The 115,343-nt window shown below is 70.3% G+C and carries 96 protein-coding genes, 3 tRNA genes and 2 pseudogenes (1 of these 101 only partly in view); 43 read left to right on the forward strand and 58 right to left on the reverse strand.

The window, feature by feature from the left end; all coding sequences use genetic code 11:
• The first annotated feature begins 16 nt into the window (after positions 1–16).
• The 4 genes from ACWCRJ_RS00970 to ACWCRJ_RS00985 all read left to right on the forward strand — a co-directional run bounded on the left by ACWCRJ_RS00970 (position 17) and on the right by ACWCRJ_RS00985 (position 2,641).
• Positions 17–613, forward strand: coding sequence for a hypothetical protein (locus tag ACWCRJ_RS00970; protein WP_450937259.1), 597 nt, complete (start codon positions 17–19; stop codon positions 611–613).
• Between the two features lie 509 nt (positions 614–1,122).
• Entirely contained in the window at positions 1,123–2,055 is a 933-nt protein-coding gene (locus ACWCRJ_RS00975; RefSeq protein ID WP_450937260.1) for a helix-turn-helix domain-containing protein, read from the forward strand.
• Positions 2,056–2,117: 62 nt separating this feature from the next.
• Positions 2,118–2,465 carry a hypothetical protein gene (locus ACWCRJ_RS00980; protein WP_450937584.1) on the forward strand — a complete coding sequence of 116 codons (348 nt, stop codon included), beginning with the start codon at positions 2,118–2,120 and terminating at the stop codon, positions 2,463–2,465.
• Positions 2,462–2,641, forward strand: a complete 180-nt coding sequence (locus tag ACWCRJ_RS00985; RefSeq protein ID WP_450937261.1) for a hypothetical protein — start codon at positions 2,462–2,464, stop codon at positions 2,639–2,641. The genes ACWCRJ_RS00980 and ACWCRJ_RS00985 overlap by 4 nt, the downstream gene beginning before the upstream one ends.
• Positions 2,642–3,270: 629 nt before the next feature.
• Here the strand turns inward: ACWCRJ_RS00985 and ACWCRJ_RS00990 are convergent.
• The 3 genes from ACWCRJ_RS00990 to ACWCRJ_RS01000 all read right to left on the reverse strand — a co-directional run bounded on the left by ACWCRJ_RS00990 (position 3,271) and on the right by ACWCRJ_RS01000 (position 6,388).
• Positions 3,271–4,638: a pectate lyase family protein gene (locus ACWCRJ_RS00990; protein WP_450937262.1), complete on the reverse strand. Its 1,368-nt coding sequence runs from the start codon at positions 4,636–4,638 to the stop codon at positions 3,271–3,273.
• A 200-nt stretch (positions 4,639–4,838) separates the two neighbouring features.
• Positions 4,839–5,132: a hypothetical protein gene (locus tag ACWCRJ_RS00995; protein WP_450937263.1), complete on the reverse strand. Its 294-nt coding sequence runs from the start codon at positions 5,130–5,132 to the stop codon at positions 4,839–4,841.
• A gap of 902 nt (positions 5,133–6,034) precedes the next feature.
• A complete protein-coding gene (locus ACWCRJ_RS01000) occupies positions 6,035–6,388 on the reverse strand; it encodes a hypothetical protein (protein ID WP_450937264.1) in 354 nt (117 codons plus the stop codon).
• A gap of 521 nt (positions 6,389–6,909) precedes the next feature.
• Between ACWCRJ_RS01000 and ACWCRJ_RS01005 the strand changes: the two genes are divergently transcribed.
• Both ACWCRJ_RS01005 and ACWCRJ_RS01010 read left to right on the forward strand, forming a co-directional pair.
• Positions 6,910–7,767: a CAP domain-containing protein gene (locus ACWCRJ_RS01005; protein ID WP_450937265.1), complete on the forward strand. Its 858-nt coding sequence runs from the start codon at positions 6,910–6,912 to the stop codon at positions 7,765–7,767.
• Between the two features lie 188 nt (positions 7,768–7,955).
• Positions 7,956–8,384, forward strand: a complete 429-nt coding sequence (locus ACWCRJ_RS01010) for a hypothetical protein (RefSeq protein WP_450937266.1) — start codon at positions 7,956–7,958, stop codon at positions 8,382–8,384.
• Positions 8,385–8,415: 31 nt separating this feature from the next.
• On the opposite strand, the gene ACWCRJ_RS01015 is transcribed toward ACWCRJ_RS01010, so the two are convergent.
• From ACWCRJ_RS01015 to ACWCRJ_RS01025, 3 genes are read right to left on the reverse strand one after another with little or no spacing between them, the layout of a single operon-like run.
• Complete coding sequence (locus ACWCRJ_RS01015; RefSeq protein WP_450937267.1) at positions 8,416–10,335, reverse strand: carbohydrate-binding domain-containing protein; 1,920 nt, start codon at positions 10,333–10,335, stop codon at positions 8,416–8,418.
• A complete protein-coding gene (locus ACWCRJ_RS01020) occupies positions 10,332–11,162 on the reverse strand; it encodes a VTC domain-containing protein (protein ID WP_450937268.1) in 831 nt (276 codons plus the stop codon). The genes ACWCRJ_RS01015 and ACWCRJ_RS01020 overlap by 4 nt, the downstream gene beginning before the upstream one ends.
• Positions 11,159–11,791: a DUF4956 domain-containing protein gene (locus ACWCRJ_RS01025; RefSeq protein ID WP_450937269.1), complete on the reverse strand. Its 633-nt coding sequence runs from the start codon at positions 11,789–11,791 to the stop codon at positions 11,159–11,161. Before ACWCRJ_RS01025 ends, ACWCRJ_RS01020 begins: the two co-directional genes overlap by 4 nt.
• 233 nt (positions 11,792–12,024) lie before the next feature.
• On the opposite strand from ACWCRJ_RS01025, the gene ACWCRJ_RS01030 reads away from it, so the two are divergent.
• The 4 genes from ACWCRJ_RS01030 (at position 12,025) to ACWCRJ_RS01045 (ending at position 15,014) form a co-directional block, all read left to right on the forward strand.
• Entirely contained in the window at positions 12,025–12,798 is a 774-nt protein-coding gene (locus tag ACWCRJ_RS01030; protein ID WP_450937270.1) for a protease inhibitor I9 family protein, read from the forward strand.
• A gap of 654 nt (positions 12,799–13,452) precedes the next feature.
• Positions 13,453–14,034, forward strand: a complete 582-nt coding sequence (locus ACWCRJ_RS01035) for a pathogenesis-related family 1 protein (protein ID WP_450937271.1) — start codon at positions 13,453–13,455, stop codon at positions 14,032–14,034.
• Positions 14,035–14,121: 87 nt separating this feature from the next.
• Positions 14,122–14,829 (forward strand): hypothetical protein, encoded by a 708-nt coding sequence (locus ACWCRJ_RS01040; protein ID WP_450937272.1) that lies wholly within the window; start codon positions 14,122–14,124, stop codon positions 14,827–14,829.
• Positions 14,826–15,014 (forward strand): hypothetical protein, encoded by a 189-nt coding sequence (locus ACWCRJ_RS01045; protein WP_450937273.1) that lies wholly within the window; start codon positions 14,826–14,828, stop codon positions 15,012–15,014. Before ACWCRJ_RS01040 ends, ACWCRJ_RS01045 begins: the two co-directional genes overlap by 4 nt.
• 17 nt (positions 15,015–15,031) lie before the next feature.
• Here the strand turns inward: ACWCRJ_RS01045 and ACWCRJ_RS01050 are convergent, their stop codons facing one another.
• The 4 genes from ACWCRJ_RS01050 to aspS all read right to left on the reverse strand — a co-directional run bounded on the left by ACWCRJ_RS01050 (position 15,032) and on the right by aspS (position 19,611).
• A complete protein-coding gene (locus ACWCRJ_RS01050; RefSeq protein ID WP_450937274.1) occupies positions 15,032–15,664 on the reverse strand; it encodes a GOLPH3/VPS74 family protein in 633 nt (210 codons plus the stop codon).
• A gap of 2 nt (positions 15,665–15,666) precedes the next feature.
• On the reverse strand, positions 15,667–16,206 hold the full coding sequence (locus ACWCRJ_RS01055; protein ID WP_450937275.1) for a hypothetical protein: 540 nt from the start codon (positions 16,204–16,206) through the stop codon (positions 15,667–15,669).
• 256 nt (positions 16,207–16,462) lie between these two features.
• The gene (locus ACWCRJ_RS01060) at positions 16,463–17,470 is read right to left on the reverse strand and encodes an intradiol ring-cleavage dioxygenase (RefSeq protein ID WP_450937585.1); all 1,008 of its coding nucleotides are present in this window, start codon (positions 17,468–17,470) and stop codon (positions 16,463–16,465) included.
• Between the two features lie 377 nt (positions 17,471–17,847).
• Positions 17,848–19,611 (reverse strand): aspartate--tRNA ligase, encoded by a 1,764-nt coding sequence (gene aspS, locus ACWCRJ_RS01065; protein WP_450937276.1) that lies wholly within the window; start codon positions 19,609–19,611, stop codon positions 17,848–17,850.
• A 360-nt stretch (positions 19,612–19,971) separates the two neighbouring features.
• Here aspS and ACWCRJ_RS01070 point away from each other — a divergent pair, with 360 nt between their 5' ends.
• The gene (locus ACWCRJ_RS01070) at positions 19,972–22,809 is read left to right on the forward strand and encodes a SpoIIE family protein phosphatase (protein WP_450937277.1); all 2,838 of its coding nucleotides are present in this window, start codon (positions 19,972–19,974) and stop codon (positions 22,807–22,809) included.
• A 147-nt stretch (positions 22,810–22,956) separates the two neighbouring features.
• A complete protein-coding gene (locus tag ACWCRJ_RS01075; protein WP_450937278.1) occupies positions 22,957–23,892 on the forward strand; it encodes a BRO-N domain-containing protein in 936 nt (311 codons plus the stop codon).
• Positions 23,893–24,079: 187 nt separating this feature from the next.
• On the opposite strand, the pseudogene ACWCRJ_RS01080 reads toward ACWCRJ_RS01075, so the two are convergent.
• A pseudogene (locus ACWCRJ_RS01080) lies at positions 24,080–24,814 on the reverse strand (pirin family protein); the annotation flags it as partial.
• Between the two features lie 275 nt (positions 24,815–25,089).
• Between ACWCRJ_RS01080 and ACWCRJ_RS01085 the strand changes: the two are divergent.
• The 4 genes and pseudogenes from ACWCRJ_RS01085 to ACWCRJ_RS01100 form a co-directional block, all read left to right on the forward strand.
• Positions 25,090–27,354 carry an ATP-binding protein gene (locus tag ACWCRJ_RS01085; RefSeq protein WP_450937279.1) on the forward strand — a complete coding sequence of 755 codons (2,265 nt, stop codon included), beginning with the start codon at positions 25,090–25,092 and terminating at the stop codon, positions 27,352–27,354.
• 418 nt (positions 27,355–27,772) lie between these two features.
• Positions 27,773–29,584: a LamG domain-containing protein gene (locus ACWCRJ_RS01090; protein WP_450937280.1), complete on the forward strand. Its 1,812-nt coding sequence runs from the start codon at positions 27,773–27,775 to the stop codon at positions 29,582–29,584.
• A 130-nt stretch (positions 29,585–29,714) separates the two neighbouring features.
• Positions 29,715–30,959: a hypothetical protein gene (locus tag ACWCRJ_RS01095; protein ID WP_450937281.1), complete on the forward strand. Its 1,245-nt coding sequence runs from the start codon at positions 29,715–29,717 to the stop codon at positions 30,957–30,959.
• 267 nt (positions 30,960–31,226) lie between these two features.
• Positions 31,227–31,786, forward strand: a pseudogene (locus ACWCRJ_RS01100) (TatD family hydrolase); the annotation flags it as partial.
• Positions 31,787–31,859: 73 nt separating this feature from the next.
• Here ACWCRJ_RS01100 and ACWCRJ_RS01105 read toward each other — a convergent pair.
• Positions 31,860–32,831, reverse strand: a complete 972-nt coding sequence (locus ACWCRJ_RS01105; protein ID WP_450937282.1) for a pirin family protein — start codon at positions 32,829–32,831, stop codon at positions 31,860–31,862.
• Between the two features lie 338 nt (positions 32,832–33,169).
• Positions 33,170–33,664 (reverse strand): SseB family protein, encoded by a 495-nt coding sequence (locus tag ACWCRJ_RS01110; protein ID WP_013002174.1) that lies wholly within the window; start codon positions 33,662–33,664, stop codon positions 33,170–33,172.
• A gap of 149 nt (positions 33,665–33,813) precedes the next feature.
• Here ACWCRJ_RS01110 and ACWCRJ_RS01115 point away from each other — a divergent pair, with 149 nt between their 5' ends.
• The 4 genes from ACWCRJ_RS01115 (at position 33,814) to ACWCRJ_RS01130 (ending at position 38,260) form a co-directional block, all read left to right on the forward strand.
• Complete coding sequence (locus ACWCRJ_RS01115) at positions 33,814–35,640, forward strand: acyl-CoA dehydrogenase (RefSeq protein ID WP_450937283.1); 1,827 nt, start codon at positions 33,814–33,816, stop codon at positions 35,638–35,640.
• 222 nt (positions 35,641–35,862) lie between these two features.
• Positions 35,863–37,161 carry a M18 family aminopeptidase gene (locus ACWCRJ_RS01120; protein WP_450937284.1) on the forward strand — a complete coding sequence of 433 codons (1,299 nt, stop codon included), beginning with the start codon at positions 35,863–35,865 and terminating at the stop codon, positions 37,159–37,161.
• A 120-nt stretch (positions 37,162–37,281) separates the two neighbouring features.
• Complete coding sequence (locus ACWCRJ_RS01125) at positions 37,282–37,515, forward strand: DUF6458 family protein (protein ID WP_450937285.1); 234 nt, start codon at positions 37,282–37,284, stop codon at positions 37,513–37,515.
• Positions 37,516–37,765: 250 nt separating this feature from the next.
• On the forward strand, positions 37,766–38,260 hold the full coding sequence (locus tag ACWCRJ_RS01130; RefSeq protein WP_450937286.1) for an LURP-one-related/scramblase family protein: 495 nt from the start codon (positions 37,766–37,768) through the stop codon (positions 38,258–38,260).
• 59 nt (positions 38,261–38,319) lie between these two features.
• On the opposite strand, the gene ACWCRJ_RS01135 is transcribed toward ACWCRJ_RS01130, so the two are convergent.
• Positions 38,320–39,138 (reverse strand): carbon-nitrogen family hydrolase, encoded by an 819-nt coding sequence (locus ACWCRJ_RS01135; RefSeq protein WP_450937287.1) that lies wholly within the window; start codon positions 39,136–39,138, stop codon positions 38,320–38,322.
• Between the two features lie 231 nt (positions 39,139–39,369).
• On the opposite strand from ACWCRJ_RS01135, the gene ACWCRJ_RS01140 reads away from it, so the two are divergent.
• The gene (locus tag ACWCRJ_RS01140) at positions 39,370–40,194 is read left to right on the forward strand and encodes a maleylpyruvate isomerase family mycothiol-dependent enzyme (protein WP_450937288.1); all 825 of its coding nucleotides are present in this window, start codon (positions 39,370–39,372) and stop codon (positions 40,192–40,194) included.
• Between the two features lie 34 nt (positions 40,195–40,228).
• Here ACWCRJ_RS01140 and ACWCRJ_RS01145 read toward each other — a convergent pair whose 3' ends face one another.
• Together ACWCRJ_RS01145 and ACWCRJ_RS01150 are read right to left on the reverse strand one after the other, a co-directional pair.
• A complete protein-coding gene (locus ACWCRJ_RS01145; RefSeq protein ID WP_450937289.1) occupies positions 40,229–41,545 on the reverse strand; it encodes an MFS transporter in 1,317 nt (438 codons plus the stop codon).
• Positions 41,542–42,216, reverse strand: coding sequence for a GntR family transcriptional regulator (locus ACWCRJ_RS01150; protein WP_450937290.1), 675 nt, complete (start codon positions 42,214–42,216; stop codon positions 41,542–41,544). Before ACWCRJ_RS01150 ends, ACWCRJ_RS01145 begins: the two co-directional genes overlap by 4 nt.
• 286 nt (positions 42,217–42,502) lie before the next feature.
• On the opposite strand from ACWCRJ_RS01150, the gene ACWCRJ_RS01155 reads away from it, so the two are divergent.
• Positions 42,503–43,351 (forward strand): D-alanyl-D-alanine carboxypeptidase family protein, encoded by an 849-nt coding sequence (locus ACWCRJ_RS01155; protein WP_450937586.1) that lies wholly within the window; start codon positions 42,503–42,505, stop codon positions 43,349–43,351.
• Between the two features lie 167 nt (positions 43,352–43,518).
• Positions 43,519–44,484 (forward strand): BRO family protein, encoded by a 966-nt coding sequence (locus ACWCRJ_RS01160; protein ID WP_450937291.1) that lies wholly within the window; start codon positions 43,519–43,521, stop codon positions 44,482–44,484.
• 87 nt (positions 44,485–44,571) lie between these two features.
• Here the strand turns inward: ACWCRJ_RS01160 and ACWCRJ_RS01165 are convergent, their stop codons facing one another.
• Genes ACWCRJ_RS01165 through pdhA (ACWCRJ_RS01175) form a run of 3 tightly spaced genes read right to left on the reverse strand, consistent with a single transcriptional unit; the run spans position 44,572 to position 48,283 of the window.
• Positions 44,572–46,020, reverse strand: coding sequence for a dihydrolipoamide acetyltransferase family protein (locus tag ACWCRJ_RS01165; RefSeq protein WP_450937292.1), 1,449 nt, complete (start codon positions 46,018–46,020; stop codon positions 44,572–44,574).
• A gap of 11 nt (positions 46,021–46,031) precedes the next feature.
• Entirely contained in the window at positions 46,032–47,060 is a 1,029-nt protein-coding gene (locus ACWCRJ_RS01170; RefSeq protein WP_450937293.1) for an alpha-ketoacid dehydrogenase subunit beta, read from the reverse strand.
• A gap of 2 nt (positions 47,061–47,062) precedes the next feature.
• Positions 47,063–48,283, reverse strand: a complete 1,221-nt coding sequence (pdhA, locus tag ACWCRJ_RS01175) for a pyruvate dehydrogenase (acetyl-transferring) E1 component subunit alpha (protein WP_450937294.1) — start codon at positions 48,281–48,283, stop codon at positions 47,063–47,065.
• 1,066 nt (positions 48,284–49,349) lie between these two features.
• Between pdhA (ACWCRJ_RS01175) and ACWCRJ_RS01180 the strand changes: the two genes are divergently transcribed.
• Complete coding sequence (locus ACWCRJ_RS01180) at positions 49,350–49,502, forward strand: hypothetical protein (protein WP_450937295.1); 153 nt, start codon at positions 49,350–49,352, stop codon at positions 49,500–49,502.
• Positions 49,503–49,535: 33 nt separating this feature from the next.
• Here ACWCRJ_RS01180 and ACWCRJ_RS01185 read toward each other — a convergent pair whose 3' ends face one another.
• The gene (locus tag ACWCRJ_RS01185; RefSeq protein ID WP_450937296.1) at positions 49,536–51,113 is read right to left on the reverse strand and encodes a protein kinase domain-containing protein; all 1,578 of its coding nucleotides are present in this window, start codon (positions 51,111–51,113) and stop codon (positions 49,536–49,538) included.
• Between the two features lie 390 nt (positions 51,114–51,503).
• On the opposite strand from ACWCRJ_RS01185, the gene ACWCRJ_RS01190 reads away from it, so the two are divergent.
• Positions 51,504–53,147: a protein kinase domain-containing protein gene (locus tag ACWCRJ_RS01190; RefSeq protein WP_450937297.1), complete on the forward strand. Its 1,644-nt coding sequence runs from the start codon at positions 51,504–51,506 to the stop codon at positions 53,145–53,147.
• 106 nt (positions 53,148–53,253) lie between these two features.
• Here the strand turns inward: ACWCRJ_RS01190 and ACWCRJ_RS01195 are convergent, their stop codons facing one another.
• Positions 53,254–53,796, reverse strand: coding sequence for a bacterial proteasome activator family protein (locus ACWCRJ_RS01195; RefSeq protein ID WP_450937298.1), 543 nt, complete (start codon positions 53,794–53,796; stop codon positions 53,254–53,256).
• Between the two features lie 145 nt (positions 53,797–53,941).
• Between ACWCRJ_RS01195 and ACWCRJ_RS01200 the strand changes: the two genes are divergently transcribed.
• Positions 53,942–54,343: a hypothetical protein gene (locus tag ACWCRJ_RS01200; RefSeq protein WP_450937299.1), complete on the forward strand. Its 402-nt coding sequence runs from the start codon at positions 53,942–53,944 to the stop codon at positions 54,341–54,343.
• 37 nt (positions 54,344–54,380) lie between these two features.
• Here ACWCRJ_RS01200 and ACWCRJ_RS01205 read toward each other — a convergent pair whose 3' ends face one another.
• Positions 54,381–55,361, reverse strand: coding sequence for an NAD(P)H-quinone oxidoreductase (locus ACWCRJ_RS01205; RefSeq protein WP_450937300.1), 981 nt, complete (start codon positions 55,359–55,361; stop codon positions 54,381–54,383).
• A 356-nt stretch (positions 55,362–55,717) separates the two neighbouring features.
• Here ACWCRJ_RS01205 and ACWCRJ_RS01210 point away from each other — a divergent pair, with 356 nt between their 5' ends.
• Together ACWCRJ_RS01210 and ACWCRJ_RS01215 are read left to right on the forward strand one after the other, a co-directional pair.
• Positions 55,718–56,749: an ATP-binding cassette domain-containing protein gene (locus ACWCRJ_RS01210; protein ID WP_450937301.1), complete on the forward strand. Its 1,032-nt coding sequence runs from the start codon at positions 55,718–55,720 to the stop codon at positions 56,747–56,749.
• Positions 56,746–57,594, forward strand: coding sequence for an ABC transporter permease (locus ACWCRJ_RS01215; RefSeq protein ID WP_005483065.1), 849 nt, complete (start codon positions 56,746–56,748; stop codon positions 57,592–57,594). The genes ACWCRJ_RS01210 and ACWCRJ_RS01215 overlap by 4 nt, the downstream gene beginning before the upstream one ends.
• 62 nt (positions 57,595–57,656) lie before the next feature.
• Here ACWCRJ_RS01215 and ACWCRJ_RS01220 read toward each other — a convergent pair whose 3' ends face one another.
• The 6 genes from ACWCRJ_RS01220 to pdhA (ACWCRJ_RS01245) form a co-directional block, all read right to left on the reverse strand.
• Entirely contained in the window at positions 57,657–58,748 is a 1,092-nt protein-coding gene (locus ACWCRJ_RS01220) for a potassium channel family protein (protein ID WP_046915239.1), read from the reverse strand.
• A 112-nt stretch (positions 58,749–58,860) separates the two neighbouring features.
• Positions 58,861–60,237 (reverse strand): molybdopterin molybdotransferase MoeA, encoded by a 1,377-nt coding sequence (locus tag ACWCRJ_RS01225; protein WP_450937302.1) that lies wholly within the window; start codon positions 60,235–60,237, stop codon positions 58,861–58,863.
• Entirely contained in the window at positions 60,234–61,154 is a 921-nt protein-coding gene (locus ACWCRJ_RS01230) for an NTP transferase domain-containing protein (RefSeq protein WP_450937303.1), read from the reverse strand. The genes ACWCRJ_RS01225 and ACWCRJ_RS01230 overlap by 4 nt, the downstream gene beginning before the upstream one ends.
• A gap of 115 nt (positions 61,155–61,269) precedes the next feature.
• The gene (locus ACWCRJ_RS01235) at positions 61,270–62,631 is read right to left on the reverse strand and encodes a dihydrolipoamide acetyltransferase family protein (RefSeq protein WP_450937304.1); all 1,362 of its coding nucleotides are present in this window, start codon (positions 62,629–62,631) and stop codon (positions 61,270–61,272) included.
• The gene (locus ACWCRJ_RS01240) at positions 62,631–63,635 is read right to left on the reverse strand and encodes an alpha-ketoacid dehydrogenase subunit beta (protein WP_450937305.1); all 1,005 of its coding nucleotides are present in this window, start codon (positions 63,633–63,635) and stop codon (positions 62,631–62,633) included. The genes ACWCRJ_RS01235 and ACWCRJ_RS01240 overlap by 1 nt, the downstream gene beginning before the upstream one ends.
• Entirely contained in the window at positions 63,632–64,768 is a 1,137-nt protein-coding gene (pdhA, locus tag ACWCRJ_RS01245) for a pyruvate dehydrogenase (acetyl-transferring) E1 component subunit alpha (protein WP_450937306.1), read from the reverse strand. Before pdhA (ACWCRJ_RS01245) ends, ACWCRJ_RS01240 begins: the two co-directional genes overlap by 4 nt.
• A 190-nt stretch (positions 64,769–64,958) precedes the next feature.
• Here pdhA (ACWCRJ_RS01245) and ACWCRJ_RS01250 point away from each other — a divergent pair, with 190 nt between their 5' ends.
• The gene (locus ACWCRJ_RS01250) at positions 64,959–65,444 is read left to right on the forward strand and encodes an Lrp/AsnC family transcriptional regulator (protein ID WP_005483056.1); all 486 of its coding nucleotides are present in this window, start codon (positions 64,959–64,961) and stop codon (positions 65,442–65,444) included.
• Between the two features lie 343 nt (positions 65,445–65,787).
• Here the strand turns inward: ACWCRJ_RS01250 and ACWCRJ_RS01255 are convergent, their stop codons facing one another.
• Together ACWCRJ_RS01255 and ACWCRJ_RS01260 are read right to left on the reverse strand one after the other, a co-directional pair.
• A complete protein-coding gene (locus tag ACWCRJ_RS01255) occupies positions 65,788–66,378 on the reverse strand; it encodes a TetR/AcrR family transcriptional regulator (protein WP_450937307.1) in 591 nt (196 codons plus the stop codon).
• Complete coding sequence (locus ACWCRJ_RS01260) at positions 66,375–67,892, reverse strand: 3-hydroxyacyl-CoA dehydrogenase (protein ID WP_450937308.1); 1,518 nt, start codon at positions 67,890–67,892, stop codon at positions 66,375–66,377. Before ACWCRJ_RS01260 ends, ACWCRJ_RS01255 begins: the two co-directional genes overlap by 4 nt.
• A 147-nt stretch (positions 67,893–68,039) precedes the next feature.
• On the opposite strand from ACWCRJ_RS01260, the gene paaN reads away from it, so the two are divergent.
• Positions 68,040–69,752: a phenylacetic acid degradation protein PaaN gene (gene paaN / locus ACWCRJ_RS01265; RefSeq protein WP_450937309.1), complete on the forward strand. Its 1,713-nt coding sequence runs from the start codon at positions 68,040–68,042 to the stop codon at positions 69,750–69,752.
• Between the two features lie 50 nt (positions 69,753–69,802).
• On the opposite strand, the gene ACWCRJ_RS01270 is transcribed toward paaN, so the two are convergent.
• From ACWCRJ_RS01270 to ACWCRJ_RS01280, 3 genes are read right to left on the reverse strand one after another with little or no spacing between them, the layout of a single operon-like run.
• A complete protein-coding gene (locus ACWCRJ_RS01270) occupies positions 69,803–70,651 on the reverse strand; it encodes a TrmH family RNA methyltransferase (protein ID WP_450937310.1) in 849 nt (282 codons plus the stop codon).
• Positions 70,648–71,943, reverse strand: coding sequence for an HTTM domain-containing protein (locus ACWCRJ_RS01275; RefSeq protein ID WP_450937311.1), 1,296 nt, complete (start codon positions 71,941–71,943; stop codon positions 70,648–70,650). The genes ACWCRJ_RS01270 and ACWCRJ_RS01275 overlap by 4 nt, the downstream gene beginning before the upstream one ends.
• On the reverse strand, positions 71,940–73,121 hold the full coding sequence (locus ACWCRJ_RS01280; protein ID WP_450937312.1) for a DUF5819 family protein: 1,182 nt from the start codon (positions 73,119–73,121) through the stop codon (positions 71,940–71,942). Before ACWCRJ_RS01280 ends, ACWCRJ_RS01275 begins: the two co-directional genes overlap by 4 nt.
• Positions 73,122–73,458: 337 nt before the next feature.
• On the opposite strand from ACWCRJ_RS01280, the gene ACWCRJ_RS01285 reads away from it, so the two are divergent.
• Positions 73,459–74,655: an acyl-CoA dehydrogenase family protein gene (locus ACWCRJ_RS01285; protein ID WP_450937313.1), complete on the forward strand. Its 1,197-nt coding sequence runs from the start codon at positions 73,459–73,461 to the stop codon at positions 74,653–74,655.
• A gap of 93 nt (positions 74,656–74,748) precedes the next feature.
• On the opposite strand, the gene ACWCRJ_RS01290 is transcribed toward ACWCRJ_RS01285, so the two are convergent.
• The 4 genes from ACWCRJ_RS01290 to ACWCRJ_RS01305 form a co-directional block, all read right to left on the reverse strand.
• Complete coding sequence (locus ACWCRJ_RS01290; RefSeq protein WP_450937587.1) at positions 74,749–75,078, reverse strand: rhodanese-like domain-containing protein; 330 nt, start codon at positions 75,076–75,078, stop codon at positions 74,749–74,751.
• Between the two features lie 47 nt (positions 75,079–75,125).
• Entirely contained in the window at positions 75,126–76,064 is a 939-nt protein-coding gene (locus tag ACWCRJ_RS01295) for a hypothetical protein (protein ID WP_450937314.1), read from the reverse strand.
• A 145-nt stretch (positions 76,065–76,209) separates the two neighbouring features.
• Positions 76,210–77,691, reverse strand: a complete 1,482-nt coding sequence (locus tag ACWCRJ_RS01300) for a DUF2252 domain-containing protein (RefSeq protein ID WP_450937315.1) — start codon at positions 77,689–77,691, stop codon at positions 76,210–76,212.
• A gap of 189 nt (positions 77,692–77,880) precedes the next feature.
• Complete coding sequence (locus tag ACWCRJ_RS01305) at positions 77,881–78,261, reverse strand: winged helix-turn-helix transcriptional regulator (protein ID WP_450937316.1); 381 nt, start codon at positions 78,259–78,261, stop codon at positions 77,881–77,883.
• Positions 78,262–78,364: 103 nt separating this feature from the next.
• Between ACWCRJ_RS01305 and ACWCRJ_RS01310 the strand changes: the two genes are divergently transcribed.
• On the forward strand, positions 78,365–79,018 hold the full coding sequence (locus ACWCRJ_RS01310) for an FMN-dependent NADH-azoreductase (protein WP_450937317.1): 654 nt from the start codon (positions 78,365–78,367) through the stop codon (positions 79,016–79,018).
• Positions 79,019–79,080: 62 nt separating this feature from the next.
• Here ACWCRJ_RS01310 and ACWCRJ_RS01315 read toward each other — a convergent pair whose 3' ends face one another.
• Both ACWCRJ_RS01315 and ACWCRJ_RS01320 read right to left on the reverse strand, forming a co-directional pair.
• Positions 79,081–81,891: a beta-L-arabinofuranosidase domain-containing protein gene (locus ACWCRJ_RS01315; RefSeq protein ID WP_450937318.1), complete on the reverse strand. Its 2,811-nt coding sequence runs from the start codon at positions 81,889–81,891 to the stop codon at positions 79,081–79,083.
• 435 nt (positions 81,892–82,326) lie between these two features.
• Positions 82,327–82,410 (reverse strand) — tRNA-Leu (locus ACWCRJ_RS01320).
• A 487-nt stretch (positions 82,411–82,897) separates the two neighbouring features.
• Between ACWCRJ_RS01320 and ACWCRJ_RS01325 the strand changes: the two genes are divergently transcribed.
• From ACWCRJ_RS01325 to pknB, 6 genes are all read left to right on the forward strand, one after another.
• Positions 82,898–83,743, forward strand: coding sequence for an FhaA domain-containing protein (locus ACWCRJ_RS01325; protein ID WP_450937319.1), 846 nt, complete (start codon positions 82,898–82,900; stop codon positions 83,741–83,743).
• A 10-nt stretch (positions 83,744–83,753) separates the two neighbouring features.
• Complete coding sequence (locus tag ACWCRJ_RS01330; protein ID WP_046915257.1) at positions 83,754–84,284, forward strand: FHA domain-containing protein FhaB/FipA; 531 nt, start codon at positions 83,754–83,756, stop codon at positions 84,282–84,284.
• Between the two features lie 128 nt (positions 84,285–84,412).
• Positions 84,413–85,942 (forward strand): Stp1/IreP family PP2C-type Ser/Thr phosphatase, encoded by a 1,530-nt coding sequence (locus ACWCRJ_RS01335; protein WP_450937320.1) that lies wholly within the window; start codon positions 84,413–84,415, stop codon positions 85,940–85,942.
• A 27-nt stretch (positions 85,943–85,969) separates the two neighbouring features.
• Entirely contained in the window at positions 85,970–87,421 is a 1,452-nt protein-coding gene (locus tag ACWCRJ_RS01340; protein ID WP_450937321.1) for an FtsW/RodA/SpoVE family cell cycle protein, read from the forward strand.
• Positions 87,418–88,884 (forward strand): penicillin-binding transpeptidase domain-containing protein, encoded by a 1,467-nt coding sequence (locus ACWCRJ_RS01345; RefSeq protein ID WP_450937322.1) that lies wholly within the window; start codon positions 87,418–87,420, stop codon positions 88,882–88,884. The genes ACWCRJ_RS01340 and ACWCRJ_RS01345 overlap by 4 nt, the downstream gene beginning before the upstream one ends.
• Positions 88,885–89,054: 170 nt before the next feature.
• On the forward strand, positions 89,055–91,046 hold the full coding sequence (gene pknB / locus ACWCRJ_RS01350) for a Stk1 family PASTA domain-containing Ser/Thr kinase (protein ID WP_450937323.1): 1,992 nt from the start codon (positions 89,055–89,057) through the stop codon (positions 91,044–91,046).
• Positions 91,047–91,177: 131 nt separating this feature from the next.
• Here the strand turns inward: pknB and ACWCRJ_RS01355 are convergent, their stop codons facing one another.
• Genes ACWCRJ_RS01355 through ACWCRJ_RS01380 form a run of 6 tightly spaced genes read right to left on the reverse strand, consistent with a single transcriptional unit; the run spans position 91,178 to position 95,629 of the window.
• Positions 91,178–91,915 carry a class E sortase gene (locus ACWCRJ_RS01355; protein ID WP_450937324.1) on the reverse strand — a complete coding sequence of 246 codons (738 nt, stop codon included), beginning with the start codon at positions 91,913–91,915 and terminating at the stop codon, positions 91,178–91,180.
• A gap of 28 nt (positions 91,916–91,943) precedes the next feature.
• Positions 91,944–93,212: a class E sortase gene (locus ACWCRJ_RS01360; RefSeq protein WP_450937325.1), complete on the reverse strand. Its 1,269-nt coding sequence runs from the start codon at positions 93,210–93,212 to the stop codon at positions 91,944–91,946.
• On the reverse strand, positions 93,209–93,859 hold the full coding sequence (locus tag ACWCRJ_RS01365) for an aminodeoxychorismate/anthranilate synthase component II (protein ID WP_450937326.1): 651 nt from the start codon (positions 93,857–93,859) through the stop codon (positions 93,209–93,211). Before ACWCRJ_RS01365 ends, ACWCRJ_RS01360 begins: the two co-directional genes overlap by 4 nt.
• Positions 93,856–94,017: a hypothetical protein gene (locus ACWCRJ_RS01370; protein WP_020113582.1), complete on the reverse strand. Its 162-nt coding sequence runs from the start codon at positions 94,015–94,017 to the stop codon at positions 93,856–93,858. Before ACWCRJ_RS01370 ends, ACWCRJ_RS01365 begins: the two co-directional genes overlap by 4 nt.
• 53 nt (positions 94,018–94,070) lie before the next feature.
• Positions 94,071–94,757, reverse strand: a complete 687-nt coding sequence (locus tag ACWCRJ_RS01375) for a class E sortase (RefSeq protein ID WP_450937327.1) — start codon at positions 94,755–94,757, stop codon at positions 94,071–94,073.
• 23 nt (positions 94,758–94,780) lie between these two features.
• Positions 94,781–95,629 carry a DUF881 domain-containing protein gene (locus tag ACWCRJ_RS01380; RefSeq protein WP_450937328.1) on the reverse strand — a complete coding sequence of 283 codons (849 nt, stop codon included), beginning with the start codon at positions 95,627–95,629 and terminating at the stop codon, positions 94,781–94,783.
• A gap of 142 nt (positions 95,630–95,771) precedes the next feature.
• Between ACWCRJ_RS01380 and crgA the strand changes: the two genes are divergently transcribed.
• Positions 95,772–96,026: a cell division protein CrgA gene (gene crgA / locus ACWCRJ_RS01385; RefSeq protein ID WP_013002230.1), complete on the forward strand. Its 255-nt coding sequence runs from the start codon at positions 95,772–95,774 to the stop codon at positions 96,024–96,026.
• Positions 96,027–96,329: 303 nt separating this feature from the next.
• Here crgA and ACWCRJ_RS01390 read toward each other — a convergent pair whose 3' ends face one another.
• Positions 96,330–97,223 (reverse strand): rhomboid family intramembrane serine protease, encoded by an 894-nt coding sequence (locus ACWCRJ_RS01390; RefSeq protein ID WP_450937329.1) that lies wholly within the window; start codon positions 97,221–97,223, stop codon positions 96,330–96,332.
• Positions 97,224–97,378: 155 nt separating this feature from the next.
• The gene (locus tag ACWCRJ_RS01395; RefSeq protein ID WP_005482992.1) at positions 97,379–97,912 is read right to left on the reverse strand and encodes a peptidylprolyl isomerase; all 534 of its coding nucleotides are present in this window, start codon (positions 97,910–97,912) and stop codon (positions 97,379–97,381) included.
• Between the two features lie 374 nt (positions 97,913–98,286).
• On the opposite strand from ACWCRJ_RS01395, the gene ACWCRJ_RS01400 reads away from it, so the two are divergent.
• Positions 98,287–98,988: a DUF5324 family protein gene (locus tag ACWCRJ_RS01400; RefSeq protein WP_450937330.1), complete on the forward strand. Its 702-nt coding sequence runs from the start codon at positions 98,287–98,289 to the stop codon at positions 98,986–98,988.
• Positions 98,989–99,461: 473 nt separating this feature from the next.
• On the opposite strand, the gene ACWCRJ_RS01405 is transcribed toward ACWCRJ_RS01400, so the two are convergent.
• Positions 99,462–99,534: transfer RNA gene (locus ACWCRJ_RS01405), tRNA-Ala, on the reverse strand.
• 182 nt (positions 99,535–99,716) lie between these two features.
• On the opposite strand from ACWCRJ_RS01405, the gene ACWCRJ_RS01410 reads away from it, so the two are divergent.
• Both ACWCRJ_RS01410 and ACWCRJ_RS01415 read left to right on the forward strand, forming a co-directional pair.
• Positions 99,717–100,265: a helix-turn-helix domain-containing protein gene (locus tag ACWCRJ_RS01410; protein WP_005482990.1), complete on the forward strand. Its 549-nt coding sequence runs from the start codon at positions 99,717–99,719 to the stop codon at positions 100,263–100,265.
• A 277-nt stretch (positions 100,266–100,542) separates the two neighbouring features.
• Positions 100,543–102,534 carry a protein kinase domain-containing protein gene (locus ACWCRJ_RS01415; RefSeq protein WP_450937331.1) on the forward strand — a complete coding sequence of 664 codons (1,992 nt, stop codon included), beginning with the start codon at positions 100,543–100,545 and terminating at the stop codon, positions 102,532–102,534.
• 88 nt (positions 102,535–102,622) lie between these two features.
• On the opposite strand, the gene ACWCRJ_RS01420 is transcribed toward ACWCRJ_RS01415, so the two are convergent.
• Positions 102,623–104,173 carry a hypothetical protein gene (locus ACWCRJ_RS01420; RefSeq protein WP_450937332.1) on the reverse strand — a complete coding sequence of 517 codons (1,551 nt, stop codon included), beginning with the start codon at positions 104,171–104,173 and terminating at the stop codon, positions 102,623–102,625.
• 334 nt (positions 104,174–104,507) lie between these two features.
• Positions 104,508–104,636: a DLW-39 family protein gene (locus tag ACWCRJ_RS01425; protein ID WP_003999697.1), complete on the reverse strand. Its 129-nt coding sequence runs from the start codon at positions 104,634–104,636 to the stop codon at positions 104,508–104,510.
• A 430-nt stretch (positions 104,637–105,066) separates the two neighbouring features.
• Between ACWCRJ_RS01425 and ACWCRJ_RS01430 the strand changes: the two genes are divergently transcribed.
• Positions 105,067–105,417, forward strand: a complete 351-nt coding sequence (locus tag ACWCRJ_RS01430) for a DUF6344 domain-containing protein (protein WP_450937333.1) — start codon at positions 105,067–105,069, stop codon at positions 105,415–105,417.
• Between the two features lie 254 nt (positions 105,418–105,671).
• Here ACWCRJ_RS01430 and ACWCRJ_RS01435 read toward each other — a convergent pair.
• The 8 genes from ACWCRJ_RS01435 to dnaN all read right to left on the reverse strand — a co-directional run.
• A tRNA-Ile gene (locus tag ACWCRJ_RS01435) sits at positions 105,672–105,748 on the reverse strand.
• 180 nt (positions 105,749–105,928) lie between these two features.
• Positions 105,929–106,750 carry a DUF3566 domain-containing protein gene (locus ACWCRJ_RS01440; RefSeq protein ID WP_450937334.1) on the reverse strand — a complete coding sequence of 274 codons (822 nt, stop codon included), beginning with the start codon at positions 106,748–106,750 and terminating at the stop codon, positions 105,929–105,931.
• Between the two features lie 18 nt (positions 106,751–106,768).
• Positions 106,769–109,363 (reverse strand): DNA gyrase subunit A, encoded by a 2,595-nt coding sequence (gene gyrA, locus ACWCRJ_RS01445; RefSeq protein ID WP_450937335.1) that lies wholly within the window; start codon positions 109,361–109,363, stop codon positions 106,769–106,771.
• A 42-nt stretch (positions 109,364–109,405) separates the two neighbouring features.
• Positions 109,406–111,451, reverse strand: a complete 2,046-nt coding sequence (gyrB, locus tag ACWCRJ_RS01450; protein ID WP_450937336.1) for a DNA topoisomerase (ATP-hydrolyzing) subunit B — start codon at positions 111,449–111,451, stop codon at positions 109,406–109,408.
• Positions 111,452–111,868: 417 nt separating this feature from the next.
• A complete protein-coding gene (locus ACWCRJ_RS01455; RefSeq protein WP_179860073.1) occupies positions 111,869–112,402 on the reverse strand; it encodes a DUF721 domain-containing protein in 534 nt (177 codons plus the stop codon).
• The gene (recF, locus tag ACWCRJ_RS01460) at positions 112,399–113,523 is read right to left on the reverse strand and encodes a DNA replication/repair protein RecF (RefSeq protein WP_005482979.1); all 1,125 of its coding nucleotides are present in this window, start codon (positions 113,521–113,523) and stop codon (positions 112,399–112,401) included. Before recF ends, ACWCRJ_RS01455 begins: the two co-directional genes overlap by 4 nt.
• Before the next feature lie 101 nt (positions 113,524–113,624).
• On the reverse strand, positions 113,625–114,500 hold the full coding sequence (gnd, locus tag ACWCRJ_RS01465) for a phosphogluconate dehydrogenase (NAD(+)-dependent, decarboxylating) (protein WP_450937337.1): 876 nt from the start codon (positions 114,498–114,500) through the stop codon (positions 113,625–113,627).
• Positions 114,501–114,705: 205 nt separating this feature from the next.
• Positions 114,706–115,343: the 3' portion of a DNA polymerase III subunit beta gene (gene dnaN / locus ACWCRJ_RS01470; RefSeq protein WP_046913194.1), read on the reverse strand. 493 nt of this gene lie beyond the right edge of the window; the window shows 638 of its 1,131 coding nt (coding positions 494–1,131); its start codon lies beyond the right edge, outside the window — the gene reads right to left on this strand; the stop codon is at positions 114,706–114,708.

Here is a 115,343-nt window from a genome sequence, read left to right on the forward strand (position 1 = left end):
ACCGGAAGACAACACCGTGAATGAGTCAGTCCACACCCGAACCGCTCTGGTGCACGCCGAGTATCACCTCTTCCAGATCTCGGATCCGGAGGGGACCGTGGCCGATGACCTCGACGCGTCTCACAACGGGCTCGTGTCGGCCATCGACGGGGCGATCGAGGTGTCGACCGGAATCCACACCGGCAACGTCCAGGTGACCGTAGAGCTTCATGCCGTGAAGCCCGAGCCCGCTGCGGACTGGGAGGAGATCGCCGAGATCTCATGGCGATCCCCGTCCGGAGAAGCGCTCGTGGCTCCACTCATGGACGACCCCGTGGACCTGCCCTCGCTGGCCTCGCGAGGACCGGGCCACTACCGGTTGCGGGTCCATGCCCGGGGCAGGGACACGGCTGTCGACCAGACAGTGGTGGATGAGGTCGTGGAGTCCTATCTGCTCCAGAGCTGGCCCGCGGCACACCAGGACGCTCTTCTGGTGAGGGCGACCGACGCCTACGGGGCCCACCTCCGGGCCCAGGAGGCCGACGACACCATCGTCATCGACCACGAGGACTCTCTCGACACCCAGACCGGCCGGGAACGCGACATCCTGCGCCGGGCCGATCGCGGCGATTAGCCCTGATCAACAGCCCGCGTCTTCGGTCGAGGCAGCTCACGACATAAGCTGCCTCGACCGAAGTGCGGCAAGGTCCTTTCAGGTGCGCCGATCCCTGTATCACCGCGTCGGACACCTCAGCGCCCTGCTGTCGCTATGCCGCTCGGCGCCCGGTCGCCGCTCGACCTCGCTGCACCAACCGGCATGCAGCCCGCGACCCGGCCTCCCACCGAAGCCCAGAAACCTGAACTCCGGTGCCACAGGCGCTCTTCCCAAAGAAACACGATGGGGAAAGAAACCCCACCAAACCCCACCCCTCCCGCCCACGGCGTCCGCTCACTCGGTCGAGTGAACAACACCAACTCGACTGGCTTCGGGACAGGTTGCCTGCTCTACGCTCAGCGCGGCACCACACAACCGCCGCATCCACACCACAGCGGCAGCCACACAACCGCAGACATGCGACGGCCCCCGCCGGGACGGCAATCCCAGTGCGAGGGCCTGACCACAGAGGAAGCAGTACCTTCCCGATGGATACGCAGAACCCTAGCGTGCACCCGCACGCCCAGACCCGTCCTACGGGCAAAAACCACCCGCGCCGGAGCACCCACACAGGCGGCGTGATCCACGACAACTCCCGTCACTCCACTCGCTTCACGGTGATCGGCAACCACCTCGCCCAGCACCCGGAGCTGTCCGCGCTGGCCATCGGACTCGCCGTCCACATCCAGTCGCTGCCCACCGGCACCCCCGTCGACATCAAGACCCTCGCCGGCCGCTTCCCGGAGAGCCCCGCCCGTATCGCCACCGGCCTGCGCGAACTGGAGACCCACGGCTACCTGCGCCGCACCCGCGAACGCACCGAGGGCGGCCGGATCGTCACCCGCACGGTCTCCTGCAACCAGCCGGGCCGGCACGGGGACGCGCCCGCCGACGCACCCAAGCCCTCGGCCGGGGCCCCGGCCCGCCGGGCGGCCGAGCAGCGGAAGAAGCCCCCACGCCGCGCCCTCCTCGCCGTACCCCAGCCCGGGTACACCTCCCCCGCCCTCCTCCAGACGGCGACCGACGTCCTCGCCGGCCTCCGCCGCGAAGACCCCCGCCTGCTGCTCTCCGCCACCGACGCCGAACACCTCGCCCCCGGCGTCGCCGCCTGGCTGGAGCGCGACCTCACCCCCACCGCCGTACGCGACGCCCTCACCAGCGACCTGCCCGCCGAGCCCCTGTACCGCCCGGCCGCCCTCCTGGCCCACCGCCTCACGGACCGGCTCCCACCCCTGCCACCGTGGCGCGCCCCTGCCGCTGCCGAGCCCGCGTCCGCGCCCGTCCAGTACAAGGTCCGGAACTGCGACGGCTGTGACCGCGGCTTCCATTCGCCCGCCCCCGGCGCACGGTGCCGCGACTGCCGCGAACGCCCCGGCGGGAATTCCGGCCCGGTACACGGTCCCCTGGAAGGGGTGCGATGAGCGGCGAGAGCCTGCTCGCCCCTCGCCGGACACTCTGGCCGGGGCACCCTCTGGAGGACACGATGAGCACCCAGGCCGATCACGGACATGAGCTGATCCCCCGTCCCGAGCAGACTCCTGACGCCCTGCGCGCCGCCCTCGCCGTCGTCGAGCCGGGCCGTCTGGAAGAGATGCAGAGGACGAAGGACGAGGCCTTCGCCAAGGCCGTCGAGTGGCAGTCCCTGAGTCCGGTACATAGCTGGGTCCTCGCCTGGGCCAGAGACATCGAGATCGCCCGCCGCCCCGAGCTGTCCGCCCGCCGTGCTCACGCGAAGAGCGACCTGGAGCACGAGGATCCCGTGGTCGCGCAGGAAGCCCTACGAGAGCTGGGCGCCGTACTGGACGAGGCCATGAAGGCAGTACGCGGGTGAGCTGGAAGTGGGAGTACGCCTTCGGCGCGGAGGAAGCCGCCCGCACCGCTCCTTCCGGCTTTCTCCTCGCTGTGGAACGCAAAGCGGACGAGCTCGTCAGGGCCGCGGAGGCCCTCCACGTACACGACCGGGCCCATGACGGGATCGACGGATCGACCCTCAGGGCGGGGACATGATCGTCCCGGGCGGGATGTTCACGTACCAGGTCGTCGTACGCAGCGAGCGGGTCTACGTCGTCCAGATCACCTATCTGGGATTCTGAGACACGGCGGCTTTCGCCCGCGGCCCCCCGGCCGGCTTCGGGCGCTCTACCGACGCGGGCATCTCGACGAACCTCTGCGAGGCGCTGGCGAAGATCGCCGGGGAGGAGCGGCGGCCCTTCTCGCCGGCCTTCGACTGGTCACCCGAGATGCCGATGGAACGGGACTCGCCCCCGGTGTCGCCGTCCTTCGCGGGGTGGTCACACGGCTGAGCGGGCAGGGCGACCGCCAGGCCACGATCTACGGTTCGCTGCTCCACGAGGACGCGTCGCGGGTGCGCAGCGTGCGTGTGGAACTGCGTCCTGCGTGACCCCTCCACGGTCGAGCCACTCGTAGAGGGTTTCCGCTCGACGTGATGCGCCGCCCGTGATGTCGGGCGGGGCGGACGACCTGATCGGCGGGGCGGCCGCGCAACCCACGGGGCCCGGGGGGCGTGCTCGCTCCCCGGGCCCCTCTGCGCGTGTCCCGGGCCCCTTCCTGATCGGGCCCGGGACACCTTCCTGGCCTCGGGTGGCGCCCCCAGCCAGGAGTCTTTCGGTCCGGGACTAGGACAGAACGCCGGCGCCCGTGGCCGACGTGCCCGCACCCGTCAGGTCGGTCAGCAGGTTCGTCACGGAGGTCTGGAGGCCGGCGGTCAGGGCCGGGGTCCAGTTGACCGTGGTCTTGAGCTTCTTCGACGAGTTCGCGGTGTTGTACGCGGCGACGAGGTCGGTGGCCTTGCCGTTGACGATGTTGCCGGTGCCGGCGAGCGAACCCGTGCCGTCGCCGCTCAGCAGCTTGGCGACCTTCGCGTCGGCCGGGATCTTCCAGACGTTGCGCTCGGCGACGACCTGGGCCTTGGCGCGGGAGTCGATGCTGTACTTGGGGGCGTAGCCGTTGACCGTGGCGGTGTCGTACACGTTGTTGTAGAGGTGGATCTGGCCGATGCGGGCCAGGGGCGCCCGCTGCACGATCCCCTTCCACAGGTTGTGGTGGATCGTGACGCGCAGCTTGCCGGTGGAGTCGGTGTCACTGCTGCCGATCAGCATCGTCTTGTCGTGGTTGAGGAACTGGTTGCGCTCGACGGTCACCAGGTCCGAGCCGTTGGTGATGTCCAACGCCCCGTCGTGGACCTGGTACTTGCGGCCGTAGTACGTCGCCTCCGTCTTGTCGAAGGTCGGCGCGTCGGTGAACGTGTTGTGGTCCGCCCAGACGTTGGTCGCGCCGCGCAGCGTGACCGCGTCGTAGTTGGAGTTCCACTCGCCGGACGAGCCGTCGGTCGGGTCCCACTGCGGGAAGCAGTCCTGGGTGTCCGCGAAGGTGAGGTTGCGGATGATGACGTTCTTGACGTTCTGGACCGTCAGGCTGCCGCCGAGGATGCCCGCCTTGGTGCCGGGGACGCCCACGAGGGTGGTGTTGGCGGGCACCTTGAAGACGATGTTCTTCTTCTGCTTGGTCTCGGCCGCCTCACGCGCGGTCTCCTGCGTGCCCTTCGGCGCCTTCTTGCCGTACGTCGACGGGTCGAAGGCCTTGAGGTAGGCGGAGAGCGAGTAACCGGTGCCGGAGGCGTAGTCCGCGCAGGTCAGCTTCTTGCCGGAGTCGCTGGTGTTGGCGTCGATCGTGCCCTTGATCTTGATGATCCGGGGCGTGGTGTCGGTGGCGGAGCCCAGCGCCTTCACAAGCTGCGCCCGCGTCGACACCGTGAAGGTGTGCGCCGCGTCGGCCTTCGCACCACCGGTCGTACCGGAACCGGAAGCCGCCCAGCCGTCCTTGGCGGGCAGCACCTGGTGGTAGAGGTCCACGGGGTTGGCGCTGGCGTTCATCACGAGGACGCCGGCGCCGACCGCGGCGGCCACGGCGGCGGCGGAGACCACGAGGGTCCGGCGCGTGCGGAGGGACCGGCGGTGGGACGGGCGCGGGGAGGCAGAGGCCACGGATGAGTCCTTACGTAACGTACGTGGTTCGGGGGAACACGTGGTTCGTGTGGAGCCCCCGTGAAGGGAGTTCCGACTCATGTGTGGTCGCCGGGTTTTGAAAGGTTGCCGCCTGATTCTGAAAAAGAGAGAGGGAGTTGGCGGCCGCCCGGGGGTGGACGGCCGCCGGTAGGGGACCAAGTCCCCGCGCTCCTACCGGACTACGCCGTCGGCGGTTGCGGCAGTGGTGCCAGCGGGACCCAGGGCTCGTCCCAGAGGAAGCCGCCGTTCGTGTCGCCGTGCGTCTCCCATACGGCGCCGCCCGTGGTCACCACCTTGACCCAGGCGTCGTTGCCCTGGGCCGAGATGGAGATGGAGCAGGCGTTCGCGGGGAAGTCGGGGGGCTGGTTCAGGGGCAGGTCGTCGTCCGTGAGGTCCTCCCACACGTAGACACCCTGCGGCGGCTGCGGGTTGATGTTCCGCACTCCCACGTACGCCCGCCCACCGCTGAGCACGGCACTGAACTCCCTCGAGTTCGAGGCGGCGTAGCTGTCGATGTCGGAGCACGGCCCCGGTTCACCCTGCGGACCCGCATCACCTTGCGGACCCGCTGGTCCCGCCGGACCCTCTGGACCCTGCGGACCCTCCGGACCCGCCAGACCCTCTGGACCTTGCGGACCCTCCGGACCCGCCGGACCTTCTGGACCCTGCGGACCCTCCAGACCCGCCGGACCCTCTGGACCCTGCGGACCCTCCAGACCCTGCGGACCGACCTCGCCCTGAGCCCCGGTGTCACCCTTCGGTCCGGGCGGGCCCGTGGGTCCGGTCGGGCCGACCTTGCACCGGTCGGGCCTGCTGTCGCCGCCCGCTTCAACCTTGGGCTGCGGCTTCGGCTTCGGCTGTCGACAGGGGTCGCCGAACGAGGACGTGTCCGCGAGCGACAGGGCGGCCGTCTCCGTGCCGGCGGTACGCGGCGCGGCGGACGCGGAGTTCGCGGCGCCGGTGACGAGTAGGCCGAGGGTGGCGAGGGCGAAGGTGGTGCCGACCAGCCGGGCACCACGTGCCGGGAGCGGGCCCAGCACGGGCCGCTTCCTGGGTTCAGAACTCATGCGCTGCACTCCTTGCTCCGGATCACTTCGGACGATGCGCTGGGAAGCGGGTCGAAGCTTCCCTGGACGGCATCGGATCGCGGAGGCAACGCCTTGAGATCCCAGCGGCACTATTAACAGATCAGCCCAACACGGATACGCGTATGGGTGCGTCCGCAAGGGGGGACTCCGGGCGGGGCTGCGGCGGGCCGTCGCCCCGGCGAACGGGTGAGGCGCCAAGGGCCCCATGACCCGGACATCCACACGACTCGGGGGCCGAGCCCACGGCGGCCCTGTTGCCGTGCGGCTGTTCGTCTGCTGTGCACGCGCTACTTGATGTGGTCCAGCACCTCCTGGAACTCCTTCGTCGGGGAGAACTCCACGAGTTCGACGTCCTCCAGGGCCTCCGGGGAGTGGCCGGGGCTCCAGTAGTAGGCCTGTCCCGCCTCGTAGTAGTCCTCGCCCTCCTTGGTGCGCATCCGCAGCCGGCCGCTGACGACGAAGCCCCAGTGGGGGCACTGGCACAGGTCGTCGGGGAGACCCTTGAGGGCCGGGGTCATGTCGATGCCCTGGGGGAGCTTGAGGAAGGCGACGCTCATTCCGCCGCCCATCTCCTGGATACGCACCTCCAGGCCGTCGCCCTCGATCTCGACGGGGGCTTCCGTCCGCGTGACTGCCGTCATGATTCCTCCACGGCCGATCCATCGCGGGGCCTCGGGAACCTCCGTACGAGGATCCGCTCTCTCGGGAGCCCCGCCACTTCCAGTCTGCGGCCGCCCTTCACCCACCTCCAATCGGAGGTGACATGCGTCACGGCCGAATTGCGCCCCGATGCTGTCGATCGCCCGCTTTTCCGGGGCGACAACCGCGCCCTTCCTCGTACCTAACGGCTATTTCGGCCACGGGGTGGCTAATCGAACCGATCACGAGGATGCGTGGCGACAGTTCCGGCCGTCGAGGCCGACCGGCCTTGTGCCTGGTCCCGGGCGGGTGTTGCCGTCCGGACGGGTGCGCCGAGAGCCGGGGTCGCACACCCTCACGCGCCTGCGGAGCGTCACCGGAACGCCACCTGCGGTAGCACACACGTTCGTTGCCTGGTGCGTTCGACGGTCCCCATAATGACCGGGCTCGCCAGGGCCACGGCCACGGCCGCCGAGGTCGCGACGCCGTCGGACCGAAGTCGGACCAGTCAGTGAGGCCATGCATGAGCAGTCACCGCCGGAAGAGGAAAGCCTCGAAGGCCCCGAACGCCTCCAAGGCGGGGCGCCCGGGAGCGAGACGCCGCAGGGCGGTCATCGCCGCGGCCGTCGTGGTGGCCGTGGGAGCCGTGGGCACCACCGCCGCCCTCCAGGCGGGCGGTGACGGACCGGGCGGCTGGCGCGATGTGGCCTCCTCCTGGTGGGGCGGGCAGGAGTCCGGCCCCGCACCCGACGCCACACCGTCGAGTACGCCCTCCGAACGTGAGCGCACCTCCGTCGCGGACGCCCCGGCGACCGCCACCCCGTCCCGCACGCCGAGCAAACGCCGTTCCAGCCCCACCCCGAGCGCGTCCCCCTCGAAGAAGAAGACCAGCCCGCCCGCCGAGAAGCCCGCGGACACCGTCGACAAGCGGGCCGAGCCCGTGAAGACCCCGAACCCCGCGAAGGCCGAGAGCACTCCCGCCCCCGCCGCGACCAGCGCGGACTCCGGTCCCACGGACCGCGTCCTGGAACTGGTCAACGCCGAGCGGGCGAAGGCGGGTTGCTCACCGGTGACGGTGGACGCCAAGCTCACCAAGGCCGCGCAGAACCACAGCCAGGACATGGCCGACCACACGAACATGTCCCACACCGGCTCCGACGGCTCCTCCATGACCGACCGCCTCGCCCGTGTCGGGTACGCGTACAGATCGGCGGGCGAGAACGTCGCCGCCGGGTACGGCACCGCCGACAGCGTCATGGACGGCTGGATGAACAGCCCCGGCCACAAGGCCAACATCCTCAACTGCGGCTTCAAGGAGATAGGCATCGGCCTGGCGGGCCCGGGCAACTACTGGACCCAGAACTTCGGCACACCCGCGTAACCAGAACCCGCCCGCACAACCGAACGTCGGCCCGCCGGCCCTCGTCTCCGTAGCGCGGGACCCCGTTCGCCTCGAAAGTGAACGTTTCACCGACACTCGAAAGAGTGATCCCCCGTCAAGGGCCGTAGTGGGCGTCAGGCCCCTTCGACTGCGGCACACGCGGCTGGATCACTCAGCGCACTCATCCCATGGTCGTCGGACCGGAAAACCTTCCGGTGATCACCGACGCGATGATCCGTGCCCTGCAGGAGACGGACGAGAGGGCAGCCGACTACTTCGTCGAGTTCCTGGAGATCAACCTGCGGGGCACGCCCGCCGGAGACAAGTGGAGGGAAATCATGAGCTTCGTCACCTACTTCCCCGGCCGGGGGACCGTTCGCGAGACGGCCTACCTCGAAGGCAAGGCGGAGGGCAAAGCCGAGGGCGAAGCCAGGGGCGAGGCCAAGGGCGTGCTGCGCGTCCTGGAGGTGCGGGGCATCCCTGTCTCCGACGACGTCCGTGCACGCATCACCACCTGCACCGACCTCACCCTCGTCAGCGCCTGGCTCGACCGCGCGGGCACGGTCGAGCGCGCGGAGGACCTGTTCACCGACCGTACGGCGGAGACCTCGGGCTGACGCCGAGCCCCGGCACCCTCCTGGCCCCGGCCTAGCCCCGGCCCCCGCCACCCCCACCAGGCGGCCCCCCGAAACCACCCTCCGGCGCCTCGCCCGCCGTGATCGTCGTGAGCTTCTTCGCCGAGCCGAGCTTGCCGGAGGCGGCGAGGCCGCCGGTGTCGGAGCCGGAGGTCGTGCCGCCGGAGTAGACGGTGTACTCCTCGCCGCTCTTGATCGCCGCCCCCGAATACACGACGTTCTGGATGGTCTTGGAGGTGACGTACGACGCCACGACCGTCCCGTCCGCGTCGACGATGTGCAGTGTCGTGCCCGCCCCGACCGACGCGTCCAGGGTCGCCGACAGCCAGCCCTGTTCCGATTCCTCGCCCGGGGCGACGACCATGCCCGCGCTGCCCGAGGCGAGCAGCGTGCCGCCGCTGACGGTGAAGCTGCCGTTGACGTCGAGCGCTCCGTTGCCGCCCCGCTGGGGGCCGTTCACGACGATCGTGCCGCCGGTGATCTCGGCAGTGCCGTTGGAGTCGAAGCCGTCACCTTCGGAGTCCAGGACGAGCGTGCCGCCGGTGACCTTGGCCGAGTAGTCGCCGACTCCCATGCCACCGCCCCCGCCGGGGCCCCCGCCCTGCGTGTCGCCCTCCGAAGTCGCCTCGCTCCCCGACGCGTTGACCCCGTCGTCCTGGGAGACGACGTGCGTGGCGCCGCCCCGGACAAGGATGTCCTTGCCCTCCAGACCCTCGTTGGAGCCGGTGATGTCCAGCGTGCCCTCGCTGATGACGAGGTCGCCCTCGGCGTGGACGCCGTCGTCGCCGGCCGCGAGGGTGACGTCGGCGCCGGCGAGGTGAACGGCCGCGTCACCGTGCAGCGCGTCGGCGGAGGCGTTCACGTCGACCGTGCCGCCCTCCAGCACGGTGATCACCCCGGACTTCAGTCCGTGCGCGGAGGTGTCGTCGGAGGCCTCGGCTCGCACGGTCAGCTTGCCGCCGGTGACGACCAGGTCGGTGGCGGCGTCCACGGCGTCACCGTTCGCGGTGACCGAAACGGTCCCGCCCGACACGGCGATGTATCCGGTGTCCTCCTCGTCCGCGTTGTCGGACCTGAGCCCGTCGCCCTTGGCCGTCACGGTCACCGTGCCGCCGTCGACCACCAGGTAGTCCTTGCCCCGGATACCGTCGTCGGCGGCCTCGACGGTGATGTTCCCACCCTCGACGACCAGGCCGTCCTTGCCGGCGATCGCGTCGTTGCCGTTCCCCTTCACGGTCAGCGAGCCGCCGCCGCCGATCGTCAGATCGCCGGCGCTGTACAGGGCCGCGTTCGCCTCGGCGTCGTCGGCGTAGGAGTCCGTGTCGCTCAGCCTGTTCTCGCTGCCGTCCGCGAGGACGACCACGAGCCGCTCCACCTCGGTCGCGGCGATCGCCGACCCGGAGGAGCTGGAGATGTCGACACCGTCGAGGACCAGCCTGACGGTCGCCTCGGGGGCGGTGACCACGACCTGCCCGTCGTCGAGGGACCCGCTCAGCAGATAGGTCCCGCCGGCGGTGATGGTGACGGTGGACCCGTCGACGTCCACACCCTTGCCGTCGGCGGAGGCCGCGTCACCCTTCAGGTCGATGGCCACGGCATCCGACTCGTCGTACTCCGTGTCACCGTCCTCGGCGTGCGTCCTCTCGTTGTCGGCGAGGACCGCCGCCGCGTCCTGTGTCCCGTCCACGGCCGCCGCCGCGCTCGCACTCGACGCGGAGCCGGACGACGCCGAGCCGGAATCGGTGCCGGAGGAGCACCCGGCCAGCGCGGCGGTCGCGAGGACGGCGGAGGCGAGAGCGGCCGCCGCCTTCGTACGGAAACCCCGCACCCTTCTCGCCCACGCGTTCCCACGGATCTTCGTACGACTGCCCGTACGGCGGCTCGTACGACTGCTCGTGCGGCTGTTCAAGCGGGCGTTCGTGCGGAGGTTCATGCGGGGCTCCCGTTCGGGGCAGGTGCGGTGGGGAAGTGGCGCCGCAGGACGGGCAGCCAGCGGTTGTCGGGCAGGTCGGGCCGGAGCGCGGCGAGCCCGGTGCCGTACTTGGAGACCGGGCAGGGCCGGTGTCCGAGCGACCACAGCAGCCGGTCGGCGCCCGAGCCCGCGCGCCCGGACTTGGTCTCGACGATGGTCCGCTCGGGCGTGCGCAGTGCGGTGCCGTCGGGCAGCGCCCAGGTCAGGTCGGTGTCGACGGTGACCCGGCTGCCGCTGTCCGGCAGGAAGAGGGTCGTGCGGAGGTAGCGCGTGGTGAGCGCGGGCACCAGGCGGAGGCCGTGGGCGTCGATGCCGGCCTCGCCCAGGACGTCGTCGGCGTACGCGCGGGCCTCGGGGGTCAGCCGCCCCGGCTCCCCGTCGTACGGGACGCGCTGCTTGACGGTGGTGCCGCGCGGGCCACGCGTCTTGACCTCCAGGAAGTGCCGGCCGGAGGCCAGGTAGGTCCGGACGCGCAGCTTGAAGCGGCGCCGACGGCCGCGGGCCGCACCCAGATAGCCGTCCATCTCCGGGGTGTCGAAGTACACGGACCGGTACGCGAACCGCCGTTCGCCGTCGACCTCCAGGACCTGGGCTCCCCCGGCCCCGGCCGCGCCCGGCCGTGAGAGACCCCCGCCGTCCAGCCCGCCGACCACGAGGGGCAGGTCGGTGAGGGGCAGCATGTACTTGCGGTCCAGGCGGGTCAGCAGTTCGGCGCGGTCCACGAGTTCGTCGAGGCCGATGGGGCGCAGCGCCCCGACCACGTGGGAGAGGGAGTCCAGGGCCGTCATGCGCGCACGCCCTGTTCCTGCCCGACGCCCTGCCCGACTCCTTCCCCGACGCCCCGCCCGGCCTCCCGCGGCGCACGCGTACCCGTGCCGGTGACGACGTACCGGACGTCGACCAGGGTCATGTCGTTGACCAGGTCGACGCTCTGCACGGACAGGTTCACCACCCGTCCGCCCAGCAGCACTTCGAGGTGCGCGCGCAGGGCGTCCTCGTCGGTGTACGCGGCGTCGAGGCGCAGGCTGCGCTGGCGGTGGCGGCCGAAGAGTTTCGGGTGGTCGCCGACGTACAACGTGGCGACGATCAGCGTCATGAGGAGGGCCGGCAGGGCGTCGACCTCCTCCGGCAGACCGGCCAGCAGTCCGAGGGCGAGCGCGGCGAAGTAGTAGGCGATCTCGTGGTGCGCGATCTCGTCGGACCGCAGCCGGATGATCGACAGGACGCCGAACAGGCCCATCCCGAGGCCGATGCCGACCGACGATGAGCTGAGCGTCATCGCGACCGCGAGAACACCGACGTTGACGCCGAGGAAGGCGGCGACGAGGTCCCGGCGGTGGTGGCGCGGGAAGTAGACCGCGAAGGTCAGTACGGAGATGGCGGCCAGATCGGCGACCACGAGAAGGGTCTGGTCCATGTCGAAAGACGATCCGGGGTGAACCTTTGAGCTTGCTTTGCCTTCGCTTAACTGAACTTGAGAAGTCGGGAAAGCCAACGCCCGGCGCACCTGGTCCACTTCGGTCGCTTCTTGTGAAACGACTGTGGAGACCCGCGAGTACGTGAGCTTTCAAGATTGTTACCGCTGAGTCGTCTGTGACATTGGGGTCCTCGGGGGATCGAGATTCTCAAATCGATCGACTTGGATCACAGTTGACGAACCATCGCATACGCCCGAGAGCCGCGGTCACCCTGCCGGCACCGCTGCTCGCCGGTGCCCTGATCGTCTCGGCGGTCATGGCTCCCACCTTCGCCGCCGAGTCCGGTTCCCCTACGGAGACCGGAAGCCACGGCGACGACACCTACATCGTGAAGCTCGCCGACGCGCCCGTCGCCGCCTACGAGGGCGGGCTGCCCCGGCTGAAGCGGACGGCGCCCACCGCGGGCGAACCGCTCGACGCGGACTCCGCCACGGTGCGCACGTACGTGGCCCATCTGGACGACCGCCGGGAGCGGATCCTCGCCGCCGTGCCCGGGGTGAAGTCGCTCTACGACTACTCCTACACGTTCAACGGATTCGCCGCCGAGCTGACCGGCCGCCAGGCAGCGAAGCTGAGCGCGACACCGGGGGTCGTCTCGGTGACACGCAACACGTTCGCCCGGCTGACGGACGCGCGGCCTGACCACGGGCCGGGGGCGGACACCGGCGACCGGGCGGAGACGTACGTACGGGTCGAGGCCGGGGACCATGCCGAGACCGATGGCGGGACCGAAGCCGACGCCAAGACCGATGGCGGGACCGAAGCCGACGGCGGGGCCAAGGTCCCGGCACCGGCTCCCGGCCCCGCGCCCGGCCTCGCTCCCGGTGCCGGTCCGGCGGCCCAGCGGGCAGCGATCACCGGGCCCGCGAGAAGACCACCGGCAACCTCACCGGAACGGACCAGTCCGCCTTCTGGTGAAGCCGGCACACCCGCGACGCGGCGGTGAAGCACCGCGTCCACGTCCCCGACGGCGCGGCCTTCACCCGGTCCGGCCGGCAATACGCCCTGTGGAGCTGGAAGGTCGGGCAGGGCACCCCGGCGGTCACCCCCACCGTCACCCCGGCCCGGCAGGCCGTCTCCGCGGGCGACCACCCGAAGGTCACCGTGGCGTGGCCGGGCGCGGCCCGCGGTGAACGGCACGTCGGCGTCGTCGAGTTCGGCGACGGGTCGGCGACCGTGGGGCCCACACCGCTGACGGTCACGCCTTGGCCGACATCCCGCCGACCGCCCCGCCCCGCCCCGCGCCGCCCCGCGCCGCCCCGGCGACCGGACCGCCCGCGCACCCCTCGGGGTCGCGGGCGGTTCGCGTGCGTGAGCGCGATCCGGCTCCCGGCCTCCGCCCCTGCGCACTCCGGCGCGAGCGCGCGGCGCCGAGCGACCGTACCGTCGGATGCGGGGCACGCCGGACGCGCGCCCCAAACCCCTGCCGCCGCGGTTTCCCCCGATGGGGTGGCAGAGCACTCCTTGAGCCGTCGCGCGCTCCGGCGCCTGCCGTACAAGTGTCGGCGACAGCAAGGAAGTTGACGGGAAGAGGGGTACGGGTCCAGTGGTGGGACGAGGTCCGATGGCGGGACAGGGTCCAGTGGCGGGACGGGACAGGATGCGGGCGACGGCGGCCGTGGCGGCAGCCCTGCTGGCACTCGCGCCGGGCGCGGCACAAGCGGTGGGCCCCCGGCCCCCGGCCGTGGAGACGATCACAGCGACGGGGACGGCGGGGACGACGACCGGGGCGACCACCGCCGGGTCGGTGGCCCCGGCGGCCCGTCCACCGGAGATCGCCGGCTTTCTGACGATCGTCAACGAAGCGCGAGCCGACGTCGGCGTTCCCCCGCTCGTCTGGGACGAGTCCCTCGCCACGCACGCCCGGCGCTGGGCGCGGGTGCGGGTCGCCGACTGCGAGCTGATCCACTCGAACAGCCGGTACGGCGAGAACCTGGCCAAGGGGTCGAGCCCGCGCTACTCCCTGGCAGACGCGGCCCGCCTCTGGCTCGACGAGAAGGACGACTACGACCGCCCCTCCAACGCCTGCGTGAACGACCGGGAATGCCTGCACTACACCCAGGTGGTCTGGCGCACCTCGACACGGGTCGGCGCGGCCAGGGCAGGGTGCCGGAACGGCTGGACGTACGTGGTGGCGAACTTCGATCCGCCCGGCAACTGGCTGGGCCGACGGCCGTACTGACCGGGGAAAGTCCGGCGGGGGCCGTGATAATCCCTCCATGGCCCCACGCCCGCCGCTCCCGCACCCCACCGCCTTCGAGGCGCACCCGTGACCGACCTCCCCGACCAGCTCCGCCGCCTCCTCGACGACGTGCTGGAAACCGGTGTCCCGTACGCCCTCGCCCTCACCGGCGATCACGCGGCGCAGGCACACGGACTGGTCGAGGCGCGGCCGCCCGGCCGGGACCTGGAGGTGGCGACGGAGCACGCGGCCCCGATGGAGCAGATCGCCGCCGCGGTCCGGGTGGGCCTGGCCGAGCGCGGCTGGCTGGTGCACGCGGTGGAGACCACCCCGCTCTCCGCCCGCCTCCTCGTCACCGATCCCGTCACGGCCGAGGAACGCACCCTCGACCTGCTCAAGGAGACCCTCTGGCATCCGCCGGTCCGGACACCGTGGGGCCCGACGCTCTCCCTGGAGGACGTGGTCGGCACCAAGGTCCGGGCCGTGGCCGACCGGGGCACCGCCCGCGACCTGATCGCCGTGCACGCGGCCACCGCCCACTGGACCGTCGCCGAACTGGAGGAGCTTGCCCGCCGCCAGACCTCCGCCACGTCCACCACCTTCGACCTCACCGACCTCCAGTCACGCCTGGAGGGCACCGAGTGGCTCGACGACCGGGAATTCACTCGCCACGGCCTGGACGCCGAGGCCATCCTGGGTCTGCGCCGCTGGGCCCAGACCTGGGCCGACGACATCGCCGAACGCCTCCTGGAAGAGGAGGCCCTGGCATCCCCGCCGGAGGAGGACCCCGAGTGAGCAGACGCCGTTACGTCGCCCGGGGCGTCCCCGGCGGCTACCGCGTCTACGACAACCGCCGCCGGGGCTGGTGGGGCGACCTCTACGAACTCTGCCCCGACGACCTCCTGACCGAGCTGAACGGCGGGAAGGACCCGCGGCGGCTGGGCGCGCTGATGAAGCGGTACCGGGCCGAGCGGCGGTAGCCGCCCCCGCCCCGGTGTCACGTCACCGTCAGGATCACCACCGTCGTCACCATCGCCGCCGCCGCGAGCGCCGCCGCGGCGGCCGCCGCGGTCTCGGCCATGCGGCGCAGCGCGGGATCGGCCCAGTGCCGTCCGGCGACCTCGGCCATCCGCCGCCTCGCGGGGGACTTCTCGGTGCCGGCGTCCGGGAAGGCGAGGGGGTGCAGGTCGCCGTGGTGGAGGAGGCTGATCAGGGCGGCGGTGCGGGGGTCCGGCTCGGCACCCTCCAGGACCACCCGGGCCAGACGCCCGCGCAGCGCGGCCTCCACCGTGCCGTCGGCCTCCGGGTAGCGCGTCGTCCGGAAGACGAGCAGGACACGGCGCTTCTCCTCCCGGATCAGGCCCTTGTCCAGCACGCCCCGCAGCGCGGTCTCGTACTCCTTCGCGCTGTGCTCGTGGATCCACTTCCCGATGTCCTCGGGGAACTCCGCGTCCGCCGCGTCGTCGGACAGGGCCCGCTCCAGCAGGGCGGCCGTCGCGATCGCGTAGGGCGTCCGCAGGGGGAGCCGGGCCTCACCGGAGGAGTCGTCGAGGGAGAGAAGGAGGATCTCCTCCCCGAGAGTCGTGGTGGCGGGGACGGAGGCGGACGTGGACGCGGTCGACGTGGTCATGATCAGTACGACGTCGGAGGGAGGCCTCCAGTTGCGAACAGGCGGGTGGATGCCCCCGCCGCCGGGTCCACCCTGTCCCGCGCACCCCGCTGGGGCAGCCCGCTCCGGCCGACCGGGTCGAGCGGCCTGCTGATCGCGCTCCGGACCGTCGACGGTTCCTCGGCCCGGCCATCGGCCCCCGGCACCGTGTCCATGCCCAGCGCCGCGCGGGCCGCCCCCACATGGCGCAGCCCCTCGACCGCCGTGCGCGACACCCTCGCGTACTCGTCGGGCGTGCGGGCCCGGGCCAGCTGGGCGCGGGCGGTGCGCAGGCTCTCGGTCGCCTCGGTCAGGGACTCCCCGGCGGCGCCGCCCGCCCCGGCCTGCGCGCGTACGTCGATACCGGCCAGGCTGCCGCCCAGCCGTACGACCCAGCGGTTGGCGTCCGCCTCCGCGTCCAGGTCGGACGACGCACCGGGGTCGTCCACGGACCGCCGCCGCGCGACGATCGCGACCACCGCCCCGACGATCAGCAACACCGCCACCAGCACTGCCAGCTTCATGGCCTCCTCCAGCTCCGACGTTTCGTCCCGTACGGCCACTTCGTTCCGTACGGCTGGTACGCCCCCGTACGCTTCGTACGGGTTCCCTCACCCTGTACGTCCCATCACACCCCTTCCCGCTGTGCTCATCCGTCGAGAAACCTGTGCGTCCGCTGATGAGTCCCCCTGCGGGTACCCGGCCCGGCCCGAGCGCACGCCGAAGGCCCGGAACCCTCGGGAGGGGTTCCGGGCCTGCCGTACGCCGGTTCGGCCGGGGTCAGCCCGCCGAGGCGGACTCCGACGCGGTGGCCGAGGCGCCCGGCTGGACGGAGTCGCCCGTGCCGGTGTGCGTGGCCTCCGGGTCGACACCGACCGTGATGGAGCCGACGACCCCGCGGGCGATGTCGTTCTTCTTCCTGTACTTCAGCTTGAGCAGACCGCCCTGGACGCCGCTGCCGTCGTAGATCGTGTCGTCGTCGAGGGTCGTGCGCTCGGTCGTGGAGGTCGAGTACGGCTCGACCTCGGCGGAGTCGAGCACGGCCTCCTCGTCGAAGAAGAACTGGCCGGTGTGGCAGGTGGTGCCGCCCTCGTAACCGGCGTCCGTCCACTCGCCGTCGACGTGCACCTTCGTGTGGATGTGCACACAGCGGCCCCGGTACCAGCCCGGGAAGATCGTCTCGAAGGTGACGAGGCCCTGCTTGTCGGTCTTCCAGGTGCCGCGCAGATAGCGGGTGTCGCTGGTGGGCTCCTCGTGGACGCCCCCGCCACCGCCGCCACCGGCCGGCGGCTCACCGGTCGGCACGTTGGTGGGGGTGCCCGAGGGGGCGTCGGTGGGCGGAGTGCCGCCGCCGCCCTCGGAGAAGCTCTCGTAGCCCGAGTAGAGACCGAGCGCGTCGCAGTGCCAGATGTCGACGGCCGCGTTGCGGAGCGGCTTGCAGGTCTCGGCGTCGATCACCTTGAGGCGGAGAGTGAGGGGGATGCCCTCCTTGTCCTCCGTGATGTCCTGGCGGAGCTTGTCCGCGTCGATGTAGTACGGGCCTTCGGTGGTCTCCGAGGTCAGCTTGTAGCAGTCCTCGCCGGCGCTCGCGCTCGCGGCGGCGAGGGGCTTACCGCTTCCGCTTGCCTTGCCGCCGTTCGTGCCCGCGCTCGCGGTGGCGACGACCGCCCCGCCCACACCCACGGCGGCCACGGCGCCCGCCCCCGCCACGACGACCTTGCGGCGCGTCAGATCCCGCTTGTGCTTCGGCCCGTGGGCCTTCTCGTCTCCGGTCTGGTTTCCCGTCATGGCCAGGAAATTAGGGAGGCCGCCTGTCAACGCCATGAGAAAGGACTGTGCTTTTGCCTCGCATTCCCGCGCGGATTCCCCACAAAAGGAAAGAGGCCCGAAACGGCCGTCTGTTTCCGGCTCCCTTTTCGGCGGAGGTCCCGGTGAGGCTTGTCTTCGGCCCCGAGCGGCACACTCCCGAGCGGGCACTTCTCCGGCCCCGCCCCGGGCGGCTGCCACCAGGAGCCGACGGACGACACCCGCTGTCCGCGCGACAACTGACGCACACCCACGCGCCGGGAAAGGCTCCTTCTTCCCGCGTCGCGCATGCGAAAGGGGCCTGAAATCGGCGAACGATTTCAGGCCCCTTCACGGAAAGGCCGGCGAAAAGGCTTGCCTTACTTCGGCTGGGGCTTGCGCACCGACAGGTGCAGCTCGCGCAGCCGCGCCTCCTCCAGCTCCGTCGGCGCGCCCATCATCAGGTCCTGGGCGTTGCCGTTGAGCGGGAAGGCGATGGTCTCGCGGATGTTGGGCTCGTCCGCGAGGAGCATGACGATGCGGTCGACGCCCGGCGCGATGCCACCGTGCGGCGGCGCGCCGAAGCGGAACGCGCGCAGCATGCCCGCGAACTGCTCCTCGACGGTGTCACGGTCGTAGCCCGCGATCTCGAAGGCCTTGAGCATGATCTCGGGCTCGTGGTTCCGGATCGCGCCGGAGGACAGCTCGACGCCGTTGCAGACGATGTCGTACTGCCAGCCGAGGATGTCCAGCGGGTCCTGGGTCTCCAGGGCCTCCAGGCCTCCCTGCGGCATGGAGAAGGGGTTGTGCGAGAAGTCGATCTTCCCGGTCTCCTCGTCCTTCTCGTACATCGGGAAGTCGACGATCCAGCAGAACCGGAAGACGCCCTCCTCGAAGTGCCCGGCGCGCTTGGCGGCCTCGACCCGCACCGCGCCCATGATCTTCGAGACTTCCTCGAACTCGCCCGCGCCGAAGAACACGGCGTGACCGGCGGCCAGGGAGAGCCGCTTCGTCAGCTCGGCGACGTTCTCCTCGGTGAGGAACTTGGCGATCGGGCCGGACAGCGAACCGTCCTCGGCCACGCGCACCCAGGCCAGACCCTTCGCGCCCTGCTCGATCGCGTACTCGCCGAGCTGGTCGAAGAACTTGCGCGGCTGGGCCGAGACGTCCGGCACCGCGAGCGCGCGCACGTGCTTGCCGGCGAACGCCTTGAACTCCGAGCCCTCGAAGACGTCGGTGATGTCCACCAGCTCCAGCTGGGCCCGCAGGTCCGGCTTGTCGGAGCCGTACTTCAGCATCGCCTCGCGGAACGGGATGCGCGGGAAGGGCGAGGTGACGTGCCGGCCCTTGCCGAACTCCTCGAACAGCTCGGTCATGAGCTTCTCGATGGGCTGGAACACGTCCTCCTGCTCGACGAAGGACATCTCCACGTCGAGCTGGTAGAACTCGCCCGGCGAACGGTCCGCGCGCGCGTCCTCGTCACGGAAGCAGGGCGCGATCTGGAAGTACCGGTCGAAGCCCGAGATCATCAGCAGCTGCTTGAACTGCTGCGGGGCCTGGGGGAGCGCGTAGAACTTGCCCGGGTTGAGGCGCGACGGCACGACGAAGTCGCGGGCGCCCTCGGGGGAGGTGGCGGACAGGATCGGGGTCGCCATCTCGTTGAAGCCGAGGGCCGTCATCTTGTGACGGATGGCGCTGATCACGGCCGTACGCAGCATGATGTTGCGGTGCATGCGCTCGCGGCGCAGGTCGAGGAAGCGGTACTCCAGGCGCCGCTCCTCGTTGACCCCGTCCTCGGCGTTGATCGTGAAGGGGAGCGGGGCGGCAGCGCCGAGCAGCTCGACCTCCCCGACCTCGACCTCGATCTCACCGGTGGGCAGGTCCGGGTTGACGTTCTCGGTGCCTCGCGAGACGACCTTGCCGTCGACGCGGACGGTCGACTCCTTGGAGATCTTGTCCAGCGCCTCGTACGCCGGAGTGCCCGGACGGGCCACCAGCTGCGTGATGCCGTAGTGATCGCGGAGATCGATGAAGAGGATGCCGCCCAGGTCGCGCCGATTGTGCAGCCAGCCGCTCAGCCGGACGTCGGTGCCGACGTCAGAGGCGCGGAGCTCGCCGCAGGTGTGGGACCTGTACCGATGCATCGTCGTTCATCCAGCCTTCGCTGATCGGGGATCTGGGTGGTGCCTCACGGCCGGTGTCTCACGGCCGATGTTTCACGTGAAACAAACCCAAGGGTACCGGGCACCCCGAGATCACCTCCCCACCATTTGTGAGCGGCGGGCATCGTGGAGCAGGCTTCCTGTCTCCGCGACGGCCGCCCCGCTGACCGGATACGCACGGTCATAGCCATGGGCAGGACCGTAAGCGGTTACTGTCGCTAGCGTCGATTGCCGTCACCTCCGTCACCGCCGGTCGTGGTCGCTTGCCGTGCCCCCGGTCCCGATCGGAGCCCGGCGCAGCGCCGGTGGCACGGTCCGATCAGCTGTTCTTAGAGTGGGTCAATGCGCACTGGTGAGCCCCCGCCCACTGTGGGGGACGTCCTGTCCGCCCTCGCGACGGGACTGTGGACCTGGGACAGCGCTGCCGAAACCGTCACGGTGGACGCCGAGGCCGCCCGTCTTCTGGGGCTGCCCGCGGAGCCGACGACCCTCACCCAGGCCGGGGCGCGAGCACGTCTGCACCCCGTCGACTGGAACGAGATCGTGTCGGTCGTGCAGCTCGCCGTCGCCGAGGACACCCTCGCCGAGGTGCGAATAAGGATCATGGACGAACGCGGCCGGGTGGTCCGCACGGTCCGCAGCCGTTCCAAGCCGACCTTCGACCCGGTGCGCAAGTCCTTCGAGCTGATCGGCACCCTCCAGGAGGTCACCGAGCCCTCGCCCGCGACCGCCGCCCGCGCCCCGTCCGTCACCGGCGACTGGCGGCGCTCGCGCGAGGCGTTCCTGCTGGACGCGGGCCGGGCGCTGGCCGAGGCACGGTCCACGGAGGAGGTGTTGCGGGTCGCCGCGGGCCTGGCGATGCCGGGCTTCTCCCCGGACGGGCTCGCCGTGTTCGGGGTGGAGGCCGACCGCCTCACCGTCATCGGGCACCACGGGCACAGCCAGGGCGACGAGGGCCCCTTCACCCATATGCCGCTGGAGACGGACTACCCGGCGGCCGAGGTGGTCCGCACCGGCCGCGCCGTCTACCTCTCCTCCCCCGAGGACTACAAGGCGCGCTACCCCACGGCCTGGCCGCTCGCCGAACAGTTCGCCCGGCAGTCGTGGGCGTTCCTGCCGCTGACCGTCGCCGGGCGCACGATGGGCGCGTGGATGGCGGGCTTCACCCACCCCGTCACCTTCACCCCCGATGAGCGCTCGGTGCTGACCACCGTCGCCCGCATGCTCGCCCAGGCGCTCTCCCGCGCCGGCGCCGCCGAGACCGAACGCGAGCTGACCGACGGCCTCCAGCGCACGATGCTCCCCACGCTGGGCCCGGAGATACCCGGGATGAGCGTCGCCGCGCGGTACGTCCCCACCGGCGGCGGACTCCAGGTCGGCGGCGACTGGTACGACATGATCGCCCTGCCGAACGGCCGCTTCGCCCTGGTCATCGGCGACGTCCAGGGCCACGACGTGCGCGCCGCCGGGCTCATGGGCCAGCTCCGCATCGCCCTGCGCGCCTACGCCTCCGAGGGGCACCCCCCGGACGCCGTCCTCTCCCGCGCCTCCCGCTTCCTGTACGGCGTCACCAACGACTCCGCCGCCCACTTCGCCGACCTGCGCTTCGCGACCTGCCTCTACGTCGAGGTCGACCCGGTCTCCGGCGTGCTCGACATCGCCCGCGCCGGGCACCCCGACCCGGTGGTCCGCATGGCCGACGGCACGGTCCTGGTCCGCCCGACCCCGGGCGGCCTCCCCCTGGGCATCGACCCCGACGCCGACTACCCCACGACCCGCCTCGTCCTCGAACCCGGCGAGACGATGCTCCTCTGCACCGACGGCCTCATCGAAACAGGCGGCCACGACCTCGACACGGGCTGGCGCCGCATCCGCACGATCCTGGAATCCTTCGACACGGTGTACCCCGGGGACGAGGACGAGAGTGCGGGGGCTTCGGGGGAGGGGCGGCCGGGGGCCGGGGGCTTGAGAGCCAGGGAGTTAACCGTCGGTGGTTCGGAGGGTGCCGGCTCGGAGGCCCACGCACCGACTCCCGACGAGCCGAAGACCGACGGGTTGGTCGGTTCCGGGGCGGAGGGTTCCAGGGCGGAGGGTTCCAGGGCGGAGGGTTCCGGGGCGAAGGGTTCCGGGGCGAAGGGTTCCGGGGCGAAGGGTTCCGGGGCGGAGGCCGCCGCACTCACCGTCGACGAGTCGAAGGCCGACCGGCCGACCGCCGACAGGCCGAACGCGAGTGGGCCGCAGGGCCCGACGGCCGAGGCCGGCGCGCTGACTGCCGACAGGCCGAAGGCCGACGGGCTGGCAGGCTCCGGGTCACACGCTGACGCACCGGCTGCCGACGGATCCAAGACCCACCGGCCGACCGCCGACAGGCCGAAGGCCAGCGGGCCGGAAGGCGCCGGGTCAGGGGTCGGCGCGCTGACCGCCGACGGATCGAAGGCCCACCCACCGGCAGCCGACCGGCCGACCGGCGGCGAACCGGCGCTCCCCGGCCGGTCAGGCGCCACCGGCGGCTCGCGGCCCGCGCCCACCCCCACACCCACCCGCCCCGACGCGACCGCGACCGCCCTCCCCCGTCCACAGCCGGCCGGCCTGGCGCCGGGGCGGCTGGAGGCGCTGGCCGACGCGCTCGTGCAGGGAGTGCACGGGCCCTCCTCGCATCACACGCCCGGCCCGCTCGCCGACCGGCGGGAGGACGACATAGCGATGCTGCTGCTGTGCCGGGAGAGCGAGGTACGCGACCGGGGCGCCGGCACCGCCGTACGGCGCACCGCCCTCACCGTCGCCCAGGCGGAGCCCGAACGTATCGCCGGCGCCCGCCAACAGGTGCGCGAACTGCTCCACGACTGGAACTGCCGCGACCAGGTCGACTCCGCGGTCCTCCTCGTCTCCGAGACGCTCACCAACGTCCTCGTCCACACGGACGCCGACGCGCTCCTCGTCGCCGAGATGACCGGCGACGGCGGCAAGCGCCGGATGCGTATCGAGGTCACCGACGCCAGCGACGACCTCCCCCACAAGCGCCACCCCGGCGAACTCGCCTCCTCCGGCCGCGGCCTCGTCCTCATGGACGTGCTCGCGGACGCCTGGGGCGTGGACCCTCGCGGCGACGGCAAGAGCATCTGGTTCGAGCTGAACGAAGCGGCACCACCGGACGGCTCGAACGGAGGACCGGTCAACTAGCCACGGAGGCGGCGAGAAGGCGAAGCCGTACCCCACGCCGCCTTCACAGCAGAATCGATGCCTCTGCCCCCTATCGGGTGAACATCCTTGCTACGGACACGGGTCGTACCCCCGCCTGCCTAGCTTCCGAGGCGGAGGTGATGCTCGATGGACGAGCAGAAAAACACGAACACGCCGCAGGCGGAACCGACGGCACACCAGGACGCGATCGACATCAACGACTTCGTGTTCGCGGCGACCGGAGCGCGAGTCCGCAGACTCACACTGCCGGACGGGACGTACTGGTTCCCGGCGGTGGACGTGGCGGGAAACCTCGGCTACGCCAACACCCGAGACGCCGTGCACAACATGGTCTCGCGACAGCATGTGACTACCCTCGGCGATATTGCGCGAAGCGTCGACCAGAGCGACGCAAGGCGCAACATGGCAGGTCACAGGCTGCGCAGGACCATGAAGATGGTGAACCTGCAAGGCCTCGTCCAACTTGTCAACGGGTGCACGAAGCCGGAGTCGCAACCCTTCAAGGCCTGGGTCTGCGAAGTCATCGCCACCATCCAGCGCGACGGCTCCTACGCCCTCGCCCCGGCCCCCGTACAACCCGCCCCCACCGGTGGTACCGCCTACGCCATGCCCCAGCCGGTCGTGGACGCGCTCGTCCGGCTCGAAGAGCGCAACATCCGGGCGGACGAGATGCTGACGGCGTTCCAGGAGGAGCGGAACGACCTGTTGCACCGGATCGACCGCAGCCAGAGCATCATGGCCGACGCCCTACAGGACATCGCCGCGACCCTCAGGCACCGCTACGACCACACCGCCCCGGAGCCGGAGTTGACCGCCCAGGACCTCGTCGCCACGTGGAAGGCGAAGAACCTCGTGGTCACCGAGGACGTCCACGCGGTCGCGGCCTACCTCGCCCCGGCGCTGGTGCGCGGCGAGGCCCGCTACCGCATGGAGGAGATCTCCACCCGTACGGGGCTGTCCCAGGAGCGCGTCAACGACAGCCTCAGGATGCTCGTCAAGCGGGGATGCGTCCGGCAGACGGGTTGCACTCCGACCGGCGCACCGGTCTACGTCCTGCCGTAGAAACGCGCGGCCCTGACACGGACCCGGCAGCATCCCGGCAACAGACAGGCCCGAAGCCGCAAAACGAAGTTGCGGCTTCGGGCCTTGTCGTACAGTACCGGGTTTTACCCACCCACCGCCGCCGAACACCTCGACGCACCCGGGGACGACAGGCGCACCGAACATCCGGCGAACGGACCGCGCGGGCCTACAGCCCCTCGGGGGTCATCCCGTGAACCGCCGGGATCGTGCCCAGCCGCCCCTTTTGGAAGTCCTCGACCGCCTGCTGCAGCTCGTCGCGGGTGTTCATGACGAACGGGCCGTAGTGGGCCATGGGCTCCCGGATCGGCTGTCCGCCGAGGAGGACGATCTCCAGGTCGGGAGCGCTGGAGTCCTGCTGCTCGTCCGCGCGGAAGGTGATCGAGGAGCCCGCGCCGAAGACGGCCGTCTGGCCGAGGTGGATCGGGCGCCGGTCCGCACCCACGCTGCCGCGCCCGGCGAGGACGTACGCGAGAGCGTTGAAGTCCTCACGCCACGGCAGGGTGATCTCCGCGCCCGGCGCGACCGTCGCGTGGAGCAGCGTGATCGGGGTGTGGGTGATGCCCGGCCCCTCGTGACCGTCCAGCTCACCGGCGATGACGCGCAGGAGCGCGCCGCCGTCGGGGGTGGTGAGCAGCTGGACCTGGCCGCCGCGGATGTCCTGGTACCTCGGGGCCATCATCTTGTCCCTGGCCGGCAGGTTCACCCACAGCTGGATGCCGTGGAAGAGACCGCCGGACATGACGAGGGACTCCGGCGGCGCCTCGATGTGGAGGAGGCCCGAGCCGGCCGTCAATTACTGGGTGTCACCGTTGGTGATGGTGCCGCCACCGCCCTGGCTGTCCTGGTGGTCGAAGATCCCGTCGATGATGTAGGTGACGGTCTCGAAACCGCGGTGCGGGTGCGGGGCCGTAGGGGGTGCGTCTCAGTTGCGGGGCGCGGCGGAGACCCAGATGGTGAGCACGGTGTGACCGTCATAGACCGCGCCAGGTGACACAGGGCGTCGCTACGCTGAGCACGGATGCCTGTTTCACCCACCTTTGGGCGGGTTTGGAGCGCGAAGAGCGGCTCGCCGCGATGGTGGCCACGGCAGTCGGCGGATGCCGCGTGCGGGGTCGCCGACCAGCGGGTTTCCTCAGCGTTGAGCACGATACCGGCAGGGTGAAAGGTGAGGGAGACGTGACCGACACGATCTCGGAAGCGGGGAACCTGCCCACGGCCTTCACCAGCTTCGTGGGAAGGCGGCGCGACCTCGGCGAGGTCCGCCGCGTCCTCGGTTCGGCGCGGCTGCTGACGCTCACCGGGGTGGGCGGCGTGGGCAAGACGCGGCTGGCGCTCGAAGCGGCCGCCGCGTCCAGGAGGGCCTTCCCCGACGGAGCGTGGCTGGTCGACCTGGCACCGGTGCGGGACCCGTCGATGGTGGCGAGCGCGGCCGCGACCGCGGTGGGGATCGCGGACCTGGGCGCCCAGCCCGCCCTCGACCAGATCGCCAGGCGTCTGGCCGGGCGCCGGGCACTGATCGTGCTGGACAACTGCGAGCACCTCATCGACGCCTGCGCCGAGCTCGCCGGCACGCTGCTGGCGGCCGGCCCCGAGTTGCACGTACTGGCGACGAGCCGCCAGACACTCGACATCACCGGCGAGCACGTGTTCACCGTGCCGCCCCTGTCGGTGCCGGACGAGGCGGTCGAACTCCTGCGGGACCGCGCCACCGCCGTCCGGCCGGAGTTCCGGATCACCGACGCGAACTGGGACGCGGTCACCCGGCTGTGCGACGGCCTCGACGGGCTGCCGCTGGCCATCGAGCTGGCCGCCTCCCGGCTGCGTACGCTCACCGTCGAACAGGCGGTGGACCGGCTGGAGGACCGTTTCGCGCTGCTCTCCGGCGGCAGCCGGACCGCACGACCCCGGCAGCGCACGCTGCGCGCGCTGATCGACTGGAGTTACGAGCTGTGCTCCCCGGCCGAGCGGCTGCTGTGGAACCGGCTGTCGGTCTTCGCCGGCGGCTTCGCCCTGGACGCGGCCGAGGACGTCTGCGCCGGAGAGGGCATCCCCGCGCAGGAGGTGCTGGACCTCCTCGACCGGCTGGTCGCCCAGTCCGTCGTCCTGCCCACGAAAGCCGAGGACCTGCCGCGCTACCGACTGCTGGAAACCATCCGCCAGTACGGCCGGGAGCGGTTGGCCGAGTCCGGCGAGGAGGAGCGCCTGCTGCGGCGGCACCGCGACTTCCACCTCGCCCTCTCCGAGCGGATCGACGACAACTGGTACGGCCCCGGCCAGGAGGAGGCTCTGGCCCGCCTGCGCGCCGAACACCCCAACCTGCTGACGGCACTCCGCTACGACGACGACCCGCAGGCCACCCTCGCGCTGGCCGCGGCACTGCGCTTCCACTGGTGCGCCGGCGGATTCCTCGGCGAAGGACGGCGGCAGCTCGACCGGGCGCTCGCCGCCGCGCCCGAACCCACCCCCGTCCGCGCCCGGGCGCTGTGCGCCGCGGCCTGGGTGGCACTGCTCCAGGGCGATCACACGGCGGCCGGCCAGTGGCTCGCGGAGGCCGGTGAGCTTTGCGAGCAGCAGGACGACCCGGTGGTGAGCGCGGACGTCATGAACTTCCGCGGCTCGTTGGCGATCTTCCAGGGGCGGCTGGAGGAGGCCGTGTCCCTCTTCGAGGACGCGGTCGCCGCCCACATGGCGGCCGAGGGGGAAGCCTCGGCGGTATTCCCGCTGTTCCAGCTGGCCGCCGCTCGGGTCAGCCTCCGGGACCCGCGTGCGGCGGAGGCCGGCAGCCAGGTGGTCGCTCTGGCGGAGGCCCACGGTGAGCGGTGGGGTCGCGCGCACGCGCTGTGGACGCTGGGCTATGACGCCCTGGAGCGCGGTGACCCGGGGGAGAGCCTGGCGCCGATCCGGGCCGGGCTGGAGATCGAGCGGGGCTTCAACGAACCACTCAGCGCCGCGCTGATGCTGGAGACGCTCGCCTGGGTCACCGCCTCGCTCGGCGAGTACGAGCGGGCGGGACTGCTACTGGGTACCGCGCGCGGACTGTGGCAGGACATCGGCACCAGCATCTCCGCGTTCGGCCCGCAGATGGCCGCGCACCACGCGCGGTGCGCGGAGTCGATCGGACGAGCACTGGGCCCGGCGGCGTACGAGAGGGCACTCGCGCGCGGCGGCGGCCACGACAGCCCCGGCCGGGCCATCGACCACGCTCTTGACACCGGCCCCGAACCGACTGCCCCGGCCACCGCCCCCAGCCCGCTGACCCGCCGGGAGCGCGAGGTGGCCGCGCTGGTGGCCAAGGGCATGAGCAACCGGCAGATCGCCGCCGCCCTCGTCCTCTCCCCGCGCACGGTCGACAGCCACGTCGAGAACATCCGGGCCAAGCTCGGCTTCGGCTCCCGTGCCCAGATCGCGGGCTGGTGGGCGGCGAACCAAGCACCGTCGTAAAGCCCGCATAAGAACTCCGTAAAAACACCTATGGTCCGGGGGTGGGCCCCACCCCGAGCATGAGCTGCATGACGCCACATCGAGGCGGACCGGGCCCACTGGGACGGACTGGTCCGCGTCAGTGTCCCGTGGCGCCAGGACAACAGGGCCCGGGGAGCCGGGCCCTGTCACGGAATCCGCATCCCGACAGCTGTTGAGTCCCGGACCTCGGCGGCGGTCGCTGTCCCCGAACAAACCCGTTCCTGGCCCACCTGGGCGCCCTCCACCGGGAACGCCCGGCACCGCACCGCAGAGCCCTCCCTCGGAATGCCTCGCCGGGCGCCCTCGGGCTGCCTCGCCGCGCTCCTTGGGGATGGTCGCCCGGCGCCCGCTCAGCCGTCGCGCCGGAAAGCCCTCGTACCGCTTCGAAAGGAAAAGCATGCGAAGAAAGAACGTGGCCGGGGGCGTGCCCGCCCCTGCCCGCACCGTGGCCGCGCCGAGTGACGGCCCAGCCGCTCCGACCGCCTTCGGCGGGCTCCGCGCCGGCGGCTCGCTGCGCCGGCGGATGTCCGCCGCTCTGGTCGCCGTGTCCCTCGCGCTGGTCGCCGGTGTGCTGACCACCGCCTCTCCAGCACAGGCCGAGATCACCGACGGCCTGCTGCTGCGCTACAAGCTGGACGAGACGTCCGGCACGGTCGCGCACGACTCCTCGGGCCAGGGCCGTGACGGCACGGTCAACGGCACCGTCGACTGGGACGGCGACGGGATGGCCTTCAACGGCTCCAACACCTACGTCAAGGCGCCGAACAACATCATGGCCGGGCTCAACTCGATCAGCGTCGCCTTCGACGTGTGGATCGACCCGGACATGGGCAAGCCCTACTTCTTCTACGGGCTCGGCAACACCAGCGGCTCCAACGGCAACGGCTACCTGTTCACCACCGGGAACACCTTCCGGACCTCCGTCTCGATGACCGACTACACCGCCAAGCAGGACATCCAGCCGTCGGGCGCCCCCTACCAGCTGGCACGCGGCATGTGGAAGCACGTCACGTACACCCAGACCGGCAACACCGGCATCCTGTACGAGAACGGCGTGGAGAAGGCACGCAAGACCAACGTGACGATCGCCCCGGGTGCGATCGGCGGCGGGACGACCACCGCGAACTACCTCGGCCGGTCGCTGTACTCCAACGACCTGTACTTCAAGGGCCGGATGCGGGACTTCCGCGTCTACAACCGGGCCCTGTCCACGTCCGAGGTGCGTGCCATCGCCACCGGGACGGAACAGCAGTGGGAGCAGCTCCAGGCCCTGGCCTCCTACAACGGCGCGCTCGCGGCGTTCGACGACCCCGTCATCGGACCGGTGCTCACTTTCCCCTCGGACTACACCGGCGACATCGACCACCTGACCACGCCGCCCGACTGGACCAACGAGTTCGGACATGCTCCCACCTCTTGGCCCACCCCCACCACCGCGAAGAGCCCGCTGTTCACGCTCCAGCAGATCACCGACCTCCAGGACGCGGTCACCGCACAGGTGCAGCCCGACGGTGACGCCACCCACGCCCTGAACGTCTACTACGACGGGATGAGCGACCGGGTGGTGGCGGAGACCGACGCCCCGGCATCGGTCACCGATCCACTCGCCACCCAGTACGCGGGCAAACTCGTCATCAAGGGGTACGCCCTCGACAACCCGGCACCTGCCAAATGCACTCCGGAGCAAAGCACCGCGGGCAAGGTGCTGTCGCCGGCCGCCGCGCCGGCGGCCGGTTTCCAGGATGCCGCGACGAGACTGCACTGGCAGCAGGTGCAGGCCCTCGCCGACTACAACTGCGCACTCGGGGCGTTCGACGACCCCGAAGTCGGACCGGTGATCATCTACCCCTCGGACTACACCGGCGGCCTCTACGACATAAAGAAGCCGCCGGGGTGGACCTCGGAGTACGGGGACATCCCGGCCGACTGGCCCGCCCCCAGGGCCGGGTTGAGCCAGCAGTTCACGCTCGCCAAGGTCACCGAGGTCCAGGACGCGGCCGTCCGGCAGGTGTCGGCGGACGGCGACACCACCGCCTACAGCGTGTCCGTCCGCTACGACCCGAAGTACGACCAGGTGGTAGTGACAACCGACGCCCCGGCGTCGGTCACCGATCCGCTGCTCACCGCCTATCCGTACCGGGTCAAGATCGAAACGGTCACCGAACCCACTCCCGCCGACACCGCCGGCTCCGAGGAACTTGCCGGATAGCCGACCATCACGCACCGCTCGCGCCCTCATCGGCGCGAGCCAGAAAGGACAAGCGATGAGAATTCCCCTTCCCGGGGCATTCCGCGGAAACAGACACCGCCGCGGCGGCCGGACGCGTGTGAGATTTCTTGTGCCCGCGCTCGCGGTAGCCATGCTGGCGGGCCTGATCGTCTCCCTCACGACACCACAGCGCGCCTCGGCGGCGGTGGATGACTATAAGCCCGTGACCTACAACATGCAGGGCGGCGGGGGCGCCGGTGGCAGTAAGTGGCAGACCGATGTCATGCAACTCATGAGCGCCGGCTACAACGTGATCGCGCTGCAGGAGGCCGGCCCTCGGCCACCGGCGAGCGCGGGTAATCCGGCATGGGAGTCCGGGTACCTCGGAGGCAACAATCAGTGGAGGGGTTGGCGCGTACAACGGTACAACTGGGACCCGTGGCCGCGGCGCCTCAATCTGCCCTGGTACATCTACTGGCTGAGAACCGATTTCGGGGGCAACCGGGTGAACCTCGCCATTGTGACCGCCCAACCCGCAAACAGGGTGATGGTCGCCCCGCCCGCCTTCTGGGGTAACAACGGGCTTCCGACTTCCCGGCCTGCCCTCGGCCTCCAGATGGGGCCCAACACGGTCTTCTTCAGCGTGCACGCGTTGGCGAGCGGGGGCAACGACGGCCGACAGTTGCTGCAGAACATCGCCACGCAGGCTGGAACCCGCACATGGGCCGCGATGGGCGACTGGAACCGTGAGCCCGCCAATCTCATATCGCGACCCGGTTGGCACAAATACACATCCGGCCGCGCCACCCACATCAGCCCGAGCGGAACCAACCGGGAACTGGACTACATGGTGTCCAACAGTCTGATGGCCGGCTACGGCGGTGTCGGCCGCGGCTTCGGCTCCGACCACCTCGCCGTCTTGTTCGGCCGTCTGGCCGCGAATGCGAGCGTCGAACTGCTCAACGCCCACGACCGCAACGCCAATCTGACCACCGCCAACACACTCAGCGGTACCGCAGTAATCACCGGACGACGCGGCACGAACAGCACCTGGAAATTCAGACCCAGGGGAGGCGGCCTGTACCAAATCGTCCAGAAGTCGTCGAACAAGTGCATGTCGGACGGCGGAAACAAAATGATATTGTGGGATTGCGACGACGGTATCGACCAGAAATTCGACATCGACTACTGGCGTGACACCGGCCAGCTCAAGATCAAGCCGGCGGGAGAGTCGGGTACGTGCCTCGGAGACGACACCCACGACGGATTCTTCACCGAGGTCCTCCCCACCATGAACTGCGGGAAGGGTGAGGCCCGGTTCAACTTCAGATTCGACTACGATCCCGGACCGAACGCGCCACTCGTAGTGTTCTAGAGCCGTAGCAAGCAACGTTTGCCCTGTTGTGATGTGACGCGCCGTCCCGGTGCTGTACCGGGCGGCGCGTTGCCGTCACCTTCCGGATGGTGCCCGTCACCGACCTGCTTCCCGAAAGCTACATCTGGGCGGACCACCAGTTCGACGCCGAGGAGAGCGCACCACTCAGCACGAGCTGGCGCCCCAAGCCATTACAGGGCAAACACTGCCTGCTACGGCACTGGCTCCACCGACCGGGCAGGCGTGCCCCTTTCGTAGGATCGGGGCATGCCTGCCAAGTCCGAAGCCGTCGAAGCCCCGCCGCTGCCCGAACCCCTACGGGTACCGGTCGCCGACTCCCACACCCACCTCGACATGCAGTCCGGCACCGTCGCGGAAGGCCTCGCCAAGGCCGCGTCGGTCGGGGTGACGACAGTCGTCCAGGTCGGCTGCGACCTCAAGGGCTCCCGCTGGGCGGCCGATACGGCGGCCACGTACGAGAGCGTCCACGCGACCGTCGCCCTGCACTCGAACGAAGCCCCCGCATCGTCCACGGCGACCCCGACGGCTGGTCCCGGCAGGGCGCGCGCGTACCCGGCGGAGACGCGGCCCTCGACGAGGCGCTCGCGGAGATCGACCGACTGGCCGGGCTTCCGCAGTTCAGGGGCGCCAGCGAGACGGGACTCGACTACTTCCGTACCGGGCCCGAGGGCAAGGCGGCCCAGGAGCGGTCCTTCCGGGCCCACATCGAGATGGCCAAGCGGCACGGCAAGGCGCTGGTCATCCACGACCGGGACGCGCACGCCGACGTCCTGAGGGTGCTGAAGGAGGAGGGCGCTCCGGACCAAGAAGGCGGCTTCGAGCGCGGACGAGCCTCACCCCTTTCCGGGTGGACTCGTCCACATGCGGCCGTAGTGAGCCCTACAGTCCGCCCTCGGACATGCCGTGCACTGCCGGGATCGTTCCCAGCCGCCCCTTCTGGAAGTCCTCGAACGCCTGCTGCAGCTCGTCCTTGGTGTTCATGACGAACGGGCCGTAGTGCGCCATCGGCTCACGGATCGGCTGTCCGCCCAGCAGCACGACCTCCAGGTCCGGCGTGTTCGCGTCCTGCTTCTCGTCCGCGCGGACCGTCAGCGAGGAGCCCGCGCCGAAGACCGCGGTCTGCCCCAGATGGATCGGGCGGCGCTCCGCGCCGACCGCGCCCTTGCCCGCGAGGACGTACGCCAGGCCGTTGAAGTCCTCCCGCCACGGAAGAGTGAGCTCCGCTCCGGGCGCGAGGGTCGCGTGGACCATGGTGATCGGGGTGTGAGTGATGCCGGGCCCCGCGTGCCCGTCCAGCTCGCCGGCGATGACCCGCAGCAGCGCGCCGCCGTCGGGGGTGGTGAGCAGCTGCACGTGCCCGCCGCGGATGTCCTGGTAGCGCGGCGCCATCATCTTGTCCCTGGCCGGCAGGTTCACCCACAGCTGCAGGCCGTGGAAGAGACCGCCGGACATGACGAGGGACTCCGGCGGCGCCTCGATGTGGAGGAGGCCCGAGCCGGCCGTCATCCACTGGGTGTCGCCGTTGGTGATGGTGCCGCCGCCGCCCTGGCTGTCCTGGTGGTCGAAGATCCCGTCGATGATGTAGGTGACGGTCTCGAAGCCGCGGTGCGGGTGCCAGGGGGTGCCCTTCGGCTCTCCCGGCGCGTAGTCCACCTCGCCCATCTGGTCCATCATGATGAACGGGTCGAGGTGGCGGTAGTTGATCCCTGCGAACGCACGGCGGACCGGGAAACCCTCGCCCTCGAAACCACTGGGCGCGGTCGTCACGGTGAGCACCGGGCGGGCCACCGCGTCGGCCGGTGCGGCCACACGGGGCAGGGTCAGCGGGTTCTCGACGGTCACTGCGGGCATGTCGGTACCTCCTTGTGCGCTCACTTTAGTTGATTGTTGAACTTTCTGCCAGCCCTAACAGCGCACAGCCCGCATCTCATTCCCTCACGGCCCGGACAGCAGAACGCCGCCGGCCACAGGACCAGCGGCGAGGTGACCATCAAGGCCACCGGCGAACAGTAGGGGACCCACGGGACCGGAAGAAACGATTCAACGGGCGCAGCCCCGCCAGGAGGCGCAGCCCCGCTTGGGGCGCGGGGAACTGCGCGAGCAACCACAGACCACCCGCACCCCGCAACGATCCGCAACCCACCACCCCGAACCCGAACCCGCCCCAACCAGCGGAGCCACTCGCGGAGCTACCCGTACATCCGCCGCATCGCGAACTCCACCATCTGCTCCACGGCCTTCGCGTCGAACACCATCCGGTGCTCCCCCTCCATGTCGAGGACGAAGCCGTACCCGGTCGGCAGCAGGTCGATCACCTCCGCACCGGTGATCACGAAGTACTTGGACTCCTTGCCGGCGTACCGGCGCAGCTCCTTGAGCGAGGTGAACATCGGGATCACCGGCTGCTGGGTGTTGTGCAGCGCGAGGAACCCGGGGTTGTCGCCGCGCGGGCAGTACACCTTGGAGGTCGCGAAGACCTGCTGGAAGTCCTCCGCGGCCAGCTGGCCGGTGGTGAAGGCGCGGACCGCGTCCGCGAGGGAGGGCGGGGACGGCTCCGGGTACAGCGGTGGCTGCTGCCCGTACCCGCCCCCCATCTGGCCGCCGGGCATCTGCCCGGGCATCTGCTGCTGCGGCGGCGGGGCGTACTGCTGCTGGGAACCGGCGCTCTGGTCGTAGCCGTACATGCGGCAAAGCGTAACGAGTCACAGATGGACGGCTCGGGGTTGCTTCTTATTACCGATGGGTAGCATCATCGACATAGAAGCTACTTGTTGGTATGTGAACTAGCGCGAGGAGCCAGTGCCTCGCCGATCTCTCTTACGGAGCCGTCGCCATGGGGCACTACAAGTCGAATCTCCGCGACATCGAGTTCAACCTCTTCGAGGTGCTCGGGCGCGACAAGCTGTACGGCACCGGTCCGTTCGCGGAGATGGACACGGACACCGCGAAGAGCATCCTGGAGGAGCTGGCCCGGCTCGCGGAGAACGAGCTGGCGGAGTCCTTCACGGACGCCGACCGCAACCCGCCGGTCTTCGACCCGGAGACGAACACCGCGCCGGTACCGGCCTCCTTCAAGAAGAGCTACAAGGCCTTCATGGACTCCGAGTACTGGCGGCTCGGCCTGCCCGAGGAGATCGGCGGCACCACCTCGCCCCGCTCCCTGATCTGGGCCTTCGCCGAGCTGATCCTGGGCGCCAACCCGGCCGTCTGGATGTACTCCTCGGGCCCCGCGTTCGCCGGCATCCTCTTCGAGGAGGGCAACGAGGTCCAGAAGCACATCGCCAAGGTCGCCGTGGAGAAGCAGTGGGGCTCCACGATGGTCCTCACCGAGCCCGACGCGGGCTCCGACGTCGGCGCCGGACGCACCAAGGCGGTCCAGCAGGAGGACGGCTCCTGGCACATCGAGGGCGTGAAGCGCTTCATCACCTCCGGTGAGCACGACATGGAGGAGAACATCCTCCACTACGTCCTCGCGCGCCCCGAGGGCCACGGCCCCGGCACCAAGGGCCTGTCCCTCTTCCTCGTCCCGAAGTACCTCTTCGACTTCGAGACCGGCGAGCTGGGCGAGCGCAACGGCGTCTACGCGACGAACGTCGAGCACAAGATGGGCCTCAAGGCCTCCAACACGTGCGAGATGACCTTCGGCGACCGGCACCCGGCCAAGGGCTGGCTGATCGGCGACAAGCACGACGGCATCCGCCAGATGTTCCGCATCATCGAGTTCGCGCGGATGATGGTCGGCACGAAGGCGATCTCGACCCTGTCGACGGGCTACCTCAACGCGCTGGAGTACGCCAAGGAGCGCGTCCAGGGCACCGACCTGGCGAACTTCATGGACAAGAACGCCCCCAAGGTCACCATCACGCACCACCCCGATGTCCGCCGCTCGCTGATGACGCAGAAGGCGTACGCGGAGGGCATGCGCGCCCTCGTCCTCTACACCGCCTCCATCCAGGACGAGATCCAGGTCAAGGAGGCGGCGGGCGAGGACGCCTCCGCTCTGGAGGCCTTCAACGACCTGCTCCTGCCGATCGTCAAGGGCTACGGCTCCGAGAAGGGCTACGAGCAGCTCGCCCAGTCGCTGCAGACCTTCGGCGGCTCCGGCTTCCTGCAGGAGTACCCGATCGAGCAGTACATCCGCGACGCCAAGATCGACACCCTGTACGAGGGCACCACCGCGATCCAGGGCCAGGACTTCTTCTTCCGGAAGATCGTCCGCAACCAGGGCGCCGCGCTGAACACCCTCGCCGAGGAGATCAAGAAGTTCCTGGCGCTCGGCGAGGGCGGCGAGCAGCTGTCCGGCGCCCGTGAGCACCTGGCCAAGGCCGCCGTCGAGCTGGAGGCCATCGTCGGCCTGCTCCTCACCGACCTCGCCGCCACCGAGCAGGACGTCAAGAACATCTACAAGGTGGGCCTCAACACCACCCGCCTGCTCCTCGCCTCCGGTGACGTGGTCGTCGGCTATCTGCTGCTCAAGGGCGCGGCCGTCGCCGCCGAGAAGGTGGAGACGGCCTCCGCCAGGGACAAGGCCTTCTACACCGGCAAGATCGCGGCGGCGAAGTTCTTCGCGGCCGACGTCCTCCCGGGCGTCACCCTCGCCCGCAAGATCGCCGAGGGTGTCGAGCTGGACCTGATGGAGCTGGACGAGGCGGCGTTCTAGGCGGCTCCGGCCGGCCCCACCCGCTGCCGCGTCCCGCCTCACCCCGGACGCGCTCGCGGGTGCGATCGCGGGCGTGTCCCGCCCGTGGCTCCCGGCCGTCCCCGGTCGTGGCGCCGGACGGACCCTGCCCGGCCGTCCGGCGCCCCTCCTTCGCACGCCCACCACGAGGGCCCGCTCCCATCCCCCGGGAGCGGGCCCTCGTACGTCGTTAAGGTGAACCCCATGCGCACACCCCCACGCTTCGACCGCGGCCACACCGACGACCTCATGACCTTCCTGGCGAGCAGCCCGACCCCGTACCACGCGGTCGCGAGCGCCGCGGAGCGGCTGGAGAAGGCCGGCTTCCGGCAGGTCTCGGAGACCGACGCGTGGGACGGCTCGCTGGGCGGGAAGTACGTCCTGCGCGGCGGCGCGATCATCGCCTGGTACGTGCCGGAGGGCGCCGACGCCCACACCCCGTTCCGCATCGTCGGCGCCCACACCGACTCCCCCAACCTCCGGGTCAAACCCCGCCCCGACAGCGGCGCGCACGGCTGGCGCCAGATCGCCGTGGAGGTCTACGGCGGCCCGCTGCTCAACTCGTGGCTCGACCGGGACCTCGGCCTGGCCGGCCGGCTCTCCCTGCGCGACGGCACCACCCGCCTCGTCAATGTCGACAGACCCCTTCTCCGCGTCCCTCAACTGGCCATCCACCTCGACCGCAACGTCACCTCCGACGGCCTGAAGCTCGACAAGCAGCGTCACCTCCAGCCCGTCTGGGGCCTCGGCGACGACGTCCGCGACGGCGACCTGATCGCCTTCCTGGAGGAGGAGGCGGGCATCCCCGCCGACGAGGTCACCGGCTGGGACCTGATGACCCACTCCGTCGAGCCCCCCGCGTACCTGGGCCGCGACAACGACCTGCTCGCCGGTCCCCGCATGGACAACCTCCTCTCCGTGCACGCCGGTACGGCCGCGCTCGTCTCGGTCGCCGGCGCCGCCGACGGCCTCCCGTACATCCCCGTGCTCGCCGCCTTCGACCACGAGGAGAACGGCTCCCAGTCCGACACCGGCGCGGACGGCCCGCTGCTCGGCGGGGTGCTGGAGCGCTCGGTCTTCGCCCGCGGCGGCTCCTACGAGGACCGGGCGCGGGCCTTCGCCGGCACGGTCTGTCTCTCCTCCGACACCGGGCACGCCGTCCACCCCAACTACGCGGAGCGCCACGACCCGACGCACCACCCCCGCGCGGACGCCGGCCCGATCCTGAAGGTCAACGTCAACAACCGCTACGCCACGGACGGTTCGGGGCGCGCCGTCTTCGCCGCCGCCTGCGAGAAGGCCGGTGTGCCGTTCCAGACGTTCGTCTCCAACAACTCCATGCCCTGCGGCACCACCATCGGCCCCATCACAGCCGCCCGCCACGGCATCCGCACCGTCGACATCGGCGTCGCCATCCTCTCGATGCACAGCGTCCGCGAACTGTGCGGCGCGAAGGACCCCTACCTGCTGGCGAACGCGCTGGCGGCCTTCCTGGAGGGCTGACGCCGGGTCAGTCCCCCCACCGCTGTTACTGAGCGGCCTGTCCGGGTACCCGATGTCAACCGGTAGGACCGAACGACCGGAACGACCGGCCGACCCAACCGGACACTGGAGGGAACACTCATGGGCCTGGGCGGGTGCATCATTCTGATCGCCGTGGGGGCCATCCTCACGTTCGCCACCGACTGGGACATGCAGGGGGTCAACCTCGACCTGGTCGGCGTCATCTTCATGATCGTCGGGCTGATCGGTGTCGCCACCTTCAGCAGCATCGCCAGGCGCCGGCGGGTGGTGGTACCGCCCACGACCCCGGTGATCGACGACGACCGGCAGCGGGGCGGCTACCAGGGCTACTAGAACGCCCGGCTCCGTCACGGCTCTCGTCCGTCCCGCCGGCCCCGGCGGCGGCCGGTCCGTCCCGCTCCCCGTGAGCCGGACCGGCCCGCCGGCGGCGGAAGGGCCGGGCCCGCCCGCGGTCGAGAAGTCGGGGCAGCCGAGGCTCCTCTCCCGGCGCCGGCCTCGGTGTGCGTCCGCGCCGGGAGAGGGGCCTCGGCCCTTCGGCCTACACAGGACGTTTCGGGGCGGGTCGCGGGGAACGCCTGTAGGCATGAGATTCCTCGTACGCGACCGGCTCCTCGGCATCGGTGACGACTACTGGATCGAGGACGAGGACGGCCGGAAGGCCTTCCTCGTCGACGGCAAGGCCATGCGGCTGCGGGACACCTTCGAGCTGAAGGACACCCAGGGCCGGGTGCTCATCGACATCCGCCGCAAGATGTTCGCCGTGCGCGACACCATGGTCGTCGAACGGGACGGCGAGCCCCTCGCCACCGTCCGCCGCAAACGTCTGTCCCTGCTGCGCAACCACTACCGCGTCTCCCTGGCGGACGGCACCGAACTCGACGTCAGCGGCAAGATCCTCGACCGTGAGTTCGTGGTCGAGTACGACGGCGAACTCCTCGCCCACGTCTCCCGCAGATGGCTGCGGATCCGCGATACCTACGGCCTCGACGTCGTACGCGACGACGCGGACCCGGCGCTGCTCATCGCCGTCACGGTGTGCGTGATCAACCTGGCCGAGCGGGAGAGGGACGACGACTGACGACCGCACACGTGGAGTGCGGGTGACGGCGGCTCAGGGGCGGTGCGGGCCGGCGGGGGTCAGCGGCGCGGTGGTTCCAGGCCCAGCATCCTGTCCTTCAGCGCCGGGAACTGCTCACGGGTGGCCGCCACCCTCGTCGGGTCCAACTCCACCGTGAGTACCTCCTCGTCGGCCCCCGCCTCCGCCAGGACCTCGCCCCAGGGGTCGACCACGATCGAGTGACCGGCCTGGGGAACTCCCGCGTGCGTACCGGCCGTTCCGCAGGCGAGGACGTACGCCTGGTTCTCCACGGCCCGCGCCCGCGCCAGCAGGGTCCAGTGCGCGCGCCGCCGTTCGGGCCAGCCCGCCGAGAGCAGAAGCGTCTCGGCGCCCGCGTCGACGAGCCCGCGGAACAGTTCGGGGAAGCGGAGGTCGTAGCAGGTGGCGATGCCGACGGTCGTCTCGGGGAGGCGGAGCGTCACCAGCTCCGAGCCCGCGCCCATCAGCACCGCCTCGCCCTTGTCGAAGCCGAAACGGTGGATCTTGCGGTAGGCGGCGGCGAGGTCGCCGGCCGGTGAGAAGACGAGAGAGGTGTTGTAGAGAGGCCCGTCGCCCGCGGCGGAGCCGCTGTCGGAATCAGCGCGTTCGGGGATCGAGCCGGCGTGCAGCCATACGCCCGCGTCGCTCGCCGCCTTGGCCATCGCCTCGTACGTCGGCCCCTCCAGCGGCTCGGCCTCCGTGGTGAAGGATTCGAACGCGAAGGCGCCGGTGGTCCACAGCTCCGGGAGGACGACGAGATCGGCACCGGCCTGGTCCCTCACCAGCGAGGCCACACGCCGCCTGCGCGAATCGACCGATTCGTCCTCGTCTACACCGATCTGGATGAGCGAGGCGCGCACACTACCACCGTCCTGGCATTCGAGACGTCCACACCGGCCTACGATCGTCACACCAAAGCACTGCCGGGGTGCCTCCCAGCAGCGTAACTTAACGTTCCAGAACACCCACCGACAGCCGCCGACACCCACTCACCGCCGTCAACGCCGACGCCCCCACCGAAACCGCCACCCACATACCCGTACGCACCGACCGTACTGACAGGTACCGACCGCCCGAGGGGTCCCGTTTCCGTGAGTCTGCATCCCACTCTTCAGCCCTACGCCGACGCCTGGACCCACTCCGTGGACGCGATATCCGAGCTGGTGACGCCGCTCGTGGAGGGTGAGTGGAACCGGCGGACGCCGTGCCCCGCCTGGTCGGTGCGCGATGTGGTCTCGCATGTCATCGGCCTGGACTGCGAGATGCTCGGCGACCCCAGGCCCATCCACACCCTCCCGCGCGACCTGTACCACGTCCGGACCGAGCACCAGCGGTACATGGAGATGCAGGTCGACGCCCGCCGTCACCACACCGCGCCGGAGATGACCTCCGAGCTGGAGTACACGATCATCCGGCGCAACCGCCAGCTGCGGAACGAGTCGCGGGACCCCGGGCACAAGATCCGCGGCCCCCTCGGCACGGAAGTGACCCTGGAACAGGCCATGCGCAACCGCGCGTTCGACGTATGGGTCCACGAGCAGGATCTGCGCACCGCGCTGGGGCAGCCGGGGAACCTGGACTCGCCGGGCGCGTACGTCGTCCGCGACGAGCTGCTGTCCGTCCTGCCGAAGGTCGTCGCCGAGGACGCGCAGGCGCCCCGCAGTTCGGCGGTCGTCTTCGACGTGCACGGCCCGGTGGAGTTCATCCGCACCGTCCGCGTCGACATGCAGGGCCGCGGCACCCTGGAGACCGCCCCCGCCCTCGGCCCCGCCGCCGGCTTCACCCTCGACTGGGAGACCTACGTCCGCCTCGCCTGCGGCCGCGTCACCGCCGACCTCGTCGCCGACCGCGTCAAGGCCGAGGGCGACCCCCATCTGATCGCGGCCATCCTGCGCGCGTTCGCGGTGACCGTCTAGCCGCCGCGTCCGGGGGCTCGCCGTCGGCCGGCCCTCAGACCGGTACGTGCACCGTCTCCACCCGGCTCGCCACCAGGCGTTCCCGTTCGCGGCGGGCCGCGCGGCCGCGCAGACGGAGGATCTGCGTCAGGCCGAGGGCCTGGAGGACGAAGACGGCGGAAAAGGCGATGCGGTAGTCGTCTCCGGTCGCGTCCAGGAGGACGCCGACCGCGAAGAGGGTGGTCATGGAGGCGACGAAACCACCCATGTTGGTGATCCCGGAGGCGGTGCCCTGACGCTCCGGCGGGTTCGCCGGGCGGGCGAAGTCGAAGCCGAGCATCGAAGCGGGCCCGCAGGCGCCGAGCACCCCGCACAGGACGATCAGGAGCCACATCGGCGCGTGCCCCCCGGGGTACAGGATCGTGGTCGCCCACACCGCCGCCGTCGCGAGGACCGTGCCGAGCGCCAGCGGCAGCCGTGCCGTGTGGTGCCGGGCGACGATCTGGCCGTACACCAGTCCGACGACCATGTTGGACAGGACGACGAGGGTGAGCAGTTCACCGGCGGTGCCACGGCTGAGGCCCTGCGCCTGGACCAGGAACGGCAATCCCCACAGCAGCAGGAACACCATCGCCGGGAACTGGGTGGTGAAGTGCACCCACATGCCGAGCCGGGTGCCGGGCTCCCGCCAGGACGCCGCGATCTGCCGCCGCACGTACGCGGCCCCGTGGTGCGGGAAGGGCTCCGGCTCGTGCCCGTCGGGGTGGTCCTTCAGGAACAGCAGGGTCAGGACCAGGACGACGAGACCGGCGACCGAGCTGCCCGCGAACGCCGCTGTCCAGCCCACCCCGTGCAGCAGGCGGGCCAGCAGCAGCGTGGAGACCAGGTTGCCCGCCATGCCGACCAGGCCCGCCATCTGCGCGATCACGGGTCCGCGCCGGGCCGGGAACCAGCGGCTGCCCAGCCGCAGCACGCTGATGAACGTCATCGCGTCACCGCAGCCCAGCAGCGCCCGCGACGCCAGCGCCGTGCCGTACGACGGCGACAGCGCGAAGCCGATCTGGCCGGCCGTGAACAGCAGGACCCCCAGCGTCAGCACCTTCTTCGTGCCGAGCCGGTCGACCAGCAGGCCGACGGGGATCTGCATGCCCGCGTAGACCAGCAGCTGGAGGATCGAGAAGGTCGACAGGGCGGAGGCGCCCACCTGGAAGCGGTCCGCGGCGTCCAGGCCGGCCACGCCCAGCGACGTACGGAAGATGACGGCGACGAAGTACACGGAGACGCCCACGCCCCACACGGCGAGGGCGCGGCGACCGCCGGGCGGGTCCCCGGGCTGGGACCCGGCGGACGACGATATGGCGGGGCGGCTCAACGGAGGTCCCCCCGTGCCAGGTTGGAGAACCAGTTGACGTGCCGGTGCACGAGCGCCACGGCCGCCTCCGCGTCACCCGCGCGCAGCGCCTGGAGGATCTCCTCGTGCTCGTGGAGGGCCTTGGTGATGCGGTCGGGGTGGGCGTGCATCACGGCGACGCCCATCCGCAGCTGCCGGTCGCGGAGTTGGTCGTAGAGGCGGGAGAGGATCTCGTTCCCCCCGCTGCGGACGATCTCGGCGTGGAAACAGCGGTCGGTCACGGCCGCGGCGGCCAGATCCCCGGCTGCGGCCTGGGCCTTCTGCTGGTCGAGCAACTCCTCCAGCCGGGCGATGAGCCGCGGCGAGGCCGGCACGGTCTTGCGGACCGCGTGCTCCTCGACCAGCTGCCGGGTCTCGACGACGTCGGCGATCTCCTGCGCGGAGACGGGCAGCACCAGGGCGCCCTTCTTCGGGTAGAGCCTGATCAGCCCCTCGACCTCCAGCCGCAGCAGCGCCTCCCGCACCGGCGTCCGGGACACGCCGACCGCCTCGGCCAGCTCGCCCTCGGTGAGCAGCGTGCCGCCCTCGTAGCGACGCTCCAGGACACCCTGTTTGACGTGCGTGTAGACACGGTCGGCGGCGGGGGGCTGCTTCACGGCGGGTGCGGAGGCGGGAGCGGGGGCGGAGGGCATGTAGACAGCATAGATACAACACGTACGCATCGCTGCCGCCGTCCACGATCCGGACGAAAAGCCGCCGTAAGGCTGTAGAAGGGGTGTGAGGTGGACCTGAATTGACCCCCGCACCACCCGGAGCACAACCTTTTGTGCTACTCACTTGTCACACGAGAAGCGGCCCTGCTTGCCCGAAACCCGGAGCCCAAGTGGCCGCGCTCCACAGACATTTGACGCAATCGGGGTATTTAACTTGATTACCGCCATAAAGGGCGTACGTGTCCGCAGAGCCGCTGCAGTCGTCGTGACCACCGGCGCGATGATCGCGACCGGAGTCGTCGGCTCCGCTCCCGCGCAGGCCGCCCCCGCGAAGCCCACGATCACCGCCAAGGGCGGGTTCGTGATGAACAGCGCCAACGGCAAGACCCTCTTCACCAAGGCCGCCGACACCAAGCGGCTCACCGCCTCCACCACGAAGATCATGACCGCCAAGGTCGTACTGGCACAGTCGAACCTGAACCTCGACGACAAGGTGACGATCAAGGGGGCGTACAGCGACTACATCGTCAAGAACGGTGCTTCGTCGGCCAATCTGATCGTCGGCGACAAGGTCACGGTCCGTCAGTTGCTGTACGGGATGATGCTGAAGTCGGGCTGCGAGGCCGCCATGGCGCTGGCCGACAAGTACGGCTCCGGCTCGACGGTCACGGCCCGTACCAACAACTTCATCGCCAAGATGAACACCACGGCCAAGAACCTCGGCATGACGAACACGAAGTTCGACTCGTTCGACGGCATCAGCAAGGGCGCGAACGCCTCGACTCCGCGTGACCTCACCAAGCTCGCGCGCGACGTCATGAAGAACACGACGTTCAAGAAGATCGTGGCCACGAAGTCCTACACGGCCAAGACGATCACCAAGACCGGCAGCACCCGCACCATGGCGGCGTGGAACAACACCAACCTGCTGCTGGGCTGGAAGGGCACGATCGGCATCAAGACCGGTTCGGGCACCGAGGCCAAGTACTGCCTCGTCTTCGCGGCCACCCGCAGCGGCAAGACCGTCATGGGCACCGTCCTCACCTCCACCAACGAGACCACCCGTATGGCGGACGTGAAGAAGCTCATGGACTACGGGTTCGCCACCCTGTAGGCGACGCGGGCATCGCACGGGAAGGGGCCACCGCTCACCGCGGTGGCCCCTTCCCGCGTATTTGCGCAAGCCAATCAGGCCTCTTTACCTCGCATTGGTGAATGTGGTTAATCCAACTGGCATATTCGATTTCCTCCGCCATACGTTCCGCAGCGGAGGTGGTTCACATGATCGAACCCAGCAAGCACCAGCCCGACCCCCGCATGCGTCAGCAGGACGCACTCGACGTCGGCGACTTCGTCTACGCGGCTACCGGAGCCCGGGTCCGCCGGCTGACGATGCCGGACGGGACGCACTGGTTCCCGGCGGTGGATGTCTGTAAGGAGTTGGGGCACACCAACTCTCGGAAGGCACTCTCCGACCATGTGCCAGAGAGGCACCGAGAGATTGTCGAGACTGTAACTGGAGGTTACGGTCTCAGCGTTCCCGCAGGTCGGGAGTGGCGCCGAGACATGAATCTCATCGATCTCCAGGGTCTGATCCTTCTCGTCAGCGCCTGCACCAAGCCGGAGTGCGCACCTTTCAAACGGTGGGTCGCCGAGGTGATCGAGACCGTTCAGCGCGAGGGCTCCTACACCCTTGAGGAGGCCGAGGTGCAGCCCTCCGAGCCGGGCGCGCCCGTCGCCTACGCCATGCCCGAGCAGGTCGCCGAGGCCATCGTCCGGCTGGAGGAGCGCAACCTCCAGGCGGACGAACAACTCGCGGTGCCACAGCAGAGGTCGATCGCCCTGCAGGAGCAGATGGTGGAGTTGCAGACCGCCACCCTCGCCGCCCAGCAGGCCATGGCCCAGGCCATGGAACGCATCGCGGACCGGCTCGACGCCCTGGCTCTGGCCCGGCCTGTGTCCGACACCACGACGGTCCCGAAGCAGCCCACCACGGAGACCGTGCTGGCCGACTGGCGGGAGCGGTTGTCGGTGACGGAGGACGTGTGGACGGTGGCCGTCGTGATCGCCCCGGTGCTGGTCGAGAAGGGCGAGCTGCGGCAGCCGTTGGAGGCGATCGCGGCCCGTACGGGGCTGTCCGTGCACCGCGTCAACGAATGTCTGCGGCTGCTGCGCAAGCACGCCTGCATCCACCCCATGGGCGCGGCGGAGGACGGGGCGCCGGTGTATGTGCTCAGCCGCCGTTGACGGCTCCTGAGCGGAGTTGAGGAAAAGGGCCGGTCGCAAGATGAATTTGCGACCGGCCCTACCCATCAGCTTACCCGGTCGAGGGCCTCACGCCCACGTGATCAGCCTCTTCGGCTGCTCCAGAATCGCCGCCACATCCGCCAGCACCCTGGACCCCAGCTCCCCGTCCACCAGCCGGTGGTCGAAGGAGAGCGCCAGGGTGGTGACCTGACGGGGCTTCACCTTGCCCTTGTGGACCCACGGCTGCGGCTTGATCGAACCGACCGCGAGGATCGCGGACTCGCCGGGGTTGAGGATCGGCGTGCCGGTGTCGATGCCGAAGACTCCGACGTTGGTGATGGTGACCGTGCCGCCCTGCATCGCGGCGGGGCTGGTGCGGCCCTCCTTCGCCGTCGAGACCAGCTCGCCCAGCGACTCCGCCAGCTGCGGCAGTGTCTTCGCGTGGGCGTCCTTGATGTTCGGGACGATCAGACCGCGCGGGGTGGCCGCCGCGATGCCCAGGTTCACGTAGTGCTTGACCACGATCTCCTGGGCGGCCTCGTCCCAGGAGGCGTTGATGTCCGGGTGGCGCCTGATCGCCACGAGCAGTGCCTTGGCGATCAACAGCAGCGGATTGACCCGCAGGCCCGCCAGCTCCTTGTCCTGCTTCAGCTCCTCGACCAGCTTCATCGTGCGCGTCACGTCGACCGTCACGAACTCCGTGACGTGGGGCGCGGTGAAGGCCGAGCCGACCATCGCCGCCGCCGTCGCCTTCCGGACCCCCTTGACCGGGATCCGGGTCTCGCGCGCGCCGTCGTACGACGCCACCGGGGCCGGGGCGGAGAAGGCCGGAGCGGCCTGGGCCACGGGCGCCTGGACCACCGGCTCGGGAGCCTTCGGCGGGGCGACGGCCGCGTGGACGTCCTCGCGGGTGATCACGCCGTCCGGGCCGGAAGGGGTGATCGTCGCCAGGTCCACACCGAGGTCCTTGGCCAGCTTGCGGACCGGCGGCTTCGCCAGCGGACGCTGCCCGCCGACGGCGTGACCGTGTCCGTTCAGCTCACCCTGGACGCCCTGGATCGCGGTGGCCGCGTACAGGGTGTCCTCGGCGGGCACCGCCGCGGCCGGAACTCCCTTGCGGGGGCGGCGCTTCGTGGACGACTCGGCGACCCCGTAGCCGACGAGCACCGGCTTGCGCTCGGGCTTCTTGGCCACCGGCTCGGGCTTCGCAGCGGGCCGGGCGGGCGCGGCTGCGGCCGAAGCCGCGGCGGGCGCCGACGCGGGCGCCGGGGCCCCGCCCGCCACGTCCACCGCGATGATCGACGTGCCGACGTCGACCGTGGTGCCCTCGGGGAAGTGCAGGGCGCGTACGACACCGTCGTACGGGATGGGCAGTTCGACGGCGGCCTTGGCCGTCTCGACCTCGCAGACGACCTGGCCGTCGGTGACGGTGTCACCGGGCTGGACGTACCACTTGAGGATCTCGGCCTCGGTGAGTCCCTCGCCCACGTCGGGCATCTTGAACTCGCGCGGAGACGTGTCTGTCATCGTCGTCACGGACCTCTCCCTCAGTACGCCAGCGAGCGGTCGACGGCGTCGAGCACCCGGTCCAGATTCGGCAGGTACTCCTCCTCCAGCCGGGCCGGCGGATAGGGGGCGTGGTACCCGCCGACGCGGAGGACGGGGGCCTCCAGGTGGTAGAAGCACCGCTCGGTGATGCGGGCGGCGATCTCCGCGCCCGAGCCGAAGAACACCGGAGCCTCGTGGACCACGATCAGCCGGCCGGTCCGCTCCACGGACGCCTGGATCGAGTCGAAGTCCAGCGGGGACACCGACCGCAGGTCCAGGACCTCCAGGGCGCGGCCCTCCTCGGCGGCCGCGTCGGCGACCTCCTGGCAGAGCTTCACCATCGGGCCGTACGCGGCGAGCGTGAGGGCGGTGCCCTCGCGGACGACCCGGGCCTTGTGCAGCGGACCGGGGATGGCCTCCGGGTTGACCTCGGCCTTGTCCCAGTAGCGTCGCTTGGGCTCGAAGAAGATCACCGGGTCGTCGCTCTGGATGGCCTGCTGCATCATCCAGTAGGCGTCCGAGGCGTTGGAGGGGCTGACCACCTTCAGGCCCGCCACATGCGCGAACAGCGCCTCCGGGGACTCGGAGTGGTGCTCGACCGCGCCGATGCCGCCGCCGTAGGGGATACGGACGACGACGGGAAGCTTGACCTTGCCCAGCGAGCGCGCGTGCATCTTGGCGAGCTGGGTGACGATCTGGTCGTACGCGGGGAAGACGAAACCGTCGAACTGGATCTCGACCACCGGCCGGTACCCGCGCAGGGCGAGGCCGATGGCGGTGCCGACGATGCCGGACTCGGCGAGCGGGGTGTCGATCACCCGGTCCTCGCCGAAGTCCTTCTGCAGGCCGTCCGTCACCCGGAACACACCGCCGAGCTTGCCGACGTCCTCGCCCATGACGAGGACCTTGGGGTCGGCTTCGAGGGCCCTGCGCAGCGATTCGTTGATCGCCTTGGCGATCGCCATGCTCTTCGGGGCGGAACGCCCGGCGTCCTGCCCTGCAGTCTGCGCGGCTGTCTGCGTGGTCATCGCTACTTGCCCTCCTCTACGTCCACGTCGGCGAACGACTCCTGGTACGCGGCGAACTGGGCGCGCTCCTCGTCCACGAGCGCGTGTCCGTCCGCGTACGCGTTCTCGAAGATGGCGAAGTGGTCCGGGTCGGGCATGGCACGCACCACTTCGCGCACTCGCCTTCCCAACGCCTCGCTCTCCGCTTCGAGTTCCGCGAAGAATCCCTCGTTCGTGTCGGTTTGGGACTCCAGGTAACCGCGCAGGCGCGCGATCGGATCCTTGGCCTCCCAGGCCACCCGCTCGTCGTCGTGGCGGTAGCGGGTGGGGTCGTCGGAGGTGGTGTGGGCGCCCATGCGGTACGTGTACGCCTCCACCAGGGTGGGGCCCTCGCCCCGGCGGGCGCGCTCCAGCGCCCACTTGGTGACCGCGAGACAGGCCAGCACGTCGTTGCCGTCGACGCGGACGCCCGGGAAGCCGAAGCCCTGGGCGCGCTGGTACAGCGGGACGCGGGTCTGCTTCTCGGTCGGCTCCGAGATCGCCCACTGGTTGTTCTGGCAGAAGAACACGACCGGCGCGTTGTAGACCGCGGAGAAGGTGAACGCCTCGGCGACGTCGCCCTGGCTGGAGGCGCCGTCACCGAAGTAGGCGACGACGGCCGAGTCGGCGCCGTCTTTGGCGATGCCCATGGCGTAGCCGGTGGCGTGCAGCGTCTGGGAGCCGATGACGATCGTGTAGAGGTGGAAGTTGTTGCTGTTCGGGTCCCAGCCGCCGTTGTTCACGCCGCGGAACATGCCGAGCAGGTTGGTCGGGTCGACGCCGCGGCACCAGGCGACACCGTGCTCGCGGTAGGTCGGGAAGACGTAGTCGTCCTCGCGGGTGGCCCGTCCGGAGCCGATCTGGGCGGCCTCCTGGCCGAGCAGCGAGGCCCACAGGCCCAGCTCGCCCTGGCGCTGCAGGGAGGTGGCCTCGGCGTCGAAGCGACGGGTCAGCACCATGTCGCGGTACAGGCCGCGCAGCTCGTCGGCGGTGATGTCCGCGACGAACGGGTCGTACTCGGCGTTCCTGACGCGCTTGCCCTCGGGCGTCAACAGCTGAACGAGTTCGGGCTGGGCGTCGGTCGGCTTCTTGGCAGTGGCGGCACGCCTGGTGCCGGTGGTGCCGGCCGCCTTGCTGCCGGTGGTGCCGGTCTTGCCTGCGGCGCTGCGTCGCGGCTTGCGCGCGGCAGTGCTCTCCACGGTCACGTGTGCTCCTCCGTCGGTCCGGCCCCCGGGGTTGCCGAGGACCAGTGCGGCTCGCCTGATCCCGGTGCCCGTGCACGGGGTGGGTGCCCTTGGCCGGGAACAGACGTGACAGGTGCCCCGGCGAGCGCCCTGCACGAGGCACGTTACCCAGTGCTCCACATTCCTGTGAAACCCCTACTGACCTGCGATTTTCCTTGGATTTCCAAGTAATTCGGTACTGGGGGGTCCAAGGATGTCGCGTCCGTCGGGAACAGTCGCTGGTCACAGCACTGGTTAACAGCCTGGCAGGGGGCCGGAACACGGGCACGTTATCCCGGCCACCCCGGCCACGGGAAGACTTCACCGGAGGCGGGCATCGAGATCGACTGCCGAAGTTGCTCCATCCGTGCTGCCTCGCGATGCCGCCACGGCCCTCGCGGACACGGCGGGCCGTCCGCGGGCCGTCCGGCCCGTACGTCTGCGCGTCGAGCCACAGTTCGGTTCTGCGCACTGTGTGACCGGTGACGACCGAGTGTGACAAGTGGCAGCTCAGGGGGCGGGGCGCGTGCCCTGACATCTGGCGCGTGTCGCGCTGATCTGTACCACAAGCACCACTCGACCCCGAGACCGCCGCCCCGGCCGCGCCTATGCCCCGCACCCCTGGACCGAGGGCGCCACCGGCACGGCGGCCGGCTCACCCCCGGAGAGTGCGGCCGCCTGGGGGCACTCCTGGGTGTCGTGCACGCGTCCTTGGAGCGGCTGATGCCGGCGCGGCAGCCGCAGGCTCCGGTGGTCCCGGCTTGCGTACGGCGCGGAGACCCCCGGGTCCGAGAGCGCGGATCCCGTCGAGACCTTCGCCCTCATCGACGCGCTGCTCGACCGGGTGAGACGCCCCCGAGGTGCCCGCCGCGATCCTCGACCGGGACCGGCTCGGTGTGCAGCCGCGCGGAGGAGGCGGTCCGGGCGGCGGTGATCCTCTTCGTGCGTCCCGTCGGCGCCCTGGATCCGGCGCGGGTACGGTCCTGCGCGCGCGAACCGGCGTTCCGCGCGGGCCGGCCCGGCCGAACTCGCGTCCGCCGTGCACCGCGTGCGGTGGGAGCGGCTCGACGACCTCTGGATGCTGCGCCGGCACCACGAGCGCGGCGACACACGCGCCGATCCGCGGCTCCCCGCGGCATCGGCGCCGGCGGTGTGGTGGACGAGGGAGTACGACGCGGTGGGCGAGGCGTTCGCGGAGTGACCCGGGCGGGGCCACTCCGGTCACGCCTCGGGATCACTCCTCGTCGTCGCCGCCGCCGACACCGCCCGGCAGACCGGCGGTGTCACCGCTGCTGCCGTCGTCGGGGCTCTCGCTCACCGGGGGCTCCGGCTCCTCCGAGGTCGTCGGCTCCTCGGAGGTCGTCGGCTCCTCGGAGGTCGGCTCGTCCGTCGGCTCGTCCGTCGGCGACTGGCTGAAGGACGGGGACCGCGTGTACGACGGCGTGTAGTCGGGGTTGTCGCCCGAGCCGGTGCTGTCTGCCGTCTCCTCCTCGGTCACCTCGTCGCTGGGCGTCTCGCTGGCGTCCTTGTCCTTGCTGGAGGACGTGGCCGTCGGAGACTTCGTGGTCTCGGTGCCGCCGCTGCCGCCGTCCTTGTTGGTGTTCAGCGCCAGCGCGACACCCGCCGCGATGGCGATCACCGCGAGAACGGCGAGGATCCACAGCTTGCCGCGGCCGCTGCCCCGGTTGCCGCGCCCCTCGAAGCCGCCGTCGTCCCGGCCACCGCCGCCGTATCCGGGCAGGATCGGCTGCGGGATCTGCGAGGTCCCCGGCTCCCCGGGATGGGACATGACCGCCGTACCGGACATACCGCCCGGCGGCGTCTGCCGGCCGTCGTGCACGGCGACGGGCCCGGTGTTCCAGGTACCGGTGTGGCCGCCCTGGTCGTACAGCATCTGCAGGCCGTACTGGACGAGGCCGCGCATCTCCTCGGCCGTCTGGAACCGGTCGTCCGGCTCCTTGGCGAGGGAGCGCATGACGAGGCCGTCGAGCTCCGGCGGCGCCGCCCCGTCCGAGGACTGGGAGGGGGGCACCGGAATGTCCTGAACGTGCTGGTAGACCACCGACAGCGGGGTCTCGCCGATGAACGGCGGCCTCAGCGCGAGAAGTTCGTAGAGCAGACAGCCGGTGGCGTACAGGTCGGAGCGGTGGTCGACGGCCTTGCCGAGGGCCTGCTCCGGGGAGAGGTACTGGGGCGTGCCCATCACCATGCCGGTCTGCGTCATCGTCGTCGACGCCCCGTGCAGGGCGCGGGCGATGCCGAAGTCCATCACCTTCACGGCGCCGTTGTCGGTGATGATGACGTTCGCCGGCTTGATGTCGCGGTGCACGATGCCGTGCTGGTGGGAGTAGGCGAGCGCCTCCAGCACACCGGAGACGATGATCAGCGCCTGCTCGGGTCCGGGCGCCTCCGCGTTGATCAGCAGATCGCGGATCGTGCGGCCCTCGACCAGCTCCATGACGATGTACGGCACGGGCGTGCCGTTCACGACGTCCTCGCCGGAGTCGTAGACCGCCACGATCGAGTGGTGGTTGAGACCGGCCACCGCCTGGGCCTCACGCGTGAAGCGGGCCTTGGAGATGGGGTCTTCGGCGAGGTCGGAACGGAGCAGTTTCACCGCCACCGTGCGCCCGAGGCGCACGTCCTCCGCCGCGAACACCTCGGCCATGCCGCCCCGGCCGAGTCTGTGGGTCATCCGATACCGACCGTCACCGACCAGCCCGCCGTTGCCCCACAACTCCGGCGCGTCCGACATGCCGCCGCCAGTCGCCTCGGGGTCGGACGGGCCCTGAGAGCGCTGCTGCTGTGCCATCAGTCCTCGCCGTCGTTTCTGCCCGCGGTCCGCGCGGTACTTGTTACGGTCTCCGTCGGCCACGCTACAGCCTTCACGCAAGGGGCCGGTCCGGGTTGGATGCGCGACGGGGTTCACGACGGGTTCAAGGTGGATCCAAAGGTTGAGTCGGCCATGAAACCCGCAGCGCGCGCAGTCGTGCAAGTTCTGTGTACCGGGCGTACGCCCCCTGTAACGCTTCCGCGACGCTTCTTTCTCGTACGGTCACGGATCGGGCACCGCGCTTGACGTGTCAGTGGCCTGCGGCAGACTTGGCCGGGAATAGCTCAAAGGATCACCGGCAGCAGCAGGGATCACCGATCGCGGGAGCCACGCCAGCAGCTTTCGCGCGCCGATGGGGGACGCAGGACGATGAGCCAGGACGCCGCACAGGGCCGGTACGCGGGGCGGTCGCTAGCCGGCGGCCGCTATCAGCTGCGTGACCTGCTCGGCGAGGGCGGTATGGCCTCCGTCCACCTCGCGTACGACTCGGTGCTCGACCGGCAGGTCGCGATCAAGACACTCCACACCGAACTGGGCCGCGAACAGGCCTTCCGTGAGCGCTTCCGTCGTGAGGCGCAGGCCGTGGCGAAGCTCACCCACACGAACATCGTCTCCGTCTTCGACACCGGCGAGGACGAGATGGACGGCATGACGACGCCGTACATCGTCATGGAGTACATCGAGGGCAAGCCGCTCGGCTCGGTGCTCGACGCGGACGTCGCCCAGCAGGGCGCGATGCCCTCCGACAAGGCGCTGAAGATCACCGCGGACGTGCTGGCGGCGCTGGAGATCAGCCACGAGATGGGCCTGGTCCACCGGGACATCAAGCCGGGCAACGTGATGATGACCAAGCGCGACGTCGTGAAGGTCATGGACTTCGGCATCGCCCGCGCCATGCAGTCGGGTGTCACGTCGATGACGCAGACCGGCATGGTCGTCGGCACCCCGCAGTACCTCTCGCCCGAGCAGGCCCTCGGCCGTGGCGTGGACGCCCGCTCCGACCTGTACTCGGTCGGCATCATGCTGTTCCAGCTGACCACCGGGCGTCTGCCCTTCGAGGCGGACTCGCCGCTGGCCATCGCGTACGCCCATGTCCAGGAGGAGCCGGTCGCTCCCTCCTCGATCAACCGTTCCCTGCCGCCCGCCGTCGACGCCATCGTCGCCCGCGCGCTGAAGAAGAACCCGAACGAGCGGTTCCCGAGCGCGGAGGCGATGCGGGACGAGTGCCTGCGGGTCGCCGCGTCGCTCCAGCCCCTCGCGCCGAGCATCGTGCCGGGTGCGCAGACGCCCAGCGGCGCAGGGGTCTCCTCCGCGGTCTTCCCGCCGATCGACCACACGGGCACACCGCAGCCGGGCAGCGTCCAGACGCCGTACCAGCCGCACGGCACGGGCGGATACGGCCCGCCGACGCCCGCGCCCGCCCCGTCCTACGGCTACCCGCAGCAGGGCGGCTACGCGACGCCGCCGCAGACCGCCGCGTACGCGCCGCAGCAGGGGGCGGCCACCCCGCCCCCGTACAACATCGCGCCCCACCAGTCCTCGCCGTCGGCGGGGGGTTCCGGGGGCGGGAAGAGCAACAAGGGCGTGATCGTGGGGGCGATCGCCGTGTCGGTCCTCGCGGTCGGCGGTCTGATCGTGGCGCTGACCCTGAACTCGGGCAGCGAGGCCGAGGGCGGCGACAGCGGCGCGACCCCGTCCTCCTCGCCGACCGTGGTCGAAGGGCACAAGGGTCCGGACACCTCGAAGGTCATCGATTCGACCGAGTGCACGGACCCCGTGGAGTCGTACAACGACCCGGACAAGATCGAACTGCCGGACTTCACCTTCAAGAACATCGACTCGGTGAAGAAGTGCTTCCAGGCGGCGGGCTGGGAGTACGACGTCCAGAAGGTCGACGAGAACACGTACGGCGAGGGCACCGTGATGGAGCAGTACCCGTCGGCCGACGAGGACGTCGACCCCAAGGACATGCCCACGGTCGTCCTCAAGGTCTCCTCGGGCAACCCCGCCTGACGCCCACACCCTCTGGCATGTGGAAGGGCCCGGCACCTCACGTGCCGGGCCCTTTGTGTACGAAGGGGTGGGGGGTGTCGCTCAGGGCGGGGGTTCCGCCCCGGGGCTAGAGGTACGGGCCTCCCGAGCGGCCGATCGTCCGCGGGTCGTCGTCGCCCTCGTGGCCGCCGACGCCGGGCGGCAGCGCGCGGCGCATCTGCTCCAGCTGGGCCCGGGCGGCCATCTGCTGGGCGAACAGCGTCGTCTGGATCCCGTGGAAGAGGCCTTCGAGCCAGCCGACCAGCTGGGCCTGCGCGATCCGCAGCTCCGCGTCGCTCGGGATCACCTCGTCCATGAAGGGCAGGGAGAGCCGCTCCAGCTCCTCGACCAACTCGGGCGCCAGGCCGTCCTCCAGTTCCTTGACCGAGCTGGCGTGGATCTCCTTCAGCCGGGCCCGGCTGGCCTCGTCGAGGGGGGCGACCCGTACCTCTTCGAGCAGCTGCTTGATCATGCTGCCGATGCGCATGACCTTGGCCGGCTGTTCCACCATCTCCGTCACCGGGACCTCGCGGGAGTCCTCGTCTCCTCCGCCGCCCACCGCCGTTCCGTCCTGGCCCACGACCAGGATCTGGGGCTGTTCGGGCGACCGTTCGTTCCTCGGCATCTCCATGCCGCCATTCTCTCCCACGTCCGCACCGCACCGGGCCGGAGCCCCCCACCCAGGGTGATCCACCGTGCACACGGCGGTTGCCCGGCGGGAACGGGGCGGCCCGGGTCGAGATGCCGGGGGGCGGGGGGCGTGTGAGCCTGAGGGCGTGGCTCCTACGCTTCGCACGACACGCCTGACGGGACTCGTCCTCGTCGCGGGACTGTTCGTGGTCCTGGTGGCGGGGGCCGTGCCGGCCGCGCACGCGGCCGAGCCCGACCCCGCGACCTCCTGGGCCGGCAGTCGCGCCGGCGAGGGACGGGAGCGGCCGGGTCGGCAGGAGGCCTGGCCCGTGGCCCCGGGAGACGAGACGTACGTGCCTCCGGAGGACCCCGCCCCCGAGCCGGACGGCCCGGACGCGGCCCTGCCGGTTCCGGTCGCGCCGCCCGGAACCGACGGCGCGACCGGCGAGGAACCCGTCCTGCGGGTCCTCACCCTCGGCAGCGGCCTCATCCTGCTGGGCGTGGGCCTCGGTCTGGCCTTCGTCGGACTGCGGATCAGGCGGTACTGAGCCGGGTCGCACCCCGGCTCGGTACGGGCCCGGTCCGCTACGGCACGACCAGCAGAACCTTGCCGATGTGGCCGCTCTCCTCCAGCACCCGGTGGGCCGTGGCCGCGTCGTCCATGGGGATCTCACGGTCCACGACGGGGCGCACATGGCCGCCGTCGACGAGCGGCCACACGTGCTCGCGTACGGCGGCGACGATCGCGGCCTTCTCCTCCCGGGGGCGGGCGCGCAGCGAGGTCGCGCTGATCGCGGCGCGCTTGGCGAGGAGGGCGCCGATGTTCAGCTCGCCCTTGACGCCGCCCTGCATGCCGATGATCGCGAGGCGGCCGTTGACGGCGAGGACCCGGACATTGCGGTCGAGGTACTTGGCGCCCATGTTGTCGAGGACCACGTCCGCGCCCTTGCCGTCCGTGGCCTTGCGGACCTCCTCGACGAAGTCCTGCTCGCGGTAGTTGATCAGGATGTCCGCCCCCAGGGCGGCGCACTGTTCGAGCTTCTCCGCGGTACCCGCCGTGACCGCGACCTTCGCGCCGACGGCCTTGGCGAGCTGGATGGCCATCGTGCCGATGCCGCTGGAGCCGCCGTGGACGAGGAGGGTCTCACCGGGGCGCAGGTGGGCGATCATGAAGACGTTCGACCAGACCGTGCAGACCACCTCGGGCAGCGCGGCCGACCGGGTCAGGCCGACACCGGCGGGCACGGGCAGCAGTTGGGCGGCCGGGGCGACGACCTTCTGCGCGTAGCCGCCGCCCGAGAGCAGCGCGCACACCTCGTCACCGACGTTCCACCCGGCCACACCGGGGCCGATCTCCGCGATCCGCCCGGAACACTCCAGGCCGGGGTAGGGGGAGGCGCCGGGCGGGGGGTCGTAGAAACCCTGCCGCTGGAGCAGGTCGGCGCGGTTCACCGCGCTCGCCGCCACCTCGATGAGCACGTCGCCCTCGCCGGGCACCGGGTCGGGGACCTCGTCCCACACCAGGGCCTCGGGTCCGCCGGGTTCGGGAATCGTGATCGCATGCATGAGGGGGACGCTACTCCCCGACCTCGGCGTCACACCCTCGGCACCCACACCTTCACGCCTCTGCCACCGGCCCCGCCCGGCCTGCGCCCGACCTCGGTTCCCCTCGGCGGGCGGCCCGGCCCCCAACCGCCCCGCACCGCCGATCCTGAGCCCGTGATCGTCACAGGGATGCGTTCACAGCCCATCGGCGAGATCGTGAGAACTCCACCGCCGTGCGGACGCACGACGACACGCGTCGGCCCCGAGTGCGAAGCAGTGGCGACTTTCCGCGCGGCGACCGATGAGTTTCGGCGGTCCCCATGGTCTCCCCTTGCATAGCCCAGGACACGGGCCCCGTACGCGGAAGGATCTCAGACATGAGCGCACAGACGTCCGGCCTCGCGATCGAGACCGCGGGTCTGGTGAAGACCTTCGGCGAGACCCGGGCCGTCGACGGCGTCGACCTGGCCGTGCCGGCCGGCACGGTCTACGGCGTCCTCGGCCCGAACGGCGCCGGCAAGACGACCACGGTGAAGATGCTCGCCACCCTGCTGCGCCCCGACGGGGGCGAGGCGCACGTCTTCGGTCACGACGTCGTCCGGGAGGCCGACGAGGTCCGCGGCCGGGTGAGCCTGACCGGGCAGTACGCCTCCGTGGACGAGGACCTGACCGGCACCGAGAACCTGGTGCTGCTCGCCCGCCTCCTCGGCCACGGCAAACAGGCGGCACGGCTCCGCGCCGGACAATTGCTGGAGGCCTTCGGGCTGAGCGAGGCCGCCGGGAAGCAGGTCAAGCACTACTCGGGCGGCATGCGGCGCCGTATCGACATCGCCGCGTCCATCCTGAACACTCCCGACCTGCTGTTCCTCGACGAGCCCACGACGGGCCTCGACCCGCGCAGCCGCAACCAGGTGTGGGACATCGTGCGCGCGGTGGTCGCCCAGGGCACGACGGTGCTGCTGACCACGCAGTATCTGGACGAGGCGGACCAGCTGGCGTCCAGGATCGCGGTCATCGACCAGGGCAAGGTGATCGCGGAGGGCACGAAGGGCGAGCTGAAGGCGTCCGTGGGGGCCGGTTCCGTCCATCTGCGGCTGCGCGACGCGGCCCAGCGGCCGCAGGCCGAGGAGGTGCTGCGCCTCGCCCTGGACGCCGAGGTGCAGCGGGAGCCGGACCCGGTGGCGCTGACCGCGCGCGTGGGCGGCGGCTCCGCAGGCGGGCAGGGCGCCGCCGAAGCGGCCGCCCGGGCACTCGCCGAACTGGCCCGCACCGGCATCACCGTCGACAACTTCTCGCTGGGGCAGCCCAGCCTGGACGAGGTCTTCCTCGCCCTCACCGGACACGACACCAAGGCGGCGGCCACGCAGGCCGACGACGCCCCCGAGACGAAGGACGAGGCGGCGGTATGAGCACCGCGACCACCACCGAGAACCAGGAACTCGCCCCCGTCAGCGCCGAGTCGCTCGCCGCGCTGCTCATCTCCAGGGAACGGCCACCACGGCCCAGCGCGCTGTCGGCGTCCCTGACCTTCGGCTGGCGGGCCATGCTGAAGATCAAGCACGTGCCGGAGCAGCTCTTCGACGTCACCGCCTTCCCGATCATGATGGTGCTGATGTACACGTACCTCTTCGGCGGTGCGCTGGCCGGCTCACCGGAGGAGTACATCCAGTTCCTGCTGCCGGGCATCCTGGTGATGTCGGTCGTGATGATCACGATGTACACCGGTGTCTCCGTCAACACGGACATCGAGAAGGGCGTCTTCGACCGCTTCCGCTCGCTGCCGATCTGGCGGCCGTCGACGATGGTCGGCTACCTGCTGGGCGACGCCCTGCGGTACGCGATCGCGTCCGCGGTGATGCTCACCGTCGGCATGATCCTCGGCTACCGCCCGGACGGCGGGGTGCTGGGCGTGGTCGCCGGGGTCGCGCTGCTCATCGTCTTCTCGTTCGCGTTCTCGTGGATCTGGACGATGTTCGGCCTGATGCTGCGCACCGAGAAGTCCGTGATGGGCGTCAGCATGATGGTGATCTTTCCGCTGACCTTCCTGTCCAACGTCTTCGTCGACCCGAGCACGATGCCGGGCTGGCTCCAGGCGTTCGTCAACAACAGCCCGGTCACGCATCTGGCGTCGGCGGTCCGCGAGTTGATGGCGGGCGAGTGGCCCACCGCGGAGATCGCCTGGACACTGGGCTGGTCCGCCCTGTTCGTGCTGGTCTTCGGACCGATCACGATGCGGCTCTACAACCGCAAGTAGGCGAGCGTCACGAAAAAAGGTGGGCCCGGGGCGCAGCGCCCCGGGCCCACCTTTCGCTCCCTCTACGGCAGGTGCTTGGTCTCGGGGGTGATCTTCGTGCTCGGCGTGGCCCGGACGATGGTGATCAGCCGGTCCGTCAGCTGGAGTTCACCGATGGACGGATCGTCGTAGCCGAGCACCCGATGTCCGCGCAGCACGCTGACCACCAGGTCCTCCGTCTCTCGCACCCCGCGTCCCACCTCGGCCTTTATGACCGGCCGTTCGGCGATGTCGAGACCGCTGCCCTGCTGGATGAGGTCCTCCATCACCATGCCGGCAGCGGGGCTGAGTACGGAGAGCCCGAGCAGCCGTCCGGCCGCGCTGGCGCTGGTGATGACGACGTCCGCCCCGGACTGCTTCAGCAGCGGCGCGTTCTCTTCCTCCCGCACGGCGGCCACGATCTTGGCCTGGCGGTTGAGCTGGCGGGCGGTCAGCGTGACCAGGACGGCGGTGTCGTCCCGCGCGGTGGAGATGATGATCTGGCGCGCCTTCTGCGCCTCGGCCCGCAGCAGCACATCACTGCGGGTCGCGTCACCGATGACCCCCGTGTACCCCTCGGCGGTCGCGGCCTCGATGACCTTGGAGCTGGGGTCCACGACGACCACCTGCTCCTTCTTCAGTCCGGTCGCGCAGACGGTCTGGATCGCCGACCGCCCCTTGGTCCCCCAGCCGACGACAACGGTGTGCTCCCTCAAGGCCGCCCTCCAGCGGTTCTCTCGCCATTCCTCACGGGTGCGTTCCGTGAGGACCTCCAGCGTGGTGCCGACCAGGATGATCAGGAACAGCACCCGCAGCGGCGTGATCACGAAGATGTTGGTGAACCGCGCCGCGTCACTGACCGGGGTGATGTCGCCGTACCCGGTGGTGGAGAGGGTGACGGTGGCGTAGTAGAACGCGTCCAGCAGGTCCACCGACCCGTCGGAGTTGTCGTTGTACCCCTCATGGTCGGCATAGACGATGAACGCGGTCGCGACCAGCACGAACAAGGCCATCGCCAGCCGCTTGGCGACCTGCCGGATCGGCCGCTCGACCTCCCGTCTCGGCAGCCTCACCTGGTGGGTCACCAGACGCTCGTCCGCGTTGCGGGCGATCGCGTCCTGGCCCGGCAGTTTCACGTGAAACACTCCCCGTTTCGACGTACATCCCCTGGCTGTACCCCGCCCCCGACAGCCCGTTGTTTCACGTGAAACACCGTCGGTCCTACGGCTGGTCGGCCGCATCGACGTTTCACGTGAAACACACCTGGATCCCGGCGGTCGCCCAGGGCAGGTCGAGCAGTTCCAGTTCCTGACCGGGGCGGGCGCCGCCGGGCGGTACGACGGCAAGGGCATCGGCGGTGGCGATTCCGCGGAGCATAGCGGGACCGTTGTAGTGCAGCGGCACGGCATCGTCACCGCGCAGACCGACGGGAACCAGCCGGGTGTCGTACGGATGCCCGTGCACCCCCTCCCGCAGCGGCACCGCGTACGGCTCCGGGGCGGGACGTCCGGCGAGAGTCCGCAGCAGAGGCTCGGCGAGCGTGCACAGCCCGGAGACGGCGGCCAGCGGGTTGCCGGGCAGCCCGACGAGATGCTGGTCCTGCTTGGTGCGGGCCAGCAGCATGGGATGCCCCGGGCGCACCTTCACGCCGTCGACGAGGAGTTCGGCCCCGAGGCGACGCAGGATGGGGTGGACGTGGTCGACGGGTCCGGCGGCCGTGCCGCCCGTGGTCACGACGAGGTCGGCGGAGGACTTCTTGACGGCCCGGTACAGGGCGTCGGCGTCGTCCCCGAGGCGGCGTACGGCAGTCACCTCGGCGCCGAGTGCCCGCAGCCAGGACGGCAGCATCGGGCCGAGAGCATCGCGGATGAGGCCCTCGCGCGGAAGCCCGTCGGTGAGCAGTTCGTCGCCCAGGACCAGCAGTTCGACGCGCGGGCGGGGGAGCACGCTCACCGTGTCGTACCCGGCGGCCGCCGCGAGCCCGAGCGCGGCCGGGGTGATCTGCGTGCCGAGCGGCAGCAGTTGGTCGCCGTGGCGGCACTCCTGACCCCGTGGGCGGATGTCCTGCCCGTGGGAGACGTCCCGGGTCGGATGCAGCCGTCCCTGGTCATCGGTGCGGCCGTGCTCGCTGCGCAGAACGGCCGTGGTGTCGGGCGGAATACGGGCGCCGGTGGCGATCCGGACAGCCTCCCCGTCCGTGAGTCGCCCGGCATCGGCCTGCCCGGCCAGCACACCGTCCTCCCGCACGGCCCAGGGGCCGGGGCCCGCCACCGCCCAGCCGTCCATCGCGGAGGTGTCGAAGGAGGGGAGATCGGTGAGGGCGGTCAGGGGCGCGGCGAGAACGAGTCCGAGGGCCTTGTCGACGGTGACCGAGACGGGGGCCCGGCGGCCGGCCGAGCGGGCGGCGCGCTCGGCGACGGCCCGGGCCTCGGGCCAGGAGGTGGCCCTGTGGTGGGCGTCGCCCTTGGACCCGTGCGCGTCGCCCTGGGACGCGTGCTTATCGGGCCGGCCGGTCGTGGAGGTCTCGCGGGAGGAGCGGGGCTCCTTGGGACCCTGGACGGCCCTGTCGTTGGCCACGGCCAGCGCCTCCTCCACGTCGAGTTCCTCGGCGTCCTGAGCGGTCATCCGACGGCCGGACCGGTGTCCTGGCCGGGGCCGCCGGACCCGGTGTTCTCGTCGGCCCAGCTCAGGGCCAGGGCGGACGCCTTGCGGGCGGCCTCGGTGACCGCCTCGGGGCCTCCCCCGGCCCTGGCGGCGGCGTAGCCGATCAGGAAGGTGGTCAGCGGGGCGGCGGGCCGGGCCACGCTGTGGGCGGCGTCACGGGCGAGATCGAGCAGTTCGGTGATGTCGACGTCGAGGTCGATCCCCAGCTCGTCCTTGACTGCGGAAATCCATTCATCCAACACGTGGCCATGCTCCCTGATCCGTGCGCGGGCGGCGGCGATGTCGTCCCAGGTGTCGCAGTCGAAAGACGCGACCGGGTCGGTGATACGGGTGAGGCGCAGCGCGGCGGTCAGCCGTCGCAGGGGGAGCCCGGTGAGGCCGTCGTGCCCGGCGGCGAGCCGGGCCAGCTCGCGGCGCAGGGGCTCGGCCCGGTAGGCCGCCACGAGGGGCTGGTCACGGCCGTCGGGGTCGGTGACCAGCACGCCGTCGGCGGTGTCCGCGCTGTCCTCGCTGTCCGCGAGGGCGCGCAGCAGCCGCCGTACCGTCGCCTCCTCCAGAAACGGCAGGTCGGCGGAGAGCACGAGGACGTGACGCGCGGTGGTGTGCCGGAGTCCGGCGCCCAGCGCGGCGAGCGGGCCGCCGCCCGGGGGTTCCTCACGGGCCCACCGCACGGGCCGTGCGGTGGCCCGGGGTTCGGCGACGACCACGGTCGTCGCCGCCCCGGCGCAGGCGGTCAGCACACGGTCGAGAAGCGCCCGGCCGCCCACGCGCACGGCGGGCTTGTCGGCGCCGCCGAGCCGCCGGGCGGCGCCTCCGGCGAGCACGACGGCGTCGAACGCCTCGGTACCGGGGTCGCCCGGGGGCTCATACGCGGTCACCCCCCGAGTATGCGGGCCGCGACGATCACAGGGAACGCGGGGGAGACGGCTCGACCAGGGCCCGGTCGGGTCCGACAGAAATGGGCGATCGGCCCCGACCGGGTACCTCCGCTGCTCAGAGCGTGCGCAGCAGCACCGCCGGCTGTTCGACGCAGTCCGCCACGAAGCGAAGGAAGCCACCCGCCGTGCCGCCGTCGCACACCCGGTGGTCGAAGGTGAGCGAGAGCTGCACGACCTGCCGTACCGCCAGCTCGCCCTCGTGCACCCACGGTTTGGGGACGATGCGGCCGACGCCGAGCATGGCGGCCTCGGGGTGGTTGATGATCGGGGTGGAGCCGTCGACGCCGAAGACGCCGTAGTTGTTCAGGGTGAAGGTCCCGCCGGTCAGCTGGCCGGGCGTCAGTGTCCCGGTCCGCGCCGCCTCGGTCAGCCGGGCGAACTCGGTGGCGAGCGACTCCGCGTTCCTGGTGTGCGCGTCCCGGACCACGGGCACGACCAGCCCCCGGTCCGTCTGCGCGGCGAACCCGAGGTGCACCCGGTCGAGCCGGACGACCTCGCGGGCCTCCATGTCGACGGTCGAGTTCAGCTCCGGGAAACGGGCCAGCGCGGCGGTGCAGATCCGGGCGAGGAGCGCGAGGACGGAGATCTTCGGGCCGCCGGCCGCGTTCAGCGCCGTACGGGCGCGCATCAGTTCCGTTGCGTCGGCGTCCACCCAGCAGGTCGCGTCGGGGATCTCGCGCCGGCTCCGGGAGAGCTTGTCGGCGACGGCGCCCCGGACACCGCGCAGGGGGATCCGGGTGGCGGAGGGGGCTTCGGCGGGTGCGGGCGCGGCGACCGGCTGCGCAGTCACGGCGCTCGGCGCCGGAGCCGGGGCCGGGGCCGGGGCCGGAGCCGGGGCCGCAGCGACCCGCAGCGCGTGCTCCACGTCCGCCCGCAGGATCAGTCCCTCGGGGCCCGAGCCGTGCAGCTTCCGCAGGTCCAGGCCGTTCTCGCGGGCGAGACGGCGGACGAGCGGGGAGATGACCGGCACGGGCCCGTCCGGGCACGCGGGAGCGGCGACCGCGACGGGGGCCGCGTCGACGGTGGTGCGCGGCATCGACGACTCGGCGGGGACGGCGGGCCGGACCGGCTCCCCGGGCCGCACCCGCCTGCGACGCGCCGGCGGTGCCCCGGTGCCGTATCCGACCAGCACGTTGCCGGAGCCCTCACCGGCCGAGGCGTCCGAGGCGGGTGCCCCCACCGCCACCGTCAACAGGGGCGCGCCGACGGGCAGTTCCGTGCCCTCCTCGCCGAAGCGGGCGGTGACGACACCGCCGTAGGGGCAGGGGACCTCGACCATGGCCTTGGCCGTCTCGACCTCGACGACCGGCTGGTCGATCGCGACGACGTCCCCGACCTGGACCAGCCAGCGCACGATCTCGGCCTCGGTCAGCCCCTCACCGAGGTCGGGCAGCTTGAACTCCAGCACCTGGGCCATCAGCTCCCCGCCTCCCACTGCAGGCGCCCCACGGCGTCCAGGATCCGGTCGACGCCGGGCAGATGGTGCCGCTCCAGCATGGGCGGGGGGTACGGGATGTCGAACCCGGCGACGCGCAGCACGGGCGCCTCCAGATGGTGGAAGCAGCGCTCGGTGACGCGGGCCGCGATCTCGCCGCCCGGCCCGCCGTAGGAGCCGGACTCGTGCACGACGACGGCCCGGCCGGTCCTGCGCACCGACGCGGCGACCGTCTCGTCGTCGAAGGGCACCAGGGAGCGCAGGTCGACGACTTCGAGGTCCCAGCCCTCGGCCGTGGCCGCCTCGGCGGCCTCCAGACAGACGGGCACGGACGGCCCGTAGGTGATGAGGGTGGCGCTGCGGCCGGCGCGGCGCACGACCGCGCGGCCGATCGGGTCGACGGCCTGCGGTTCCTCGGGGTTCCAGGAGTCCTTCGACCAGTACAGCCGCTTGGGCTCCAGGAGGACGACCGGGTCGTCGGAGGCGATGGCGGCGCGCAGCAGCCCGTAGGCGTCGGCGACCGTGGCGGGTGTGACGACATGGAGGCCCGGAGTCGCCATGTAGTACGCCTCGGAGGAGTCGCTGTGGTGCTCCACGCCGCCGATGCCGCCGCCGTACGGGACCCGGATGGTGATCGGCAGCGGCATCGCCCCGCGCGTGCGGTTGCGCATGCGGGCGACATGGCTGATGAGCTGCTCGAACGCCGGGTAGGCGAACGCGTCGAACTGCATCTCCACGACCGGCCTGAGCCCGTACATGGCCATGCCGACGGCGGTGCCGAGGATGCCCGCCTCGGCGAGCGGAGTGTCGGTGACGCGGTTTTCACCGAACTCCTTCGCGAGCCCGTCGGTGACCCGGAAGACGCCGCCGAGGGCGCCGACGTCCTCACCCATGACATGCACGGTGGGGTCGGCGGTCATGGCGTCGCGCAGCGCGCGGTTGAGCGCCTGCGCCATGGTGGCGGGCTTGACGGCCACGGTGGTCATCGGTGCGCCCCTTCGTGTTCCGCCGCCAGCTCGGCCCTGAGCAGGGCTTCCTGTTCGCGCAGTTGGGGGGTGGGCTCGGCGTAGACGTGGGCGAAGAGGTCCATGGGGTCGAGGACCGGGTCCTGGTTCATGCGCTCGCGCAGGTCGGCCGCCATCGTCTCGGCGGCGTCGCTGGCGGCCCGGATGCCGTCCTCGTCAAGGAGGCCGCGCTCGGTCAGCTCGTGCTCCAGGAGGGTGATCGGGTCGTGCGCGCGCCAGGTCTCGACCTCGGCGTCGCCCCGGTAGCGGGTCGCGTCGTCGGCGTTGGTGTGGGCGTCGATGCGGTACGTCACCGCCTCGACCAGCGTGGGACCGCCGCCCGCGCGCGCGTGGGCCACCGCTTCGGCGAGCACCTGGTGCACGGCCGCCGCGTCGTTGCCGTCGACCAGACGGCCCGGCATCCCGTAGCCGACGGCCTTGTGGGCCAGCGACGGGGCGGCGGTCTGCTTGGCGAGCGGGACGGAGATCGCGAAGCCGTTGTTCTGGACGAGGAAGACGACCGGCGCCTGCCAGACGGCGGCGAAGTTCAGCGCCTCGTGAAAGTCGCCCTCGCTGGTGCCGCCGTCGCCGACCAGGGCGAGCGCGACCACGTCGTCGCCCTTGAGGCGGGCGGCGTGCGCGAGGCCCACGGCGTGCGGGAGCTGGGTGGCGAGCGGGGTGCACAGGGGGGCGACCCGGTGCTCGTGCGGGTCGTAGCCGGTGTGCCAGTCACCGCGCAGCAGCGTGAGCGCCTGCACGGGGTCGAGGCCACGGGCGACGGCGGCGAGCGTGTCGCGATAGCTGGGAAAGAGCCAGTCCCGCTCTTCGAGGACGAGGGCGGCGGCGACCTCGCACGCCTCCTGACCGGTGCTGGAGGGGTAGACGGCGAGCCTGCCCTGCTTGGTCAGGGCGGTGGCCTGCGTGTTGTAGCGGCGGCCGCGCACCAGCTCGGAGTAGAGCCGGCGCAGCAGCGCGGGGTCGGCGTCGGCCGCCGCGTCCGTGCCGAGCACGCGGTACGGCAGCGCGTCGGGCAGCAGCGGCGCGGGGTCCGTGCGGGGCTGCCAGGCGGGCGGCGGTGTCGGGCGGTACGCGCCCCGCTGCTCCATGACCGTCATACGGCACCTCCTCGTGGGAGTGGCTCAGGGGCGTGGCACGGGTTGTGACACGCCTCACCTACCGATTGTTCGGTCGCTGACGCATTTTGGCTACAGGCACCCTCAGGCTGTGGACAAACGGTTCTGCACAGCCTGGAATGAACGCAGTCCGTCCATGGTAGGGAGGCAGGGGCACATGGCACCTGAACAAATGGCCGAGCCGCCGGAGCACGGCCCGGCCCTGCCGCCCCCTCGACCGCTGGACGCCATAGACCAGGACATCCTGCGCATGCTGCAGGCCGACGGCCGCGCCTCGATACGGTCCGTCGCCGAACGCGTCCACGTCTCCCGCGCCAACGCCTACGCCCGCATCAACCGCCTCGTCGAGGACGGCGTGATCCGTGGCTTCGGGGCGCGCGTGAACCACGAGCGCGCCGGAAAGGGCACCTCGGCCTACATCACCCTCAAGATCGTGCAGAACTCCTGGCGCACGGTCCGCGACCAGCTGCGCCAGCTCTCCGGCGCCGCCCACATCGCGCTGGTGGGCGGCGACTACGACGTCCTGCTCCTGGTGCACACCTCGGACAACAGGGCCCTGCGCGAGGTCGTCCTCACCAAGCTTCAGGCCATCCCGGAGGTGCTCAGCACCCGGACCCTGCTGGTCTTCGAGGAGGAGGACGTGGAACCGGAGGGGTGAATCGTCCCCGGGCAGCGGGGCCGGCGGGACGCGGCGGTATCAGCGGCGGACGGCGGCATCAGGCGGGCAGACCGGGGGACCGGACCTCCCGCGACTGGTCCCGACGCGCGGTCCCCCAGTCCTGGGCCAGCAGCCCTGAGCCCGCAGCCCTGGGTTTGCATTCCTGAGCCCGCAGCCCTGAGCCCGCAGCCCTGGGTTTGCATTCCTGAGCCCTGAGCCCTGAGCCCTGAGCCCTGAGCCCTGAGCCCTAAGCCAGCATTCCTGAGCCCGCAGCCCCGAGCCCGCATTCCTGAGCCCGCAGCCCTGAACCCGCCCCCCTGAGCCACCAGCCCTCGGCCCGCAGTCAGTCCTGGGCCCGCAGTCCCGAGAACACCAGATGAACCACGGCTTCGGACACTTCCCGCTCGCCCATGCCCCGCCCTTCCGGCCGGTACCACTCCACGATCGAGTTGATCATGCCGAAGACGAGCCGCGTCGCGAGCCGCACCTCCACGTCCCGGCGCACGTCGCCCTCGGCGGCCGCGGCCTTGAGCAGCTCGGCGACCCGGTGGTCGAAGTCGCGGCGCCGCTCCAGCGCCCAGCGCTCGGTGTCGGTGTTGCCGCGCACCCGCAGCAGCAGGGTCACATAGGGAAGCTCGTCGAGCAGCACCTCGACCATGCGCCGCACGACGTGCTCCAGGCGCTCCACCGCGCGTCCCGCGCGCGCAGGCTCCTCGTCGAGGATCTGGAAGAGACCCTCCAGCGCCCGGCTGACGGCCCGGCGCAGCAACTCCTCCTTGCCCGTGACGTGGTGGTATATCGACGACTTGGAGATACCGGCCGCCTTGGAGAGGTGCTCCATGGATGTGCCGTCGTAGCCGCGTTCGTTGAAGACCCGGACCGCGACCGACAGCAGCGTCTCGGGGGTGTACGTGTCGCGCTTGGCGGTCGTCATGAGGACGTGCCCTCCCGCTTGTCGGAGGCGTAGGCGTGGCGGTAGAGCGCCAGCGAGGGCGCGTAGCGCCCGGAGGGGTCGCGCAGGTGCAGGTCGTCCAGGAGGGCGTACGCCCAGTTGCGGCCCAGCCTGCGGCTCCATTCGAAGGGCCCCATCGGGTAGTTGACGCCCAGACGCATCGCCGTGTCGATGTCCTCCTTGGTGGCCACCCCCTTGGCGACGGCGTCGTGCGCGAGGTCGATGATCCGTGCGACCGTGCGGGCGACGATCATGCCGGGGGCGTCCCCGATGACGCTGACGTCCTTGCCGAGCGCCTGGAAGAGACCGATGGCCTCCGCGAGGGTCTGCTGCGAGGTGTCCTGGGAGGCGGACAGGGCGATCCGGGTGGCCCTGCGGTAGTCGAGCGCGAGGTCGAAGTAGACGACGTCCCGGAACTCCACGGAGGTCTGCCCGTCGGCGAGGGCCAGCTGGCCGCCGCTCGGCAGGACGAGCCGGGTGCCGTGGTCCTCCTCGTCCTCGCGGACCGGGATGCCCGCCTCCCGGAAGAGCGCGAGCAGGTCGCCGGCGGGGCCGAGGTCACCCTCGACGACGACGTACGCGGGCGGCGGGACCGGATCGGCGGTGTGCGGCTCGGGCCGCTCGGCGTCGTCGGTGTGGTCGTACCAGCCCTGGCCCGTCTTGCGGCCGAGCCGGCCGGACTCGACGAGCCGGCGCTGGGCCAGTGACGGCGTGAAGCGCACGTCCTGGAAGAATGCCTGCCACACGGAGTGGGTGACGGACTCGTTGACGTCCTGCCCGATCAGGTCGGTCAGCTCGAAGGCGCCCATCCGGAAGCCGCCGCACTCGCGCAGGATCGCGTCGATGGTGACGGGCTCGGCGGCCTGCGACTCGTACACCGCGAAGGCCTCGGCGTAGAACGGCCGAGCGATGCGGTTGACGATGAAGCCGGGGGTGTCGGCGCAGGCGACGGGCGTCTTGCCCCAGGCGCGGGCCGTCTCGTACGCGCGCGTGGCCGACGTCACGTCGGTGGCGAAGCCCGAGACCACCTCGACGAGGGGCAGCAACGGCGCGGGGTTGAAGAAGTGCAGGCCCACGAAGCGGCCCGGGTTGCGCAGGGCGCCGCCGATGGCCGTGACGGACAGGGACGAGGTGTTGGTGGCGAGCAGGCAGTCCTCGCCGACGACGTCCTCCAGCGCGCGGAACAGCTCCTGCTTGGCGTCCAGCCGCTCCAGGATCGCCTCGACGACCAGACCGCAGTCCGCGAGGTCGGCGAGATCCTCGGCGGCGTGCAGCCGGGCGCGCGCGGCGTCCCGGTCGGCGCCGGTCATGCGGTCCTTGGCGACGAGCCGGTCGAGCCGGGCGCCGATCGCCTCGGCGGCCTCCCTCGCACGGCCGGGCGCGGCATCGAACAGCCGTACGAGGTGGCCCGCGGTCAGCGCGACCTGGGCGATGCCCTGGCCCATGGTGCCGGTACCTACGACGGCCACGGGGCTGCCGGGGTCGAGTCCTGTCATGTGCGCGATCCTCCCGCACGGGGTTGTCCACAGATGCGGCGGACCCCCTTGTCCCGACCGATCGTTCGGTTACTCTAACTCTGTCCGCCTGTTCCTGCCCAGGTCAGAGCTCGAAGAAGAGTGTCTGACGTGAGGAGTTGGTCAAGCATGGCCGCCGAACCGTCCGCGCACGCCCTGATCGCCAAGCACCGGCCCACCCTCGACCAGGCGCTGGAAGCGATCCGCACCCGCGCGTACTGGTCGCCCCACCCCGAACACCCCAAGGCCTACGGCGAGAACGGAAGCCTGGGGATGGCCGAGGGCAAGGCAGCCTTCGACGCCCTCCTCGGCACCCGTCTCGACCTCGGGCAACCCGGCACCGACGACTGGGTGGGCGGCGAGGTCTCGCCGTACGGCATCGAGCTGGGCGTCACCTACCCGCACGCCGACCTCGACACGCTGCTGCCCGCCATGAAGGCGGGCCGGCGCGCGTGGCGCGACGCGGGAGCGGAGGCGCGTGCCGCGGTGTGCATGGAGATCCTCAAGCGCATCAGCGACCGCACCCACGAGTTCGCCCACGCCGTCATGCACACCAGCGGCCAGGCCTTCATGATGGCCTTCCAGGCCGGCGGCCCGCACGCCCAGGACCGAGGCCTGGAAGCGGTGGCGTACGCGTACGCGGAGCAGGTCCGCACCCCGGACGACGCGGAGTGGACCAAGCCCCAGGGCAAGCGCGACCCACTCGCGCTCACCAAGAAGTTCAAGCCGGTGCCGCGCGGCACGGCCCTCGTCATCGGCTGCAACACCTTCCCGACGTGGAACGGCTACCCGGGCCTGTTCGCCTCCCTCGCCACCGGCAACGCGGTCCTCGTGAAGCCCCACCCGCGCGCGGTGCTGCCGCTCGCCCTCACCGTCCAGGTCGCCCGCGAGGTCCTCGCCGAGACCGGCTTCGACCCCAACCTGGTCGCGCTGGCCGCCGAACGCCCCGGCGAGGGCATCGCCAAGGACCTGGCCACCCGCCCCGAGATCCGCATCATCGACTACACCGGCTCGACGTCCTTCGGCGACTGGCTGGAGGCCAACGCCCGCCAGGCGGAGGTCTACACGGAGAAGGCCGGCGTCAACACGGTGCTGATCGACTCCACCGCCGACTACAAGGGCATGCTCTCCAACCTGGCCTTCTCCCTGTCCCTGTACAGCGGCCAGATGTGCACCACCCCGCAGAACCTGCTCATCCCCCGCGACGGCATCACCACCGACCAGGGCGCCAAGTCCTACGACGAGGTCGTCGCCGACCTCGCCCGGTCGGTCGGGGGTCTGCTGGGCGACGACGCGCGCGCGAACGCGCTGCTCGGCGCGATCGTGAACCCCGACGTCAAGTCCCGCCTCGAAGCGGCCGCGTCGCTCGGCGAAGTCGCGCTCCCCTCACGGGAGATCACCAACCCAGAGTTCCCGGACGCCGTCGTGCGCACACCGGTGATCGTGAAGCTCGACGGCGCGCGGAAGTACTGGGAGGGCGCGGAGGACGAGGCCGCCTACCTGAGCGAGTGCTTCGGGCCGGTGTCGTTCGCCGTGGCCGTCGACTCGGCCGCGGAGGGGCTGGAGCTGCTGCGCCGGACCATCGGCGAGAAGGGCGCGATGACCGTCGGCGCGTACACGACCTCCGAGGAGGTGGCCGAGGCCGTCGAGGAGGTCTGCCTGGAGGAGTGCGCGCAGCTGTCGCTGAACCTCACGGGCGGGGTGTACGTGAACCAGACGGCGGCGTTCTCGGACTTCCACGGGTCCGGCGGCAACCCGGCGGCGAACGCGGCCCTGTGCGACGGAGCCTTCGTCGCCAACCGCTTCCGGGTGGTCGAGGTCCGCAGCGAGGCGCTCCGCTAGGGGCGGGCTGCCTCCTCGTTCCCTCAGCCCGGTTCCCTCAGCTCATGTGCTCAGAAGGAACCCGCGCTCCAGTGGTACAGCGTCATCGCCACGCTCGTCGCCAGGTTGTAGCTGGAGACCTGGGGGCGCATCGGGAGGGACAGCAGGTGGTCGGCGCGGGCGCGCAGGTCGGTCGACAGGCCGCTGCGCTCGGAGCCGAACGCGAGGACGGCGTCGTCCGGGAGCTTCAGCCCCCGGATGTCGTCGCCCTCGGGGTCGAGCGCGAAGAGCGGGCCGGGAGGCAGATCGGCCACCTCCAGGCGCTCGACGGCCGTGGCGAAGTGCAGACCCGCCCCGCCGCGCACGACCGTGGGATGCCAGGGATCCAGCGTGCCCGTGGTGACCACGCCGGTCGCCCCGAAGCCGGCGGCCAGCCGGATCACGGCGCCCGCGTTGCCCAGGTTGCGCGGGTTGTCGAGCACGACCACGGGGGCGGCGCGCGGGACCCGGGCGAGAGCCGCCAGATGGGCCGCGCGCGCGGGGCGTACGGCCAGGGCGGCGACGGCGGTGGGGTGCGGGCGCGGTACGAGGGCCCGGTACGTCTCCTCCGGGACTTCCTGGAGGAGGTCCACGAGCCGGTCCCGTACGTCCGGGGCCAGATCGTCGGCGAGGGCGAGGGCCGCCGTGCGGTCGGCGGTGACGGCCACCGGCACCTGCGCGCCGAAGCGGACGGCGTGCTTCAGCGCGTGGAAACCGTCGAGCAGGACGGAGGCGTCGGCGAGGCGGTGCCATGCCCCCACAGGATCGCCCGGCGGACGGGCGGCGGCCGCGGTCGCCCGTCCGGCCTCGGCATCTCCCGCCGGGCCGGCCGCGGGTCCCGTCGCCGGTTCGCCTGCGGGTCCGCTCACCGGTTCGTTCATGCGCTGAAGCCTACGCGCGCCTGCTCGGCCGCCTCCGCCTCGTCGGGGACCGGTGGCCGGCGCGGGCCCGGGATCGTGAGGGCGCGCCCCGGCAGGACGCGACGCACGACGCGGTCACGCGCGCGTGCCGCCAGTGCGCCCAGGCGCTTCAGGAAGGGCGTGGGCAGGAAGACGGCGTCGGCGGCGATCATCGCGAGCGAGAAGAAGGGCAGCCCCAGCACGACGGCGATCACGGCGTGCTCGGTCATCATCACCGCCAGCAGGACGTTCTTGACGCGCCGGTTGAACAGCGTGAACGGGAAGGCGACCTGGACAATCACCGTCCCGTACGTCACCAGCATCACCATCGTGCCGCTGGACGACAGCAGGTCGGAGAGCGAGGCCCAGGGCGAGAAGTAGTCCAGGTGGAACGGGTAGTAGGCCGCCGTGCCGTCCTGCCAGCGCCCACCCTGGATCTTGTACCAGCCCGCCGCCGCGTAGATCAGACAGGCCTCGGCCATGATCACGACGAGAGCGGCGTTGTGCGTGAGGTTGCCGACGATGTCGAGCAGCGCGCGCGGTTTGGTGTCCGACGCGATGCGCCCGGCGGCCCACCACAGGGCGTGCACCGCCCAGAGCCCCCAGAAGAACGTCAGCCAGCCGCCCAGCAGACCGCCGGGGATCAGTCCCCCGAACGTCACCAGCAGCAGCGCGAACCCGAGCACGCACCACAGCGCGGGACCGACCCGGTCCTCCGGGGCCCTGCCGTCCAGCTCCAGCCGCTCGCGCCCACGCCCTGCGCGCCGCGCGTCCAGCGACCAGACCTGGGCGCAGCGGACGAAGACAAGGTAGATCGCCATGAGGTGGAGGACGTTGTCGCCGCCGTCGCCCATGAAGACGCTGCGGTTCTGCAGCGAGAGCACGCCCATCATGAAGAGCACGCTCATGGCGCGGGTGCGCCAGCCGAGCAGCAGCAGGAAGGTGGACAGGACGGCGACGGCGTAGACGATCTCGAACCACACCATGCTGTCGGACCACATCAGCACCGTGAACGCGTCGTTGCTCGCCGTCAGCTGCTGGGCCAGCTCCCAGCTCCAGGGCCCGTCGGGGCCGTAGAGCTCGCGTCGGTGCGGGAACTCGCGCAGCAGGAACAGCAGCCAGGTCGCGGAGAAGCCGATACGGACGATCGCGCTCTGGTACGGGCCCAGCGCGCCATCCGTCACGCGAGTGATCCCGTTGCCTATCGCAGCGGTCAGACGCGCCAGGGGGCTCCCTCGGCGGACCGGGTCGGTCGCAGTCACGGAGCCGCTCATTCGGCGCTCGCCTCCGTCCGGCCGGTGGTGGCCCGGCCGGCCCCACCCGCGTTGGCGGCGGCGTCCGTCCGGTCGTCGTCGGTCACCTGCCACCAGGGCAGCTCACGGACGACTGGCTTGTCGGACACCTTTTCCTCGCTCCACTCGGGCGCCGGCACGTTGGTGGTACGGGACCGGAGCTGGATCCGCTCGATCACACCGCCCGGCTCGCCGGCCTGCTCGCGGTCCAGGCGCATCACCACGATCCGGCGCACATAGCGCTCGGAGAGGTCGCCGCGCGAAGTGGTGGCGCGGTGGTCGTTGTCGTGCGTGGCGACGTAGAAGTCCCAGGCCCGGCGCAGCTCGTTCTGCTGGGTGTGGCTCGGCACCGGGTTCCTGTCGATCGCGGCGCCGTCCAGCGCGGACAGGTCGTACCAGCCGGTCTCGCGTGTCTCACCGTCGGCGGTGCGGACCTCGGCGCGCGCCTGCACGGCGATGTTCTGCTGCAACGGGTTCGGTGCGAACAGTTTCCAGTTCTGCTCGAACTCCGGATACACCCATTCGTCCACCGCCCGGCCGTGTTGCTTCGTCAGCGTGTTCGAGGGCGCGATATGGAGAAACACCAGCCCGAGGTGGGCGCAGGTCGCCACCGCCACGACCGCGAGCACCAGCGCCACGGCTATCTGGTACGGCAGGGTGAGCGCGGCCATGCCGGAGGCTGCCGGGCCCGGGGAAGGGTCCGCAGCGGTGACCGGCGTCGATGGCGTGACGGGGTCTGCCGTCGAGGACATGCCGAGATTTGGCGTCGATGGCGCGACGGGGTCTGCCGTCGAAGACATGCCGAGATCCGGCGTCGATGGCGAGGCGAGGTGCGGAGCCGATGGCGAGGCGAGGTGCGGAGCCGATGGCGAGGCGAGGTGCGGGGCCGATGGCATGACGGGATCCGGAGTCGGCGGCGAGGCGGGCTCCTGAACCGGGGGCGTGACGGGGTCCGGGGCCGATGGCGAGGCGAGGTGCGGGGCCGATGGCATGACGGGATCCGGAGTCGGCGGCGAGGCGGGCTTTTGAACCGGGGGCGAGGCGGGGTCCGGGGTCTGCCGGGACGGCTGAACCCGCGGGTCCGCCTCGCTCGCGGAGTCGGAGCCCTCGGGCTCGTCCGGCCCCCGCCGGGCGTTCGAGACCTCGTCGTTCGCGTCCATTCCGCCCCGCTCCCCGATTCCTACGGACCCGGTCCGCTTCCCCACCGGAACTTACTCAGCCGTATCCGTCCGGCACAGCCCCGATGGTCACAGCAGTCACATCGTCACACCGCTCGCACGGCACCCTTGAGGTTATCCACAGCGGGGGACACCTTACGGCGCGGTGTGGTCCGCCTCTCCCCGAAAGCCGCTTCGTCCGCTCAGCCGCCCGCCTCGCCCGCCGCCAGCCGCCCGCCTCGCCCGCCGCGCGACCAACGGCCGGCTCCGCGCCATTCCCCTCTTCTAGAACCTGTTCTATCTTGACGCCCTGTCATCGGCGACACGGAAGGGCGGAACCGTGGACTTCACCTTCACCGAGGAGCAGCAGGCGGCGGCCGAGGCGGCGAGGGCGGTGTTCGCCGGGGTCGCACCGGACGGCGTCCCGAGCCCGTCGCTCGTGCCGGGGGCCGTGGCCGACGACTTCGACCGGCCCCTGTGGGCGAAGCTCGCGGGCGCGGATCTCCTCAGCCTGTTGCTGGACCCGGCGTACGGCGGTTCGGGGCTCGACCCCATCGCACTGTGCCTGGTGCTGCGCGAGTCGGCGAAGGTGCTGGCCAGGGGGCCGCTGCTGGAGACCAGTGCCGCCGCCGTGGCCGTCCAGGCACACGGGAGCGAGGAGCTGAGGGAGGATCTGCTCGCCCGCGTCGGCCGGGGCGAGATCGTCCTCACCGTCGCCGCGCACGGCCGCACCGGCCACGACCCCGCCGAACTCGCCGTGACCGCGCGGCGGGACAGCGACGGCGGCTGGGTCCTGGACGGCGTGCAGACGGCGGTGCCCTGGGCGCACCACGCGGACTTCGTCGTCGTCCCCGCCACGGTTGCGCCGGAGTCGGTCCTCCCCGGCCTCTCCGCCGACGAAGCCGGACAGGACACCGCGGCCGCCGACGGACGGGCCGTGCTCGCCCTCGTTCCCCGCGTCCACCCAGGCGTGACGCTCGCCGAGCAGATCTCCACCAGCGGTGAACGCCTCGCGGAGCTGCGGCTGGAGTCGGCACGGATCGCCGCGCGGGACATCATCGACGCGGAGGGGGCGTGGGAGCGGCTGCGGGAGCTGCTGGCCACCGGCACCTGCGCGCTGGCGCTCGGTCTGGGTGAGGCCGTACTCGGCATGACCAGCGAATACGCCGGAAAGCGCGAACAGTTCGGCTTCCCGATCGCCTCGTTCCAGGCCGTCGCCGTCCAGGCCGCCGACCGCTTCATCGACCTGCGCGCGATGGAGGCGACGCTGTGGCAGGCCGCCTGGCGGATCACCTCCGGGGCGGGGGGTGCGCTGCCCGCCGCCGGAGACGTCTCGGTGGCCAAGATCTGGGCCTCGGAGGGCGTACGACGGGTCGTGCAGACCGCACAGCATCTGCACGGGGGTTTCGGCGCGGACGTCGACTACCCCCTGCACCGCTATCACGCCTGGGCCAAGCACCTGGAACTGTCGCTCGGCCCCGCGGCGGCCCACGAAGAGGCACTGGGCGATCTTCTGGCGGCCCACCCCCTGGGCTGAGGGCCACGCACACCACACCCTGGGGCGCGTACGTCCTGTCCGCGCGCCCCACGCGCATGCGATCCGCCACCTGCCCCCAGGGAGACGAGTCGCCTAGAGAACGAACCCGGCCCCGCCCTGGTCGTCCACCACCGGACGGCCGGCTGCCGCCCACACCTGCATGCCGCCGTCCACGTTCACGGCGTCGATGCCCTGCTGGACGAGATACATGGTGACCTGCGCCGAACGACCGCCCGAACGGCAGATCACATGGATCCTGCCGTCCTGCGGAGCCGCCTCGGTCACCTCGCCGTAGCGCGACACGAACTCACTGATGGGGACGTGCAGCGCCCCTTCGGCATGACCCGCCTGCCACTCGTCGTCCTCCCGGACGTCCAGCAGGAAGTCGTCGTCCTTGAGGTCCGCGACCTCGACCGTGGGCACACCAGATCCGGATTGCATGCGCACGACGCTACCCGACCCGCCCCCGGCTAATCGTCCCGGCCGAGCAGCTCCGCCAGCTCGGTCTCACGCTGTTCGACCTCCGCCAGCAACTGGTCGGCGATCTCCTCGAGGAGCCGGTCCGGGTCCTCCGGGGCGAGGCGGAGCATCGACCCGATGGCCCCCTCCTCCAGCTCCTTGGCCACGAGGGCGAGCAACTCCTTGCGCTGGGCGAGCCATTCGAGCCGGGCGTACAGCTCCTCGGCCCGGCTCGGCCCGCGCTCCTGCTCCACGGGCCCGGCCGCCCACTCCGAGGACAGCTCTCGCAGCAGCACCTCGTCGCCCCGGCCGTACGCCGCGTTCACCCGGGCGATGAACTCGTCCCGTCGCACCCGCTCCTTGTCGTCCTGGGCCAGGTCGGGGTGGGCCTTGCGGACCAGCTCCCGGTAGAGCCGGCGAGCCTCGTCGCTCGGTCGCACCCGCTCCGGCGACCGCACGGGCTGATCGGTGAGCATGGCCGCGGCCTCGGGGAACAGACCCTCCGAGTCCATCCAGCCGTGGAACAGCTCCTCCACGCCCGGCATGGGCATGACCCGGGCCCGCGCCTCCTGGGCCTTGCGCACATCCTCGGGGTCACCGGTGCGCGCGGCCTTCGCCTCGGCGATCCGGGCGTCCAGCTCGTCGAGCCGCGCGTACACGGGGCCGAGCTTCTGGTGGTGCAACCGGGAGAAGTTCTCCACCTCGACCCGGAAGGTCTCGACGGCGATCTCGTACTCGATCAGCGCCTGCTCGGCCGCCCGCACGGCCCGCTCCAGCCGCTCCTCGGGCCGCCCCGAGCCGCCCTCGGCGGAGGACCCACCCCCGGTGGACGCCGTGCCCTCGGCGCCCTCGGTCGGTGCCGCGCCTTCGACGGGCTCGGTGGCCTCATCGGGCCGCCCGGGCTCGGTGGGGCGCTCGGACGGTGTCTGCTCGGCTTCCGGGGTCGTCACCCGACCCAGCCTAGGCCACGGCTCCGGCCCCCGGCGAAAGCCGCCGAGGACGGCGATCGGAGCGACCAGGCCCGCACCACCCAGCCGCCCGGCCGGCCGCGCTCGGCCCGCTCGGTACCCCCGGGAACCCTCCACCGGCCCTCGCTCAGACCCCCACCTCCGCCGCGATGCGTCCCGCCCGCACGGCCGTCACCAGCTCCGCGTGATCCGCCTCCGTACGGTCCGCGTAGGTCACGGCGAACGTGGCCGTCGCCTCGTCCAGTTCGTCGTTCTTGCCGCAGTAGCCGGCGATGAGGCGCGGGTCGGCGCTGTGGGCGTGGGCGCGGGCGAGGAGGGCACCGGTCATGCGGCCGTAGTCGTCGATCTGGTCGGCGGCCAGGGCCGCGGGGTCGACGCTGCCCTTGCGGTTGCGGAACTGACGTACCTGGAAGGGGAGGCCGTCGACCGAGGTCCAGCCGAGCAGCATGTCGCTGACGACCTGCATGCGCTTCTGGCCGAGCACCACCCGGCGGCCCTCGTGGTCCACCTCCGGCACCTCGAAGCCGGCTGTCGCGAGGTGTGGTTCCAGCGCCGAGGGGCGGGCCTCCTTCACCTGGAGGACGAGCGGCTCCCCGCGGTGGTCCAGGAGCAGCACGACGTACGAGCGGGTGCCCACGCTGCCGGTGCCGACCACGCGGAACGCCACATCGTGCACGGCGTACCGGGCCAGCAACGGGTGGCGGTCCTCCGTCAGCGTGGTCAGGTACTGCTCCAGGGAGGTGGCCACGGCGGCCGCCTCCGCGTCCTCCACGCGGCGCAGCACCGGCGGGGCGTCCACGAAGTGGCGGCCGCCGCCCTCCACCGCCCGGGTCGCCTTGGCCGCGAAGCGCCCGCTGGTGTTGGCACGCGCCTTCTCCGAGACCCGGTCCAGTGTGCCGAGCAGGTCGTGGGCGTCGGTGTGGGAGACCAGTTCCTCGTCCGCGATGGCGTTCCACGCGTCGAGCGCCGAGAGCTTGGCGAGGAGGCGCATCGTGCGCCGGTAGGCACCCGTCGCGTCGTAGGCCGCCTTGCGGCACACCTCCTCGTCGGCACCCGCCTCGCGGCCGGCGAGCACCAGGGAGGCGGCGAGGCGCTTGAGGTCCCACTCCCAGGGGCCGTGCACGGTCTCGTCGAAGTCGTTGAGGTCCATGACCAGTCCGCCGCGGGCGTCCCCGTACAGGCCGAAGTTGGCCGCGTGGGCGTCGCCGCAGAGCTGGGCGCCGATGCCGGTCATGGGCGTACGGGCGAGGTCGTGGGCCATGAGGCCCGCCGAGCCGCGCAGGAACGCGAAGGGGGTGGCCGCCATCCTGCCGACCCTTATCGGAGTGAGGCCGGCGATCCGGCCGCGGTTGGACTCCTCGACCGCGGACACCGCGTCCGGCCGGTCGGTGGTGAGCGTCAGGTCCGCGTGGGCACTGCGGGGCACCCTCGTGCGCAGCGCCTTGCCCTCGTCCTTGGGCGACCCCACCGACGGCCACCGGGCGAACCCCCTCACCCCCGGCACCCGCGCGGCGGCCGACGGCGACACCGTCGCCTCCGCCCCCGCCCCCCGCGACTGCGCCGACTCCGCGTCGGCCACCGGCCCTGCCGTCGTACCGGCCTCGGTCATCACGACCGCCTCCCCCGTACACGTCCACGCACGAACATCAACTCGTGCTGACGTTACAGCCGGTGGCCGAAACGCGTCAGACCCTGTGGAAAACTCCGTATCGCACCCGCCGGGACCTGCGAAAACCCCGGTCGTCCACCCGCTGCCGAGCCGACCCGCGACCCACTGCACAACCCTCGGCCGACCACGCTACGACGTCCGCGCCGCCCCCGGACACGGCCCGCTCCGCGGCAGATGGCTCTCGGACCAGTCCTTGAGTTCCCGCAGCGCCGGTTCCAGCGCCGCCCCCGCCTCGGTCAGCCGGTAGGTGACGCGCAGCGGCGGCCCGTCGTCGACCTCGCGCACCACCAGTCCGGCCCCGCCGAGTTCGGTGAGCCGGTCGGAGAGCATGCGCTCGCTGATGCCGGGAATCGCCCTGCGCAGATCGACGAAATGTGCGGGATGCGGCATCAGGACGGCCACGATCAGACCCGTCCACCGCTTGCCGAGCAGGGCGAACACACGGGTGATGCCCTCGTCGACCCGCTGACACGGCCCGGCGCCATGGATGCCCTGCTGTTGCTCCGCCATGAGAACAAGAGTACTGGCCCGAAGTATGTGGATGAAAAAAAGTAAGTGACTGTGTTATTCATAGTCGAGTACGAAAACGAAGCGACTTCCTCTGGAGCTCTCCATGGCTACGCTGCTGCACCTGGACTCGTCCGCGTTTCCCGCCGGCGCCTCGTCATCGCGCGCGGTGACGGAGGCCTTCCGCAAGGCCTGGGAGGACCAGCATCCGGACGGCACGGTCGTCTACCGCGACCTGCACGCCGATCCCGTGCCGCACATCAGCGCCGCCGCGCACACCGCCGGCTTCGCCGACCCGGCCACGCACACCCCCGAGCAGGCCGCGGCCTTCGCCGAGCGCGAGAAGCTCATCGTGGAGCTGGAGCAGGCGGACGCGATCCTGATCGGCGCCCCCATGTACAACTTCTCGATCCCGTCCACCCTCAAGACGTGGCTGGACAACGTCGTCCTCATCGGCCGCACCGCCATGACCGAGGACTCGAAGACCAAGGGCACCCCGGCCACGGTCGTCGCCAGCCGCGGCGGCTCCTACGCGCCGGGCACGCCCCGCGAACCCCTGGAGTACGTGCAGAACTACCTGACGGCGGTCCTGTCCGAGACCCTCGGCCTGGAGCTCGACTTCATCGTCCCGGAGCTGACCATGGCCCCGCACAACCCCGCGATGAGCGAGCTGATCCCCCTCTCGGAGGCCTCCCGGGCCAAGGCTTTCGACGACGCGGTCGTCAAGGCCAAGAACCTGGCCGCGCGCCTCGCCGCGTAACCGCGTGGGAGGTGGAACGCGAAGGACGGCCGCCCCCTCCCGGGGAACGGCCGCCCGTGCCGCTAGGCCGCGTATGTGGCGTTCCGCGCGGTGGTCACCACCTGCTGTCCGTCGGCCTGGCTCAGCAGTCCGGCCGACACCCAGGAGGTGACGGCCGACCGCACCCGCGCCACCAGGGCGTCCTTGTCGGCGAACGGCGCCCCGGCCCAGATCTCGTCCAGCAGGGTCGTACCGTCGGACTTCGCCGGGTTGGCGACACCCGAGTCGGTGCCGCCGAGGACCACCTTCGGTTCGGCACGCTTCACATAGGCGTGGGTCGGGTGCTCGCTCCCTTCGTGGAAGGGAGCGAATTCGGTGCCGTCCAGCGTGTGGTGCAGCGGCTCTCCGCCCACCGGGGTGAGGGAGGGCAGCAGATCGCCGGAGAGCCCGGCGTTGCGGTACAGCCCCACCGACAGGTGAGTGGTGGCGCTGTTCCTGCCGACCAGGTTGACCGGCCCGTAGAACAGCGTCTGGAGCGAAGGGTCGTCGAGGGCCTTCTCCACCCGCAGCCGGAACGGGATCGTCACGCGTACGACGTCCCCGCTGCTCCAGGTGCGGGAGGGGATCGTGAAGTAGCTCCCCGGCGCCGGGGTACCGCTCACCGCGCTGCCGTTGACGGTCACCCGGAAACCGGCACTCGCCCAGGACGGCACCCGCAGCCGCATCTCGAAGGCCGCGCCGCCCCCTCCGACGGTGATCGTGGTGCCCTGCTCACGGGGGTAGTCGGTGCTCTGGGCGACCGTCACCCCCTTCGCGGACCAGTCCAGCGTCGCGGCGCTGTACAGGTTGACGTACAGCGCGCTTCCGTCGGCCCGGGCGAAGTACACCGAGTCCTGGTACTTGGTGGCGCTCTCCATGCCCGTCCCCTCGCAGCAGGTGGTGCCCTGCTTGGGGGTGTAGTCGCGCACCTGGCCGGGCTTCAGCCCGATGAAGTACGTCACCAGCGGCTTCTCGGCGTCGGCCTTGTCCTGCTTGGACCCGAGGACCTGGTTGAGCAGCGCCCGCTCGTAGTAGTCCATGTACTTCGGGTCCTGCTCGTGGAAGAACAGGCTCCGGCTCAGCTTGAGCAGGTTGTACGCACAGCAGGTCTCGGCGTTGGTGTCGCTGATCGTCCCCGCGACGATCCCGCGCGCCTTCCAGAACTCGGCCGTGCTGGTGCCGCCGATGCCGTACATCCGCTGGGGGATCACCATGTCCCAGAAGTTCTTGGCCGCGGTCAGATAGCGCGCCTCGCCCGTGACGTCGTACAGGCGGATCAGTCCGGTGAAGATCGGGATGTGCTGGTTGGCGTGCAGACCGTCGAGCGTGTCGGTGTTCGCGGCACAGGCGTCGATGAGCTTGTCCAGGTCGAACAGCTTGGCCAGGGCGAGATGGTCGGCCTTGCCGGTGATCGCGTACAGATCGACGATCGCCTCGACCAGGCCCCCGTACTCACCGCTGGAGAAGATGCCCCACATCCGCTGCAGGGTGGCGTCCGGCAGTTTCGACAGCCTGGAGTACATCCAGTCGCACAGGCCCGCCGCCAGGTCGAGCGCCCGCGCGTCGTCGACGTGGAGATACGCGTCCAGCAGCCCGCGCAGGATCTTGTGCGCGGTGTAGTACGGCGCCCACACGCGCGTGTAGTCGCCGCTGGTCATCGACTCCAGCTCGATGAACTGCGTCTCCGGGTACGCCGCCAGGAATCCGTCATGGCTGGGCGCGCCCCAGGTGCGGCGCAGGGTGGCGGTCAGCCCGCGCCCGGAGCCGTCCGCGAACGCGCCCCCGCCGGTCTCGACGAAGTCGTACGAGGCCAGGTCGCCGCGGCCCGCCGGCGAGTCCGGGGCACGGTCGCTCTGCAGCGAGGTGATCTCGGCGGCCGTCAGCGCCCGTGACCAGACGTTGAACTCGTCGAACGCGCCCGCGAAGACGGGGTCGGCGGGGAAGTTGGACCGACCGAGCCAGTTGTTCGCCAGGGTGCCGAGAGCCGCAGGGGTGAGCGACATCGCCGTGTTCCGCGCGACGGCCGTGCCGTTGACGTAGAGCGTGCCGGTGCCGCCGCCGATCGTCACCGCGAGATGGCTCCACCGGTCGAGCGGCAGGGCGGCGGTGCCGTTGAGCCCCTGCTCCCCGCCGGGCCCGTTGGTGGTGACGGCGAAGCGCGGGAAACCGCTCGCGTTGCGCGCCGCCAGGTACAGGTAGCGGGTGCTGTTGTCGCCGAAGTCGAAGACACGGGCCCAGTTGGCGTGGTGCGTGGGCTTCACCCAGGCCGACAAGGTGATCGCGGAGGCATCGCCGAGCACGCCGTCCGGCAGGTCGACGTACTGGTAGGAGCCCCGGACGTTCTCCTGCGCGGTGCCGAACCTCCCGGTCACGGCGAGCATGCGGGGGTCGGCGCGCAGCGCCTCGCGCACCTCGGTCAGGGCGCCGATCATGTAGCGGATCTTGTCGGAGTAGGCCGTGTCCCCGGTGCCGGCGTAGGCCTGGGCGAGCATCGTCAGGAAGTGCCCGGTGTAGTGGCCACGGAGGTTGCCGTTGGCCTCGCCGTCCAGGCCCTCCCAGCCGCCGGGAGCGACCGCGCCCTTGGTGGAGAGTCCCGCGTTCGCCCGGAAGACCTGCAACAGACGGTCGACGTCGTAACCGCGCCCGTGGTCGAGCATCAGTTGGCGCTTGTCGGCGAACAGGCCCTGCCCGAGCGTCACGTCCCTCAGCTCGAACGGCCGCACCGACCAGGTGGCGGGCGTCGGGACCGTGGCGGCGACCGCCCGTCCGCCACCTGCCGCGAAGGAGACTCCGGGTATGGCCGCGGTGAGCAACGCGGACCGGAGGAGAAAACGTCGGGAGAGCGGCGGTGCCATGTACGCCTCGTCTCTGGCAGATGTGGGGGAGAAGCGAGAGGTCCGTTCGAAAATACGAACGGCGTGCGAATTGACGACCAGAAGATAGGTGTGAGGCAGGTGGGCGTCAACGGTGCTGGTCCATTTCGCGGAACCGACACCCATAGAGAGCCACCGATACAACTTGGCACCGTTTCACGTGAAACATCGCACGTATCACCATCTGCGAAGATTCTCGTGTCGCTGACCCAAGGACCACCCGCGACCGCGCACGCGAAGCTCGGCACGCCCCTGGGCCGTTCCGCACCACCGGAAGCCGAAAGCCCTTACCGAGCCCCCTGAGAGACTCCTCACACTCCACAGCCCCCGCAGTCCGCGCACGCAGCCCTGCCGAGCGGTTCGCGAACGCACAAAAAGAAGCGGTCCCATCGTGATCACGATGGGACCGCTTCGCTGTGCGCGAGGGGGGAGTTGAACCCCCACGCCCTTGCGGGCACTGGAACCTGAATCCAGCGCGTCTGCCTATTCCGCCACCCGCGCATTAGGTGTGTCCTCGGGCCCCGTTCCTTGCGGTTTCGGCGCCTTCCGACATCGAGAAGATTAGCACGCTGGAGACGGTGGCTTCACATCCCTTCTGCACGGCCGGCCCCGCTGCGCGGCGACGTGACAGGACCGACCGGCACGGACCGAACACGCGGCCCCGCCGGCCACGTATCAACGAGTGCTGGTTCACGTATCAACCTCGTACCGGTCCCGGCCATCTCCACAGGAGAGGGACGGGACGCACAGTCCGGTGCGGGACACTGGTCTCGCACCGCCTCTACGATCCTTGGCAGAGTTCGGACGGGGTAGTTCGAAGAGGAGCTCCGGTGGGAATCCGGCAGGGGGACTCCAGTGGGCGCCGATACCGGGTGACACCGGTCGACCGGGCCGACCGGGGGAACCAGCCGATTTCCCGGCGCGTGGATACGATCAGTAAGCAGTACCGACACGGTACGCAGAGCGGTGACGACGGAGGAGGTGCCCCATGGGAGTCCTGAAGAAGTTCGAGCAACGTCTCGAAGGTCTGGTCAACGGCACCTTCGCCAAGGTGTTCAAGTCCGAGGTCCAGCCCGTGGAGATCGCGGGAGCACTCCAGCGGGAGTGCGACAACAACGCGACCATCTGGAACCGCGACCGTACGGTCGTCCCCAACGATTTCATCGTGGAACTGAGCACGCCCGACTTCGAGCGCCTCAGCCCCTACTCCGGCCAGCTCGGCGACGAACTCGCCGGCATGGTGCGCGACTACGCCAAGCAGCAGCGCTACACCTTCATGGGCCCCATCAAGGTCCATCTGGAGAAGGCCGACGACCTCGACACCGGTCTGTACCGGGTACGCAGCCGTACGCTCGCCGGATCCACGGACCAGCAGGCGCCCTCCGGCGCCCAGGCGAGCCCCGCCGCCGGCCGCCCCGGCGGTTACGGCTATCCGCCCACCGCGGCACCCGCGGGCGCCCCGCCCATGCCGGCCGCGCCGCCGCCCGGCGGTGGCCGCCCCGGCGTCGCCCCGCTAGGCCAGCGGCCGCCCGGCGCTCCGGCGGCCGGCGGGCGCATGCGCTACTGGATCGAGATCAACGGCACCCGCCATCAGATCTCCCGCCCGACGCTGGTGCTGGGACGCAGCACCGAAGCCGACGTGCGGATCGACGACCCCGGCGTCTCCCGCCGGCACTGCGAGATCCGGACCGGAACGCCCTCGACGATCCAGGATCTCGGATCCACCAACGGCATCGTGGTGGACGGGCAGCACACCACCCGCGCTACGCTCCGCGACGGCTCGCGGATCGTCGTGGGCAGCAGCACCATCATTTACCGGCAAGCCGAAGGGTGAAGCGGGGGCAATGTCAGAGCTGACCCTCACGGTCATGCGGCTGGGTTTCCTGGCCGTACTGTGGCTGTTCGTGATCGTGGCCGTGCAGGTCATCCGCAGCGACCTGTTCGGTACGCGCGTCACCCAGCGGGGGTCGCGCCGAGAGAGCGCGCGGCCGGCTGCGGCCGCCCGCCAGGCCGCCCCACCGCAGCAGCGCGGCCAGCAGCCCGCGCCCGCCACCGGCGGCGGCGGCCGCCGCGGGCGCAACGCCCCGACCAAACTCGTCGTCAGCGAGGGCACGCTGACGGGCACCACCGTGGCGCTGCAGGGCCAGACCATCACGCTGGGCCGCGCGCACGACTCCACGATCGTGCTGGACGACGACTACGCCTCCAGCAGGCACGCCCGGATCTACCCGGACCGCGACGGCCAGTGGATCGTCGAGGACCTGGGGTCCACCAACGGCACGTATCTCGACCGGAACCGACTGACGACTCCCACGCCGATTCCGCTCGGCGCGCCGATCCGCATCGGCAAGACCGTCATCGAGCTGCGGAAGTAGTGCTACATCATGAATAGGCGCGAGCGGAGCGAGCACGCGGCGGAGTCCCCCACCAGGGGCCCCGGCGCGCTCCCGACCGGAGGGTGGGCACCGTGCGGATGTACCCGGAGCCGACGGGCGAGGTGCGCATGAGTCTGTCACTGCGCTTCGCCGCCGGATCGCACAAAGGCATGATCCGCGAGGGCAACGAGGACTCGGGCTACGCCGGTCCCCGGCTGCTCGCGATCGCCGACGGCATGGGCGGCCAGGCGGCCGGCGAGGTGGCCTCCTCGGAGGTGATCTCCACCCTCGTCACGCTCGACGACGACATCCCCGGCTCCGACATCCTCACCTCGCTCGGCACCGCCGTACAGCGCGCCAACGACCAACTGCGCGCCATGGTCGAGGAGGACCCCCAGCTGGAGGGCATGGGCACCACGCTCACCGCCCTGCTGTGGACCGGACAGCGACTCGGCCTCGTGCACGTCGGCGACTCCCGCGCGTACCTCCTCAGGGACGGCGTCCTCACCCAGATCACCCAGGACCACACCTGGGTGCAGCGTCTGGTCGACGAGGGCCGCATCACCGAGGAGGAGGCAACCACCCACCCGCAGCGCTCCCTGCTGATGCGCGCGCTGGGCAGCGGCGACCACGTCGAGCCCGACCTCTCCATCCGTGAGGTGCGTGCCGGCGACCGGTACCTGATCTGCTCCGACGGGCTGTCCGGCGTCGTGTCCCACCAGACGATGGAGGACACCCTCGCCAGCTACCAGGGTCCGCAGGAGACCGTGCAGGAGCTGATCCAGCTCGCGCTGCGCGGCGGCGGCCCGGACAACATCACGGTGATCATCGCCGACGTCCTCGACCTCGACACCGGGGACACCCTCGCCGGGCAGCTCTCCGACACCCCGGTCGTGGTCGGCGCGGTCGCCGAGAACCAGCTCCACCTGCAGGACAACGGCATCATGCAGACCCCGGCCGGCCGCGCCTCGGGCCTCGGCCGTCAGGGGCACGGGCAGGGTGGCGGCGAGTTCGGTCCGCCCGGCTCCGGCGACGCCACCGGGTACACGCCGGCCGCGGGCAGCTTCGACGACTACTCGGACGACGACTTCGTCAAGCCGCGCAAGAAGCGCAGGTGGCTGAAGAGATCCTTCTTCGGCGTCCTCGCCCTCGCCGTGGTCGGCGGGGGCCTGTACGGCGGTTACCGCTGGACCCAGACGCAGTACTACGTCGGCGCCAACGACGACCATGTGGCGCTGTACCGCGGCATCAGCCAGGACCTGGCCTGGATCTCGCTCTCGAAGGTGCAGAAAGACCACCCCGAGATCGAACTCAAGTACCTCCCGCCCTACCAGCAGAAGCTGGTCGAGGCCACGATCGCCGAGGGCGGTCTGAGCAACGCCGAGAAGAAGATCACGGAGCTGTCCACCCAGGCGTCGGCCTGCAAGAAGAACGCCGAGCGCCGCGAGGCGGCGGACAGCAACGCCAAGACCGGCGCGGGCGAGGCCGGCGGAGTCACGGGAACCACGAAGACCTCCCTCACGTCCAAGGCCACACCGTCCCCGACGTCGAAACCATCGACGTCCCCGACCCCGACCCAGACCGCACCCACACCGTCGACCGGCCCCAGCCTCTCGGAGGAGGAGCAGGAACTGGTCTCACGGTGCGGTGAGCAGTAGGCAAGCCGCGAGGGGCCCAGTCACACGATGAGCAGTACTACCAACCCGTCGACGCAGCACACGTCCACGATCGGCGCGATCGGCACCCCGAGCCGACGCAACACCGAGCTGGCACTGCTGGCGTTCGCGGTCGTCATCCCGGTGTTCGCCTACGTCAACGTGGGTCTCGCCCTGAACGACGAGATCCCGGCAGGGCTGGCCGCCTATGGCATCGGTCTCGGCGTGATGGCCGGCATCGGCCATCTCGTCGTGCGCAAGTTCGCGCCATATGCGGACCCGCTGCTGCTGCCCCTGGCCACGTTGCTGAACGGGCTGGGGCTGGTGGCGATCTGGCGACTGGACCAGTCGAAACTGCTCCAGCAGATCGGGCAGGCGGGCGGCAAGGCGACGAATCAGCTGGTCTACACAGCGATGGGCATCGCGCTCCTCATCGCCGTACTGATCTTCCTCAAGGACCACCGCACCCTCCAGCGCTACACCTACATCTCCATGGCCGGCGCGCTGGTGCTGCTGCTGCTTCCCTTGGTCCCGGGCCTCGGCGCCGAGCTCACCTATGGCGCCAAGATCTGGATCCAGGTCGGCAGCTTCACCATCCAGCCCGGCGAGTTCGCCAAGATCGTTCTGGCGATCTTCTTCGCCGGCTACCTGATGGTGAAGCGCGACGCGCTCGCGCTGGCCAGCCGCCGCTTCATGGGCCTGTACCTCCCGCGCGGCCGCGACCTCGGCCCCATCATCGTCGTCTGGGCGATGTCGATCCTCATCCTGGTATTCGAAACCGACCTCGGTACGTCGCTGCTGTTCTTCGGCATGTTCGTGATCATGCTGTACGTCGCCACCGAGCGGACCAGCTGGATCGTGTTCGGTCTGCTGATGTCCGCGGCGGGCGCGGTCGGCGTGGCCAGCTTCGAACCGCACGTCCAGACCCGTGTACAGGCCTGGCTCGACCCGTACCGCGAGTACAAGCTCAGCCGCGCGGGGACCACCGACGGCATCATCCACTCCGAGCAGGCCATGCAGGCCCTGTGGGCGTTCGGCTCCGGCGGCACCCTCGGCACCGGCTGGGGACAGGGCCACTCCGAGCTCATCCGCTTCGCCGCGAACTCCGACTTCATCCTCGCCACCTTCGGTGAGGAACTGGGTCTGACCGGGGTGATGGCGATCCTGCTGATCTACGGCCTGATCGTGGAGCGCGGTATCCGCACGGCCCTGGCCGCCCGCGACCCGTTCGGCAAGCTGCTCGCCGTCGGCCTGTCCGGCGCGTTCGCCCTCCAGGTCTTCGTCGTGGCCGGCGGTGTGATGGGCCTCATCCCCCTGACCGGTATGACAATGCCGTTCCTGGCCTACGGCGGTTCCTCGGTCATCGCCAACTGGGCACTCATCGGCGTCCTGATCAGAATCAGCGACACCGCGCGCAGGCCCGCGCCCGCCCCCGCACCCAACCCCGACGCCGAGATGACCCAGGTGGTCCGCCCGTCATGAACAAGCCCCTGCGCCGCATCGCGATCTTCTGCGGGCTCCTGGTCCTCGCCCTGCTCGTCCGCAACAACTGGCTCCAGTACGTCAAGGCGGATTCCCTCGCCACCGACAAGGAGAACCGGCGCGTCTCCATCGAGCGCTACGCCACGCCTCGCGGGGACATCATCGTCGACGGCAAGGCCATCACCGGGTCCGTCGCGTCCGAAGGCGCCGACTACAAGTACAAGCGCACCTGGAAGAACGGCGAGATGTGGGCGCCGGTCACCGGCTACTCCTCACAGATCGTCGGCGCGAACCAGCTGGAGAGCCTCGAGGACGGCATCCTCACCGGCAACGACGACCGCCTCTTCTTCCGGAACACGCTGGACATGATCACCGGCAAGAAGAAGGAGGGCGGCAGCGTCGTCACCACGCTGAATGCCGCCGCGCAGAAGGCCGCCTTCAACGGCCTCGGCGACAAGAAGGGTGCCGTCGTCGCGCTCGACCCCAAGACCGGCGCGATCCTCGCCCTGGCCTCCACGCCGTCGTACGACCCGTCGAGCTTCGCCGGCATCAGCAACAAGGACGGCGAGACCTTCTCGAAGCTGGAGAAGGACTCCGACAAGCCGATGCTGAACCGCGCGCTGCGCGAGACCTACCCGCCGGGCTCCACGTTCAAGGTGGTCACGGCCGCCGCGGCGCTGGAGAACGACATCGTCTCGGGCATCGACGACAAGACGAAGACCCCCGACCCGTACCAGCTGCCCGGTACGAAGACCGACCTCACCAACGAGCACGGCGTGTGCAAGAACGCCACCCTGCGCTATGCGCTGATGGTCTCCTGCAACACCGTCTTCGCGAAGATGTCGGACAACGTCGGCAACGAGAAGATGATCGAGCAGGCCGAGAAGTTCGGCTTCAACGAGGCCGAGCTGGACGTCCCGGTCCGCGCCGCCGAGAGCGTCTACCCCGAGGACAACGACCCGCAGAACGCCATGGACGGCATCGGTCAGGCCTCCAACCGCACCACCCCGCTGCAGATGGCCATGGTCGCCTCCGCCGTCGCCAACGACGGTGAGCTGATGAAGCCGTACATGGTCGACCAGCTGCGCGCCTCCAACCTCGACGTCATCGAGACGCACGAGCCCGAGACCCTGTCCCAGGCCGTCTCGTCGGAGACCGCCCAGAAGCTCCAGGACATGATGGAGACCGTCGTCAACGACCCCCAGGGCACGGGCGGCAGGGCGAAGATCGGCGGCGTCACGGTCGGCGGCAAGACCGGCACCGCGCAGCACGGCGTGAACAACAAGGAGAAGCCGTACGCCTGGTTCATCTCGTACGCCAAGCTCAGCGACGGCAGCTCGCCGGTCGCCGTGGCCGTGGTCGTCGAGGACGGTGCGGCCGATCGCGGTGACATCTCCGGTGGCGGTCTCGCCGCCCCGATCGCGAAGAGCGTGATGCAGGCAGTGATCAACAGCAAGAAGTGACCCCGCTCACGTCGCCTTCACATCGATGCACGTTGCGATACCGGTCCTGTATCGGGTGACGCGGTTGGCCAGGTCACAGAAGGCGAGCCGGGTACCGTATGCCCGGAGCACAGCCGCCGGACCACACATCGGTGCGGTCGGGATCCGACGGAGAGGGCTGGTAGGAAGCTATGGAAGAGCCGCGTCGCCTCGGCGGCCGGTACGAGCTGGGCCAGGTGCTCGGCCGTGGTGGCATGGCGGAGGTCTACCTCGCGATGGACACCCGCCTCGGCCGCACCGTGGCAGTGAAGACGCTGCGAGCGGACCTCGCGCGCGACCCCACCTTCCAGGCCAGGTTCCGCCGGGAGGCCCAGTCGGCCGCCTCACTCAACCACCCCGCGATCGTGGCGGTCTACGACACGGGTGAGGACTACATCGACGGGGTCTCGATCCCGTACATCGTCATGGAGTACGTCGAGGGTTCCACCCTCCGTGAGCTTCTCCACAGCGGCCGCAAGCTGCTGCCGGAGCGGGCCATGGAAATGACCATCGGCATCCTCCAGGGCCTGGAGTACGCCCACCGCAACCAGATCGTCCACCGCGACATCAAGCCGGCCAACGTCATGCTGACGCGCAACGGCCAGGTCAAGGTCATGGACTTCGGCATCGCCCGCGCCATGGGCGACTCCGGCATGACGATGACGCAGACGTCCGCGGTCATCGGCACCGCCCAGTACCTCTCCCCGGAGCAGGCCAAGGGCGAACAGGTGGACGCCCGGTCCGACCTGTACTCGACCGGCTGTCTGCTCTACGAGCTGCTGACGGTCCGCCCGCCGTTCATCGGTGACTCCCCCGTGGCGGTCGCCTATCAGCACGTGCGGGAGGAGCCCCAGCCGCCGAGCGTCTTCGACCCGGAGATCACGCCGGAGATGGACGCCATCGTTCTGCGTGCCCTGGTCAAGGACCCGGACTATCGCTACCAGTCCGCCGACGAGATGCGCGCCGACATCGAGGCCTGCCTCGACGGCCAGCCCGTCGCGGCCACGGCGGCGATGGGCTCGGTCGGCTACGGCGGCTACCCCGACGACCAGCCGACCACCGCCCTGCGCCCCGACGCCGGGGCCACGACCATGCTGCCCCCGGTCGGCCCGGACGACGGCTACGGCGGGTACGACGACCGCCAGGGCCGTCGCCGCCAGCAGAAGAAGAACAACACCTCGACGATCCTCCTGGTCGTCGCCGGCGTGCTGGTGCTGATCGGCGCGGTCCTCATCGGGCAGTGGATGTTCTCGGGGAACGACGCGGGCAACGACACCCTCAAGGCGCCGAACTTCATCGGCCAGACCGAGGCGGAAGCGAAGGAGTCGGCCGCGAACGTCGACCTCAACGTGACCACCACCAAGCGCGCGTGCGAAAACGAGAAGACCGGAAACGTCTGCGACCAGACACCGAAGGCCGACGTCAAGGTCAAGAAGGGCGACACCATCGCCCTCGTGATCTCGACCGGCGCTCCGAAGATCTCGGTGCCCGACGTCCAGGGCCTTCAGTACGACGAGGCCGAGGCCCAGCTTGAGGACAAGGGCTTCGAGGTCGAGAAGAAGACCAAGGAGTCCGACCGCACTGCAGGCATCGTGATCGGCCAGGACCCGGACGGCGGCAAGATCGAGAAGGGCTCCACGGTCACGCTGACGGTCGCGAAGGCTCCGGACAAGGCGATCGTCCCTCCCGTGAACGGGCAGGACTGTGAGGCCGCCAAGACCCAGATGCAGGCGAACGACCTCGTCGGTACCTGCACCGAGGTCGAGACCGACGACCAGAGCCTCGTCGGCAAGGTCGTCGCGACCAACCCCGAGGCGGGTTCCGAGCTGAACAAGGGCGACACGGTCACCATCCAGATCGGCAAGGCGGCCGAGGAGGAGGAGCAGAAGGCCAAGGTCCCGAACGTCGTGGGACGGACCGTCGGCCAGGCCAAGCAGATTCTGCAGGCGGCCGGCTTCACCAACATCCAGTTCGCCAACGGCAGCGACCAGAGCGACACCGCGCTCGTCACCGATCAGGACCCGGACGGCGGCAACGACGCCGACCCGGCCCAGACGACGATCACCCTCGCCTCGGTCGGCTTCGGCGGGAACAACGGGAACAACAACAATGGCGGGGGCGACGGCGGCGGCTTCTTCGGATAGCACCACCGGTTCCCCCGACGACGGAGTCCCGGCCCCCTGGAGGGGGCCGGGACTCCGTCGTCATGGCGATGTTTCACGTGAAACCGGATGTTTCACGTGAAACATCCCTACGAAAGGCCAGTCGGCGCGAACTACCGCAGTTCCTTCGGCAGCGTGCGTTCCGCGTTCACCCGCTCCACGCGCTCCAGCTCGCCCCACACGATGAACCGGTACCGGGACGTGTAGACGGGCGTGCAGGTGGTGAGGGTGATGTACTTGCCGGCCTTCTCCCTGCCGGACTCCTTGGGGATGTTCGACAGGACCTTGACGTTGTACTTCGAGGTCTCCGTGAGGGTGTCGTAGACCTTGTAGACGTACCAGTTGTCCCGGGTCTCGAAGACGATCGAGTCGCCCTTCCCCAGCTTGTCGATGTTGTGGAACTTCGCGCCGTGACCGTCCCGGTGGGCGGCGAGGGTGAAGTTGCCGTCCTTCTCGGAGCTGGGAAGGGTCGCCTTGACGGGGTTCGTGTAGTACCCGGCGACACCACCGTTGAGGATCTTGGCGGAGGTGCCCTTCTTCACCAGGACCTCGCCGTTGTCCATGGCGGGGACGTGCAGGAAGCCGATGCCGTCCTTGGTGTCCAGGGCACCCGGACCGTTCTCTGCGGCCCAGTTGTCGCGGACCTTGTTCGCTTCTTTGTCCGCCTCCCGGTCGGCGAGGACGTTCGTCCACCAGAGCGAGTAGACGACGAACAGTCCGAGCACCAGGCCCGCTGTGATGAGGAGTTCACCGAAGACACTGACCGCCACGGCGAGCCGGCTCATACGGCGGCGGGGCGCGGCCTCGGGCGCGCTCGTCTTGTCTTCGGTCTCGTCGGTGGTCACTGCCACAGTTATTCTTCCGCCCTCGGTCGAGCCCCTACTGGACGAGCGCGTCGGGCTTCCCCTCGCTGCGCGGCCGTTCCTCCACCATCTTGCCCCACACGATCATGCGGTACTTGCTCGTGAACTCCGGCGTGCAGGTGGTCAGGGTGATGTACCGGCCCGGCTTCGTGAAACCCGACCCCGGGGGCACGGCATTGAGCACGCTGACGTTCGACGGCGGTGTCACCGGCAGGATCGAGGCCATGTCGTAGACGTAGTACGTGTCCTGCGTCTCCACGACGATCGGGTCGCCCGGCTTCAGCCGGTTGATGTAACGGAACGGTTCACCATGGGTGTTGCGGTGGCCGGCGACGCCGAAGTTGCCCGTCTTGTCCTCGGGCATGGCCGTCTTGATGCTGTTCGCGTCGTAGTGGCCGACCATCCCGCGGTCCAGCACCTTCGATTTGCTGATGCCCTCGGCGATCGGCACGACGACGTCCAGCTTCGGGATGTGCAGGATGGCGAAGCCCTGCCCCGGCTCGAAGGCTCCCGGCGCGCGCTTCCCGCTCTTCCACTCCTCCTGGAGGCTCGTCGCCTCCCTGCCCGCCTGCTGGTGGGCCCGGATGTTCGACCACCACAGCTGGTACGTGACGAACAGCAGCATCACCACACCCGTGGTGATGAACACCTCGCCGATGACACGGCTCGCGATCACGCCCGCGCTGGGCTTCTGCGCCCGCGCCGCCCGCCGCGCCTCGATCCTGGAGAGGGGCGCCGACGCCTGCGGAGCCGCGCCTAAGGGCTGGTCGGGCCCCTGAGCGGCTCTGGAGGCCCCGTGGGTGCTCGTGGGGCCTCCGTGCCTCCCGTGCCGTCTGGCGGCCTTACGGCGGGCCGCACGGCCTGCTGTGACGGCAGACGGAGGTATGGACTCGGCCGTCGCCGCTATCCGCCGCGCCTCCTCCACCCGGAGCGCCACGGTCTCCTCGTCGATCGGAGGGTGCTCCTGGGCGGTGTCCGCCGGGAGTCCCCCCTGGACGCCCTCCGGCGCGTAGGCGTCGTAACTGCCGTCGTACGGAGCCTGCGGACGCTGCTCGTAGGTCCCGTACGGCTCGAACGAGGGCTCCGTGTACGGCTGCTGCCCGTACCAGTCGCCCTGGCCCTGGACATAGGGCGAGGCATGCTGGGCGGCCCACTGCTGGGGTTCGGCCGTGTCACGGTAGGACGACCCAGGCTCGAAGGCCTCCGCCTCGAACGACTCGGCGCCCCCGTACGCGGCCTCGCCGCCGTAGGGGGCACTCTCGCGCTCGGGGCGCAGTGCCGTCACGCCGTGGCCCTGCCCACCACGGGGGCGAGCCCCGTCGACCTCGCCACGGCCCCTTGGTCGCCGCATTCCGCCAGCCAGTTGGCGAGCATGCGGTGGCCGTGCTCGGTGAGCACCGACTCGGGGTGGAACTGCACGCCCTCGACGGGCAGTTCGCGGTGCCTGAGGCCCATGATGATTCCGTCGTGGGTGCGCGCGGTGACCTGCAGTTCGGCCGGTACGGTCGTCGGCTCGGCGGCCAGGGAGTGGTAGCGGGTCGCCGTGAAGGGGGTGGGCAGGCCCGCGAAGACGCCCGTGCCCTCGTGCTCCACCAGCGAGGTCTTGCCGTGCAGCAGTTCGGGAGCGCGGTTCACGACACCGCCGTACGCCACCTGCATGGACTGCATGCCGAGGCAGACGCCGAAGACGGGCACTCCCGTCGCGGCGCAGTGGCGGACCATGTCGACGCAGACGCCGGCCTCCTCGGGGGTGCCGGGCCCAGGGGACAGGAGCACACCGTCGAAGCCGTCCTGGGCGTGGGCGGTCACCACCTCGTCGTTGCGCAGCACCTCGCACTCGGCGCCCAGCTGGTACAGGTACTGGACCAGGTTGAAGACGAAGCTGTCGTAGTTGTCGACGACGAGGACCCGGGCGGGTCGGGCGGCACTCACTGGTCGTTCACCGTCACATCGTTGAAGGGGAGCAGGGGCTCCGCCCAGGGAAAGACGTACTGGAAGAGGACATAGACGACGGCCAGGGTCAGCACGAGGGAGATCAGCGCCTTCAGCCACGCGTTACCCGGCAGATGCCGCCAGATCCAGCCGTACATGCCGTCCCTTCCTTCACACCACGGCACCGGACTCACGCCGTACCGCCACCAGACTAACGGCGTAGTGCCTCCGGTTTCCCTGACTCCACAGGCTGTGTGGAATCCAGATGGCCCCAGACGACGAGCCGATGACTGTGTCCCCACTCCGGGTCGCACGTAGTGAGCGTCAGATAGCGCCCCTCGCGCGTGTACCCGGATTTTGTCGGCACGGGGTCGATGACCTGGACGTCCGTGGGCAATGTCCGGAAGGGCCCCTTGTCGATGACGTACGTGAACCAGTCCGCGCCGTCGGACAGGACGACCGCGTCACCGGGGCGCAGCTTGGGAAAATCTTTGAAGGGATCTCCGTAGGTGCGGCGGTGGCCGGCGACCGCGAAGTTCCCCTTCTGCCCCAGCTGCGTGGTGTTCGCGTAGTGTCCGAGCCCTTTTTTGAGAGTGTCCGTCTTCGTGCCCTCGAGGACGGGCTTGTTCCACGTGGAACCGAGGCGGGGGATGTACATGAGCGCGAAGGGCTCGGCGTCCGAGTACGGGGCGGGCCGCTCCGGAGCCGCCGAGGCTCCCGCACCGGACGTCGGCCTCACCGGCTGCTTCGCCCACCGGTCCTGCAGCAGGTCGACCTGACGGTCCATCTCGGTGTCGGCCTTCACGCCCGTCCAGAACAGCACGTACACGACGAACAGCACGATCAGGGTGCCGACGGTGATGCAGAGTTCGCTGACGGTCCTCACGATCACGCGCACCGACACGGGTCCCCCGGCTGCCGTCACTCCACGGGCTTGGCGTACTTCAGATCCACTGTGCCCGAGTACCCGGGCAGAGTCACCGGTCCGTCCTCGGTGACCTTCCAGCCCAGCCCGTAGACGTTGACGTACACCATGTAGTTCTGGATCGCCTCGCTCGCGGCGAGCGCCTTCTGCAGCTTCTCCGGGTCACCGACCGCCTGGATCTTGTACGGGGGCGAGTAGACGCGGCCCTGGAGGATCAGAGTGTTGCCGACGCAGCGGACGGCGCTGGTGGAGATCAGCCGCTGGTCCATGACCTTGATGCCCTCGGCGCCGCCCAGCCACAGGGCGTTCACCACGGCCTGCAGGTCCTGCTGGTGGATGACCAGATAGTCGGGCTGCGGCTCGGGGTAGCCGGGGAGCTTGGCGGTGGCGTCCGGCGGGGCGTCGTTCAGCGTGACGGTGAGGGCCTCACCCCTGAGCTTCTGGGTGCCGGCGTTCTTCTCCAGGGCCTTGAGCTTGGCGTCCTCGGCCTCGGTACTGCCGTCGTCGCGCTCGGCGAGCGCCTCGACGTCGTCCCGGAGAACCGCGTTGGACTCGTCGAGCTGCCCGTTCTTGTGACTGCGCTCCTGGATCAGGTCGGAGAGCTTCAGCAGTGAGGCGTCCGTGCGGATGTCGGTGCCCTTGGCGGTGTCGAAGCTGGTGAAGAAGATCAGCCCGGCCAGGGCGAAGACGCCGACGGTGAGCACGCGCACGGGGCGGAACCCGCCTCGGGCGGAGGGGTCGTCGTTCCGGTCGGCGGGATCGGGGCCCGTGCCGGCCGAGCCTCCGGACCCGGCCTCGGGGGAGGTGCCGGAACCGGCCTCGGGGGAGTCGGCTGAATTGCTCAACGTACCCTTATCTCCTTAGGCGCCACGGAAGCACTACGCTAACGGACGCCCGGGGGAGCATTCTGTGTCCCCTTGTACGCTGCCCCGGAGCCCGCCACAGTTCCCTGCGCGGCCACGCAGCGCATCGACAGGAGAGACCCTCGTGCCGAAGTCACGTATCCGCAAGAAGGCCGACTACACGCCGCCGCCGTCCAAGCAGGCCACGAACATCAAGCTGAACAGCCGAGGCTGGGTGGCTCCGGTCATGCTGGCCATGTTCCTCATCGGGCTGGCCTGGATCGTGGTTTTCTATGTGACCGACGGCTCGCTGCCGATCGACGCGCTCGGCAACTGGAACATCGTGGTCGGCTTCGGCTTCATCGCCGCGGGATTCGGCGTCTCGACCCAGTGGAAGTAGCGGTCTCCGCCCGGCGGAAGTAGCTCTCCCCAGAGCTATCCACCGAGTTATCCACAGGTGTTTTCCACAGTGGGGAAAAAGAACGACGATCTGTGGATAACTCACCGGGCGTTGACGCCGGTATGACTGACCTACCGGCTTCCGTAAGCATGTTCGCCCCCTGCCTGACCTGCGGGAACGCAGGTGAGCGGCCGGGGGCGCACCTGCGCCCGCACCCTATGCACAAGATCCGCCACGTTCTGTGGACAACGGTGCCGTCACGGTGCCCGAGAAGCGGTGGAACGGTGACGTTCCGACATCACCTCAGGTCAGCTGTGCCGTCCGGATCACCGTCATGATCACCACGGCGGCGAGCACCAGAGCGCAGGCGCCGTACTGGATCAGTGCCCTTCGCTCGCGCGGTGCGTGCACCATCGCGTAGCCGATCAGCACACCGCCGACGAGGCCGCCCACATGGGCCTCCCAGGCGATGTTGAACATCGGGCTGAAGGTGAAGATCAGGTTGATCACCAACAAGATGATCAACGGACGCATGTCGTACCTGAGACGGCGCATGAGTACGCCTGTCGCACCGAAGAGGCCGAAGATGGCGCCGGACGCACCGAGCGACGGTTGGTTCGGCGCTGCGAGCAGGTAGGTGAGCGCGCTGCCTGCGAGACCGGAGACGACGTAGAGCGTCAGATAGCGGGCCCGGCCGAGAGCCGCCTCCAGAGGACCGCCGATCCACCACAGGCTGAGCATGTTGAACAGGATGTGGGTGACGCTGCCATGCAGGAACATCGCCGTCACCAGCCGATACCACTGCCCTTCGGCGACGCCCTGGAGCGAGGAACCGAGTTCCGGGTCCCAGGCCCTCCCGATGAGGTCGAACCGGCCTTCGAAGGTGTCGCCCACGGCCTGCTGCACCAGGAAGAGCAACAGGTTCACGCCGACCAGGATCTTGGTGAGGAGCCGGGGGTCGGCGGCGACGGTGCCGCCCGCGAGGGTACGCGGGGCGGAGGCGGAGGGCGCGTGGCCGGTGCCGGAGCCGCCGCGGACGCATTCCGGGCACTGGAAGCCCACAGAGGCGCTCACCATGCACTCGGGGCAGATGGGACGCTCACAGCGGGTGCAGCGGATGCCCGTCTCGCGGTCCGGGTGCCGGTAGCAGGTGGGCAGGCTCTGCGCGTCCTGCGGACTGCTCGGCACCTGGTCCATCAGGGTCCCTTCCCTTGCGCGTGTGTGGAGCGCGTCGCCCCGCCCATCCCTACGGATGAGCGGGGCGATTGGTTCCCTTCGGGGACCTTCCGAACCTTTCGGTTCCGGCTTCGCGGACCCTGCGCGTTCCGCCGTCGCGATGAACGCCGACGGAATCAGCCCTGGCGGGTCTCGACGACGACCGACTCGATGACGACGTCGTTGACCGGGCGGTCGGTGCGCGGGTTCGTCTGGGCGCCGGCGATGGCGTCCACGATCTTCTGGCTGGCCGCGTCGACCACTTCACCGAAAATGGTGTGCTTGCGGGTCAGCCATGCCGTCGGGGAGACGGTGATGAAGAACTGCGAGCCGTTGGTGCCCGGACCGGCGTTGGCCATGGCCAGCAGGTAGGGCTTGTCGAAGGCGAGGTCCGGGTGGAACTCGTCCGCGAACTGGTAGCCGGGCCCACCGGTGCCGTTGCCCAGCGGGTCACCGCCCTGGATCATGAATCCACTGATGACCCGGTGGAAGACCGTGCCGTCGTAGAGCTTGTCCGTGGACTTCTGGCCGGTGGCCGGATTGGTCCACTCACGCTCGCCCTGGGCGAGCTCGACGAAGTTACGGACCGTCTTGGGCGCGTGGTTCGGCAGCAGCCGTACCTCGATGTCGCCATGGTTGGTCTTCAGGGTGGCGTACAGCTGCTCTGCCACGATCTGCCTTCCGTTGTCCTTTGTGACTCCCCCGATCCTCGCACGGACGACGCCGTGCGTCCCCCGACGCCCGCGCTCTCGTACGAGGAGGGGCGCGGAAAACCGGCCGAGTACCCCCGGTAGCGGCGCGCTTCGCGGCGATCCGTGGCATTGTCGGCACTGTCGTGGACAAGTTCCCGTTGTCCCGTATTCATCCTCTATTGCACGGACTCTGTTGCACGGACCGGTTCAGAACGGCTCCCGCTCGATGATCAGCCGGAGTCGGCGCCCATGACCCGGATGCCCGCCCGCACATGCCCCGGATCGCTCCGAGAGGCATGATCCCCAAAAGGGTGGAAAGTCGAATTACGTACGCCACCGAGGAGGAGGATCCCGTGACCCGCATCGAGAGCGTGCGCGCCGCGACCGGCTCGGCAAAGGACAGCGTGCTGCACGCCGCGGAAGTGGTGGCGCCCTACGCCGACACAGCCAAGGACAAGGCTTCGCACTACGCGCACGAGGCACGCGTGCTGATCGCGCCGAAGGTGTCGCAGGCCGCGGAGCAGGCACGCGTCCAGTACGGCGCCCTGGTCGTCCCGCGTCTTGAGCAGGCCCGCACGCATGTGCCGCCGAAAGTCGATCAGGCGGCCCATGAAGCCGCCGTCCGCACCCGTAAGGCGGCTCGTCAGGCCGCCGACTATTCCCGTCCCCGCATCGAGCAGGCCGTGGCCGCCGCCGGGCCGGTCCGTGAGGAAGCCACCGCCCGGAGCGTCGCGGCCCTGGCCGCACTGCGTGGACAGGTCTCGCCCCAGCAGATCCAGAGGCTGGTCCGCAGGCAACAGCGCCGCGCACGGCTCGGCCGCGCCGTCAAGGGTCTGGCCGTGATGGGCGTCCTGGCCGGTGGCGCGTTCGCCGCCTGGAAGTGGTGGGACAAGCAGGCCAACCCCGACTGGTTGGTCGAGCCGCCCGCCGCCACCGAGGTCTCCGACTCCGGTCACCTGTCCTCCGTCGACGGCAGCGGTCAGTCCGTCCTCGACCCGGAGGTCCAGGCCAAGCAGGCCGAGGAGGAAGCCGCCGACCGCGACAACCGCCCCTGAGGACCGGCGGGCGACGTACCGGCGGGCGACGTCATTTTCACAGGCCACTGGCCGGGCCGCGACGATTTCCTCGTGGCCCGGTTCTGCCCGGAGGCCCGTTCGGCGGGGCACCGTCCAATAGCCCTGTGGGGCAGAAGACTTGCAGGTCTTCTGCCCCACAGGGCTGTTTCACGTGAAACAGTCCTGACGTCGGCGACCCAGGAACCCGTCGGCCGGAATGTGTTGGTCCGGTTGCAAAGGGTGAGGCACACATTCCGCCGCACCTGCTTGTGACGCAGAGCACCGTTTTCGCATATGCGTACACCAGCACCCGCCGACGTGCGTCGCCCCGTTCCAGCGGCCCCTTCCCGCCTCAGTGCACAGATAGCGATCGCGACGACCCTCACCCGAAACAGCACCGACCAGCCCCTCACGGAGGGCAACAAAAAGACCGGGCCGGATGTCCTACGACATCCGGCCCGGTCACTCCGCTGTGGAGCCTAGGGGAGTCGAACCCCTGACATCTGCCATGCAAAGACAGCGCTCTACCAACTGAGCTAAGGCCCCGGAGGCGAAGCATCCACCCGGAACAACCGACCACCGGGGGGCTTCGCAGACCAGAGTACCGGGTCACCCCCGGGATCTCGCAAAAAGATTGGGGGTCCCCGTGAACGACCACTCTCCGTAAGATGCTCGTCGTGGTTCGCTACAGCGAACCACGGTATTTGGGGAAGCGATGGGGAGACGCAATGGACGCCGCACAGCAGGAAGCGACCGCAAGAGCCCGGGAGCTGCAGCGGAACTGGTACGGAGAGCCGCTGGGGGCGCTTTTCCGTAGGCTCATCGAGGACCTGGGACTCAACCAGGCCCGTCTCGCGGGGGTGCTGGGCCTGTCCGCACCGATGCTGTCGCAGCTGATGAGCGGTCAGCGTGCCAAGATCGGCAACCCGGCGGTGGTCCAGCGGGTGCAGTTGCTGCAGGACCTGGCGGGTCAGGTCGCGGACGGCAGCGTGAGTGCCGCCGAGGCGACCGAGCGCATGGACGAGATCAAGAAGTCACAGGGGGGATCGGTGCTCAGCAACACCACGCAGTCGACGACGAGTTCGGGCGCGCCCACGGTCAAGCGGGTCGTCCGCGAGATCCAGTCACTGCTTCGCTCCGTGGCGGCAGCGGGCGACATCATCGAGGCGGCGGACACCCTCGCCCCGACCCACCCGGAACTGGCAGAGTTCCTCCGGGTGTACGGCGCGGGCCGCACCTCGGACGCGGTGGCGCACTACCAGTCCCACCAGAGCTGAGCCCAAGGCCCGGTCCCCGAAAGGGGGTTCGGCGGCCGGGCCGAGGCCGAAAAGGGGACGAGGGTTCTGTAGGCCCCTCTTGAGCCCTGGAGACGTGGACGTAGGCTCCAGGAGAGCCGGTGGACACAGCGGAAGGCGGCAGGGAGACAGAGGCGCGGAATCAAGCTCCGGAGAAGGCCGGGCACGTGCGAGCCGGCTCTGCGGAGGGCGGCGAAATGGCCGTGTCCTCCGCCGACGGGCAACCACGGGGGAGCCGAAGGGGGAACGACGCACAGCCATGGGTGAGGTCTTCGCCGGCCGGTACGAACTGGTCGACCCGATCGGACGCGGGGGAGTCGGCGCGGTCTGGCGCACCTGGGACCACCGCCGCCGCCGCTATGTGGCCGCCAAGGTGCTGCAACAGCGTGACGCGCACGCCCTGCTGCGCTTCGTCCGCGAGCAGGCCGTCCGCATCGACCATCCGCATGTGCTCGCGCCCGCCAGCTGGGCCGCCGACGACGACAAGGTCCTGTTCACCATGGACCTGGTGGCCGGAGGCTCCCTGGTCAACCTCATCAACGACTACGGTCCCCTCCCGCCCGTCTATGTCTGCGGCCTGCTCGATCAGCTGCTGTCCGGCCTGGCCGCCGTGCACGCCGAGGGCATCATCCACCGCGACATCAAGCCCGCCAACGTGCTGCTGGAGGCCACCGGCACGGCCCGGCCCCGCCTGCGCCTGTCCGACTTCGGCATCGCCATGCGCCTGGGCGAACCGCGCCTGACGGAGACCAACTACGTGGTGGGAACGCCTGGTTACTTCGCTCCCGAGCAGATGCTCGGTGCCGACCCGGATTTCCCGGCCGACCTCTTCGCGGTGGGCCTCGTCGCCCTGTACCTCCTGGAGGGCGCGAAACCCGACTCCAAGGCCCTCATCGAACACTTCGCCGCCCACGGCACACCGAAGGCCCCGCGAGGCATCCCCGAGCCGCTGTGGCAGGTCATCGCCACGCTGCTCCAGCCCGACCCCGACTCCCGCTTCCGCACCGCCACGGGCGCCCGAAAGGCCCTCGCCGCAGCCACCGAACTCCTGCCCGAGACTGGGCCCGACGACGAGTTGGTGGAGGTATTCGACCAACTCGGCCCGCTGCCCGCAGGGTTCGCCCCCGAGGGACCCCTGCAGAGGGCATCGGGACTGGACAAGACCGGAACAGGCACCGGCAGTACGGGGACGGACGGTGGTACGTCCTCACCAACTCCCGGCCTGGGCCCAGGCCCAGGTGCGGGCTCGGAGGCGGATGCTTCTTCCAACCCTCTCGGCCGACAGGCCCCTGCGTCTCCTTCCGCGCCTGCCGTCCCGTCGGCACCCGCCTCCATTCCGTCCGCTGTTGCACCTCCCCATCTGGCTGCACCGTCCTCGTCGTCCTCGGCGTCTCCGTCCTGGCCCTCAGCAACGGACATGAGTGGCAACTCGCCATCCGGCGCCGAAGCGACCCCGCCGCCACCCCACGATCCGCCCGCCTACACAACGCCTTTCCCGAGCCCGCCGCCCCCGCCCGGCGCAGGCACCGCGCTCCCCGCACCGTCCACAGCTTCCGGACTCCAGCCCCGGCACACGGGACCCATATCGCCGCCGCCCATGCCCACGGCCGCCCCACCCCAGACCGACTCCGCCACCTCCGGCACCGGCACCGGCACCGGCACCGGCACCGGCACCGGCACCGAGCATCGGTTTCACGATGCCGCCTCCTCGCCCCCAGCCTCTCCGGCGTCTCCGCCGCAGACCGGTCACATATCGCCCGAGGCGCCCCCCGCCCCCGTACCCCCGCGACCCGAACGCGATCCCGTACCCCCGCGGCCGTCCTCGATGTCGGACACCGGCAGTTTCCATCTGCCGCCGCCCCAGATACTCACCGCCCACGCACCGCTGCGACAGGCGGAGCAGCAGCGCAGCCCCGACCCGGGCTACCCAGAGCACCACCTCGAGCAGCAGTCCACTCCCCCTGCCGTGACGCCCGTACAGGCCGCCCCAGCGCAGAATGTCGAACCCCCGCATGTGCCCTCCCCCCAGTCGCACACGCCGCTGGGCCTCGCTCAGGCCCCGACCACGGCGGTGCAGCAGCACGCTTACGCCTCTACTGGTTCATACACCGCTCGGCCGCCTCAGGTTCCACGGCGATCGAGGGCGCTTCCACGACGCCGTCCGGGTCCTCCCCTCAAGGTGGTCATCCCGGTCCTGCTGCTCGCACTGGCCTGCTTCGCGGTGGGTTTCTGGGCCCTGGGCCAGCTCTGACCTGGCTCCGCGACGCGGCTGAGCGCCCTGCCACTCCCGGAACAGCCCAAGCCCACGGAACGACCCACAGAACGGCCCCCGGAACGCCTCACCAGCCCCGGGACGCACCGTGCCGCCCCCGCGGTGCCGTGCTCGCCTTGGGTCGCTCCGCCTCCGTCCTCACGTCGGCGGACGCCCGCCGGCGCGCCACGCGTGTCCACACCACGAGTCCGAACACCAGCAGGCTCCCCGTACCGATGCCACCCGCCGCGACCACCGTCATGGCGAGACGCCGGTTTCCTCCGGAGGCGTCGCCCGAAGCCTCCCCGCCGTCGGACGTCTGCGCGTCCTCCCGGCCACCGCTGTCCCCCGCACCGTCCAAGGTCTCCCCCGTGGCCCCGCTCTCCGCGGCCTCCCGGTCCTCCGCGGTGACCTCGAAGACGCCACGCGGCTCGGAGATGCCGAGATATCCCGGCCCGGCCTCGGCCTGGCCCCCCAGCCGCACCCGCAGGGTCAGCCCCAGGGGTTTTTCGCCGTACCGGTCCGCGACCGATGTCCCCAGGTGCAGGGCCAGGTAGTACCAGCCGGCGAACCGCATCCCGCTCACTTCGTCGTCGAGGGAGAAACGGTTCTCGTACGCGACGGGCGGCAGCGGGTCGAGGGCGGTGGATTGTTGTTCGCCCCCGTAGTTGGCGGTTCTGTCGTCCACGAAGCCACGTACGGGGTTGTAGAGCGACAGGACGAAGGCGTTGCCCACGTACCCGTCGCCGCCCGTCGTGCTGCCCAGTTCTGCAGTGACGTGGAGCTGCTGTCCCCAGCCGACGGGCACCTTGTAGAAGAGCGTCTCCCCGGCCCTGATGCCGGCCTCGTCCTGCCAGACGCCCTGCCCCACTGGGCTCGCCGTGGCGAAGCCGCTTCCGCCGCTTCGGCGCTCTGGGTCGCCGGACAGGCTTGCGGGCGGTGCGGAGTCGAAGGTGTCGGGAGCACGCGTCGAACCGCCCTTCGTCACAGCGGGCTCCGACACGAAGCCGAGCTCCAGCCCCCATTCCTCCGACGCGTCGGCCGAGGGCGAACCCGACACCGAACCGGAAGCCGAACCGGAAGCCGAACCGGAAGCCGAACCGGACTCCGAGCCCGGCCCCGTCCCCGTACCGCTTCCAGAGCCCGCGCCGCCGACCCGTTCGACGACGACGTAGTACGTCCCCGCCTCCTGACACATGTACTCGTCGCTGCCGATCTCACGCGAGGCCCAGGCGGTGACGGGGTGCGCACTGCGGGTCGGACCGAAGCGGGCGGTCTCGTACGAGCAGCGATGGGCGTCCGCGTCCTGCAGAGAGACCCTGATGCCGTCCGCCGAGGCGACCGCCGCTCCGGCGTCGGGTACGACCGTGGCCGAGACGTACGCGTTGGCGGCGGCACCGAGATCGAGGCGGTAGTAGAGCTTCCCGCCTGGCCCGATGGAGCTGCGGTATGTCCCGCCGGCCGCCAGCCGCCCGGCGCCCGTGCTGCTCGTGGCTCCCTCGACCGTCCTCGCTCCGTCGGCGTAGCCGTACGGAGCGGGCGCGTCAGCGGCAGCCGCGGGTCCGGCCGGCATGGTCGCCGCGCACAGGGCCGCTCCCACGGCTGCCGCGGTTCGCCACCAGCCCGTGCGCCGCCTCATCACGCGCCACCCCTCGTCGTAGACCGAAGTCGCGGCTCCGAAGTCGAAGGCCGCAGGAAAGGCCGGAAGAACTGCCCGGAAGAAAGCCTGGAGTGAATGCGCCCATCCTGCCGGGCCGTACCCGTCGGTGCCCTCGTTCCTGGGAAGGAGCGGCCGAAAACGGCCTCTGCTCGACTCCCTGCTTCGCCTGGGCAATCACATCGTTCGCCTACGCGAATCCGGCCACGACGAAATGCTCAGGAATGTCCGGGAAGAGTAGGGGTGATGCGCCCGGGCGACACAAAACCCCGACCGCGAGCGCGGCCGGGGTCTGCTCTGAGACTGATGTCGATGTTCACGAACCCGTGGGCACGGAGTCAGTAGCCTCCGTCCACAGGTCCTGCTCGGCGCGATCCGCCTGGATCTGGCGGTACACGAGGAGCCCGCCGATGGCGGCCAGTGCGACCAGGAGAAGCTTCTTCACCGCGCGACCTCGTCTTTCCTTGACGTAGGGGACCTCTGGCGCCCGACTATACACACCGACCGATACCGATCGGTGACCTGCGTCCGCCCCTCAACTGCCGCCGGGAAGACCGCAATACAACCGGATGCAGCTGTTCCGATCGCAGGTTCATCACACAGGTCCCTCACCTCTCGCACACCTCGACGAACCCGCGGGTACCCCTCGGCCCCACCCACCCCACCTCGCACCCTCCCTCGGCCACAGCGGCCACAGCGGCCAGCGCACTCTGCGGCCGCGTACGGGCTCCCTGGAGCTTTGCGAGGCCCTTGCGCCCATCCGAGTGGTGTTCATCCGACGATCCACGCGCCAAGGGCGTCGGTACATGATTTCGGAGCCCACATACACATCATGAGGAAAGTACGCAAATCGCCCAACCCGAAAGTGAGGGGCCGTGGCCCAGAACAAGGTCATGAAGCTGTGGACCGCCATCGTCACCGCCGTCCTGGCGCTGTGCACGGCGCTCGGACTGATCACGACCACGGCGTCGGCCGCGGTACCGCAGACCGGAACCACTCGCAACTGCGCGGCCCCCACGACGACGCCGGCGGCGATGTCTCTACCGGCCCGGCCCCAAGACCGCGCACTGCCTCCCACGATGAAGCAACGCATCCGCGCCGAGGCCCACGGCTCCTCCCCCTCCTGCCGCCACCGCGCGCTCCTCGAATCGGCAGCCACGAACGCGACCGCCCTGGAGCCTTCCCTCTCGCAGGCCGAGCGACCCGTCGCACCCCTCCAGCGCTGATCCGACCCAGGCAACAGAACGCACCACACCGTGGCGATCTTGCGTACGACGCCTCGCAGAACCAGCAGACAGCACAAGCCCAAGCACGAGCACGAGCACGAGCACACAGAACACAGAACACGCGCGGAGAACGACCGCGACAGAACAACGGGAGCCCCCGGCCGAAATGGCCGGGGGCTCCCGCATCACCACCCATCGGCCGGCGCCTGGAACGACGAAGACCCTCAACCGTTATCGGTCGAGGGTCTTCAGGCTGGTGGGGCTAACAGGATTTGAACCTGTGGCCTCATCCTTATCAGGGATGCGCTCTAACCAACTGAGCTATAGCCCCGCCGCGCTCTGCGGTGTGTGTCCCGCGCGCTGACTCCTGAAGATTAGCGCACGACGTGGGGAGTCCCAAAATCGATACCCGGAGGGGGCCCGCGAGGCGGTGGGGGACCTTGGCGGGGACGGTGTTCGACACCGTCCCCGGAGGCCGTTCCCGTCAGCCGTCCCTATGGAGTCACCGAGCTCACTCGTCCTCGGCGAGCGTCAGCTCGATGCCTCCGACGAAGGCCGCCGAGATGTTGTAGATGAAGGCGCCGAGAGTGGCCAGGGCCGTCGCGAGGACGACGTCGATGACCGCGATGATCGTGGTGAAGACCAGCACGTTGGGCAGCGACAGGAACGACTGCAGGTCGAAACCGTTGGACTCGTTCGAGCCGGTGGCCTCGGAGATGGTGGCGCCCACCGAGGAGAACACACCCATCGCGTTCATGACCATCCACAGCACCGCGGCCGCGACGACCGTGCAGATGCCGAGGGCGATGGAGAGCAGGAAGCTGACCTTCATCACGGACCACGGGTCGGCCTTGGCCACTCTCAGCCGTGCCTTGCGCGTACGCGGCGTCGTGCGCGCCCCCGTGCGCGGCTGGCGGGACGAACCCTCCGGCGCCGGCTGGTACGCCTGCGGCGGGTGGTACGGGCCGGACTGCTGCGGCGACTGCCGTTCACCCGGCAGCGCGGAGCCGCCGGACTGCGCCTGGGCGGCAGGCTGGGGCTGCGGCGGAGCCGGGCGGGCGGGCCCGGCCGCAGGCGCGGACGGGCTCGCCGGCGCCGCCTGCTTGGCCTGCGGACCACGAGCGTCCGTCACGGCTCCCCCCTGGGGTCCAGCCTTCTCGGTCGACGGCGCGGGCGCGGCCGAGTCCGTCGCGCCCGTCTTGATCGCTTTCAGCTGGGTCGTGTGCGTGTCCATCGCACGCGCGGCGGAGCCACGGCCGCCGCCGTCCGCCTCCGACCCGGTCGAAGTGCCGGCCGAAGTACCGGACGACCCGGCGCCCGTGGCTCCGCTCACGCTGACTCACTCCTCGTGCTACTCGGACGAGGGCGCCTCACCCTCGTCCGTACCGGTCGTCGCGGCACCCTCGGCGGTCTCGTCGACAGCCTCGTCGCCGTCGACCTCCTCCGCCTCCCGCCCCGCCTCGGCGTTACGAGCGATGCCGACCACGGCATCGCGCTTGCCCAGGTTGATCAGTTGGACGCCCATGGTGTCACGGCCGGTTTCCCTGATCTCGTTGACTCGCGTACGAATCACACCGCCCGACAGCGTGATGGCGAGGATCTCGTCGGTCTCCTCGACCACCAGCGCGCCCACGAGCGAACCGCGGTCCTCGACGATCTTGGCGGCCTTGATACCGAGGCCACCGCGACCCTGGACGCGGTACTCGTCGACGCCGGTCCGCTTCGCGTACCCGCCGTCTGTGGCAGTGAACACGAACGTACCGGGTCGAACAACATTCATCGAGAGCAGCTCGTCGCCCTCGCGGAAACTCATGCCCTTGACACCCGAGGTGGCACGGCCCATGGGCCGCAGTGCCTCGTCCGTCGCGGTGAAGCGGATCGATTGTGCCTTCTTGCTGATCAGAAGGATGTCATCTTCTGCCGATACAAGTTCGGCTCCGATCAGTTCATCGTCCGAACCGTCCTCTTTCTCACGGAGGTTGATGGCGATGACACCACCGGAACGGGGCGAATCGTAATCTTTCAGAGGCGTCTTCTTCACAAGACCGCCCTTGGTGGCGAGCACCAGGTAGGGCGTGGCCTCGTAGTCGCGGATCGCGAGGATCTCGGCGATCGCCTCGTCCGGCTGGAAGGCCAGCAGGTTGGCGACGTGCTGTCCACGCGCGTCACGTCCGGCATCGGGCAGTTCGTAGGCCTTGGCCCGGTAGACGCGCCCCTTGTTGGTGAAGAACAGCAACCAGTGGTGGGTCGTGGACACGAAGAAGTGGTCGACGATGTCGTCTTCCTTGAGCTTCGTGCCGCGTACGCCCTTGCCGCCGCGCTTCTGGGCGCGGTAGTCGACCGCCTTGGTGCGCTTGACGTAACCGCCGCGCGAGACGGTGACGACGATGTCCTCCTCGGCGATGAGGTCCTCGATGGACATGTCACCGTCGTAGGGCACCAGCATCGTCTTGCGGTCGTCACCGAACTTCTCGACGATCGCGGCGAGTTCCGCGCTGACGATGCCGCGCTGACGGACCGGGGACGCGAGGATCTCGTTGTACTCGCGGATCTTCGCCTGGAGTTCGTCGTGCTCCTGGATGATCTTCTGACGTTCCAGGGCGGCGAGGCGGCGCAGCTGCATCTCGAGGATGGCGTTGGCCTGGATCTCGTCGATCTCCAGGAGGTCCATCAGGCCCGTGCGCGCGATGTCGACGGTGTCGCTGCGCCGGATCAGCGCGATGACCTCGTCGATGGCGTCCAGGGCCTTCAGCAGGCCGCGCAGGATGTGCGCCCGCTCCTCTGCCTTGCGCAGCCGGAACTTCGTGCGGCGGACGATGACCTCGATCTGGTGCGTCACCCAATGACGGATGAACGCGTCCAGGGAGAGGGTGCGCGGCACGCCGTCGACCAGCGCCAGCATGTTGGCGCCGAAGTTGGTCTGCAGGTCCGTGTGCTTGTACAGGTTGTTCAGCACGACCTTGGCGACCGCGTCGCGCTTCAGGACGATGACCAGGCGCTGGCCCGTGCGGGACGACGTCTCGTCACGGACGTCCGCGATGCCGCCGATCTTGCCGTCCTTCACGAGGTCGGCGATCTTCTGCGCGAGGTTGTCCGGGTTGGTCTGGTACGGCAGCTCCGTGACCACCAGGCACTGGCGGTTCTGGATCTCCTCGACCTCGACGACCGCGCGCATCGTGATGGAGCCCCGGCCCGTGCGGTACGCCTCCTCGATGCCCTTGCGGCCGACCACCAGGGCGCCGGTCGGGAAGTCGGGGCCCTTGATGCGCTCGATCAGCGCGTCCAGGAGCTCCTCGTGGGAGGCCTCGGGGTTCTCCAGGTACCACTGGGCGCCGGCCGCGACCTCGCGGAGGTTGTGCGGCGGGATGTTGGTCGCCATGCCGACCGCGATACCGGCCGAGCCGTTGATCAGCAGGTTCGGGAAGCGGGCCGGCAGGACTGTCGGCTCCTGGGAGCGCCCGTCGTAGTTGTCCGTGAAGTCGACGGTCTCCTCGTCGATGTCACGGACCATCTCCATCGACAGCGGCGCCATCTTGCACTCGGTGTAGCGCATGGCCGCCGCCGGGTCGTTGCCCGGAGAACCGAAGTTGCCGTTGGAGTCCACCAGCGGCATCCGCATCGACCACGGCTGCGCGAGGCGGACCAGCGCGTCGTAGATCGAGGAGTCACCGTGCGGGTGGTAGTTGCCCATGACGTCGCCGACGACACGGGCGCACTTGTAGAAGCCCTTCTCGGGCCGGTAGCCGCCGTCGTACATCGCGTACAGGACACGGCGGTGGACGGGCTTGAGACCGTCGCGTACGTCGGGCAGCGCGCGGGACACGATGACGGACATCGCGTAGTCGAGGTACGAGCGCTGCATCTCGGTCTCGAGCCCGACGGGCTCGACACGCATGACGATCTCGCCGCCCTCTTCAGGCGTCACTGGAATGTTCTGGTCGGCCATTGCTGGTGAAGATCCTTCCCTGTGCGGTCAGCTGAGACCGACTCAGATGTCGAGGAAGCGGACGTCCTTGGCGTTGCGCTGGATGAACGCGCGGCGGGCCTCGACGTCCTCGCCCATCAGGACCGAGAAGAGGTCGTCGGCCTGGGCGGCGTCGTCGAGCGTGACCTGGCCGAGGACGCGGTGCTCCTGGTCCATCGTCGTGATGCGCAGTTCCTCGGCGTTCATCTCGCCGAGACCCTTGAAGCGCTGGATCGAGTCCTCGCGGATGCGCTTGCCGCGCTGACGGCCCATCTCGATCAGCGCGTCACGCTCGCGGTCGGAGTACGCGTACTCGATGTCCTCCCGACCCCACTTGATCTTGTAGAGCGGCGGGCGGGACAGGAACACGTGGCCGGCCTCGACCAGCGGCCGCATGAAGCGGAACAGGAAGGTCAGCAGCAGGGTGTTGATGTGCTGGCCGTCGACGTCGGCGTCCGCCATCAGGATGATCTTGTGATAGCGCAGCTTCTCGATGTCGAAGTCCTCGTGGACTCCGGTGCCGAAGGCCGAGATCAGCGCCTGGATCTCCTGGTTCTGCAGGATCTTGTCGATCCTGGCCTTCTCCACGTTGAGGATCTTGCCGCGGATGGGGAGGATCGCCTGGTACTCGGGGTTCCGGCCGGACTTGGCCGAGCCGCCGGCGGAGTCACCCTCGACGATGAAGATCTCGCACTTGATGGGGTCGTTCGACTGGCAGTCGGAGAGCTTGCCCGGCAGGGACGCCGTCTCCAGCAGGCCCTTGCGCCGGGTGAGGTCCCGGGCCTTGCGGGCCGCCACGCGCGCGGTGGCCGCCTGGATGCCCTTGCGGACGATGTCCGCCGCCTCGACCGGATTGCGGTCCAGCCAGTCGTTCAGGTGCTCGTAGACGACCTTCTGGACGAAGGTCTTCACCTCGGTGTTGCCCAGCTTGGTCTTGGTCTGGCCCTCGAACTGCGGCTCGCTCAGCTTCACCGAGATGATCGCCGTCAGACCCTCGCGGATGTCGTCACCCGTGAGGTTGTCGTCCTTCTCACGCAGGAGCTTCTTCTCGCGCGCGTACTTGTTGACCAGGTTCGTCAGCGCCGCGCGGAAGCCCTCTTCGTGCGTACCGCCCTCGTGCGTGTGGATGATGTTCGCGAAGGAGTAGACACCCTCGGTGTAGCCACCGTTCCACTGCATCGCGAGTTCGAGGGACAGGCTCCTGTCCTTGTCCTCGGCCTCGAGGTCGATCACGGTGGGGTGCACCACGTCTCCCTTGCGGGAGTTGAGGTACTTCACGAAGTCGACGATGCCGCCCTCGTAGTGGTACGAGACGCTCTTGACCTCGTACTTCTCGTCCTCACCCGCCTCGTCCGCCCCGGCCGTGGCCTTCGCCGACTCACGCTCGTCGGCTAGGTTGATCCGCAGACCCTTGTTGAGGAACGCCATCTCCTGGAAGCGCCGCGAGAGCGTCTCGAAGGAGTACTCGGTGGTCTCGAAGATGTCCGGGTCGGCCCAGAAGGTGACCGTGGTGCCGTGCTCGTCCGTGGCCTCGTGCTGGGCAAGCGGGGCCGTCGGGACGCCCAACTTGTAGTCCTGGGTCCAGCGGTGGCCATCGGTCTTGATCTCGACGGACACCCTGGTCGACAGGGCGTTCACGACGGAGACACCCACGCCGTGCAGACCGCCGGAGACCGCGTAACCGCCGCCGCCGAACTTGCCGCCCGCGTGCAGGACCGTCAGCACGACCTCGACGGCCGGCTTGCCCTCGGAGGGGACGATGCCGACCGGGATGCCACGGCCGTTGTCGACGACCCGCACGCCGCCGTCGGCGAGGATCGTGACGTCGATGGTGTCCGCGTGGCCGGCCAGCGCCTCGTCGACCGAGTTGTCGACGACCTCTTGCACCAGGTGGTGAAGTCCGCGCTCACCGGTTGAACCGATGTACATACCGGGGCGCTTGCGGACCGCGTCCAAGCCCTCGAGGACGGTGATGGCGCTGGCGTCGTACGCCGGGGTCGAGGCCTCGGCGACTCCAGCCGGGGCCTCGTTGGACAGGATGTTCTCGTTGGGGTTGCCGGAATCGGCCACGAAGCGCCCTTTCTGGCACAGCACAAGCCAGGCTCCCGGCGGGTTTGCCGGAGCGGCTGCGGCGTTGCGGTGGAAGCCTTTGTCTGGGTTGAACGGTGTTACCGAAGCGGTCCCCACGAATGGGGCGTGATTAGCTTCCAGTCTACCGGTAGCGCCGACAGTGATGGGGGTTTGCCGGTACCTGAGTCCGCATGTGCCGCCCTGAACCGGTCTCTCCCGACTCCCCATATGGGGAGCGGGGCTCCAAGAGGCTCACAGCGGCACTCAGCGCTTCCGGGTGTCAACCCTTTGCTACTCCCGGGTCACGTCCACGTTCGCAACCGCACGCGACGACACACGCCGGAGCGCACGGGTGCGCACGGGGCGGCGCGGACCCCCCGGTCAGGGGCGCGCGAGCACCCGAAAATGTGACTACGGTCACCCGTAGGTATCGCCTGGCCCGGTACTGCCCGGGGCCCGCAGGGGCCCGTAGCGACGGGTGGAGCCGGCGGGACCGTGGACCTTCAGCAGCTGTACGGTGCCGTGCCCGAGATCCTCGTTGAGCCGGGCGACCAGTTGCGGAGCCAGCAGCCGCACGTTGGTCGCCCAGGCCGTCGAGTCGCACCGCACATGCAGGACCCGCTCGTCCTCGTCGTACCGCTCCGGTACGCATCGTCGGGCCAGGTCGTCGCCGACGATCTGCGGCCACCGGCCCATGACCCCGCCGACGGCGGCCGGCGTCTCCCAGCCCCGCTCGGTGATCAGACGGTTGATGGCGGGCCCGAGCGGCATCGGATCGCGGCCGTCGGCACGGGCGCCGGAGCGCAGTCCTCCGCCGCGCCTGGCCTGCTTCTTCTGCTGGGTGGCCTCACCACGCGCGCGTGCGGCCTCCTTCGCGGCCCGCAGCGCCACGCGCGCGAGATCCACGCCGGAGGGCTCGGGCGGTGTCGGGATTCCCTCGGATCCGCTCATACGCGCTCCACCGTCCCGTCGGACACGACGTACCGCGTCCCTGTCAGTACGTCCGGTACGTCGTCGTCGACCGCGGCGGTCACCAGGACCTGCTCGCCCGGCGCGACCAGCTCCGCCAGCCGCTCCCGCCGACGGGTGTCCAGCTCGGCGAAGACGTCGTCCAGGATCAGCACGGGCTCGTTCCCCTCGGCCCGCAGCAGATCGTACGAGGCCAGCCGCAGCGCCAGGGCGTAGGACCAGGACTCGCCGTGCGAGGCGTACCCCTTGGCGGGCAGCTCACCGAGTTTGAGATTCACATCGTCCCGGTGGGGTCCCACGAGGGTGACGCCCCGCTCGATCTCCTGCTTGCGGCTCTCGGCCAGGGCGGCCATCAGCTGCTCGTACAGCTCCTCGCGCGCGTGGCCGACGAGGCCGGGAGAGGAGGGTTTGTATTCCAGACTCACAGGTCCGCCCCCCGGTGCCAGCTGCTCGTAGGCCTTGTCGGCGAGGGGCTGGATCGCGGCGACCAGATCCAGGCGCTGGGCGAGCAGTTCGGCGCCCACGCGCGCGAGGTGCTGGTCCCACACGTCGAGCGTGGACAGGTCCATGGTGCGGCCGCCGTGCCTGCGGGCCAGCGCGGCCGACTTGAGCAGCGTGTTGCGCTGCTTGAGCACCCGCTCGTAGTCGGAGCGCACGCCCGCCATACGCGGTGTCCGCGCGGTGATCAGCTCGTCGAGGAAGCGCCGCCGCTCCCCGGGATCGCCCTTGACCAGGGCGAGGTCCTCCGGGGCGAACAGCACCGTCCGCACGATGCCGAGCACATCACGCGGCCTGACCTGGGACGACCTGTTGATGCGGGCACGGTTAGCCCTGCCGGGGTTCAGCTCCAGCTCGACCAGCTGCTGCCGCTCGCCCTGCCGTACCTGGGCCCGGATCACCGCGCGGTCGGCGCCCATGCGGACCAGGGGTGCGTCCGACGACACCCGGTGGCTGCCCAGGGTCGCGAGATAGCCGACCGCCTCGACCAGGTTCGTCTTGCCCTGCCCGTTGGGACCCACGAACGCGGTGACGCCCGGGTCGAGCGGGACCTCGACCCGGGCGTACGAGCGGAAGTCGGCCAGCGACAGATGCGTGACGTGCATGGTCGGGTGCCGACCTCCCCCAGGGTTGTGGACCACCGTGCGGCCCTGTGGACGACTTCTCGTCGACGTTCGGGTGTTCGTCTCGTCTTCGGTGCCGTGGGCTACTTCGTCTCGACCGCGTGCCCGCCGAACTGGTTCCGCAGCGCCGCGATCATCTTCATCTGCGGAGAGTCCTCCTGGCGCGACGCGAACCGCGCGAAGAGCGAGGCCGTGATAGCGGGCAGCGGCACGGCGTGGTCGATGGCGGCCTCCACGGTCCACCGGCCCTCGCCGGAGTCCTGTGCGTAGCCTTTCAGCCGGTCCAGGTGCTCGTCCTCGTCGAGGGCGTTCACTGCCAGGTCGAGCAGCCAGGAGCGGATGACCGTGCCGTCCTGCCAGGAACGGAAGACCTCACGGACGTCCGTCACCGAGTCGGCCTTCTCCAGCAGCTCCCAGCCCTCGGCGTACGCCTGCATCATCGCGTACTCGATGCCGTTGTGGACCATCTTCGCGAAGTGCCCGGCGCCGACCTTGCCGGCGTGCACCGCCCCGAGGTCGCCCTCGGGCTTCAGCGCGTCGAGGACCGGCTGCACCTTGGCGACGTTCTCCGCGTCACCGCCGTACATCAGCGCGTAGCCGTTCTCCAGGCCCCAGACGCCGCCGGAGACACCGCAGTCGACGAAGCCGATGCCCTTGGCGGCCAGCTCCTCGGCGTGCTTCTCGTCGTCCGTCCAGCGGGAGTTGCCGCCGTCCACGACGACGTCACCGGGCTGGAGCAGTTCCGCCAGCTCGTCGACGGTCGACTGGGTGGCCGCACCGGCCGGGACCATCACCCACACGACCCGAGGGCCCCTGAGCTTGCCCACAAGCTCCTCGAGGCTGTGGACATCGGCGAGATCCGGGTTCCGGTCGTATCCGATGACGGTGTGGCCTGCGCGGCGGATCCGCTCGCGCATGTTCCCGCCCATCTTGCCGAGGCCGACGAGACCGAGCTCCATCAGTTGTTCCTTAGGTTGCGACGTGGCATGAGGGCACTTGCGTACCCACCCCCGAGCCTAGACCCGGACGCTCACGCACACCTGTGGGCATACCCGCTCATAAGTGGCCCCCGACCTGCGGCTTCGCGTCGAGGGCCCGGTGTTCCGTCCGGCCCTCGACGGTGTGGACACCGCCGAGGCCGAGCCGTCGGCCGTGTCCGGCCGGTCAGCCGCTGAGCCGCACCGGCATGATCAGGTACTTGTAGGCCTCGTCCGCCTCGGCGTCCACCGCCGGCTTGCCGCTGAGCAGCGCGGGCTTGGTGGACGTGGTGAACGACAGCTGGGCGACCGGGGAGTCGATGGCGCTCAGGCCGTCCAGCAGGAACGTGGGGTTGAAGGCGATCGAGATGTCGTCACCCTCCAGCTGGGCGTCGACCCTCTCCACAGCCTGTGCGTCGTCGCTGGAGCCGGCCTCCAGGATCAGCACGCCCTGCTCGAAGCTCAGCCGCACCGGGGTGTTCCGCTCGGCGACCAGGGCGACGCGCTTGACCGCCTCGACGAAGGGGGCGGTCTCGATGACGGCCACGCTGTTGAACTCCGTCGGGAACAGCGTGCGGTACTTCGGGAGGTCGCCCTCCAGCAGCCGTGTGGTCGTACGCCGGCCCGCGCCCTCGAAACCGATCAGGCCTTCGCCCGAGCCGGAACCGGAGAGCGCCAGGATGACGCTGTCGCCGCTCGTGAGGGCCTTGGCGGTGTCCAGGAGCGTCTTGGCGGGCACCAGGGCGACCGCGGACGCCTCGGGGTTCTCCGGCTTCCACAGGAACTCGCGGACCGCGAAGCGGTAGCGGTCGGTGGAGGCCAGCG

This window comes from Streptomyces sp. NPDC002324, assembly GCF_053593335.1.

Coding starts and splice junctions, on each gene's coding strand:
- aspS (WP_450937276.1), bottom strand. CDS start 19,611: ATGCATCGGTACAGGTCCCACACCTGCGGCGAGCTCCGCGCCTCTGAC.
- ACWCRJ_RS01060 (WP_450937585.1), bottom strand. CDS start 17,470: ATGACGGGAAACCAGACCGGAGACGAGAAGGCCCACGGGCCGAAGCAC.
- pknB (WP_450937323.1), top strand. CDS start 89,055: ATGGAAGAGCCGCGTCGCCTCGGCGGCCGGTACGAGCTGGGCCAGGTG.
- ACWCRJ_RS01035 (WP_450937271.1), top strand. CDS start 13,453: ATGCGGGCGACGGCGGCCGTGGCGGCAGCCCTGCTGGCACTCGCGCCG.
- ACWCRJ_RS00975 (WP_450937260.1), top strand. CDS start 1,123: ATGGATACGCAGAACCCTAGCGTGCACCCGCACGCCCAGACCCGTCCT.
- pdhA (WP_450937306.1), bottom strand. CDS start 64,768: ATGACGGTCATGGAGCAGCGGGGCGCGTACCGCCCGACACCGCCGCCC.
- ACWCRJ_RS01315 (WP_450937318.1), bottom strand. CDS start 81,891: ATGGCACCGCCGCTCTCCCGACGTTTTCTCCTCCGGTCCGCGTTGCTC.
- ACWCRJ_RS01205 (WP_450937300.1), bottom strand. CDS start 55,361: ATGCATGCGATCACGATTCCCGAACCCGGCGGACCCGAGGCCCTGGTG.
- ACWCRJ_RS01160 (WP_450937291.1), top strand. CDS start 43,519: ATGATCGAACCCAGCAAGCACCAGCCCGACCCCCGCATGCGTCAGCAG.
- ACWCRJ_RS01090 (WP_450937280.1), top strand. CDS start 27,773: ATGCGAAGAAAGAACGTGGCCGGGGGCGTGCCCGCCCCTGCCCGCACC.
- ACWCRJ_RS01110 (WP_013002174.1), bottom strand. CDS start 33,664: ATGTACGGCTACGACCAGAGCGCCGGTTCCCAGCAGCAGTACGCCCCG.
- ACWCRJ_RS01120 (WP_450937284.1), top strand. CDS start 35,863: ATGCGCACACCCCCACGCTTCGACCGCGGCCACACCGACGACCTCATG.
- ACWCRJ_RS01275 (WP_450937311.1), bottom strand. CDS start 71,943: ATGAGCGGCTCCGTGACTGCGACCGACCCGGTCCGCCGAGGGAGCCCC.
- ACWCRJ_RS01270 (WP_450937310.1), bottom strand. CDS start 70,651: ATGAACGAACCGGTGAGCGGACCCGCAGGCGAACCGGCGACGGGACCC.
- ACWCRJ_RS01215 (WP_005483065.1), top strand. CDS start 56,746: ATGAGCACCGCGACCACCACCGAGAACCAGGAACTCGCCCCCGTCAGC.
- ACWCRJ_RS01015 (WP_450937267.1), bottom strand. CDS start 10,335: ATGAACCTCCGCACGAACGCCCGCTTGAACAGCCGCACGAGCAGTCGT.
- ACWCRJ_RS01410 (WP_005482990.1), top strand. CDS start 99,717: ATGGACGCCGCACAGCAGGAAGCGACCGCAAGAGCCCGGGAGCTGCAG.
- recF (WP_005482979.1), bottom strand. CDS start 113,523: ATGCACGTCACGCATCTGTCGCTGGCCGACTTCCGCTCGTACGCCCGG.
- ACWCRJ_RS01070 (WP_450937277.1), top strand. CDS start 19,972: ATGCGCACTGGTGAGCCCCCGCCCACTGTGGGGGACGTCCTGTCCGCC.
- ACWCRJ_RS01420 (WP_450937332.1), bottom strand. CDS start 104,173: ATGAGGCGGCGCACGGGCTGGTGGCGAACCGCGGCAGCCGTGGGAGCG.
- ACWCRJ_RS01370 (WP_020113582.1), bottom strand. CDS start 94,017: ATGTACGGCTGGATCTGGCGGCATCTGCCGGGTAACGCGTGGCTGAAG.
- ACWCRJ_RS01105 (WP_450937282.1), bottom strand. CDS start 32,831: ATGCCCGCAGTGACCGTCGAGAACCCGCTGACCCTGCCCCGTGTGGCC.
- ACWCRJ_RS01250 (WP_005483056.1), top strand. CDS start 64,959: ATGGCCGAGCCGCCGGAGCACGGCCCGGCCCTGCCGCCCCCTCGACCG.
- ACWCRJ_RS01025 (WP_450937269.1), bottom strand. CDS start 11,791: ATGGACCAGACCCTTCTCGTGGTCGCCGATCTGGCCGCCATCTCCGTA.
- ACWCRJ_RS01310 (WP_450937317.1), top strand. CDS start 78,365: ATGGCTACGCTGCTGCACCTGGACTCGTCCGCGTTTCCCGCCGGCGCC.
- ACWCRJ_RS01340 (WP_450937321.1), top strand. CDS start 85,970: ATGAGCAGTACTACCAACCCGTCGACGCAGCACACGTCCACGATCGGC.
- ACWCRJ_RS01255 (WP_450937307.1), bottom strand. CDS start 66,378: ATGACGACCGCCAAGCGCGACACGTACACCCCCGAGACGCTGCTGTCG.
- ACWCRJ_RS01055 (WP_450937275.1), bottom strand. CDS start 16,206: ATGAAGCTGGCAGTGCTGGTGGCGGTGTTGCTGATCGTCGGGGCGGTG.
- ACWCRJ_RS01125 (WP_450937285.1), top strand. CDS start 37,282: ATGGGCCTGGGCGGGTGCATCATTCTGATCGCCGTGGGGGCCATCCTC.
- ACWCRJ_RS01185 (WP_450937296.1), bottom strand. CDS start 51,113: ATGGCACAGCAGCAGCGCTCTCAGGGCCCGTCCGACCCCGAGGCGACT.
- ACWCRJ_RS01150 (WP_450937290.1), bottom strand. CDS start 42,216: ATGCCCTCCGCCCCCGCTCCCGCCTCCGCACCCGCCGTGAAGCAGCCC.
- ACWCRJ_RS01455 (WP_179860073.1), bottom strand. CDS start 112,402: ATGAGCGGATCCGAGGGAATCCCGACACCGCCCGAGCCCTCCGGCGTG.
- ACWCRJ_RS01050 (WP_450937274.1), bottom strand. CDS start 15,664: ATGACCACGTCGACCGCGTCCACGTCCGCCTCCGTCCCCGCCACCACG.
- ACWCRJ_RS01010 (WP_450937266.1), top strand. CDS start 7,956: ATGGTCGTCGGACCGGAAAACCTTCCGGTGATCACCGACGCGATGATC.
- ACWCRJ_RS01235 (WP_450937304.1), bottom strand. CDS start 62,631: ATGGCCCAGGTGCTGGAGTTCAAGCTGCCCGACCTCGGTGAGGGGCTG.
- ACWCRJ_RS00980 (WP_450937584.1), top strand. CDS start 2,118: ATGAGCACCCAGGCCGATCACGGACATGAGCTGATCCCCCGTCCCGAG.
- ACWCRJ_RS01190 (WP_450937297.1), top strand. CDS start 51,504: ATGAGCCAGGACGCCGCACAGGGCCGGTACGCGGGGCGGTCGCTAGCC.
- gyrA (WP_450937335.1), bottom strand. CDS start 109,363: ATGGCCGACCAGAACATTCCAGTGACGCCTGAAGAGGGCGGCGAGATC.
- ACWCRJ_RS01240 (WP_450937305.1), bottom strand. CDS start 63,635: ATGACCACCGTGGCCGTCAAGCCCGCCACCATGGCGCAGGCGCTCAAC.
- ACWCRJ_RS01260 (WP_450937308.1), bottom strand. CDS start 67,892: ATGACAGGACTCGACCCCGGCAGCCCCGTGGCCGTCGTAGGTACCGGC.
- ACWCRJ_RS01075 (WP_450937278.1), top strand. CDS start 22,957: ATGGACGAGCAGAAAAACACGAACACGCCGCAGGCGGAACCGACGGCA.
- ACWCRJ_RS01020 (WP_450937268.1), bottom strand. CDS start 11,162: ATGACGGCCCTGGACTCCCTCTCCCACGTGGTCGGGGCGCTGCGCCCC.
- gnd (WP_450937337.1), bottom strand. CDS start 114,500: ATGGAGCTCGGTCTCGTCGGCCTCGGCAAGATGGGCGGGAACATGCGC.
- paaN (WP_450937309.1), top strand. CDS start 68,040: ATGGCCGCCGAACCGTCCGCGCACGCCCTGATCGCCAAGCACCGGCCC.
- ACWCRJ_RS01170 (WP_450937293.1), bottom strand. CDS start 47,060: ATGACCACGCAGACAGCCGCGCAGACTGCAGGGCAGGACGCCGGGCGT.
- ACWCRJ_RS01345 (WP_450937322.1), top strand. CDS start 87,418: ATGAACAAGCCCCTGCGCCGCATCGCGATCTTCTGCGGGCTCCTGGTC.
- ACWCRJ_RS01115 (WP_450937283.1), top strand. CDS start 33,814: ATGGGGCACTACAAGTCGAATCTCCGCGACATCGAGTTCAACCTCTTC.
- ACWCRJ_RS01225 (WP_450937302.1), bottom strand. CDS start 60,237: ATGACCGCTCAGGACGCCGAGGAACTCGACGTGGAGGAGGCGCTGGCC.
- ACWCRJ_RS01305 (WP_450937316.1), bottom strand. CDS start 78,261: ATGGCGGAGCAACAGCAGGGCATCCATGGCGCCGGGCCGTGTCAGCGG.
- ACWCRJ_RS01130 (WP_450937286.1), top strand. CDS start 37,766: ATGAGATTCCTCGTACGCGACCGGCTCCTCGGCATCGGTGACGACTAC.
- ACWCRJ_RS01325 (WP_450937319.1), top strand. CDS start 82,898: ATGGGAGTCCTGAAGAAGTTCGAGCAACGTCTCGAAGGTCTGGTCAAC.
- ACWCRJ_RS01330 (WP_046915257.1), top strand. CDS start 83,754: ATGTCAGAGCTGACCCTCACGGTCATGCGGCTGGGTTTCCTGGCCGTA.
- ACWCRJ_RS01390 (WP_450937329.1), bottom strand. CDS start 97,223: ATGGACCAGGTGCCGAGCAGTCCGCAGGACGCGCAGAGCCTGCCCACC.
- ACWCRJ_RS01005 (WP_450937265.1), top strand. CDS start 6,910: ATGAGCAGTCACCGCCGGAAGAGGAAAGCCTCGAAGGCCCCGAACGCC.
- ACWCRJ_RS01280 (WP_450937312.1), bottom strand. CDS start 73,121: ATGGACGCGAACGACGAGGTCTCGAACGCCCGGCGGGGGCCGGACGAG.
- ACWCRJ_RS01195 (WP_450937298.1), bottom strand. CDS start 53,796: ATGGAGATGCCGAGGAACGAACGGTCGCCCGAACAGCCCCAGATCCTG.
- ACWCRJ_RS01300 (WP_450937315.1), bottom strand. CDS start 77,691: ATGACCGAGGCCGGTACGACGGCAGGGCCGGTGGCCGACGCGGAGTCG.
- ACWCRJ_RS01000 (WP_450937264.1), bottom strand. CDS start 6,388: ATGACGGCAGTCACGCGGACGGAAGCCCCCGTCGAGATCGAGGGCGAC.
- ACWCRJ_RS01415 (WP_450937331.1), top strand. CDS start 100,543: ATGGGTGAGGTCTTCGCCGGCCGGTACGAACTGGTCGACCCGATCGGA.
- ACWCRJ_RS01335 (WP_450937320.1), top strand. CDS start 84,413: ATGAGTCTGTCACTGCGCTTCGCCGCCGGATCGCACAAAGGCATGATC.
- ACWCRJ_RS01210 (WP_450937301.1), top strand. CDS start 55,718: ATGAGCGCACAGACGTCCGGCCTCGCGATCGAGACCGCGGGTCTGGTG.